At 66.9% G+C, this 110,200-nt stretch carries 101 protein-coding genes, 1 tRNA gene and 2 rRNA genes; 70 read left to right on the forward strand and 34 right to left on the reverse strand.

The window, feature by feature from the left end:
* The 4 genes from DPV79_RS28860 to DPV79_RS28875 all read left to right on the forward strand — a co-directional run.
* A 23S ribosomal RNA gene (locus tag DPV79_RS28860) occupies nucleotides 1–95 on the forward strand; the annotation flags it as partial.
* Between the two features lie 153 nt (nucleotides 96–248).
* Nucleotides 249–361: ribosomal RNA gene (gene rrf / locus DPV79_RS28865) — 5S ribosomal RNA — on the forward strand.
* Nucleotides 362–807: 446 nt separating this feature from the next.
* On the forward strand, nucleotides 808–2,883 hold the full coding sequence (locus tag DPV79_RS28870; RefSeq protein WP_113047095.1) for a molybdopterin-containing oxidoreductase family protein: 2,076 nt from the start codon (nucleotides 808–810) through the stop codon (nucleotides 2,881–2,883).
* A 136-nt stretch (nucleotides 2,884–3,019) separates the two neighbouring features.
* Nucleotides 3,020–4,693 (forward strand): long-chain fatty acid--CoA ligase, encoded by a 1,674-nt coding sequence (locus DPV79_RS28875; RefSeq protein ID WP_113047096.1) that lies wholly within the window; start codon nucleotides 3,020–3,022, stop codon nucleotides 4,691–4,693.
* Nucleotides 4,694–4,972: 279 nt separating this feature from the next.
* On the opposite strand, the gene DPV79_RS28880 is transcribed toward DPV79_RS28875, so the two are convergent.
* Nucleotides 4,973–6,124: a porin gene (locus DPV79_RS28880; RefSeq protein WP_027788458.1), complete on the reverse strand. Its 1,152-nt coding sequence runs from the start codon at nucleotides 6,122–6,124 to the stop codon at nucleotides 4,973–4,975.
* A 276-nt stretch (nucleotides 6,125–6,400) separates the two neighbouring features.
* Between DPV79_RS28880 and coq7 the strand changes: the two genes are divergently transcribed.
* From coq7 to lpxC, 18 genes are all read left to right on the forward strand, one after another.
* Nucleotides 6,401–7,027: a 2-polyprenyl-3-methyl-6-methoxy-1,4-benzoquinone monooxygenase gene (gene coq7 / locus DPV79_RS28885; protein WP_027788457.1), complete on the forward strand. Its 627-nt coding sequence runs from the start codon at nucleotides 6,401–6,403 to the stop codon at nucleotides 7,025–7,027.
* A gap of 386 nt (nucleotides 7,028–7,413) precedes the next feature.
* Nucleotides 7,414–7,842 (forward strand): division/cell wall cluster transcriptional repressor MraZ, encoded by a 429-nt coding sequence (gene mraZ / locus DPV79_RS28890; protein ID WP_006487094.1) that lies wholly within the window; start codon nucleotides 7,414–7,416, stop codon nucleotides 7,840–7,842.
* Nucleotides 7,843–7,865: 23 nt separating this feature from the next.
* Nucleotides 7,866–8,807, forward strand: coding sequence for a 16S rRNA (cytosine(1402)-N(4))-methyltransferase RsmH (rsmH, locus tag DPV79_RS28895; RefSeq protein ID WP_059687213.1), 942 nt, complete (start codon nucleotides 7,866–7,868; stop codon nucleotides 8,805–8,807).
* Nucleotides 8,804–9,145: a cell division protein FtsL gene (gene ftsL, locus DPV79_RS28900; RefSeq protein WP_021159919.1), complete on the forward strand. Its 342-nt coding sequence runs from the start codon at nucleotides 8,804–8,806 to the stop codon at nucleotides 9,143–9,145. Before rsmH ends, ftsL begins: the two co-directional genes overlap by 4 nt.
* Nucleotides 9,142–10,989: a peptidoglycan D,D-transpeptidase FtsI family protein gene (locus DPV79_RS28905; RefSeq protein WP_027788455.1), complete on the forward strand. Its 1,848-nt coding sequence runs from the start codon at nucleotides 9,142–9,144 to the stop codon at nucleotides 10,987–10,989. The genes ftsL and DPV79_RS28905 overlap by 4 nt, the downstream gene beginning before the upstream one ends.
* Entirely contained in the window at nucleotides 10,986–12,524 is a 1,539-nt protein-coding gene (locus tag DPV79_RS28910) for a UDP-N-acetylmuramoyl-L-alanyl-D-glutamate--2,6-diaminopimelate ligase (RefSeq protein WP_042975357.1), read from the forward strand. Before DPV79_RS28905 ends, DPV79_RS28910 begins: the two co-directional genes overlap by 4 nt.
* Entirely contained in the window at nucleotides 12,521–13,927 is a 1,407-nt protein-coding gene (locus DPV79_RS28915) for a UDP-N-acetylmuramoyl-tripeptide--D-alanyl-D-alanine ligase (protein ID WP_113047097.1), read from the forward strand. Before DPV79_RS28910 ends, DPV79_RS28915 begins: the two co-directional genes overlap by 4 nt.
* A gap of 16 nt (nucleotides 13,928–13,943) precedes the next feature.
* Nucleotides 13,944–15,113, forward strand: coding sequence for a phospho-N-acetylmuramoyl-pentapeptide-transferase (mraY, locus tag DPV79_RS28920; RefSeq protein ID WP_006477019.1), 1,170 nt, complete (start codon nucleotides 13,944–13,946; stop codon nucleotides 15,111–15,113).
* A gap of 28 nt (nucleotides 15,114–15,141) precedes the next feature.
* On the forward strand, nucleotides 15,142–16,656 hold the full coding sequence (gene murD / locus DPV79_RS28925) for a UDP-N-acetylmuramoyl-L-alanine--D-glutamate ligase (RefSeq protein ID WP_021159917.1): 1,515 nt from the start codon (nucleotides 15,142–15,144) through the stop codon (nucleotides 16,654–16,656).
* Nucleotides 16,653–17,936, forward strand: coding sequence for a putative lipid II flippase FtsW (gene ftsW, locus DPV79_RS28930; RefSeq protein WP_021159916.1), 1,284 nt, complete (start codon nucleotides 16,653–16,655; stop codon nucleotides 17,934–17,936). The genes murD and ftsW overlap by 4 nt, the downstream gene beginning before the upstream one ends.
* Nucleotides 17,933–19,036 carry an undecaprenyldiphospho-muramoylpentapeptide beta-N-acetylglucosaminyltransferase gene (murG, locus tag DPV79_RS28935; protein ID WP_021159915.1) on the forward strand — a complete coding sequence of 368 codons (1,104 nt, stop codon included), beginning with the start codon at nucleotides 17,933–17,935 and terminating at the stop codon, nucleotides 19,034–19,036. The genes ftsW and murG overlap by 4 nt, the downstream gene beginning before the upstream one ends.
* Nucleotides 19,033–20,430: a UDP-N-acetylmuramate--L-alanine ligase gene (murC, locus tag DPV79_RS28940; protein WP_113047098.1), complete on the forward strand. Its 1,398-nt coding sequence runs from the start codon at nucleotides 19,033–19,035 to the stop codon at nucleotides 20,428–20,430. The genes murG and murC overlap by 4 nt, the downstream gene beginning before the upstream one ends.
* A gap of 1 nt (nucleotide 20,431) precedes the next feature.
* Nucleotides 20,432–21,373 (forward strand): D-alanine--D-alanine ligase, encoded by a 942-nt coding sequence (locus tag DPV79_RS28945; protein ID WP_021159913.1) that lies wholly within the window; start codon nucleotides 20,432–20,434, stop codon nucleotides 21,371–21,373.
* A gap of 19 nt (nucleotides 21,374–21,392) precedes the next feature.
* Nucleotides 21,393–22,145 carry a cell division protein FtsQ/DivIB gene (locus tag DPV79_RS28950; RefSeq protein ID WP_021159912.1) on the forward strand — a complete coding sequence of 251 codons (753 nt, stop codon included), beginning with the start codon at nucleotides 21,393–21,395 and terminating at the stop codon, nucleotides 22,143–22,145.
* A gap of 26 nt (nucleotides 22,146–22,171) precedes the next feature.
* Nucleotides 22,172–23,404: a cell division protein FtsA gene (gene ftsA / locus DPV79_RS28955; protein WP_113047099.1), complete on the forward strand. Its 1,233-nt coding sequence runs from the start codon at nucleotides 22,172–22,174 to the stop codon at nucleotides 23,402–23,404.
* Between the two features lie 113 nt (nucleotides 23,405–23,517).
* A complete protein-coding gene (ftsZ, locus tag DPV79_RS28965; RefSeq protein ID WP_021159911.1) occupies nucleotides 23,518–24,714 on the forward strand; it encodes a cell division protein FtsZ in 1,197 nt (398 codons plus the stop codon).
* A gap of 188 nt (nucleotides 24,715–24,902) precedes the next feature.
* On the forward strand, nucleotides 24,903–25,409 hold the full coding sequence (locus tag DPV79_RS28970) for a peroxiredoxin (RefSeq protein ID WP_027788450.1): 507 nt from the start codon (nucleotides 24,903–24,905) through the stop codon (nucleotides 25,407–25,409).
* A gap of 239 nt (nucleotides 25,410–25,648) precedes the next feature.
* Nucleotides 25,649–26,566 (forward strand): UDP-3-O-acyl-N-acetylglucosamine deacetylase, encoded by a 918-nt coding sequence (lpxC, locus tag DPV79_RS28975; RefSeq protein WP_027788449.1) that lies wholly within the window; start codon nucleotides 25,649–25,651, stop codon nucleotides 26,564–26,566.
* Nucleotides 26,567–26,646: 80 nt separating this feature from the next.
* Here the strand turns inward: lpxC and DPV79_RS28980 are convergent, their stop codons facing one another.
* Nucleotides 26,647–27,123, reverse strand: a complete 477-nt coding sequence (locus DPV79_RS28980) for a DciA family protein (protein WP_021159908.1) — start codon at nucleotides 27,121–27,123, stop codon at nucleotides 26,647–26,649.
* 256 nt (nucleotides 27,124–27,379) lie between these two features.
* Between DPV79_RS28980 and secA the strand changes: the two genes are divergently transcribed.
* The 4 genes from secA to DPV79_RS29000 all read left to right on the forward strand — a co-directional run bounded on the left by secA (nucleotide 27,380) and on the right by DPV79_RS29000 (nucleotide 32,893).
* Complete coding sequence (secA, locus tag DPV79_RS28985; RefSeq protein WP_059484641.1) at nucleotides 27,380–30,178, forward strand: preprotein translocase subunit SecA; 2,799 nt, start codon at nucleotides 27,380–27,382, stop codon at nucleotides 30,176–30,178.
* Between the two features lie 144 nt (nucleotides 30,179–30,322).
* Nucleotides 30,323–31,564 carry a bifunctional glutamate N-acetyltransferase/amino-acid acetyltransferase ArgJ gene (gene argJ, locus DPV79_RS28990; RefSeq protein WP_060344233.1) on the forward strand — a complete coding sequence of 414 codons (1,242 nt, stop codon included), beginning with the start codon at nucleotides 30,323–30,325 and terminating at the stop codon, nucleotides 31,562–31,564.
* A gap of 19 nt (nucleotides 31,565–31,583) precedes the next feature.
* On the forward strand, nucleotides 31,584–32,453 hold the full coding sequence (locus DPV79_RS28995) for an ATP-binding protein (RefSeq protein ID WP_021159904.1): 870 nt from the start codon (nucleotides 31,584–31,586) through the stop codon (nucleotides 32,451–32,453).
* Nucleotides 32,450–32,893: an NUDIX domain-containing protein gene (locus tag DPV79_RS29000; protein ID WP_021159903.1), complete on the forward strand. Its 444-nt coding sequence runs from the start codon at nucleotides 32,450–32,452 to the stop codon at nucleotides 32,891–32,893. The genes DPV79_RS28995 and DPV79_RS29000 overlap by 4 nt, the downstream gene beginning before the upstream one ends.
* 72 nt (nucleotides 32,894–32,965) lie before the next feature.
* Here DPV79_RS29000 and DPV79_RS29005 read toward each other — a convergent pair whose 3' ends face one another.
* The 9 genes from DPV79_RS29005 to DPV79_RS29045 all read right to left on the reverse strand — a co-directional run bounded on the left by DPV79_RS29005 (nucleotide 32,966) and on the right by DPV79_RS29045 (nucleotide 40,880).
* Nucleotides 32,966–33,166: a DNA gyrase inhibitor YacG gene (locus DPV79_RS29005; RefSeq protein ID WP_021159902.1), complete on the reverse strand. Its 201-nt coding sequence runs from the start codon at nucleotides 33,164–33,166 to the stop codon at nucleotides 32,966–32,968.
* Nucleotides 33,167–33,194: 28 nt separating this feature from the next.
* Nucleotides 33,195–33,950, reverse strand: coding sequence for a cell division protein ZapD (gene zapD, locus DPV79_RS29010; RefSeq protein ID WP_021159901.1), 756 nt, complete (start codon nucleotides 33,948–33,950; stop codon nucleotides 33,195–33,197).
* Nucleotides 33,951–34,059: 109 nt separating this feature from the next.
* Complete coding sequence (gene coaE, locus DPV79_RS29015) at nucleotides 34,060–34,668, reverse strand: dephospho-CoA kinase (RefSeq protein WP_113047100.1); 609 nt, start codon at nucleotides 34,666–34,668, stop codon at nucleotides 34,060–34,062.
* 1 nt (nucleotide 34,669) lies between these two features.
* Nucleotides 34,670–35,581, reverse strand: coding sequence for a prepilin peptidase (locus tag DPV79_RS29020; RefSeq protein ID WP_113047101.1), 912 nt, complete (start codon nucleotides 35,579–35,581; stop codon nucleotides 34,670–34,672).
* A gap of 46 nt (nucleotides 35,582–35,627) precedes the next feature.
* Complete coding sequence (locus tag DPV79_RS29025) at nucleotides 35,628–36,839, reverse strand: type II secretion system F family protein (RefSeq protein WP_113047102.1); 1,212 nt, start codon at nucleotides 36,837–36,839, stop codon at nucleotides 35,628–35,630.
* Nucleotides 36,836–38,113: a GspE/PulE family protein gene (locus DPV79_RS29030; protein WP_021159897.1), complete on the reverse strand. Its 1,278-nt coding sequence runs from the start codon at nucleotides 38,111–38,113 to the stop codon at nucleotides 36,836–36,838. The genes DPV79_RS29025 and DPV79_RS29030 overlap by 4 nt, the downstream gene beginning before the upstream one ends.
* Nucleotides 38,114–38,196: 83 nt before the next feature.
* Nucleotides 38,197–39,489, reverse strand: coding sequence for an HlyC/CorC family transporter (locus DPV79_RS29035; protein ID WP_021159896.1), 1,293 nt, complete (start codon nucleotides 39,487–39,489; stop codon nucleotides 38,197–38,199).
* Nucleotides 39,490–39,630: 141 nt separating this feature from the next.
* Nucleotides 39,631–39,707: transfer RNA gene (locus DPV79_RS29040), tRNA-Pro, on the reverse strand.
* 177 nt (nucleotides 39,708–39,884) lie between these two features.
* Nucleotides 39,885–40,880, reverse strand: a complete 996-nt coding sequence (locus DPV79_RS29045) for a polyprenyl synthetase family protein (RefSeq protein ID WP_042975355.1) — start codon at nucleotides 40,878–40,880, stop codon at nucleotides 39,885–39,887.
* 210 nt (nucleotides 40,881–41,090) lie between these two features.
* Here DPV79_RS29045 and rplU point away from each other — a divergent pair, with 210 nt between their 5' ends.
* From rplU to proB, 4 genes are all read left to right on the forward strand, one after another.
* A complete protein-coding gene (gene rplU / locus DPV79_RS29050; RefSeq protein WP_006025184.1) occupies nucleotides 41,091–41,402 on the forward strand; it encodes a 50S ribosomal protein L21 in 312 nt (103 codons plus the stop codon).
* Nucleotides 41,403–41,426: 24 nt separating this feature from the next.
* On the forward strand, nucleotides 41,427–41,690 hold the full coding sequence (gene rpmA, locus DPV79_RS29055) for a 50S ribosomal protein L27 (RefSeq protein WP_006476999.1): 264 nt from the start codon (nucleotides 41,427–41,429) through the stop codon (nucleotides 41,688–41,690).
* A 188-nt stretch (nucleotides 41,691–41,878) separates the two neighbouring features.
* Nucleotides 41,879–42,991, forward strand: coding sequence for a GTPase ObgE (obgE, locus tag DPV79_RS29060; RefSeq protein WP_059687193.1), 1,113 nt, complete (start codon nucleotides 41,879–41,881; stop codon nucleotides 42,989–42,991).
* A gap of 90 nt (nucleotides 42,992–43,081) precedes the next feature.
* Complete coding sequence (gene proB / locus DPV79_RS29065; RefSeq protein ID WP_027788436.1) at nucleotides 43,082–44,200, forward strand: glutamate 5-kinase; 1,119 nt, start codon at nucleotides 43,082–43,084, stop codon at nucleotides 44,198–44,200.
* Between the two features lie 97 nt (nucleotides 44,201–44,297).
* Here the strand turns inward: proB and DPV79_RS29070 are convergent, their stop codons facing one another.
* Nucleotides 44,298–44,906, reverse strand: coding sequence for a CNP1-like family protein (locus DPV79_RS29070; RefSeq protein ID WP_113047103.1), 609 nt, complete (start codon nucleotides 44,904–44,906; stop codon nucleotides 44,298–44,300).
* Between the two features lie 13 nt (nucleotides 44,907–44,919).
* Complete coding sequence (locus tag DPV79_RS29075; RefSeq protein ID WP_048026088.1) at nucleotides 44,920–45,567, reverse strand: RNA pyrophosphohydrolase; 648 nt, start codon at nucleotides 45,565–45,567, stop codon at nucleotides 44,920–44,922.
* Between the two features lie 228 nt (nucleotides 45,568–45,795).
* Between DPV79_RS29075 and DPV79_RS29085 the strand changes: the two genes are divergently transcribed.
* Nucleotides 45,796–47,532 carry a proline--tRNA ligase gene (locus tag DPV79_RS29085; protein ID WP_113047104.1) on the forward strand — a complete coding sequence of 579 codons (1,737 nt, stop codon included), beginning with the start codon at nucleotides 45,796–45,798 and terminating at the stop codon, nucleotides 47,530–47,532.
* Nucleotides 47,533–47,553: 21 nt separating this feature from the next.
* Nucleotides 47,554–48,156, forward strand: coding sequence for a MarC family protein (locus DPV79_RS29090; protein ID WP_009688453.1), 603 nt, complete (start codon nucleotides 47,554–47,556; stop codon nucleotides 48,154–48,156).
* 85 nt (nucleotides 48,157–48,241) lie between these two features.
* Here DPV79_RS29090 and DPV79_RS29095 read toward each other — a convergent pair whose 3' ends face one another.
* Together DPV79_RS29095 and ffh are read right to left on the reverse strand one after the other, a co-directional pair.
* Nucleotides 48,242–48,793, reverse strand: a complete 552-nt coding sequence (locus DPV79_RS29095; protein ID WP_021159891.1) for a hypoxanthine-guanine phosphoribosyltransferase — start codon at nucleotides 48,791–48,793, stop codon at nucleotides 48,242–48,244.
* Between the two features lie 94 nt (nucleotides 48,794–48,887).
* The gene (gene ffh, locus DPV79_RS29100; RefSeq protein ID WP_048026091.1) at nucleotides 48,888–50,255 is read right to left on the reverse strand and encodes a signal recognition particle protein; all 1,368 of its coding nucleotides are present in this window, start codon (nucleotides 50,253–50,255) and stop codon (nucleotides 48,888–48,890) included.
* An 89-nt stretch (nucleotides 50,256–50,344) separates the two neighbouring features.
* On the opposite strand from ffh, the gene DPV79_RS29105 reads away from it, so the two are divergent.
* The 7 genes from DPV79_RS29105 to DPV79_RS29145 all read left to right on the forward strand — a co-directional run bounded on the left by DPV79_RS29105 (nucleotide 50,345) and on the right by DPV79_RS29145 (nucleotide 58,285).
* Nucleotides 50,345–51,238: a cytochrome C assembly family protein gene (locus DPV79_RS29105; protein ID WP_027788432.1), complete on the forward strand. Its 894-nt coding sequence runs from the start codon at nucleotides 50,345–50,347 to the stop codon at nucleotides 51,236–51,238.
* A 13-nt stretch (nucleotides 51,239–51,251) separates the two neighbouring features.
* Entirely contained in the window at nucleotides 51,252–51,572 is a 321-nt protein-coding gene (locus tag DPV79_RS29110; RefSeq protein WP_027788431.1) for a PP0621 family protein, read from the forward strand.
* Nucleotides 51,569–52,159, forward strand: a complete 591-nt coding sequence (gene ampD, locus DPV79_RS29115; protein WP_021161899.1) for a 1,6-anhydro-N-acetylmuramyl-L-alanine amidase AmpD — start codon at nucleotides 51,569–51,571, stop codon at nucleotides 52,157–52,159. The genes DPV79_RS29110 and ampD overlap by 4 nt, the downstream gene beginning before the upstream one ends.
* A gap of 451 nt (nucleotides 52,160–52,610) precedes the next feature.
* A complete protein-coding gene (locus tag DPV79_RS29125) occupies nucleotides 52,611–55,601 on the forward strand; it encodes a ribonucleoside-diphosphate reductase subunit alpha (RefSeq protein WP_021161897.1) in 2,991 nt (996 codons plus the stop codon).
* A gap of 365 nt (nucleotides 55,602–55,966) precedes the next feature.
* Nucleotides 55,967–57,178 carry a ribonucleotide-diphosphate reductase subunit beta gene (locus tag DPV79_RS29135; protein WP_014898151.1) on the forward strand — a complete coding sequence of 404 codons (1,212 nt, stop codon included), beginning with the start codon at nucleotides 55,967–55,969 and terminating at the stop codon, nucleotides 57,176–57,178.
* 83 nt (nucleotides 57,179–57,261) lie between these two features.
* Nucleotides 57,262–57,588 carry a hypothetical protein gene (locus DPV79_RS29140; RefSeq protein ID WP_113047105.1) on the forward strand — a complete coding sequence of 109 codons (327 nt, stop codon included), beginning with the start codon at nucleotides 57,262–57,264 and terminating at the stop codon, nucleotides 57,586–57,588.
* Between the two features lie 28 nt (nucleotides 57,589–57,616).
* Complete coding sequence (locus tag DPV79_RS29145; protein ID WP_021161894.1) at nucleotides 57,617–58,285, forward strand: histone H1-like DNA-binding protein; 669 nt, start codon at nucleotides 57,617–57,619, stop codon at nucleotides 58,283–58,285.
* A gap of 258 nt (nucleotides 58,286–58,543) precedes the next feature.
* Here the strand turns inward: DPV79_RS29145 and DPV79_RS29150 are convergent, their stop codons facing one another.
* The 10 genes from DPV79_RS29150 to DPV79_RS29195 form a co-directional block, all read right to left on the reverse strand.
* Entirely contained in the window at nucleotides 58,544–59,017 is a 474-nt protein-coding gene (locus DPV79_RS29150) for an outer membrane lipoprotein (RefSeq protein WP_021161893.1), read from the reverse strand.
* Nucleotides 59,018–59,036: 19 nt separating this feature from the next.
* Complete coding sequence (locus DPV79_RS29155) at nucleotides 59,037–59,975, reverse strand: carbohydrate kinase family protein (protein WP_021161892.1); 939 nt, start codon at nucleotides 59,973–59,975, stop codon at nucleotides 59,037–59,039.
* 85 nt (nucleotides 59,976–60,060) lie between these two features.
* Nucleotides 60,061–60,564 (reverse strand): thiol peroxidase, encoded by a 504-nt coding sequence (gene tpx / locus DPV79_RS29160; protein ID WP_027783488.1) that lies wholly within the window; start codon nucleotides 60,562–60,564, stop codon nucleotides 60,061–60,063.
* A 73-nt stretch (nucleotides 60,565–60,637) separates the two neighbouring features.
* Nucleotides 60,638–61,987: a zinc-ribbon and DUF3426 domain-containing protein gene (locus DPV79_RS29165; RefSeq protein ID WP_113047106.1), complete on the reverse strand. Its 1,350-nt coding sequence runs from the start codon at nucleotides 61,985–61,987 to the stop codon at nucleotides 60,638–60,640.
* A gap of 45 nt (nucleotides 61,988–62,032) precedes the next feature.
* Nucleotides 62,033–62,935: a 50S ribosomal protein L11 methyltransferase gene (gene prmA, locus DPV79_RS29170; protein ID WP_113047107.1), complete on the reverse strand. Its 903-nt coding sequence runs from the start codon at nucleotides 62,933–62,935 to the stop codon at nucleotides 62,033–62,035.
* A gap of 2 nt (nucleotides 62,936–62,937) precedes the next feature.
* Nucleotides 62,938–64,305 (reverse strand): acetyl-CoA carboxylase biotin carboxylase subunit, encoded by a 1,368-nt coding sequence (gene accC / locus DPV79_RS29175; RefSeq protein WP_021161890.1) that lies wholly within the window; start codon nucleotides 64,303–64,305, stop codon nucleotides 62,938–62,940.
* An 84-nt stretch (nucleotides 64,306–64,389) separates the two neighbouring features.
* The gene (gene accB, locus DPV79_RS29180; protein WP_021161889.1) at nucleotides 64,390–64,863 is read right to left on the reverse strand and encodes an acetyl-CoA carboxylase biotin carboxyl carrier protein; all 474 of its coding nucleotides are present in this window, start codon (nucleotides 64,861–64,863) and stop codon (nucleotides 64,390–64,392) included.
* A gap of 66 nt (nucleotides 64,864–64,929) precedes the next feature.
* Entirely contained in the window at nucleotides 64,930–65,382 is a 453-nt protein-coding gene (gene aroQ, locus DPV79_RS29185; RefSeq protein ID WP_011350880.1) for a type II 3-dehydroquinate dehydratase, read from the reverse strand.
* 194 nt (nucleotides 65,383–65,576) lie between these two features.
* Nucleotides 65,577–66,128: a TlpA family protein disulfide reductase gene (locus tag DPV79_RS29190; RefSeq protein ID WP_021161888.1), complete on the reverse strand. Its 552-nt coding sequence runs from the start codon at nucleotides 66,126–66,128 to the stop codon at nucleotides 65,577–65,579.
* 7 nt (nucleotides 66,129–66,135) lie between these two features.
* Nucleotides 66,136–66,780: a hypothetical protein gene (locus DPV79_RS29195; RefSeq protein ID WP_042976655.1), complete on the reverse strand. Its 645-nt coding sequence runs from the start codon at nucleotides 66,778–66,780 to the stop codon at nucleotides 66,136–66,138.
* 42 nt (nucleotides 66,781–66,822) lie between these two features.
* Here DPV79_RS29195 and mpl point away from each other — a divergent pair, with 42 nt between their 5' ends.
* From mpl to DPV79_RS29290, 18 genes are all read left to right on the forward strand, one after another.
* Complete coding sequence (gene mpl / locus DPV79_RS29200; protein ID WP_425267366.1) at nucleotides 66,823–68,412, forward strand: UDP-N-acetylmuramate:L-alanyl-gamma-D-glutamyl-meso-diaminopimelate ligase; 1,590 nt, start codon at nucleotides 66,823–66,825, stop codon at nucleotides 68,410–68,412.
* Entirely contained in the window at nucleotides 68,409–68,978 is a 570-nt protein-coding gene (locus DPV79_RS29205) for a YqiA/YcfP family alpha/beta fold hydrolase (RefSeq protein WP_021161885.1), read from the forward strand. Before mpl ends, DPV79_RS29205 begins: the two co-directional genes overlap by 4 nt.
* Before the next feature lie 80 nt (nucleotides 68,979–69,058).
* Nucleotides 69,059–71,155, forward strand: a complete 2,097-nt coding sequence (locus tag DPV79_RS29210) for a ribonuclease catalytic domain-containing protein (protein WP_113047108.1) — start codon at nucleotides 69,059–69,061, stop codon at nucleotides 71,153–71,155.
* The gene (aroE, locus tag DPV79_RS29215) at nucleotides 71,152–72,018 is read left to right on the forward strand and encodes a shikimate dehydrogenase (protein WP_027788422.1); all 867 of its coding nucleotides are present in this window, start codon (nucleotides 71,152–71,154) and stop codon (nucleotides 72,016–72,018) included. Before DPV79_RS29210 ends, aroE begins: the two co-directional genes overlap by 4 nt.
* Nucleotides 72,019–72,032: 14 nt before the next feature.
* The gene (mtgA, locus tag DPV79_RS29220; protein WP_113047109.1) at nucleotides 72,033–72,770 is read left to right on the forward strand and encodes a monofunctional biosynthetic peptidoglycan transglycosylase; all 738 of its coding nucleotides are present in this window, start codon (nucleotides 72,033–72,035) and stop codon (nucleotides 72,768–72,770) included.
* 449 nt (nucleotides 72,771–73,219) lie between these two features.
* The gene (locus DPV79_RS29225) at nucleotides 73,220–74,830 is read left to right on the forward strand and encodes a S10 family peptidase (RefSeq protein WP_165843589.1); all 1,611 of its coding nucleotides are present in this window, start codon (nucleotides 73,220–73,222) and stop codon (nucleotides 74,828–74,830) included.
* 79 nt (nucleotides 74,831–74,909) lie between these two features.
* Nucleotides 74,910–75,308, forward strand: coding sequence for an EF-hand domain-containing protein (locus DPV79_RS29230; RefSeq protein ID WP_021161880.1), 399 nt, complete (start codon nucleotides 74,910–74,912; stop codon nucleotides 75,306–75,308).
* Nucleotides 75,309–75,657: 349 nt separating this feature from the next.
* Nucleotides 75,658–76,557, forward strand: a complete 900-nt coding sequence (locus DPV79_RS29240; RefSeq protein ID WP_021161879.1) for an IclR family transcriptional regulator — start codon at nucleotides 75,658–75,660, stop codon at nucleotides 76,555–76,557.
* Nucleotides 76,554–77,579: a 2-dehydro-3-deoxygalactonokinase gene (locus DPV79_RS29245; RefSeq protein ID WP_059484626.1), complete on the forward strand. Its 1,026-nt coding sequence runs from the start codon at nucleotides 76,554–76,556 to the stop codon at nucleotides 77,577–77,579. Before DPV79_RS29240 ends, DPV79_RS29245 begins: the two co-directional genes overlap by 4 nt.
* Nucleotides 77,580–77,601: 22 nt before the next feature.
* Complete coding sequence (locus DPV79_RS29250) at nucleotides 77,602–78,279, forward strand: 2-dehydro-3-deoxy-6-phosphogalactonate aldolase (RefSeq protein ID WP_113047111.1); 678 nt, start codon at nucleotides 77,602–77,604, stop codon at nucleotides 78,277–78,279.
* Nucleotides 78,279–79,058 (forward strand): SDR family oxidoreductase, encoded by a 780-nt coding sequence (locus tag DPV79_RS29255; RefSeq protein ID WP_113047122.1) that lies wholly within the window; start codon nucleotides 78,279–78,281, stop codon nucleotides 79,056–79,058. The genes DPV79_RS29250 and DPV79_RS29255 overlap by 1 nt, the downstream gene beginning before the upstream one ends.
* A gap of 111 nt (nucleotides 79,059–79,169) precedes the next feature.
* Entirely contained in the window at nucleotides 79,170–80,165 is a 996-nt protein-coding gene (locus DPV79_RS29260; protein WP_027788415.1) for an arabinose ABC transporter substrate-binding protein, read from the forward strand.
* A gap of 68 nt (nucleotides 80,166–80,233) precedes the next feature.
* Nucleotides 80,234–81,745, forward strand: a complete 1,512-nt coding sequence (gene araG / locus DPV79_RS29265) for an L-arabinose ABC transporter ATP-binding protein AraG (RefSeq protein ID WP_021161874.1) — start codon at nucleotides 80,234–80,236, stop codon at nucleotides 81,743–81,745.
* Nucleotides 81,746–81,815: 70 nt separating this feature from the next.
* Nucleotides 81,816–82,832, forward strand: a complete 1,017-nt coding sequence (gene araH / locus DPV79_RS29270; protein WP_048026113.1) for an L-arabinose ABC transporter permease AraH — start codon at nucleotides 81,816–81,818, stop codon at nucleotides 82,830–82,832.
* 29 nt (nucleotides 82,833–82,861) lie between these two features.
* Entirely contained in the window at nucleotides 82,862–83,668 is an 807-nt protein-coding gene (locus DPV79_RS29275) for an SDR family NAD(P)-dependent oxidoreductase (RefSeq protein WP_021161872.1), read from the forward strand.
* 49 nt (nucleotides 83,669–83,717) lie between these two features.
* Nucleotides 83,718–84,779, forward strand: coding sequence for an aldose 1-epimerase (locus tag DPV79_RS29280; RefSeq protein WP_113047112.1), 1,062 nt, complete (start codon nucleotides 83,718–83,720; stop codon nucleotides 84,777–84,779).
* A gap of 39 nt (nucleotides 84,780–84,818) precedes the next feature.
* Complete coding sequence (pyrF, locus tag DPV79_RS29285) at nucleotides 84,819–85,646, forward strand: orotidine-5'-phosphate decarboxylase (protein WP_021161870.1); 828 nt, start codon at nucleotides 84,819–84,821, stop codon at nucleotides 85,644–85,646.
* A 240-nt stretch (nucleotides 85,647–85,886) separates the two neighbouring features.
* A complete protein-coding gene (locus DPV79_RS29290; RefSeq protein ID WP_048026119.1) occupies nucleotides 85,887–86,945 on the forward strand; it encodes a hypothetical protein in 1,059 nt (352 codons plus the stop codon).
* A 37-nt stretch (nucleotides 86,946–86,982) separates the two neighbouring features.
* Here DPV79_RS29290 and DPV79_RS29295 read toward each other — a convergent pair whose 3' ends face one another.
* The 3 genes from DPV79_RS29295 to thiL are packed head-to-tail and all read right to left on the reverse strand — an operon-like array spanning nucleotide 86,983 to nucleotide 89,054.
* Entirely contained in the window at nucleotides 86,983–87,483 is a 501-nt protein-coding gene (locus tag DPV79_RS29295; protein ID WP_021161868.1) for a CinA family protein, read from the reverse strand.
* 31 nt (nucleotides 87,484–87,514) lie between these two features.
* The gene (locus DPV79_RS29300) at nucleotides 87,515–88,066 is read right to left on the reverse strand and encodes a phosphatidylglycerophosphatase A family protein (protein WP_113047113.1); all 552 of its coding nucleotides are present in this window, start codon (nucleotides 88,064–88,066) and stop codon (nucleotides 87,515–87,517) included.
* Nucleotides 88,056–89,054, reverse strand: a complete 999-nt coding sequence (gene thiL / locus DPV79_RS29305; RefSeq protein ID WP_113047114.1) for a thiamine-phosphate kinase — start codon at nucleotides 89,052–89,054, stop codon at nucleotides 88,056–88,058. Before thiL ends, DPV79_RS29300 begins: the two co-directional genes overlap by 11 nt.
* 134 nt (nucleotides 89,055–89,188) lie before the next feature.
* Here thiL and DPV79_RS29315 point away from each other — a divergent pair, with 134 nt between their 5' ends.
* From DPV79_RS29315 to DPV79_RS29340, 6 genes are all read left to right on the forward strand, one after another.
* The gene (locus tag DPV79_RS29315) at nucleotides 89,189–91,531 is read left to right on the forward strand and encodes an NADP-dependent malic enzyme (RefSeq protein ID WP_279636615.1); all 2,343 of its coding nucleotides are present in this window, start codon (nucleotides 89,189–89,191) and stop codon (nucleotides 91,529–91,531) included.
* A 376-nt stretch (nucleotides 91,532–91,907) separates the two neighbouring features.
* Entirely contained in the window at nucleotides 91,908–92,339 is a 432-nt protein-coding gene (locus tag DPV79_RS29320; protein ID WP_021159265.1) for a guanyl-specific ribonuclease, read from the forward strand.
* Between the two features lie 16 nt (nucleotides 92,340–92,355).
* Nucleotides 92,356–92,919, forward strand: coding sequence for a barstar family protein (locus DPV79_RS29325; RefSeq protein ID WP_021159266.1), 564 nt, complete (start codon nucleotides 92,356–92,358; stop codon nucleotides 92,917–92,919).
* Between the two features lie 260 nt (nucleotides 92,920–93,179).
* Nucleotides 93,180–93,869 carry a hypothetical protein gene (locus DPV79_RS29330; protein ID WP_124590439.1) on the forward strand — a complete coding sequence of 230 codons (690 nt, stop codon included), beginning with the start codon at nucleotides 93,180–93,182 and terminating at the stop codon, nucleotides 93,867–93,869.
* Nucleotides 93,870–94,016: 147 nt separating this feature from the next.
* Nucleotides 94,017–94,694 (forward strand): hypothetical protein, encoded by a 678-nt coding sequence (locus tag DPV79_RS29335; protein ID WP_113047116.1) that lies wholly within the window; start codon nucleotides 94,017–94,019, stop codon nucleotides 94,692–94,694.
* A gap of 62 nt (nucleotides 94,695–94,756) precedes the next feature.
* Nucleotides 94,757–95,587, forward strand: a complete 831-nt coding sequence (locus DPV79_RS29340; RefSeq protein ID WP_113047117.1) for a hypothetical protein — start codon at nucleotides 94,757–94,759, stop codon at nucleotides 95,585–95,587.
* Nucleotides 95,588–95,644: 57 nt separating this feature from the next.
* Here the strand turns inward: DPV79_RS29340 and DPV79_RS29345 are convergent, their stop codons facing one another.
* From DPV79_RS29345 to speE, 3 genes are all read right to left on the reverse strand, one after another.
* Nucleotides 95,645–96,412 (reverse strand): 16S rRNA (uracil(1498)-N(3))-methyltransferase, encoded by a 768-nt coding sequence (locus tag DPV79_RS29345; RefSeq protein WP_113047118.1) that lies wholly within the window; start codon nucleotides 96,410–96,412, stop codon nucleotides 95,645–95,647.
* 17 nt (nucleotides 96,413–96,429) lie between these two features.
* Nucleotides 96,430–96,846, reverse strand: coding sequence for a VOC family protein (locus DPV79_RS29350; RefSeq protein ID WP_021159271.1), 417 nt, complete (start codon nucleotides 96,844–96,846; stop codon nucleotides 96,430–96,432).
* A 156-nt stretch (nucleotides 96,847–97,002) separates the two neighbouring features.
* A complete protein-coding gene (speE, locus tag DPV79_RS29355) occupies nucleotides 97,003–97,860 on the reverse strand; it encodes a polyamine aminopropyltransferase (RefSeq protein WP_113047119.1) in 858 nt (285 codons plus the stop codon).
* Nucleotides 97,861–98,119: 259 nt separating this feature from the next.
* On the opposite strand from speE, the gene tkt reads away from it, so the two are divergent.
* Nucleotides 98,120–100,147: a transketolase gene (gene tkt, locus DPV79_RS29360; RefSeq protein WP_048026127.1), complete on the forward strand. Its 2,028-nt coding sequence runs from the start codon at nucleotides 98,120–98,122 to the stop codon at nucleotides 100,145–100,147.
* An 86-nt stretch (nucleotides 100,148–100,233) separates the two neighbouring features.
* A complete protein-coding gene (gene gap / locus DPV79_RS29365) occupies nucleotides 100,234–101,244 on the forward strand; it encodes a type I glyceraldehyde-3-phosphate dehydrogenase (protein WP_006485712.1) in 1,011 nt (336 codons plus the stop codon).
* Between the two features lie 75 nt (nucleotides 101,245–101,319).
* Here the strand turns inward: gap and DPV79_RS29370 are convergent, their stop codons facing one another.
* Nucleotides 101,320–102,210, reverse strand: coding sequence for a LysR substrate-binding domain-containing protein (locus DPV79_RS29370; RefSeq protein ID WP_021159274.1), 891 nt, complete (start codon nucleotides 102,208–102,210; stop codon nucleotides 101,320–101,322).
* Between the two features lie 151 nt (nucleotides 102,211–102,361).
* Here DPV79_RS29370 and DPV79_RS29375 point away from each other — a divergent pair, with 151 nt between their 5' ends.
* From DPV79_RS29375 to DPV79_RS29390, 4 genes are all read left to right on the forward strand, one after another.
* Nucleotides 102,362–103,135 (forward strand): SDR family NAD(P)-dependent oxidoreductase, encoded by a 774-nt coding sequence (locus tag DPV79_RS29375; protein WP_027788397.1) that lies wholly within the window; start codon nucleotides 102,362–102,364, stop codon nucleotides 103,133–103,135.
* 154 nt (nucleotides 103,136–103,289) lie between these two features.
* On the forward strand, nucleotides 103,290–104,738 hold the full coding sequence (locus DPV79_RS29380) for an MFS transporter (RefSeq protein WP_059484618.1): 1,449 nt from the start codon (nucleotides 103,290–103,292) through the stop codon (nucleotides 104,736–104,738).
* Nucleotides 104,739–104,807: 69 nt separating this feature from the next.
* On the forward strand, nucleotides 104,808–105,764 hold the full coding sequence (locus DPV79_RS29385; protein ID WP_113047120.1) for a 2-hydroxyacid dehydrogenase: 957 nt from the start codon (nucleotides 104,808–104,810) through the stop codon (nucleotides 105,762–105,764).
* A 10-nt stretch (nucleotides 105,765–105,774) separates the two neighbouring features.
* A complete protein-coding gene (locus DPV79_RS29390) occupies nucleotides 105,775–106,833 on the forward strand; it encodes an L-idonate 5-dehydrogenase (RefSeq protein WP_059484616.1) in 1,059 nt (352 codons plus the stop codon).
* A gap of 119 nt (nucleotides 106,834–106,952) precedes the next feature.
* Here the strand turns inward: DPV79_RS29390 and DPV79_RS29395 are convergent, their stop codons facing one another.
* Nucleotides 106,953–108,152 carry an MFS transporter gene (locus tag DPV79_RS29395; protein WP_113047121.1) on the reverse strand — a complete coding sequence of 400 codons (1,200 nt, stop codon included), beginning with the start codon at nucleotides 108,150–108,152 and terminating at the stop codon, nucleotides 106,953–106,955.
* Nucleotides 108,153–108,464: 312 nt separating this feature from the next.
* Between DPV79_RS29395 and cynR the strand changes: the two genes are divergently transcribed.
* The gene (cynR, locus tag DPV79_RS29400; RefSeq protein WP_059493445.1) at nucleotides 108,465–109,355 is read left to right on the forward strand and encodes a transcriptional regulator CynR; all 891 of its coding nucleotides are present in this window, start codon (nucleotides 108,465–108,467) and stop codon (nucleotides 109,353–109,355) included.
* A 36-nt stretch (nucleotides 109,356–109,391) separates the two neighbouring features.
* Here cynR and DPV79_RS29405 read toward each other — a convergent pair whose 3' ends face one another.
* Nucleotides 109,392–110,114 (reverse strand): FadR/GntR family transcriptional regulator, encoded by a 723-nt coding sequence (locus DPV79_RS29405; protein WP_081063865.1) that lies wholly within the window; start codon nucleotides 110,112–110,114, stop codon nucleotides 109,392–109,394.
* Nucleotides 110,115–110,200: the final 86 nt, after the last annotated feature.

The following is a 110,200-nucleotide window of genomic DNA, read 5'->3' on the forward strand; positions in this document are numbered from 1 at the left end:
AGGGTCGTTCGAGACCAGGACGTTGATAGGTCAGGTGTGTAAGCGCAGTAATGCGTTCAGCTAACTGATACTAATTGCCCGTAAGGCTTGATCCTATAACAAGTCTGCCTTGTAGATCGGCGCCGTGCGACAGCACTGGCTGCGATACAAAGCGACAAGTTGGATTCTCGTGTGTGATACACACAACTCAAAATTACTGCTTCTTCCAAGATTGGTTGTGCTGCGAAGCAGCGCAACAACCCTCTTTGCCTGATGACCATAGCGAGTCGGTCCCACCCCTTCCCATCCCGAACAGGACCGTGAAACGACTCTACGCCGATGATAGTGCGGATTCCCGTGTGAAAGTAGGTAATCGTCAGGCTCCCTAAGCCAAGAACCCCCGCCCGAAAGGCGGGGGTTTTTGCATTGGCGTGGCGGAAATGCGTGAGTGATCGGGATCGCTGGCCTTGCCCGAACTTTCACATTATTCCTCCCAAGTGCCCCCAATCGCAACGCCCGTTTTTTTTGAAATGACCGGTATCATTCGCGATCCCCTGGTCTATTGATCGTATCTCCGATCAAAATCCCAACTCCCTCCTCTCCGTGTACCGGTTAGCGACGTCGTGCACGTTCCGCCTTCCGTCGTCGACAACGCATATCGGACGGGCCATACAGGCCTCCCCCGCAGATGACGCGTGGTGCAACCGAAACTACCCTGGCTTCCTCCAATCGCTTTTTGGTCAGATAACCCAGAATCCGAACGAAATGAACGCTTTATTCGGCGCGTCCACGTAAAATTTGCGAACCCCCATCTATGCACTCAAAACGATGAATGCCGCGATTCAGGTAACCCGGGCCGTTTGCCCGCACGATTGTCCGGACACGTGTGCAATGCGTGTGACCGTCGAGAACGGCAAGGCGATCAAGGTCACGGGCGATCCCGATCATCCGCCGACACAAGGCGTGTTGTGCACGAAAGTCAGCCGATACGCCGACCGTGTTCATCATCCCGATCGCCTCACCGTTCCGCTCAAGCGCATCGGCGCCAAAGGGGAAGGGCATTTCGTCCCGATCAGCTGGGACGAGGCGTTCGACGAGATCGGCCGTCGTCTCGGTGAAATTGCGGCGCGCGCCCCGGAAGCGATCGTGCCGTACAGCTATGCGGGGACGATGGGGCTCGTGCAAGGGGAGGGCATCGCCCAGCGGTTCTTCCACAAACTGGGCGCCTCGCGGCTCGAGCGCGCGATCTGCGCGGCGGCCGGTGCTGCAGGGTTACGGTACACATATGGTGGCAGTCTCGGTATGCATCTCGAGCATTTCGAGGAAAGCGAACTGATTCTGATATGGGGAGCGAACCCGATCGCGTCGAGTCTGCACTTCTGGACGCGTGCGCAGGAAGCGAAGCGCCGAGGCGCCCGTCTTGTCGCCATCGATCCGTACCGTTCGCTGACAGCGGAGAAGTGTCATCAGCATATTGCGTTGAAACCGGGCACCGATGGCGCGTTCGCACTCGGCATGATGCACGTGCTGATTACCGAAGACCTGCTCGATCACGACTACATCGCCAGCCATACGCTCGGTTTCGACGCACTCAAGGAACGGGCGATGTCCTATCCGCCGGATCGTGTCGCGCAGATCTGCGGCATCGACGTGTCGGAGTTGATCGATCTTGCGCGTCGTTACGGCGCTACCCGGAAAGCATCGATCCGCCTGAACTACGGCATGCAGCGCGTCCGCGGCGGTGGCAACGCGGTACGGGCGATCGCAAGCCTGCCGGCGCTGACGGGTGCATGGCGCGATCGGGCCGGTGGGCTGTTGCTCTCTTCGTCGGAATCCGCGCCGGTCAACCAGGCTGCGCTGCTGCGTCCGGACTTGATGCCGGGCTGGCCGCACAAGCTGCCGCGCATCATCAACATGAACGCGATCGGCGACGCGCTGTTGCACCCGGGCGATGCCACTTTCGGACCGAAGGTCGAAGCGGTGATCGTGTACAACTCGAATCCGGTGGCGGTCGCGCCTGATTCCTCGAAAGTCGCGGCGGGGTTCGCACGCGACGACCTGTTCACGGTTGTTCTCGAGCATTTCAAGACAGATACCGTCGATTTCGCCGACATTGTGCTGCCGGCAACCACGCAACTCGAGCATCTGGACGTCCACAAATCGTACGGCCACACCTACGTGATGGCGAACCTGCCGTCGATTCCTCCGGTGGGAGACGCGCGGCCGAATACGGAGATCTTCCGCGGGATCGCGCGCAGCATGGGGCTGGACGAGCCCGCGCTCTATCACAGCGACGAAGAGGTCGCGCGTGCGGCCCTCCGCTGGGACGACCCGGCACTCGACAGCGACTGGGACACGCTGAAGCGCGACGGTTGGCTGAAACTCAAGCTGCCGGAGGCGCCGTTCGCGAACGGCGGTTTTCGTACACCATCCGGCAAGTGCGAGTTCTACAGCCCGCGGCTCGAGCAGATGGGGGTTGACCCAGTGCCCGACTACCTGCCGCCGTTCGAATCGGCCGAGGCGGCACCCGAGCTCGCGGCGCGCTATCCGCTCGCGATGATTTCGCCGCCTGCCCGTCACTTCCTGAACAGCACGTTCGTGAACGTCGACAGCCTGCGTCATACCGAAGGCGAGCCGCATCTCGACATTCACCCGTCGGATGCCGATGCACGGGGCATCGCGGAGGGCGATCTCGTTCGCATCTTCAACGACCGCGGATCGATGCAGGCGCTCGCGAGAATTACCGATCGTGCACGTGCAGGGCTCGTCGTCGGGCTGTCGATCTGGTGGAAGAAGCTGTCGCCGGACGGCAGGAACGCGAACGAAGTGACGAGCCAGGCGCTCACCGATCTCGGCAATTCGGCGACGTTTTACGATTGCCTTGTGGAAGTAGAACGCATTTGAGCGAATATCACCGTATCATCCGACGAATCTCCACGGAAGTTCGAAGTGGACATCTAACCCTGTTGTATCGGGACGGGCGAGCCGTTACGATGCGTTTTAGCACGATCATTCGAAAATCCGTGAGGAGACGCGCAGTATGAACAAAATTTGGCTGAAATCGTACCCACCCGGCGTTCCAGCCGAAATTGACGCGTCTCCTTATCCCTCCGTTCCAGACCTGCTCGACGAAAGCTTTCGCCAGTACCGCGACCGCACGGCGTTCGTCTGCATGGGCAAGGGCATCACGTACGGCGAACTCGACAAGCTGTCGCGCCAGTTCGGCGCCTGGCTGCAATCGCGCGGTCTAGCACGCGGGGCGCGCGTTGCGATCATGATGCCGAACGTGCTGCAGTATCCGGTGGCGATCGCCGCGGTACTGCGGGCGGGCTACACCGTCGTCAACGTCAATCCGCTCTACACGCCACGCGAGCTCGAACATCAGCTGAAGGACAGCGGTGCGGAGGCGATCGTCATCCTCGAGAATTTCGCGTCGACGCTGCAGGCTGTCATCGCGAATACGAGCGTCAAGCACGTCGTCGTCGCGTCGATGGGCGATCTGCTGGGCATCAAGGGATGGCTCGTCAACTACGTCGTGCGCAACGTGAAGAAGATGGTGCCGGCCTGGCAACTGCCGTCGTTCACGCGCTTCAAGGCCGCGCTGTCGGAAGGCGCGCGGCAGGCATTCAAGGCGCAGAAGATCGGCCCCGATGACGTCGCGTTCCTGCAATACACGGGCGGGACGACAGGCGTGGCAAAGGGGGCGACGCTGCTGCACCGGAACATCGTGTCGAACGTGCTGCAGGCCGGCGCCTGGCACCATCCGGCTCATGAGAAGTTCCCGGAGGTGAAACAGTTCGTGACTGTTGTCGCGCTGCCGCTGTATCACGTGTTCGCGCTGACCGTCTGCGGTTTCCTGACGATGCGTACCGGGGGCATGGGCATCCTGATCCCGAACCCGCGCGACATCGCCGGCATGATCAAGGAACTGAAGGGTTACCAGATCTCGACGATCCCGGCGGTCAACACGCTGTATAACGCACTGCTGAACCACCCCGAATTCAATCAGCTCGACCTGTCGAAGCTCGTGATCGCCAACGGCGGCGGCATGGCGATCCAGGAAGGCGTCGCGAAACGCTGGTATGAAAAGACCCATACGGCGATCATCGAAGGATACGGGCTGTCCGAAACGTCGCCGGTCGCGACCTGCAACCCGGTGACGGCGACCGAATACAGCGGGACGATCGGCCTGCCGCTGCCGTCGACCGAAGTGGCGATTCGCGACGATGCCGGCAACGACGTCGCGCTCGGCGAACCCGGCGAGATTTGTATCCGCGGGCCGCAGGTGATGGCCGGCTACTGGAACCGGCCGGACGAGACCGCGAAGGTCATGTTCGCGGACGGCTTCTTCAAGACGGGCGACGTCGGCGTGATGGATGCGCGCGGTTACGTGAAGATCGTCGACCGGAAGAAGGACATGATTCTCGTATCGGGCTTCAACGTGTACCCGAACGAAGTCGAGGACGTGGTGGCGTCGCATCCGGGCGTGTTCGAGGTGGCGGCGGTCGGCGTGCCCGACGAGCATTCCGGCGAAGCCGTGAAGCTGTTCATCGTGAAGAAGGACCCGGCGCTCACCGACAAGGACATCCTCGCCTACTGCAAGGAACGCCTCACTGGCTACAAGCGGCCGAAGCTGGTCGAGTTCCGTACGGAGCTGCCGAAAACGAACGTCGGCAAGATCCTGCGGCGCGAATTGCGCGACGGACGCGCGTAACGTCGCGGTTGATCGAAGGGAAAGGCCCGGCACATGCCGGGCTTTTTTGTTTGCAGTGCGGCCCCGAGGAGGTTTGTCTCCGAACGAGGCTGCCTCCGGAATGGGCTTGCGGCGGCGGCCGTGCGTTTCGACGGTTGCAGAGGCAGGCGGCATGACCCCCACGACGAGCGCGCAACGCCCGGCGCGATTCGCCGCACTCCGGTTTTGCCGTTCTGCACCGCAAAAGAAAAAGGCGCCCGGAGGCGCCTTCAATATGCTGCGGCTTGTCAGGCAAGCTGATTAGAACTTGTGGCGGATGCCGACGCGTGCCGCGACCTGGTTGCTGGTGCTCGAACCGGCGAGACCGTTGATCGATGCGGTTGCCTTGATCACGTCGCCGTTCGCGTCGAGCACGTTGCCCGATGCGTGCTGGTACACGCCGATCGCGTAGACGTCGGTGCGCTTCGACAGGAAGTAGTCGACGCCCAGCGAGCCTTGGTGGTACTTGGCTGCCGAGTTGCCGTCGATCTTGCTGCCTTGCGTGTAGTCGTACGCCGCGCCGAGAATCAGCGCCGGGGTCAACTGATACTTGAAGTTGATTTCGCCGTTGTTGAACGTCGCGGTCTGGTTCACGAACGGGCCTGCCGAGAAGCCCTTGAACTTCGTGTTCGAGTACGTCGCGCCGATCGTTGCTGCGCCGAACGTGTATGCGCCGCCTGCACCGATGACCTGGTACGTGTTCGCGTTGTTCGCGTACGCGCCGTAGATCGGCGACGAGACCGACGAAGACGCGGAACCGTTGTTGAACATGCCGCCGAACTGGTTCGGCGTACGTGCGTTCAAGTAACCGACGCCCAAGACCAGCGGGCCGTTGTTGTAGCCTGCGCCGAGCGACCAGACCTGGTTCTTCGAGAACTGGCCTGCCTGACCGCCGAAGCTGTACAGGCCGCCGAACGAGAAGCCGCCATAGGTCTGGCTCGTGAACTTGACCGCGTTGTTCACGCGATAGGCGTTGTTGAAGTTGTCGAGGTCGCCCGGGTGAGCAGCGATGTAGCCGCCCCACTGGTCGCCTGCCTCGAGCGGGCCGACGAAGTCGACGACGGAGTCGTATTGACGACCCAGCGTGACCGTACCGTACTGGCTCGACAGGCCGACGTAAGCCTGACGACCGAACATCAGGCCGCCCTGACCGAGCTTGCCGCTGTTCACGTCGAAACCGTTTTCGAGGGTGAAGATCGCCTTCAGGCCGCCACCGAGGTCTTCGGTGCCGCGCAGGCCGAAGCGGCTGCCTTGCATCACGCCGCTGGCCATGCTGTACAGGTGCTTGCCGCCCGCATTGTTGTTGAAGAGCAGGCCTTCATCGATGATGCCGTAAAGCGTCACGCTGCTTTGCGCATGGGCAGCGCCAGCGAACGCGCCCAGCGCGACGAGCGCGAGAAGCGACTTTTTCATTAACGGATCTCCAAAAATCACTGAATTTTTCTGGCGGGGCGGATAGTTATGTTCTGTTGACGGGCCCCATCAACTTCGCAAGAAGTCGCACGTAATGTAGCAAAACCGGTTTTTGCCACAAAGCGAAATGCCGCAGCTCAAGGCCGCCATGTTTCCTTTATGCAACAATGGTTAAAATCACGGGTTAACCGCAATTTCCGCTGAATAATCAAGTCGGTTACGCAGCGGACTCGTGCCCTTGCCGCTCGCGGCGGCACATGCAGCCAGGAGAACAGGATGGTGTTTGATGAACTGATCAGCGAATTCGATCGCGGCCTGCGGTCGTTGACGGGCATTAGCCGGATGAGCCGGCCGGTGCCCGCGCCGGCCGAGGCGCCCGCCGTCGAATTGACGCCCGCGGAGCGTACGCATGCCGCCGGGCTGATGCGCGTGAACCACGTCGGCGAGGTCTGCGCTCAGGCGCTGTACCAGGCGCAGAAGCTCACCGCGCGCACGGCATCCGCGAAGGCGATGTTCGAGGAAGCCGCGCGCGAGGAGGAGGATCACCTCGCGTGGACCGCACACCGCCTGAAAGAGCTCGACTCGCGCCCGAGCCTGTTGAACCCGCTCTGGTATGCGGGTTCGCTCGCGATCGGCGTGGCGGCTGGCGCGCTCGGCGACAAGGTCAGTCTCGGCTTCATGGCCGAGACCGAACGGCAGGTCGAGAGCCATCTCGAAGGCCATATGTCCGAGCTGCCGGCGGCCGATACCGCGTCGCGCGCGATCGTCGACCAGATGCGTATCGACGAGGTGAAGCACGGCAAGGCCGCCGCCGACGCAGGCGGGATCGAACTGCCGCTGCCCGCGCGAATGCTGATGCGCGCCGCGTCGAAAGTCATGACGAGCACTGCGTACTATCTGTGAGATTCGCACCGGGGCGATGCGTGACGTCGCCCCGGTTCCCCGCCGCTGATACCGCCCGTTTATTCCTCGTTTTCCCGCCCCCGAAAGCCCCGTCCGCACACCCGTCTGGCCCGTCTTTCTCACGTATCACCTTCACAAGTTGCACTAGCTCATTCATTTATAACGGTTTTTGGAATGAAGGGGCGCATGAGCATGTGCGCGTAAGTCCTTGTTCTAACTAACAAAATTCGTCAAAAAAGCGGGCCGCTCCCTTGACCGTGCCACACCCTTCCTCTAAAGTGGGAGACAGTGTGAGAAAGTGTATTTTTGTGTGATTTGGCGGGCTATTCCGGCTAAATTCTCAGCATTGAGCGGGTGCTTCGGTGCCCTGAACGGGAGAGCGGAAAGTGTTCCAAGGGGCGTCGGCGCTGACGCTCGATGCGAAAGGGCGGATGTCGGTGCCGGCTCGCTATCGCGAAGCGCTGCAAGGACAGGCAGAAGGACGGGTGACTGTGACCAAGCACCCGGACGGCTGCCTGTTGCTGTTTCCGCGCCCCGAATGGGAAGTATTCCGCGCCAAGATCGCCGCGCTGCCGATGGACGCGCACTGGTGGCGGCGCATTTTTCTCGGCAATGCGATGGATGTCGATCTCGACAGCGCCGGCCGGATTCTTGTATCGCCCGAGCTGCGCATGGCAGCTGGACTGGAAAAGGAAGTCATGTTGTTGGGAATGGGTAGTCACTTCGAGCTGTGGGATTCGCAGACCTACAACGCGAAGGAGCAGGCGGCGATGGCGCAGGGCATGCCCGACGCGCTGAAGAATTTCACGTTCTGATTGCGGTGACGGAGACGCCCGCGATGGGAAACGAATTGCGGCATCGGACGGTGCTGTTGGATGAAGCGGTCGAGTCGCTCGTGACGCGGCCGGACGGCGTTTATGTCGACGGCACGTTCGGGCGCGGCGGTCATAGCCGCGCGGTGCTCGCGCGGCTGGCGACAGCCGGGCGGCTGATTGCGTTCGACAAGGACCCGCGAGCGATCGAGACGGCGCAGGGCATCGAGGATGCGCGCTTCTCGATCGTGCATGACAGCTTTGCATCGATGCGCGACGCGCTTGCGGCGCGCGGCGTCGAGAAGGTGTCGGGTGTGTTGCTGGACCTGGGCGTGTCCTCGCCGCAGGTGGACGATCCGGCGCGTGGCTTCAGCTTCCGCGCCGATGGCCCGCTGGACATGCGGATGGATCCGACGCGCGGCGAGTCGGCGGCGGAATGGCTCGCACGGGCTTCGGTGCAGGAATTGACGGAGGTGATACGGGATTATGGGGAAGAACGGTTTGCTTTTCAGATTGCAAAGGCGCTTGTTGCTCGCCGGGCAGAGTCCGACCGTCTTGGGCCTCTCGACACCACGGGCGAGCTTGCCCAAATCGTGGGTCACGTCGTCAAAACCCGTGAGAAGGGCAAGGATCCGGCAACCCGCACCTTTCAGGCTATACGGATTCACGTCAATCAAGAGCTTGCGGACCTGCAAGTCGTACTAGACGCGGCACTGTCGTTGCTGGAGCAAGGGGGGCGGCTGGTGGTCATCAGCTTTCATTCACTCGAGGACCGGATCGTCAAGCGATTCATGCAGGCGCACGCGAGTGCGCCTGCGGTCGATCGTCGCCTGCCGATCCGCGCCGTCGATCTCCCGAGCCCGCCGCTCAAGATCATCAGCCGCCAGTTTCCGAGCGAAGCGGAAGTCGCCGCGAACCCGCGCGCCCGCTCGGCCGTGATGCGCATTGCGGAGCGCGTCACGCCATGAGCCGCTTCAATATCTTCCTGCTGATCATCGTGATGGGCTGCGCGCTGTCGGTCGTCAATTCGACGAACCAGCAGCGCCAGATCTTCATCCAGCTGCAGCGCGCGCAGTCGCAGGAGCGTCAGCTCCAGCAGGACTACGCGCAGCTTCAATATCAGCAGAGCGCGCTGTCGAAGACGTCGCGCATCGAGCAGCTTGCGAACGATTCGCTGAAGATGCAGCCGATCTCGACCGGCCGCACGCAATACCTGACGCTGCCGCCGGGCGCGGCGAAGGCGATCGATGCGCCGATCCCGGCTTCGGCGGACACGGCCGGCAAGGGCAAGGGAGGCGCGCGATGAAGCCGTCCCAGAAGCGCCAGAACGTGAAGTTCTCGTCGAGCCCGGTGCTGGGCGTGCATCTGCCGATGTGGCGCTCGAAGCTGGTCGTGTTCCTGCTGTTCATGGCGTTCGTCGCGCTGGCCGCGCGCGCGTTCTGGATCCAGGGGCCCGGCAACGCGTTCTACCAGAAGCAGGGCGAAAGCCGCTACCAGCGCACGCTCGAGCTGCCGGCGACGCGCGGCAAGATTCTCGACCGTAACGGGCTCGTGCTCGCGACGAGCCTGCCCGTGCGCGCGATCTGGGCGATTCCCGACGCGGTGCCGGACGATCTCGATGCCGACAAGGTCAACCAGCTCGGCAAGCTCCTCGGCATGACGTCGAAGGAACTGCGCGTGAAGCTGTCGGAAGACAAGGGTTTCGTCTACGTGAAGCGCCAGGTGCCGATCGACGTCGCGGACAAGGTTGCCGCGCTCGACATTCCCGGTATCTATCAGCGCAACGAATACAAGCGCTTTTATCCGGAAGGTGAGATCACCGCTCACCTGATCGGCTTCACGAACGTCGAGGACGAAGGGCAGGAGGGCGTCGAGCTCGGCGACCAGAAGATGCTGTCCGGCACGTCGGGCGTACGTCGCGTGATCAAGGACCGGCTGGGGCACATCGTCGAGGACGTCGCCGAGCAGATCCCGCCGCACAACGGCACCGACGTCGACCTGTCGATCGACAGCAAGATCCAGTACATCGCGTACGCGAACCTGAAGGCCGCCGTCGAGAAGTTCAAGGCAAAGGCCGGCGCGGCCATGGTCGTCGACGTGCGCACCGGCGAGGTGCTCGCGCTCGTCAACTACCCGACGTACAACCCGAACGACCGCTCGCGCATGACGGGCGAGCAGTTGCGCAACCGGATCATGACCGACGTGTTCGAGCCGGGCTCGATCATGAAGCCGTTTACGGTGTCGCTCGCGCTCGACCTGCACCGCGTGACGCCGAACACGCTCGTCGAGACGGGCAACGGGCATTTCGTGCTCGACGGCGCACCGATCACCGACGACGCGGGTTTCGGCACGCTGACGGTCGGCGGCGTGATCCAGAAGTCGAGCAACATCGGCGCGACGAAGATCGCGATGACGATGCGGCCCGAGGAAATGTGGAATATGTATACGAGCATCGGCCTCGGCCAGGCGCCGAAGGTCGGGTTCCCGGGCGCGGTGGCCGGCCGCCTGCGTCCGTGGAAGAGCTGGCGTCGCATCGAGCAGGCGACGATGTCGTACGGCTACGGCCTGTCGGTGTCGCTGTTCCAGCTTGCGCGCGCGTACACGGCGATCGCGCATGACGGCGAACTGATGCCCGTGACCATTTTCAAGACCGACCCCAATCAGCCGGTCGTGGGCACGCAGGTATTCAACCCGACCACCGCGCGCGAAGTGCGCGCGATGCTCGAAACGGTGGTGGCGCCGGGCGGCACGTCGCCCGATGCGGCCGTGCCGGGCTATCGCGTCGGCGGCAAGAGCGGCACCGCGTACAAGCATGAGGGGCACGGCTACACGCGCAAGTACCGCGCGTCGTTCGTCGGGATGGCGCCGATGCCGAATCCGCGCATTGTCGTCGCGGTGTCGGTCGACGAACCGACCGCCGGCAGCCACTTCGGCGGCCAGGTGTCCGGCCCCGTATTCTCGGCGATCGCCGGCGACACGATGCGTGCGCTGAACGTGCCGCCGAACATGCCGATCAAGCAGCTTGTCGTGTCTGACGATTCGCCGGCAGCACCTTCCGCAGCGGGGCCGCAAAAGCTGGCCGCGGGTGGCGGCGCGAAGCATATGATCGTGTCCAGCACGACGCGTAATTCACCAGGAGTTGTTCGATGAGCGCCGCTCGCAGTTCCCATCCGGCGCATCAGCAGATCGCAGCCGCGCTTGCGTGGCTGCATCAGCATGTGGCCCCCGCAGCGCAACTGCATGCCGACACGCGCAGCCTCAAGGCCGGCGACGTGTTTTTTGCCTATGCGGTCGACGGGGCCGACAACCGCGCTTTCATTGTCGATGCCGTCGCGCGCGGCGCGGCCGCCGTACTGTATCAGCCGGAAGGGCTGGCCGCGGCGCCGGCGGTGCCCGTTGCGCTGGCCGTGCCGGCGCTCGACCAGCTCGCCGGCGAGATCGCCAGCGGCTGGTACGGCAATCCGAGCGACAGCCTGCTTGCGGTGGGCGTGACCGGCACGAACGGCAAAACGTCGTGCACGCAATGGATCGCCGCCGCGCTGACGGCGCTGCACCAGCCGTGCGCGGTGATCGGCACGCTCGGCACCGGGATGCCCGGCCAGCTCGTGCCGACGGGGTTCACGACGCCCGACGCGCCGCAACTGCAGCGCAGTCTCGCGCAGTTGCGCGACGCGGGCGCGAAGGCCGTGGCGATGGAAGTGTCGTCGCACGCGCTGCACCAGGGGCGCGTGAACGGCACGGGTTTCGACATCGCGGTGTTTACGAACCTCACGCAGGATCACCTCGACTATCACGGCACGTTCGATGCGTACGAGGCCGCGAAGGCGAAGCTGTTCGCGTGGCGCGGCCTGCGCGCGGCAGTCGTCAACCGCGACGATGCTGCCGGTCGGCGCCTGCTCGAGAAGCTCGCCGGCCGCGTGCGTACGATCGCGTACGGGATCGGCGACGCACCGGCGCCTGACGCCGATCGCGAACTGGTCGCGCTCGACGTGCGTGCCACCGCGACCGGCACGGCGTTCCACCTGCGCTCGTCGTGGGGTGAAGCGGACGTCGAGGTCGGCACGCTCGGCACGTTCAACGTCAGCAACCTGCTCGCGGTGCTCGGCTCGCTGCTCGCGGCCGACCTGCCGTTCGACGCGGCGCTCGCCGAGATCGCGCGGCTCGAGTCCGTCAACGGACGGATGCAGCGGCTCGGCGGCCGGCTGCAGAACGACGAACCGCTCGTCGTGATCGACTATGCACACACGCCCGACGCGCTCGAAAAGACGCTCGACGCGCTGCGCCCGATCGCCACGGCGCGCGGCGGCCGGCTCGTCTGCATGTTCGGCTGCGGCGGCGATCGCGATGCGACGAAGCGCCCGCTGATGGGCGCGATCGCGGAGCGGCTCGCCGATGAAACCGTCGTCACGAGCGACAACCCGCGCAGCGAGGATCCGCAGCGCATCATCGACCAGATCGTCGCGGGCATGACCGCGGCCGATCACGCACGTCGTATCGAGGATCGCGCGAGCGCGATCCTGCAGGCCGTGCGCGGCGCCGCACGCGAGGATGTCGTCGTGCTGGCCGGCAAGGGCCACGAGGCCACGCAGGAAATCATGGGCAAGAAGCGTACGTTCTCCGACCAGGATCACGCGCGGCTCGCGCTGGCAGCGCGCGCGACGCACGGCAAGGGAGGCGCCGAATGACGATGCTCAGTCTCGGCGAAGCCGCTCGCCTGATTCCCGGCGCAACCGTCCACGGCGATGCGGGCGTCACGTTCGACCACGTGTCGACGGACAGCCGCACCGTCGGCCCCGGCGACCTGTTCGTCGCACTGAAAGGCGAGCGCTTCGACGCGCACGACTTCCTTGGCGATGTCGCTGCGCGCGGTGCTGCGGCGGCGCTCGTCGCGCACGTGCCGGCGGGCGTCACGATGCCGGCGATCGAAGGCGGCGAAACACGTGCCGCGCTCGGCGCACTGGCACATGGCTGGCGCAAACGATTCGCGCTGCCGCTCGTCGCGGTGACGGGCAGCAACGGCAAGACGACCGTCAAGGAAATGATCGCGTCGATCTTCGCGGCGGCGGTCGGCGCCGACGCGCGGCTCGCGACGTCCGGCAACCTGAACAACGACGTCGGCCTGCCGCTGACGCTGCTGCGCCTGTCGGCCGCACATCGTCTCGCGGTGATCGAGATCGGGATGAACCATCCGGGCGAGACCGAAGTCCTCGCGCGCCTCACGGCGCCGACGGTCGCGCTCGTCAACAACGCGCAGCGCGAGCACCAGGAGTTCATGGCGACGGTCGAAGCGGTCGCGCTCGAACATGCTGCCGTGATTCACGCGCTTCCGCCGGACGGCGTTGCGGTGTTCCCGGCCGACGACGCGTATGCGGGCATCTGGCGCGTCGCGGCGACCGGCAACCGGATCCTCGATTTCGCGCTGCACGACGCCGAACGGCAGAACGACGCGCAGGTCACGGGCCGTCTTCACGGCGGCGAACTCGCGATCGATACGCCCGCGGGCGCCGTCACGGTGCGGCTGCGCGCGCTCGGCGAGCACAACGCGCGCAACGCGCTGGCCGCCACGGCCGCGGCGCTGGGTGCCGGCGTCGCGCTGTCGGCGATCAAGCAGGGTCTCGAATCGTTCGAGCCGGTCAAGGGCCGGCTGCAGGTGAAGCAGGCGATCGCGGGCAGCCTCGCGGGTGCGACGGTCGTCGACGATACGTACAACGCGAATCCCGATTCGATGCGTGCCGCGATCGACGTGCTCGCCACGCAACCGGCGCCGCGCGTGCTGGTGATCGGCGACATGGGCGAGGTCGGCGACGAAGGGCCGGCTTTCCATCGCGAGGTCGGTGCATACGCGCGCGAGCGCGGGATCGACGCGCTGTTCGCGCTTGGCGACGCATCGCGTGATGCGTGCATGGCGTACGGCGACACGGCACGCCACTTCGACGACGTCGGCGCGCTTGTGGCGGCGCTGCTCGCGGCCGGTTACGGCGCGCAGGCGACGCTGCTCGTGAAGGGCTCGCGGTACATGAAGATGGAGCGCGTGGTCGACGCGCTGACGAACCAACCCGCGGCGGGCACGGCGCCCGCGGCACACTGAGTAGAAGGAAGGAAGCATGCTGCTGGCGCTGGCGCAATGGCTGCAAGGAGACGCAAGCTTTTTGCGCTTGTTCACGTACCTCACGTTCCGGGCGGTGATGGCGACCATCACCGCGCTGGGGATCGGGCTCGTGTGCGGACCGTGGGTGATCCGCAAGCTGACGCAAATGAAGGTCGGTCAGGCCGTGCGCAAGGACGGCCCGCAGACGCACCTCGTCAAGTCCGGCACGCCGACGATGGGCGGCGTGCTGATCCTGATCGGCATCGCGGTCGCGACGCTGCTGTGGGGCGACCTGACGAACCGTTTCATCTGGATCGTGATGCTCGTCACGTTCGGTTTCGGCGTGATCGGCTGGGTCGACGATTACCGCAAGGTCGTCCACAAGGACCCGCGCGGGATGTCGTCGCGCGAGAAGTATTTCTGGCAATCGGTGATCGGGCTGTTCGCGGCCGTCTACCTCGCCTTCAGCGTGTCCGAGGCGAACAACGTGCGCGTGTTCGACCTGTTCATGGCGTGGGTGAGGAGCGGCCTGTCGATGGGGCTGCCGGCACGCGCCGACCTGATGCTGCCGTTCCTGAAGTCGATCAGCTATCCGCTCGGCGTGTGGGGCTTCATCGTGCTGACGTACTTCGTGATCGTCGGCGCGAGCAACGCGGTGAACCTGACCGACGGCCTCGACGGCCTCGTGATCATGCCGGTCGTGCTCGTCGGCGCGTCGCTGGGTGTGTTCGCGTACGTGATGGGTAGCGCGGTTTATTCAAAATACCTGTTGTTCCCGCATATCCCGGGCGCGGGCGAACTGCTGATCTTCTGTTCCGCGATGGGCGGGGCAGGGCTCGCGTTCCTCTGGTACAACACGCACCCCGCGCAGGTGTTCATGGGCGACGTCGGCGCGCTGGCGCTCGGCGGCGCGCTCGGCACGGTCGCGGTGATCGTGCGCCAGGAAATCGTGCTGTTCATCATGGGCGGCATCTTCGTCGCGGAAACGCTGTCGGTGATGCTGCAGGTGTCGTGGTTCAAGTACACGAAAAAGCGCTACGGCGAAGGGCGGCGCCTGCTGAAGATGGCGCCGCTGCATCACCATTTCGAATTGTCCGGCTGGAAGGAAACGCAGGTGGTCGTGCGTTTCTGGATCATCACGCTGATGCTGTGCCTGTTCGGTCTGACCACCCTCAAGCTGCGGTAAAGGAAAGGTAACAAGGATGTCTGGCGAGATGTTTGGAGATCGGCAACGGCCGATGGTGCTCGTACTGGGGCTCGGGGAATCGGGTCTCGCGATCGCGCGATGGTGCGCGAGGCACGGGTGCCGGCTGCGCATTGCCGATACCCGCGAGGCGCCGCCGAACCTTGCCGCGCTGCAGGCCGAAGGCATCGATGCGGAATTCGTCGGCGGGGCGTTCACGCCTGCGCTGCTCGACGGCGGCATCGAGCTCGTCGGGCTGAGCCCCGGGCTGTCGCCGCTCGAACCGGCGCTCGCGGCGCTGGTCGCGGCCGCGAACGAGCGCGGCGTCGCGGTGTGGGGCGAGCTGGAATTCTTTGCGCAGGCGCTGCGTGCGCTCGGCACGAGCGGCTACCAGCCGAAGGTGCTCGCGATCACGGGCACCAACGGCAAGACCACGACGACGAGCCTCACGGGCCTGCTGTGCCAGCGCTCGGGCAAGAAGGTCGCGGTCGCGGGCAACATCAGCCCGGCGATGCTCGACCGGCTCGCCGGCGCGATCGACGAAACCGCGCTGCCGGACGTATGGGTGCTCGAACTGTCGAGTTTCCAGCTCGAGACCGCGCGCACGTTCGCGCCCGATGCGGCCGCGATCCTGAACATCACGCAGGACCACCTCGACTGGCACGGCAGCTTCGAAGCGTACGCGCAGGCAAAGGGCCGGATCTTCGGCGCGACGACGACGCGCGTGCTGAACCGCGACGATGCGGCCGTGATGAAGTTCGCGCCGGCAGCCGGCGCGGCCGACGCGCCGCGTACGGTCACGTTCGGCCTGAACGAACCGGTGCAGGACGGCGACTACGGGCTGTCGCGCGACAACGGCATCGCGTGGCTGGTGGAAGCCGTCGATCGCGATGCACCGGACGAAGCAGCGACGACGAGCCGCCGGCGCAAGCGCGATGCCGCGCACACGCCCGACATCGCGCAGAAGCGCCTGATGCCGGCCGACGCACTGCGTATCCGCGGGCTGCACAACGCGGCGAACGCGCTGGCCGCATTCGCGCTCGCACGCGCGATCGACCTGCCGGCCGCGCCGCTGCTGCACGCGCTGCGCGAGTATCGCGGCGAAGCGCATCGCGTCGAAGTGATCGCGACGATCGACGACGTGGACTACGTCGACGACAGCAAGGGCACGAACGTCGGCGCGACGGTTGCCGCGCTCGACGGGCTCGCCCAGAAGATCGTGCTGATCGCGGGCGGGGACGGCAAGGGCCAGGACTTCGCGCCGCTGGTCGCGCCGGTCGCGCGCTGGTGCCGCGCGGTGATGCTGATCGGCCGTGACGCGCCGGCGATCCGCGACACGCTCGCCGAAACGGGCGTGCCGCTTGCCGACCACGCGACGCTCGAAGGCGCGGTGCACGCGGCGGCCGACCTCGCCGAGCCGGGCGATGCGGTGTTGCTGTCGCCGGCATGCGCGAGCCTCGACATGTTCAGGAACTACGCCCATCGCGCGGATGTGTTCCGCGCGGCGGTCGACGAAATCGCCATCGACAAAGGAGCGACGCCATGAGCTGGTCCGATCGCCTCGTCTCCCGTTTCAACGATCGGCGCGACACCGGCGGCAATGCCGCGGGCGGCCGCGTCGCGTCGGCCACGCGCGCCGCGACCGGCGGCCTCGCGAGCGTCGTCAACGGCGTGCGCCCGAGCCGTTCGCGGATGCTCGACTTCGACTACTCGCTGCTGTGGGTCGCGATCGCGCTGCTCGGGCTCGGTGTCGTGATGGTGTATTCGGCGTCGATCGCGATGCCCGATTCGCCGAAATACGCGGCGTATCACGATTACGCGTTCCTGATGCGCCACTGCGTGTCGCTCGTCGTCGCGTTCATCGCGGCGGTGATCGCGTTCCGTGTGCCGGTGTCGACGTGGGACAAATACGCGCCGCATCTCTTCCTGATCGCGCTGGTCGGCCTCGTGATCGTGCTGATCCCGCACGTCGGCAAGGGCGTGAACGGCGCGCGCCGCTGGATTCCGCTCGGCATCACGAACATGCAGCCGTCGGAAATCATGAAGCTCGCGGTGACGATCTACGCGGCGAACTACACGGTGCGCAAGCAGGAATACATGCAGAGCTTCGCGAAGGGCTTCCTGCCGATGGCGTTCGCGGTCGGCCTGGTCGGTGCGCTGCTGCTGCTCGAGCCGGACATGGGTGCGTTCATGGTCGTCGCGGCGATCGCGATGGGCGTGCTGTTCCTCGGCGGCGTGAACGGCAAGCTGTTCGGCGGCCTCGTCGCGACGGCGGTCGGCACCTTCACGATGCTCGTGTGGCTGTCGCCGTGGCGTCGCGAGCGGATCTTCGCGTACCTCGATCCGTGGGACGAGCGCTACGCGCAGGGCAAGGCATACCAGCTCACGCACTCGCTGATCGCGTTCGGACGCGGCGAGTGGTTCGGCGTCGGCCTCGGCGGCAGCGTCGAGAAGCTGAACTACCTGCCGGAAGCGCATACCGACTTCATCCTCGCGGTGATCGGCGAGGAACTCGGTTTCGTCGGCGTGCTGGTCGTGATCCTGCTGTTCTACTGGATCGTGCGCCGCGCGTTCGAGATCGGCCGCCAGGCACTCGCACTCGATCGCACGTTCGCGGGCCTGATGGCGAAGGGCATCGGCATCTGGTTCGGCGCGCAGACCTTCATCAACATGGGCGTGAACCTCGGGCTGCTGCCGACCAAGGGCCTGACGCTGCCGCTCGTGAGCTACGGCGGCTCCGGCATTCTGCTGAACTGCGTGGCGCTCGCGGTGCTGCTGCGGGTCGACTATGAAAACCGGGTGCTGATGCGCGGAGGGAAGGTATGACCGCGTCGCAACGCACGCTGATGGTGATGGCAGGCGGCACCGGGGGCCATGTGTTCCCGGGGCTCGCGGTCGCGCACCGGATGGAGGCGGCGGGCTGGCGCGTCGTGTGGCTCGGCAATCCGGCCGGGATGGAGGCGACGCTCGTGCCGAAGCACGGCATTCCGATGGAATACGTGCGGTTCGGCGGGCTGCGCGGCAAGGGCCTGAAGACCAAGCTGACGCTACCGTTCAACCTGCTGCGCGCATGCGGGCAGAGCCTCGCCGCGCTGCGCCGCGTGCGGCCCGACGTCGTGCTCGGGATGGGCGGCTACATCACGTTCCCGGCGGGTGTGATGACGGCGCTGTCGGGGCGTCCGCTCGTGCTGCATGAACAGAATTCGATCGCGGGCCTGACGAACAAGGTGCTCGCGAAATTCGCGAAACGCGTGCTCGTCGCATTCCCCGGCGCGCTGCCGCACGCGGAATGGACCGGTAACCCGATTCGCGCGGAACTTGCCGGCACCGAAGCGCCCAAAGCACGCTACGCATCGCGCAGCGGCCCGCTGAACGTGCTGGTCGTCGGCGGCAGCCTCGGTGCGGCCGCGCTGAACGAAGTCGTGCCGCGCGCGCTGGCGATGCTGACGCCGGGTGAACGCCCGCGCATCGTGCATCAGGCCGGCGCGAAGCACATCGACGCGCTGAAGGCGAATTACGAAGCGGCCGGTTTCGCGGCCGGCGAGGACGTGCGGCTCGTGCCGTTCATCGACGACATGGCGGCCGCGTATGCGGCGGCGGATCTCGTGATCTGCCGGTCGGGCGCGATGACGGTGTCGGAGATCGCGGCGGTGGGCGTGGCGGCGCTGTTCGTGCCGTTCCCGTACGCAGTCGACGATCACCAGACGAGCAACGCCGCGTTCCTCGCCGATGCGGGCGCAGCCGTGCTGGTGCAACAACGCGACCTGTCGGCGGAACTGCTCGCCGACTGGCTGCGCGGCCAGTCGCGGGCATCGCTTGCGGACATGGCGGAACGTTCGCGCTCGCTGGCGAAGCCCGAAGCCACCGACGAAGTCGCGCGCGTGTGCGCGAAGGCGGCCGGCGCGAACCTGGAAATATTGCAATGAAACACATCGTCAAACACATTCATTTCGTCGGGATCGGCGGCGCGGGCATGAGCGGCATCGCCGAAGTGCTCGTCAATCTCGGCTACGAGGTCAGCGGCTCGGACCTGTCGCGCAACGCAGTGACGGATCGTCTGCAGGCGCTCGGCGCCCGGATCGCGATCGGCCACGACGCGGCGAACATCGAGGGCGCGAACGCGGTCGTCGTGTCGACGGCCGTGCGTTCGGACAACCCGGAAGTGCTGGCCGCGCGCGCGCAGCGCGTGCCGATCGTGCAGCGTGCGGTGATGCTGGCGGAGCTGATGCGCCTGAAGCAGGGCATCGCGATCGCCGGCACCCACGGCAAGACCACGACGACGAGCCTCGTCGCGAGCGTGCTCGCGGCGGGCGGGCTCGATCCGACCTTCGTGATCGGCGGGCGGCTGATCAGCGCCGGCGCGAACGCGCGGCTCGGCACGGGCGACTTCATCGTCGCCGAGGCCGACGAGTCCGACGCGTCGTTCCTGAACCTGTATCCGGTGATCGAAGTCATCACGAACATCGACGCCGACCACATGGACACCTACGGCCACGATTTCGCGCGGCTCAAGCAGGCGTTCATCGAATTCACGCAGCGCCTGCCGTTCTACGGCAGCGCGGTCGTGTGCGTCGACGATCCGAACGTGCGGCAGATCATCCCGTTCATCTCGAAGCCGGTCGTGCGCTACGGGCTGTCGCCGGACGCGCAGGTGCGCGCGGAAGACATCGACGCGCGCGATGGCCGCATGCACTTCACGGTGATCCGCGAAGGGCGCGCGCCGCTTGCGGTCGAACTGAACATGCCGGGCCTGCACAACGTGCAGAACGCGCTCGCGGCGATCGCGATCGCAACCGACCTCGGCGTGACGGATGACGCGATCCAGCAGGCGCTGGCGGAATTCAACGGCGTCGGCCGGCGCTTCCAGCGTTACGGCGACGTGCCGAGCGCGGACGGCGGCCAGTACACGCTGATCGACGACTACGGCCATCACCCGGTCGAGATGGCCGCGACGATCGCGGCCGCGCGCGGCGCGTTCCCGGGGCGTCGCCTCGTGCTGGCGTTCCAGCCGCACCGCTACACGCGCACGCGCGATTGCTTCGACGATTTCGTCAACGTGCTGTCGACGGTCGATGCGCTGGTGCTGACGGAAGTCTACGCGGCCGGCGAGGCCGCGATCTTGACCGCCAACGGCGACGCGCTGTCGCGCGCGCTGCGCGCGGCAGGAAAGGTTGACCCGGTGTTCGTCGCGACGGTCGACGACGTGCCGGACGCATTGGCGAAGGTCGCGCAGAACGGCGACGTGGTGATCACGATGGGCGCGGGTTCGATCGGCGGCGTGCCGGCGAAGGTCGCGCAGCACACTCAACAGAAGGCATGACATGAGCGGGATTGATCCGAAACGTTTCGGCAAGGTGGCGGTGTTGTTCGGCGGCGAGTCCTCGGAGCGCGAGGTCTCGCTCACGTCCGGCCAGCTCGTGCTGCAGGGCCTGCGCGACGCAGGCATCGACGCGCACCTGTTCGACCCGGCCGAGCGCCCGCTGGCGGCGCTGAAGGACGAAGGGTTCGTGCGTGCGTTCAACGCGCTGCACGGCGGTTACGGCGAGAACGGCCAGATCCAGGGCGCGCTCGATTTCTACGGGATCCGTTACACGGGCAGTGGTGTGCTCGGGTCGGCGCTCGGCCTCGACAAGTTCCGCACGAAGCTCGTCTGGCAGCAGACGGGCGTGCCGACGCCGCCGTTCGAGACGGTGCTGCGCGGCGACGACCTCGCGGCGCGCGCGACGGACATCGTCGCGAAGCTCGGCCTGCCGCTGTTCGTGAAGCCGGCGAGCGAGGGCTCGAGCGTCGCGGTGCTGAAGGTGAAGACGGCCGATGCGCTGCCGGCTGCGCTTGAGGAAGCCGCGAAGCACGACCCGATCGTGATCGTCGAGAAGAGTATCGAAGGCGGCGGCGAATACACCGCATGCATCGCCGGCGATCTCGACCTGCCGGTGATCAAGATCGTGCCGGCCGGCGAGTTCTACGACTATCACGCGAAGTACATCGCCAACGATACGCAATACCTGATCCCGTGCGGGTTGCCCGCCGACAAGGAAGCGGAGCTCAAGCGCGTCGCGCGCCGCGCGTTCGACGTGCTCGGCTGCACCGACTGGGGCCGCGCGGACTTCATGCTCGACGCCGACGGCAATGCGTACTTCCTGGAAGTGAACACCGCGCCGGGCATGACCGACCACTCGCTGCCGCCGAAGGCCGCGCGCGCGGTCGGCATCAGCTATTCGGAGCTGGTCGTGAAGGTGCTGTCGCTCACGCTCAACGACTGACGCAGGAACGGAACGACGTATGTGGAACAACGTTCGCCAACTCAACCTTGCCGCCAGCGCGCTGTACGCGCTGCTGCTGCTCGTGTTGGCGGCGGCCGGTTGCTACTGGCTGATCCAGCGCCCGACGTTCGCGTTGCGGGAAATCCGGATCGACGGCGACACCGAGCACATCAATTCGCCGACGGTGCGCGCGGGCGTGGTCGGCCGGCTGAAGGGCAATTTCTTCACGGTCGATCTCGACGCCGCGCGCGCCGCGTTCGAGCAGATGCCCTGGGTGCGCCATGCGAGCGTGCGCCGGGTGTGGCCGAATGCGCTGGCTGTCACGCTCGAGGAGTACAAACCGCTCGGGACCTGGGGCAGCGACCAGCTCGTGAGCGTCGACGGCGAGCTGTTCACCGCGAACCAGGGCGAGCTGGATCAGGAGCTGCCGGCGTTCGACGGCCCGGAGGGCAGTGCGAAGGAAGTCGTCACGCGGTATCGCGACTTCGGGAAATGGTTTGCGCCGCTGAAGGCGGCGCCGGAAGAAGTGACGCTGTCGGCGCGGTACGCGTGGACGGTGAAGCTGTCGAACGGCATGCAGGTCGAGCTGGGCAAGGAACGCAACAGCGAGTCGCTGCATGACCGGAGCCAGCGTCTGGTCGCCGCGTGGCCGGCGGTCACGGAGCGCTGGGGCAACGACATCGAGTACGCGGACCTGCGTTATCCGAACGGATTCGCGATTCGCGCGGCAGGCATGCGGTTCCTGACCGATACCGACAAGCGCAAGAAGTAACGAGAGATCACACGCAAGAGCACTTTATGAGCAAAGACTACAAGGATCTGCTGGTTTCCCTCGACATCGGCACGTCGAAGGTGGTGGCCATCGTCGCCGAGCTGAAGGGCGAAGGTCACTACGAGGTGATCGGTCTCGGCCAGAGCGAGTCGAAGGGTCTGAAGAAAGGTGTGGTGGTCAACATCGAGGCCACCGTGCAGTCGATCCAGCGCGCGCTCGAGGAAGCCGAGCTGATGGCCGACTGCAAGATCACCAACGTGTTCACGGGGATCGCCGGCAGCCACATCCGCAGCTTCAACTCGAGCGGGATGGTCGCGATCAAGGACAAGGAAGTCACGCAGACCGACGTCGCGCGCGTGATCGAGACCGCGAAGGCGATCAACATCCCGACCGACCAGCAGGTGCTGCACATCCTCACGCAGGAATTCATCATCGACGGCCAGGAAGACGTGCGCGAGCCGATCGGGATGAGCGGCATCCGCCTCGAGGTGAAGGTGCACATCGTGACGGGCGCGGTGAGCGCCGCGCAGAACATCGTCAAGTGCGTGCGCCGCTGCGGGCTGGAAGTGAACGACCTGATCCTGCAGCCGCTCGCGTCGTCGCTGGCTGTGCTGACGGAAGACGAGAAGGATCTCGGCGTGGTGCTGGTCGACATCGGCGGCGGCACGACGGACATCGCGATCTTCGCCGAAGGCGCGATCCGCCACACCGCGGTGATTCCGATCGCCGGCGACCAGATCACGAGCGACATCGCGATGGCGCTGCGCACGCCGACGCCGGATGCGGAAGACATCAAGGTCGGCTACGGGATCGCGAAGCAGGCGCTCGCCGATCCGGACGAAACGGTGGAAGTGCCGGGCCTCGGCGAACGCGGCCCGCGCACGCTGTCGCGCCAGGCGCTCGCGGCCGTGATCGAGCCGCGCGTCGAGGAACTGTTCTCGCTCGTGCAGCAGGTCGTGCGCGAATCCGGTTACGAAGAACTCCTGAGCTCCGGCGTGGTCATTACCGGCGGTGCGTCGATGATGCCCGGCATGGTCGAGCTCGGCGAAGACATTTTCCTGAAACCGGTGCGCATCGGCGCGCCGGAGTATGCAGGCGGCCTCTCCGACGTCGTGCGCAATCCGCGCTACTCGACGGCGATGGGGCTGCTCGTCGAAGGCAGTGCCCAGCGCATGCGCGGCCGCAAGGTCGCCGTGCAGTCCGGCAACGCGGGGCAGGTGTTCTCGCGGATGAAGGAATGGTTCCTGAGCAACTTCTGACAAACCGAATCTCGAAATTCGCGCTGGTGCCGGCGGCTGGCGCGCGACAGGGGGTTGCCCGATCTCCTGCCGAATAACGGCCGATTAGCAGTTTTTCTCTTGACGGAGGCAACATGGAATTCGAAATGCTGGAAACCGAGACCAACGGCACCATCATCAAGGTGGTCGGCGTTGGCGGCGCTGGCGGCAATGCCGTCCAGCACATGATCAACCGCGGCGTGCAGGGCGTCGATTTCATCGTGATGAACACGGATGCGCAGGCGCTGTCGCGTTCGCGCGCATCGTCGGTGATCCAGCTCGGCAACACGGGCCTCGGCGCCGGTGCGAAGCCGGAAATGGGCCGTGCGGCAGCGGAAGAAGCGCGTGAGCGCATCGCCGACGCACTGCGCGGCGCGCACATGGTGTTCATCACGGCCGGCATGGGCGGCGGCACGGGCACGGGCGCGGCACCGGTGGTCGCGCAGATCGCGAAGGAGATGGGCATCCTGACGGTCGGTGTCGTCAGCAAGCCGTTCGAGTTCGAAGGCGGCAAGCGCATGCGCGTCGCTGAAGCAGGTTCGCAGCAACTGGAGGATCACGTCGACTCGCTGATCGTCGTGCTGAACGACAAGCTGTTCGACGTGATGGGCGACGACGCCGAGATGGACAAGTGCTTCCAGTGCGCGGACGACGTGTTGAACAACGCGGTTGCAGGCATCGCTGAAATCATCAACGTCGATGGCCTCGTGAACGTCGACTTCGAAGACGTGAAGACGGTGATGGGCGAGCAGGGCAAGGCGATGATGGGCACGGCGACGGTCGCCGGCGTCGATCGCGCGCGCCTCGCGGCGGAACAGGCCGTGGCGAGCCCGCTGCTCGAAGGCGTCGATCTGTCGGGCGCGCGCGGCGTGCTGGTCAACATCACGTCGAGCCGTTCGCTGCGCCTGTCGGAAACGCGCGAAGTGATGAACACGATCAAGAGCTACGCGGCGGAAGATGCGACGGTGATCTTCGGTGCGGTGTACGACGACGCGATGGGCGATGCGTTGCGCGTGACGGTCGTGGCAACGGGTCTGGGCCGTGCGGCGAAGAAGCAGCAGTCGGCACCGATGACGCTGCTGCGCACGGGTACGGACAACCAGCCGGTCAGCGCGGTGTCGCACGGCTATGCACCGGCGCATCACGTCAGCACGGCCGACTACGGCGCACTCGATACGCCGGCGGTGTGGCGCAATTCGCGTGAAACCGCGGCATCGCACGTGCAGGCGCTGCAGGAGAAGGGTGTCGACACGTACGACATCCCGGCTTTCCTGCGCAAGCAGGCTGACTGACGCAAACACAGGCGAAGCCGCGGCGAAACTGCCGCGGTATCGCCGGCGTGACGGATGCTACGGACCACGACAGGCCGCGTCGGCTGCGACGCCGGGCCGGGAAACGTGCCCTCTCCGCGCAAGCGGGGCGGGATGGGCCGTGCTGTCCGCGACACGCTGAAAAACCGTATCGCTATGAGGGACCAGCCATGATTCAAGTGGGCGACGCGCTGCCCGACGCGCAACTGTTCGAGTACATCGACGACGCGCGCGAAGGGTGCACGCTGGGGCCGAACGCCTGCAGCGTGCGCGATCAGGTTGCGGGAAAGCGGGTGGTGATCTTCGGATTGCCGGGCGCTTTCACGCCGACCTGTTCGGCGCAGCATGTGCCGGGCTACGTCGAACACGCCGAGCAACTGCGCGCGGCGGGTATCGACGAGATCTGGTGCGTGTCCGTCAACGACGCATTCGTGATGGGCGCATGGGGACGTGATCTGCACACCGCGGGCAAGGTGCGCATGATGGCGGACGGCAGCGCGGCTTTCACTCATGCGCTGGGGCTGACACAGGATTTGTCCGCGCGTGGCATGGGGATTCGTTCCCTGCGTTACGCGATGGTGATTGACGGCGGTGTGGTCAAGACGCTGGCCGTCGAGGCGCCGGGCAAATTCGAAGTGAGCGATGCGGCGAGTGTTCTCGCGACGTTGACGTCCTGATCGTGCGGTGCGCCGTTGCCTGCCGGCAACGCTGCTCACCGGCCTCAGGGCAGTTGTAACACGGGCTGATGACCGGAAACGCCTCCGTTCCGGGCATCGGCCCGTCCCGTATCGGCAGGGTAAACAGCCGAAACAGATTGATACGCAGTTTCAAACTGCGTTGAATAGGGAATTACGCTATAATCCCCCCTATCGAATATAACTCCTGATTGATATCTTCAATCACGACGAAGAACATCATGCTGAAGCAGCGCACCATCAAATCCATCGTGAAGACCGTGGGTATCGGTGTCCACTCGGGCCGCAAGATCGAGCTGACGCTCCGTCCTGCCGCACCGGGCACGGGCATCGTGTTCTCCCGCGTCGACCTTCCCACGCCCGTCGACATTCCCGCCGCGGCGACGTCGATCGGCGATACGCGGCTCGCGTCGGTGCTGCAGAAGGATGGCGTGCGTGTGTCGACCGTCGAGCACCTGATGTCGGCATGCGCCGGCCTCGGCATCGACAACCTCTATGTCGACGTGACGGCCGAGGAAATCCCGATCATGGACGGCAGCGCGGCGACCTTCGTGTTCCTGATCCAGTCCGCAGGGATCGAGGAACAGAACGCGCCGAAGCGCTTCGTCAAGGTGAAGAAGACGGTCGAAATCCGTGACGGCGACAAGTTCGCGCGTCTCGATCCGTACTTCGGCTTCAAGCTGAAATTCTCGATCGACTTCCGTCACCCGGCCGTCGACAAGACCGGCCAGGAGCTCGAAGTCGATTTCGCGAATACGTCGTATGTGCGCGAGATCGCGCGCGCACGCACGTTCGGTTTCGCGCACGAGGCCGAGATGCTGCGCGAGATGGGCCTCGCCCGCGGCGGCAGCATGGAAAATGCGATCGTGCTCGACGAGTACCGCATCCTGAACAACGACGGGCTGCGCTACGACGACGAGTTCGTGAAGCACAAGATGCTCGACGCGATCGGCGACCTGTACGTGATCGGCCATCCGCTGCTGGCGTCGTACACGGCGTACAAGTCGGGCCACGGGCTGAACAACGCGCTGCTGCGTGAGCTGCTCGCGAACGAAGATGCGTACGAGATCGTCACGTTCGACGATCCGCAAGCCGCGCCGAAGGGTTTCGCGTTCGACGCGCAGACGGCCTTCGCCTGAACTGCGTTCGGCGCAAGCAACAAAAAAGCAGCCTTCGGGCTGCTTTTTTGTTGGCCGGACGATGCCGGCGGCGCAGGCCGTCAGCGCGGCTTTGCGCCGTGCCGGGCCGCCATTCGCGCAAGCGCGGCCTGCAGCGGCGACGGTTCGAGATGATCGGCCAGATCCCGCAACGCGGCCGCGCCGACCGACGTCATCCGCGCCTGCTTCACGTGCGGCGGCTCCGGCGCATCCTTCGGGCGCACGCGCACGCGCAGCGTCGAGACCGGCCAGCCGCGCTTTTGCAGATCGCCGAGCAGCCGCGGCTCGACCTGCCGCAGCCGCGCGGCCAGCGCATTGTGCGCGGCAAAGAGGGTCAGGGTGCCGTCCTTCACGAAGCCGGGTTCGACGTGGTTCGCCAGGTAATCGGGCAGGAGCGCGGCAAGATCGCGCTGCAGCGATGCGATCTGCTCGACGCCGGCGCGCAGTGCCGCGAACGCGTCGGTGCGGCCGAGCACTTCGGACACGGGTTGCGGGCGATAGGCGGCGAGCGGGCCGAAACGCTTGGAAAATCGGTTCATCGAGACATTCTTCGGGCGCGCACGCGCGCGGACGTTGACGCCGATTGTACCCGCGCGGACCCGTGCACGGGCGGCTTTCGCCCCGTGGGCCCGGCCGTCGGCGCGCAGTGCCCGTCCGGCCGAGACACGGGCGCGCGCTTCCCCGCGTGCTAAAATTCGACGTTTGAGTCCACTAATTCGCTAAGCCGCCGAGGCTCGGGCGTCGGGGCGCGCAACACGCGCCGGGCGCCGGTGCTGCGACGCAGGATCCGATCCGATGACAACCGGTTTTCTCCAGAAAATTTTTGGCAGCCGCAACCAGCGGCTCGTCAAGCAATACCAAAAGACCGTCGCGACGATCAATGCGCTCGAAACGCAGATCGAGAAGCTGACGGACGACCAGTTGCGCGGCAAGACGGATGAATTCCGCCAGCGGGTCGCGGCCGGCGAGTCGCTCGACAAGCTGCTGCCCGAGGCCTTCGCGGTCTGCCGCGAGGCGAGCCGCCGCGTGCTGAAGATGCGGCACTTCGACGTGCAGATGATCGGCGGCATGGTGCTCCACTACGGCAAGATCGCGGAAATGCGCACCGGCGAAGGCAAGACGCTCGTCGCGACGCTGCCCGTGTACCTGAACGCGCTGGCCGGCCGCGGCGTGCACGTCGTGACCGTCAACGATTACCTCGCGCAGCGCGACGCCGAATGGATGGCGCGCCTCTACAACTTCCTCGGTCTGTCGGTCGGCATCAACCTGTCCGGCATGGAGCACGACCAGAAGCAGCAGGCTTACGCGGCGGACATCACGTACGGCACGAACAACGAGTTCGGCTTCGACTACCTGCGCGACAACATGGTCTACGAGACCGACGCGCGTGTGCAGCGGGCACTGAACTTCGCGGTCGTCGACGAAGTGGACTCGATCCTGATCGACGAAGCGCGCACGCCGCTGATCATTTCGGGCCAGGCCGAGGATCACACCGAGCTGTACGTGCGGATGAACGCACTGCCGCCGCTGCTCGAGCGCCAGATCGGCGAAGAGAAGGCCGACGGCACGGGTGTCGAGAAGCCGGGCGACTACACGCTCGACGAGAAGGCCCGCCAGGTGTTCCTGACAGAATCGGGCCACGAGAAGGCCGAGCGCCTGCTCGCCGAATGGGGCCTGATCGGCGAGGGCGAGAGCCTGTACGCGCCGCAGAACATCACGCTGATGCACCACGTGTACGCGGCGCTGCGCGCACACACGCTGTTCCACAAGGATCAGCACTACGTCGTGCAGAACGGCGAAGTGGTCATCGTCGACGAATTCACGGGCCGCCTGATGGCCGGCCGCCGCTGGTCCGACGGCCTGCACCAGGCGGTCGAGGCGAAGGAACACGTGAAGATCCAGAGCGAGAACCAGACGCTCGCGTCGATCACGTTCCAGAACTACTTCCGGATGTACGCGAAGCTGGCCGGCATGACCGGTACCGCGGACACCGAAGCGTACGAATTCAACGAGATCTACGGCCTCGAGACGGTCGTGATCCCGACCAACCGCCCGCCGAAGCGGATCGACAAGCAGGACCAGATCTACAAGACGGCCAAGGAGCGCTACGACGCGGTGATCCGCGATATCCGCGACTGCTACGAGCGCGGCCAGCCGGTGCTGGTCGGCACGACGTCGATCGAGAACTCGGAACTGCTGTCGCACCTGCTGAAGCAGGCCGGGCTGCCGCATGAGGTGCTGAACGCGAAGCAGCACGAGCGCGAAGCGGCGATCGTCGCGGAAGCCGGCCGTCCGAAGCGCGTCACGATCGCGACCAACATGGCCGGCCGCGGTACCGACATCGTGCTCGGCGGCAATGCCGAGAAGCAGGCCGCGTTCATCGAGGCCGACGACGCGATCCCGGCCGACGAAAAGGCGCGCCGCATCCAGCAGTTGCACGACGAGTGGGAAACGCTGCACGAGCAGGTGAAGGCCGCTGGCGGCCTGCACATCATCGGCACCGAGCGCCACGAATCGCGCCGGATCGACAACCAGCTGCGCGGCCGTGCGGGCCGCCAGGGCGATCCGGGCTCGTCGCGCTTCTACCTGTCGCTCGACGATCCGCTGCTGCGCATCTTCGCGGGCGACCGCGTGCGTTCGATCATGGATCGCCTGAAGATGCCGGAAGGCGAGGCGATCGAGGCCGGCATCGTCACGCGCTCGATCGAGTCCGCGCAGCGCAAGGTCGAAGCGCGCAACTTCGACATCCGCAAGCAGCTGCTCGAATACGACGACGTGTCGAACGACCAGCGCAAGGTCATCTACCAGCAACGCAACGAGCTGCTCGAAGCGCACGACATCACCGAGACGATCTCCGCGATGCGTCACGGCGTGATCGCCGAAGTCGTCCGCCAGTTCGTGCCGGAAGGCAGCATCGAGGAGCAGTGGGACGTGCCCGAGCTCGAGGAAGCGCTGCGCAACGACTGGCAGCTCGACCTCGCGATCCAGGAAATGGTGAACGAGTCGTCGTCGATTACGGCCGAGGAGATTCTCGACGCCGTGATGACGGCCGCCGACGAGCAGTACGAGGCGAAGGTCGCGATGGTCGGCCGCGAATCGTTCAGCGCATTCGAGCGCTCGGTGATGCTGCAGACGGTCGACCGCCTGTGGCGCGAGCACCTCGCGGCGCTCGACCATCTACGTCAGGGCATCCACCTGCGCGGCTATGCGCAGAAGAACCCGAAGCAGGAATACAAGCGCGAAGCGTTCGAGCTGTTCGCCGCGATGCTCGAGGCGATCAAGCAGGAAGTCACGCGCGTCGTGATGAACGTGCAGATCCAGTCGCCGGAACAGCTCGAGGAAGCGGCCGAGCAGATCGAGGAGCGCGCAGGTCATCTCGAGAACGTCGAGTACCAGCACGCCGATTACGCGGAAGCCGGTGCGCCGGTGGCGAACGTTACGGCTGCCGCGGCGGCCACGGCAACGGCCGACATGGTTGGCAGCGCGATGACGCACAGCGGCCCCGGCGGCGAAATGCCGAAGGTCGGCCGCAACGACCCGTGCCCGTGCGGCAGCGGCAAGAAGTACAAGCAATGTCACGGGAAGCTGTCATGATCGACGGCGGCGCGCGCGACGCGCGCCGCTCGGTTCGCAGCTTCGAGCGCGTGATGTGAGTTGCGGCGGCCCGCGCATGCGGCCGCCGGTTCTTCCAATCGATGCCGGCACGTGCCGGCATTTTCCATCCGGCAGGTGTGCCCCATGGCTGTCAATTTTCCGTCGATCGATCCCGCCCAACTGCATCCCGTCGCCGGCGTCACGCTCGGCTGGGCGGAAGCGAACATCCGCAAGCCGAATCGCAAGGACGTGCTGGTCATCTCCGTCGACGAGGGCGCGACGGTCGCGGGCGTATTCACCGAAAACCGTTTCTGCGCAGCGCCGGTCACCGTCTGCCGCGAGCATCTGGCGAAGGTACGGGCGGGCGGCGCGGGCGTTCGCGCGCTGGTCGTGAATACGGGCAATGCAAATGCGGGCACCGGCGAGCCGGGCCTCGTGAACGCACGCGAGACCTGCACGGAACTCGCGCGTCTCGCGGGCATCGAGCCGGCGCAGGTGCTGCCGTTCTCGACCGGCGTGATCCTCGAGCCGCTGCCGATCGATCGCCTGAAGGCCGGCCTGCCGGCCGCGCTCGCGAACCGCAAGGCCGCGAACTGGTTCGACGCCGCGCAGGCGATCATGACGACCGATACGCTGCCGAAGGCCACGTCCCGCCAGGTGACGATCGACGGTCACACGGTCACGCTGACGGGCATCAGCAAGGGCGCCGGCATGATCAAGCCGAACATGGCGACGATGCTGGGCTTCCTCGCGTTCGACGCGAACGTCGCGCAGCCGGTGCTCGACACGCTCGTGAAGGAAGTGGCCGACCGCTCGTTCAACTGCATCACGATCGACGGCGACACGTCGACGAACGACTCGTTCATCCTGATCGCGTCGGGCAAGAGCACGCTGCCGGCGATCACGTCGACGGATTCGCCGGCCTATGCGGCGCTGCGCGATGCGGTGACGGAAGTCGCGCAGGTGCTGTCGCAACTGATCGTGCGCGATGGCGAAGGTGCGACGAAATTCATGACGGTGCAGGTCGAAGGCGGCAAGAGCGTCGCGGAATGCCGCCAGATCGCTTACGCGATCGGCCATTCGCCGCTCGTGAAGACCGCCTTCTACGCATCCGACCCCAACCTCGGCCGGATTCTCGCGGCGATCGGCTACGCGGGCGTCGCGGATCTCGACGTCGGCAAGATCGACCTCTATCTCGACGATGTGCTCGTCGCGAAGGCGGGCGGCCGCAACCCGGCTTACCAGGAAGAGGACGGCCAGCGCGTGATGAAGCAGAGCGAAATCACGATCCGCGTGCTGCTTGGCCGCGGCGACGCACAGGCCACCATCTGGACGTGCGACCTGTCGCACGACTACGTGAGCATCAACGCGGATTACCGCTCCTGATCGGGAGTGCCTGAACGACATGGACAAGCTTGAACAGTTTCTGACGCGCGCGGAAGCGCTGCTCGGTCGTCTCGAGGGGATGTTGCCGCCCGCGCAGGCAGCGGTCGACTGGAATGCCGCACACGCATTCCGCTGGCGCAAGCGCCAGGGGCGCGGTTATCTGCAGCCGGTGCCGGCCGTGTCGTCGATCACGCTCGACGACCTCCACAACATCGATCGCCAGAAAGGGCTGATCGACCAGAACACGCGGCAGTTCGTGCAGCAGAAGCCGGCGAACAACGTGCTGCTGACCGGCGCGCGCGGTACCGGCAAGTCGTCGCTGATCAAGGCGTGCCTGAACGCGTATGCGAAGGACGGGCTGCGTCTGATCGAAGTCGACAAGGACGACCTGCACGATCTCGGCGACATCGTCGACCTGATCTCGCAGCGTCCCGAGCGTTTCATCGTGTTCTGCGACGACCTGTCGTTCGAGGAAGGCGAGTCGGGCTACAAGGCGCTGAAGGTTGCGCTCGACGGCTCGATCGCCGCGCAGTCGGACAACGTGCTGATCTACGCGACGTCGAACCGCCGCCATCTGCTGCCCGAGTACATGAGCGACAACGAGACGTACAAGCATCTCCCGGATGGCGAGATTCACCCCGGCGAAGTCGTCGAGGAGAAGATCTCGCTGTCGGAGCGCTTCGGTCTGTGGGTCAGCTTCTATCCGTTCAAGCAGGACGACTATCTCGACATCGTCGGGCACTGGCTGCGTCATTTCGGTTGCCCGGATGCGGAGATCGAGTCCGCACGCGGCGATGCGCTCGTGTGGGCGCTCGAGCGCGGCTCGCGGTCGGGGCGCGTGGCGTGGCAGTTTGCGCGGGACTGGTCGGGTCGCAAGGAGCAAGCATGAGCGCGGATCAGGCGCAGGGCGCCGTGCGGGCGCCGGACGGCCGCAAGGTGACGGAAGTCGCGGTCGGCGTGATGGTGCAGCCGGACGGCCGGTATCTGCTCGCGCAGCGGCTGAAGGGCAAGCCGTATGAAGGTTACTGGGAGTTCCCGGGCGGCAAGCTGGAGGCCGGCGAAAGCGTTGAGGACGCGCTGGCGCGCGAGCTGCACGAGGAACTCGGCATCGAAGTCACTGCCAGCCACCGCTGGCACACGCTCGAGCACGATTATCCGCATGCGTACGTGCGGCTCTATTTCTGCAAGGTGACGGGCTGGACGGGCGAGCCGCACAGCAAGGAAGGGCAGGCGTTCGTGTGGCAGCAACTGCCGGTCGAAGTCGCGCCGCTGTTGCCGGCGGCGCTGCCGGTGCTCGAACTGCTCGAGAAGGAAGCGGCGTCGCAATGACGCCGTGGCGGCCCACCTGAAACGCGGGCCAGATCGGCGGGCGGCACGGCGGACGGCGGCGCTGCGCGCCGCTCAGCTGTCGCGGCGGTTGTCCGTGCCGTCTTCTTCCGATGACGGACCCTCGTCGGAGGAACCGCCGATCCGATACTTTTCCGCGGCCCATGCGCCGAGGTCGAGCTGCTTGCAGCGGGCCGAACAGAAGGGACGGAACTTGTTTTCAGGCGTCCAGCGCACTTCCGCGCCGCACGAAGGACATTTCACGACGGTAGTCATACGAAAGCGTTGAACCGGCACGCGGCCGTTACAGATTGCACAGTGTCAGATGGAACGGCACGTCGATGTCCACCGCTCGCGGCCGCACGTCGCCGTCCTGCATGGTGAACCGTACCCACAGCATGTATTTGTTGGCGCTTGCCTCGGGGATGACGCGCAATTCCGGCGCCACGCGCACCTGCATCAACTGGTAGGTGCGGCCGGACAGCATCTGCTGGTAGCTGCCCTGCATCGCCATGACCTTCGACGCCTGACCCGATTCGCGCGCGAGCCGCAGCACGATCGCAGCGGCATCGCGCAGCGGCAGCATCGGCAGGATCCATTTCGCGATGTCCTGGCGCCGCTGCTCGGCGGGCCATTGCTGCCATGCGTAGTACGACGGCAGGTCGAACTTGCACGTGCCGCCCGGAATCACCGCACGGCTGCGGATGCTGGCGAGCCATTCGTTGTCGACGAGGTGCTGCCCGGTCTTGCCCTGCATCTGCGCGAGATTCGCGAGCGTCTGCTCGATTTCACCGAGCACGGCTTCGAGCGCGTTCTGCTCGATGCCCGGATTGCCGCGAAAGGGGGCGAGCGTCTGACGTTGACGTTCGAGCTCCTTCATCAGATCCGATTTCAGGTCCGCGCGGCCCGTTACCTCGGCGATTTCGAACAGCGTCGTCAGCGCGACGTGGTGTTCACGCGGGTCCTCCTGAGCCAAAAAGAACGCGAAGCGCTCGAAGAGATCTTCGAGGCGCAACAGCGTGCGAATTCGCTCGTTGAACGGATACTCGTAAAGAATCAAGCGCGCTCGCCTCTTGGGTAGGGATTGAAACAATGCAGGACATTCTAATGCCCACGCTCTACCCTAGCAACGCGCCAATTTCGTACACCATCACGATCGCGCGCGAGGCTCAGTGCGCGGCGGCCGCGAACCCGAGATAGCGTTGGTGCAGTGCATCGACCTGCGCGGCGAGCGCATCGGGCGTCGTCGCGTCGTTGACGATGATGTCGTCGGCCGCCGCGAGGCGGGCCTCGCGCGACGCCTGCCGCGCGATGATCGCCTCGACCTGCTCGCGCGTGAAGTCGTTGCGCCGCATCACGCGAGCGATCTGCGTTTCGACCGGACAGTCGACGACGAGCACGCGATCGCAGCGCGCCTTCCAGTTGCCGGATTCGACGAGCAGCGGCACGACGAACATCACGTATGGGCCCTGCGCTTCGCGCGCCTCACGATCGGTCTCCGCCCGGATCAGCGGGTGCGTGATCGCTTCGAGGCGCCGACGCGCGTCGTCGTCGCTGAAGATCAGTGCGCGCATCTGCGCGCGGTCGAGCGAGCCGTCGGCAGCAACGAAGCCGCGGCCGAATGCCTGTTCGATCGCGGGCATCGCGAGGCCGCCCGGCGCGGTGATGCGATGGGCGATCAGATCGGTATCGACCAGCGATGCGCCTCGGGCGGCAAACAGGTCGGCGACGGTCGTCTTGCCGCTGCCGATGCCGCCGGTGAGTCCAATTGCGAACATGTCAGCCTCCGAGCGCCGAATAGAAAGGGGTGCCGAAAAACAGCGTCGCGACGCCGCCTGCCGCGAGGAACGGGCCGAACGGAATCGGCTCCTCGAAGCGCATGCGACCGCGCCAGGTCGCGACGAGCCCGACGACTGCGCCCGTCACCGCGGCGAACAGCACGACCTGCGGCAGTGCGGCCCAGCCCATCCATGCGCCGAGCGCCGCGAGCAGTTTCAGGTCGCCGAAACCGATGCCCTCGATGCCGCGCAGCCATTTGAACAGCCAGTAGACCGACCACAGGAACAGGTAGCCGGCCATGGCCCCGATCACGGCCGAGCGCAGCGATGTGAACGTGCCGCCGAGGTTCAGCACGAGCCCGGCCCAGAGGAGCGGCAGCGTCATCGAGTCGGGCAGGTAGCCGGTCCGGATATCGATCGCGCTCATCGCGAGCAGCGCGGCGCACAGCGCGAACGCGGCGAGCGCGGCGACGGTCGGGCCGAATGCCGCAAGCGAGCCGGCGGCAAGCAGCGCGCATGCGAGTTCGACGAGCGGATAACGGATGCCGATCGCGTGGCCGCAGCGTCGGCAGCGCCCGCGCAGGACCAGGTAGCTGACGAGCGGGATGTTTTCCCATGCGCGCAGCACGTGGCCGCAATGCGGGCAAGCGCTGCGCGGGCGCCACAGATCGTAGCGCGGCGGGTAGCCGTCTTCGTGCGTGGCACGCGTGTTGCCGGTCGCTTCGTCGATCTCGGCCTGCCATGCGCGCTGCATCATCACGGGCAGCCGGTGCACGACCACGTTCAGGAAGCTGCCGACGCACAGGCCGATGACGACCGCGAACGCGTACTGCAGCGCGGGCGGCAGCATCGCCAGCGCGAGCAGCGTGCTCTCGGGCGAATCGGTAACGGCGGACAAGGGCGCTGGCGTCATGAGGCTCAAGGTTCGGACTTAAAAGGCGACAGAATCGGTTGCGATGCTACACCACGTTGCCGAGCTGAAGGATGGGCAGGTACATCGCGATCACGAGGCCGCCGACGAGTGCGCCCAGTACGATCACGATCAGCGGTTCGCCGAGCGCGGCGAGCGTATCGAGATGCGCGTCGAGCTGGCGCTCGCACAGCGCGGCGATGTCGGCGAGCATCGTGTCGAGCGCACCGGTCTCCTCGGCGACGGCGATCGGCTGCACGACATCGTCCGGAAAGCAGCCGGCCGACTGCATCGCGTCCGCGAGACGCGCGCCGCGCAGCACGTGGGCGGCGATGTGGGCGGTAGCGCGCTCGAACACGGGATGGCCGGCCGTGCGTTCGAGCGTGGTGAAGGCGTCTGCGAGCGGCACGCCGGCGCCGAGCAGCGTCGCCAGCGATCGGCACCAGCGCGCGGCCGCGAACCGGCTCATCGCGCTCCCCGCGAGCGGGACCTGCAGCAGGCGCCGCGCGACGGCGTGGCGCAGCGGTGCCGACAGCCGTAGCGCGCGATGGGCGGCCAGCGCGACTGCCGCCGTACCGGCAACCAGCACACCGCCCCACGCCGACAGTGCCGAGGACAACGCGAGCAGCGCACGGGTCGGTGCCGGCAGCGCGGCGCCGAAACCGTCGAAGATCTGGCGGAACGTCGGTACGACCCACACCATCAACGCGGCCGAGATCGCGAGCCCGAACAGGATGACGGCCGCCGGATAGGCAAGCGCGGCCCGCAGCTTGCGCCATTGCGCGTCGGCGCGCTCGCGGTGCTCCGCGACCCGGGTCAGCACGACGCCGAGCGAGCCTGACGCTTCGCCGACCTCGATCAGCTGGCGATACAGTGTGCCGAACTGCGCCGGATAGCGTGCGAGTGCATCGGCGAAGCGATGGCCGCCGACGATCTCGCGTGCGAGACCGGCGGCGATGCGCGGCAGGCCGTCGCGTGGCCGCGTGCGCGCGAGCATCTCGAGCGACGGCGCGAGCGGCAACCCGGCCTGCAGGAGGCTCGCGAGCTGGCGCGTGAAGCGCGTGACGTCCCGCGTGCCGGCCGTTGGCGGCCGGGCCGGCCCGCGGATGTCGAGCGACAGGACTGCGATGCCGTCGCGTGCGAGCGCGGCGCGTGCACTCGCGGCGTCGAACGCGATGGTGATCCCGCGGCGTGGCGTGCCGTCGCGATGGCGGCCGCGCCATGCGAAGCGGCTTTCGCGCGGCGTTGTGCGCATGCTCATGCCGCAGGTGTCGCGGCGATGGCCTCCGCGATGCTCGTCGTGCCGTCCCGGACACGCGCGAACGCCGCGTCGCGCAAACTGCGCACGCCTTCGGCCGCCGCGCATTGCGCGAGTTCGCCGACGCTTGCCCGGGCGACGATGCGTTCCGCCAGCCGGGGCGATACCGGCATCGTCTGATGCAGGCCGATGCGGCCGCGATAGCCGATGCCGTGACAGGCCGAACAGCCTCGCGCGACGAACGGCCGCCATCCCGCGGCGAGAGCAGCCGGGTCGCAGCCGGCGTCGTGCAATACGGGCACCGGTGCGTCCGAGTGCATGCGGCAGGTAGTGCACAGCCGCCGGACGAGGCGCTGCGCGGTGACGAGGTGCAGCGCGGCCGCGAGGTTGTATGGAGCGACCCCGATGTCGAGCAGCCGCGCGACGGCGGCCGGCGCGTCGTTCGTGTGCAGTGTCGACAGCACAAGATGGCCGGTCTGCGCGGCCTTGATCGCGACGTCGGCCGTCTCCGCATCGCGAATCTCGCCGACCATGATGATGTCCGGATCCTGCCGCAGCAGCGCGCGCAGTGCCGTCGCGAACGTGAGCCCCGCCTTTTCGGCGACGCCGACCTGGCTGATGCCGTCGAGCTGGATCTCGGCGGGATCCTCCACCGTGCAGACGTTGTGCGCGTCGCGATCGAGCATCTGCAGCGCGCAGTAGAGCGACAGCGTCTTGCCGCTGCCGGTCGGGCCCGTGACGAGCACGAGGCCATGCGGTGCGCGTATCGCGGCTTCCATCGCGGCCGCCTGTTGCGCGTCGAAGCCGAGACGGGCGAGCGTGAGGTCGGTCGGCAGGGTTTCGAGGCGCCGCAGCACGAGTTTTTCACCGAACAACGTCGGCAGCGAACTGACGCGGTAGTCGCCGCGCGTACCACCGTCGATCGCGATGCGCAGCCTGCCGTCCTGCGGGAGCCGTCGCTCGGCGATGTCCATGCGTGCGAGCACCTTGATCCGCGTGACGAGCGCGTCGCGCAGATGAAGAGGTGGCCGCGCATGTTCGTGCAGCACGCCATCGATGCGCAGGCGGATGCGCCAGCCGGCTTCGAACGGTTCGACGTGGATGTCGGATGCGTCGCGCACGCGTGCCGCGTGAAGCGTGTCCGTCAGCAGCCGCACGGCCGGCGCGTCGTCGAGCTGGGCCGCGTCGAGCGCGCGCGGTGCGGTGACGGGCGTTGCATCGGAATGAGCGGGCGGCGGCTGCGTGCGCAGCGGCGCCCCGGGAGGAGTGAAATGCATGTGAGCCGGCACGCTGGCCGCCAGTTGACCGTGACCAGCAGATGGTCGCGCGTCGCGGGCGGCGCCGGCAGTCGGCCGTTCGGCTAACGCGCGGCGGCGCGTGCGGTGCGCGAGCCGCGCGGCTTGAAGAGCTTGACGGTGCGCACGGCCTGATCGTCGCTGCGCATCACCTCGAGCATCACGTCGCCGATTTTCAGGCACACGTCGTCTTCCGGAATTTCCTCGAGGATTTCGAGGACCAGCCCGTTCAGCGTCTTCGGCCCGTCGGTCGGCAGCTTCAGGTGCAGCCAGCGATTCAGTTCGCGCAGCGGCATGCTCGCCGAGACGATGCATTCGCCGTTCTCGTCCCAGCCGCCCGCGCGTTCGCTGCGCGGCATTGATGTCGTGAATTCGCCGATCAGCTCCTCGATGATGTCTTCGGGCGTGACGAGCCCTTCGAGTTCGCCGTACTCGTTGACGACGAGCGCGGTCCGCTGCCGCGTTTCCTGGAAAAACTGGAGCTGCTGGACCACCGGCGTGCCCGACGGCACGTAGTACGGCTCGGCGAGCAGCGTGCGCAGCGTCTCGCGGTCGAACTCCTGGTTGTGCAGCGCGGTCAGCGTCTTGCGGACGTGCAGCACGCCGAGCACCTTGTCGATGTCGCCTTCGTAGACGACGAGCCGGTTGTGATAGCAGGTTTCGAGCTGGTGCAGGACGTCGTCGAGCGGCGCGTAGAAGTTGAGCGACTCGATCTGGCGGCGCGGCACCATCACGTCGTCGACCGTGATGTTCTCGAGGTCGAACAGGTTGAGCAGGATGCTGCGGTGCTTGGTCGGCATGAAACTGCTCGACTCGAGCACGATGGCCCGCAGCTCGTCGGCCGACATCCGCTGGTCGCGGCCCTTCTTCGTGTTGATGCGCAGCACCCACAGCACGCCGTTCGCGAGTGCGTTGACGAACCAGACGACCGGCTTGAACACGCGCATCAGCGGCGCGATCACGAGGCTCGCGGGCAGTGCGATGCGTTCGGGGAAGGTTGCGCCGACGATCTTCGGCGCGATTTCGGCGAACACGATGATCAGGAACGCGACGATGCCGGTCGCGATCGACAGCGCGAGATTGTTGCGGCCGAACGTATGGAGCGCGAGCGACGTCGTCAGGACCGGGATGATCGTGTTGAACAGGTTGTTGCCGATCAGGATCACGCTGAGCAGCAGGTCAGTGCGCGTCAGCAACCCCTGCGTGGTTTTCGCGCCGAGCGCACCCTGGCCGGCGAGATGCTTCAGCCGATGGCGATTGAGCGCCATCATCGCGGTCTCGGAAATGGAAAAGAAGCTGGAACAGAGGAGAAGCAGGAAGACGGCGCCGATTTGCGCCCATAAGGGAATTTGGTCCACGCGTTGGAAGGAGCAGTGAAGGACAGGGATGGGGGAAATATAGCAGAGGCCGGCGACCGTGATGTGTCGTGCGCGACACGAGGGGCCGCGGCGGCCGGACGAAAAAAAACCGTGCACATGGTGCACGGTTTTTTCAAAATCTGGTCGGGGTGAGAGGATTCGAACCTCCGGCCTCTACGTCCCGAACGTAGCGCTCTACCAGGCTAAGCTACACCCCGATTTGTACTCTTCCGATTTCGCCGTCTTCTTCAAGACCGCTGCGTCGTCAAGCAAGAACATAACTATAACGACGTTTCTTCAAGAAGGGAAGCCCTTGGAGAAAAAAATTTTCGAGACAGGTGATTTTCCCGTGTCGAACATGTGTCGCAGCCGTGGCGGCGACACATGACATGCAATCAGGACTGCCGCGACGTCGAGTAAGAGCACAGCGCGAGCAGGCTCTCCTTGTAGATCGAATCGGGGAATGCGGCGATCGCGGCCGCTGCCGCCTGCGCCTCCTGGCGCGCACATTCGAGCGTGTGATCCAGTGCGCCCGAGCGCGTGATCGCTTCGAAAATCGTGTCGAAGCGATCGGTGCCGCCCTGTTCGATCGCCTCGCGTGCCAGCGCTGCCTGCTCGGGCGTGCCGCGCTCGATCAGATAGATGAGCGGCAGCGTCGGCTTGCCTTCGCGGAGGTCGTCGCCGGCATTCTTGCCCATTGCCTCGACGGTGCCCGCGTAGTCGAGCCAGTCGTCCATGATCTGGAATGCGGTGCCGATCCGGCGGCCGTATTCGGCGGCGGCGGCCTCGGTCGGCGCATCGGCGCCCGCGAGCACCGCGCCCAGGCGTGCCGATGCCTCGAACAGCTTGGCCGTCTTGTAGCGGATCACCTGCATGTAGCGCGCTTCGTCGACGTCCGCGTCGTGCATGTTGAGGAGCTGCAGCACCTCGCCTTCGGAAATGATCGTCGTTGCTTCGGACAGGATCTCCATCACGCGCATCTTGCCGACGCCGACCATCATCTCGAACGAGCGCGAATAGAGGTAGTCGCCTACCAGCACGCTCGCCGCGTTGCCGAACAGCGCATTGGCGGTCTGGCGGCCGCGGCGCAGCTCGGATTCGTCGACGACGTCGTCGTGCAGCAGCGTGGCCGTGTGGATGAACTCGACGACGGCGGCCAGCACGTGCCGCTGGTGCGACGTCTCGCCGAGTGCACCGGCGACGAGCAGCAGCAACGCCGGGCGCAGCCGCTTGCCGCCCGCGCCGATGATGTACTCGGCGATCTGGTTGATCAACAGCACGTCGGACGCGAGGCTTTGCCGGATAACGCGATTCACCTGCTCCATGTCGCTGGTGATCGGAGCGAGCAGGTGGGCGGCGCTGAGGGTGGGGGAGGCGGTGGACGACGACATGATGATGGAATTGGGTGATGCCGCGGATTATAAGTCGAATCCGAGATATCCCGGTCTGTCACACGTGCCGCAGCCGCGAATTTGGCCGTTCGGCCGAGGCCCGCGCGAGGCAATCGTCGATCGGTTTTGACTTCGGTGCTAACCCCATGTATAATCACGTGTTTTCCGCGCGTGGTGTGCGGAAAAATTGGATCCAGAGTGAGGTTCTCAATGTACGCGGTCATAAAAACCGGCGGCAAGCAGTACAAGGTTGCCGTTGGCGAAAAACTCAAAGTAGAACAGATACCGGCTGACATTGACGCTGAAATCACGCTCGACCAGGTTCTCGCAGTGGGCGAAGGCGAATCGATTAAGTTCGGTACGCCGCTGGTCAGTGGGGCTTCCGTCAAGGCCACCGTTGTGTCGCACGGTCGTCATGCCAAGGTCACCATCTTCAAGATGCGTCGCCGGAAGCACTACCAAAAGCACGGCGGCCACCGCCAGAACTACACTGAGCTGCGCATCGACGCGATCAACGCGTAAGCGCCTCGGTAAAGGAGCAATCAGATGGCACACAAAAAGGCAGGCGGCTCTTCCCGGAACGGCCGCGACTCCGAGTCGAAACGTCTCGGCGTGAAAGTGTACGGCGGCCAGGCAATCAATGCCGGCGGCATCATCGTGCGTCAGCGCGGTACGCGCATGCACGCAGGCGAGAACGTCGGCATGGGCAAGGATCACACCCTGTTCGCGCTGGTCGACGGTCACGTCAAGTTCGCGACGAAGGGCGCGGACAAGAAGCATCTGGTCATCGTCGTCCCGGCGGCTGCCTAAGTTCAGGCACCCACGGGCTTCGTAGCCGAAAGGCCCCGCAGTCTTCGCGGGGCCTTTTTTTATTTGGCCGCCGGGCGCGTGCGCGTTCCGGCGACCGTTGCGCAACCGGCGTACGATCGGCCGAACGGCAGATTGTTCAAGCGTGCCGGCGCGCGGCACAATAGCGGAAATACTGGGCGGAGTGACGAATGAAGTTCATTGACGAAGCACGAATCGAAGTCATCGCCGGCGACGGAGGCGATGGCAGTGCGTCGATGCGCCGCGAGAAATTCGTCCCGTTCGGCGGGCCGGACGGCGGCGACGGCGGTCGGGGCGGTAGCGTGTACGCGATCGCCGACCGCAACATCAACACGCTGATCGACTACCGTTACGCGAAGAAGCATCTGGCGCGCAACGGCGAAAACGGGCGAGGCTCGGATTGTTACGGCAAGGGTGGCGACGACGTCACGCTGCGCATGCCGGTCGGCACGATCATCAGCGACATGGATACCGGCGAGCTGATCGCCGACCTGACCGAGCACGACCAGCAGGTGATGCTTGCGCAGGGCGGTGCCGGCGGGCTCGGCAACCTGCATTTCAAGTCGAGCACGAACCGCGCGCCGCGCCAGAAGACGGACGGCAAGCCCGGCGAACGTCGCATGCTGAAGCTCGAGCTGAAGGTGCTCGCCGATGTCGGCCTGCTCGGCATGCCGAACGCAGGCAAGTCGACGTTCATCTCGTCGGTGTCGAATGCGCGGCCGAAGATCGCCGACTACCCGTTCACGACGCTTGCGCCGAATCTCGGCGTGGTGCGGGTCGGCCCGAGCAAGAGCTTCGTGATCGCCGACATCCCGGGGCTGATCGAGGGTGCCGCCGAAGGCGCGGGCCTCGGCCATCAGTTCCTGCGCCACCTGCAGCGCACCGGCGTGCTGCTGCATCTGGTCGATCTTGCGCCGTTCGACGAAAGCGTCGATCCGGTTGCCGAAGCGACGGCGATCGTCGGCGAGCTGCGCAAATACGACGAGGCGCTCTACGAGAAGCCGCGCTGGCTCGTGCTCAACAAGCTCGACATGGTGCCGGAAGACGAGCGCAAGGCGCGCGTCGCGGATTTCCTCGAGCGCTTCGAGTGGGACGGCCCGGTGTTCGAGATTTCGGCACTGACGGGCCAGGGCTGTGAAGCACTGTGCTACGCGATCTACGACTACCTCTCCGAACATTCGGACGCGCATCGCGCGGCGGAGGCGGAAGATCTCGCGGCGGACGTGCGTTTCCGCGACGCGCCGCCTGCGAAGGGCGAGGCCGCGCCGGGCGACGACGACTGAGTGGTTCCGGAGCGCGCCGGGTGTGCCGCCCGGCGTCGGCGCTCAATCGCGCCCGGCCGGGCAGGCATCAGATACAGGAGACAGTGCAGGATGCGTTCGATCATCGCGGATTCGAAGCGATTGGTGGTGAAGGTGGGCTCCAGCCTCGTGACCAACGACGGCAAGGGGCTCGATCATGCTGCAATCGGCCGCTGGGCGGCCCAGATCGCCGCGCTGCGCGCCCAGGGCAAGGAAGTCGTGCTCGTCAGCTCGGGCGCGATCGCCGAAGGGATGCAGCGGCTCGGCTGGAGCAAGCGGCCGCGGGAAATCGACGAGTTGCAGGCGGCGGCCGCGGTCGGCCAGATGGGGCTTGCGCAGGTCTACGAGAGCCGCTTCACCGAGCACGACATCCGCACCGCGCAGATCCTGCTGACGCATGCCGACCTGGCGGATCGCGAGCGCTACCTGAATGCGCGATCGACGCTGCTGACGCTGTTGCGGCTCGGCGTCGTGCCGATCATCAACGAGAACGACACGGTCGTCACCGATGAAATCAAGTTCGGCGACAACGACACGCTCGGCGCGCTCGTTGCAAACCTGATCGAAGGCGATGCGCTGATCATCCTGACCGATCAGTCGGGGCTGTTTACGGCCGATCCGCGCAAGGATCCGAACGCGACGCTCGTCGCGGAAGCGAATGCGGGCGCGCCGGAACTCGAGGCGATGGCGGGCGGTGCGGGCTCGAGCCTTGGCCGCGGCGGGATGCTGACGAAGATCCTCGCGGCGAAGCGCGCGGCGCACAGCGGTGCAAATACGGTGATCGCGAGCGGCCGGGAGTCCGACGTGCTCGTGCGTCTGGCGGCCGGCGAGGCGATCGGCACGCAGCTGATCGCACGTACTGCGCGGATGGCGGCACGCAAGCAGTGGATGGCCGACCACCTGCAGGTGCGCGGCCATGTCGTGATCGATGCGGGCGCGGTCGAGAAACTGACGGCCGGCGGCAAGAGCCTGCTGCCGATCGGCGTGATCGACGTACAGGGTGCGTTCGCGCGCGGCGAAGTCATCGCGTGTGTCGGCCCCGACGGGCGCGAAGTGGCGCGCGGGCTCACGAACTACAGCAGCGCGGAGACGAAACTGATTCACCGCAAGCCGAGCGGCGAGATCGAATCCGTGCTCGGCTACATGCTGGAGCCCGAACTGATCCATCGCGACAATCTGGTGCTGGTGTGATCATTCGCGTTGCCGGTTCAGGCCGTCAAATGAAAAAGCCCGCGTGATGCGGGCTTTTTCATGCAGCGGACGGCAGAAAGAGCGGCGCCGCGCGCCATCAGCGCAACTGGCTCATCGCGGTACGGTGAAACCGGATGTTCTCCAGGATCTGCCGGGTCGAGCCTTGCGGCATCTTGTTCGCGCAGAAGTAATCCTGATACAGCGCCGAGTGGTAGGCATTCAGCTCGCCGTTCTCGATGCGCTGCCAATCGTTCTCGACCGTGCGATCCCAGCCGTCGTGGTCCGAATTCAGGCCTGCATACTGCCGCCATTCGTAGGTGTCGCAGCGGATGCCCTCGTAGTTCACGTTGCGCGCACCGGCCGGGCTCGTGACGACGACCGCGTAGCGCACGACGCCGTCGGTGCCGACCGCGAGCGACTTCGCATCGACGAAGAACTTGAGCGGCGTGTTCTGCGATACGTTGAACGGCAGCAGGTCGCTCGCCTGCGGCAGCGGCGGCAGCGAGTCGACCGTGTTTTCCTTCCAGGTTCCCTGGCGGTCCAGCAGATACACGAACTCGCTGTCATCCTTGTCGGTCGGCGTCTTCGAATTCGCGCAACCTGCCAGCGTGGCCACCGCGGCAATCGATGCGAGCGCGAGAGCAATCGCTTTCAATATGCATTCCTCGTAAAAAAAGGGCGCGACACCTAGGTCGCGCCCGGTCATGCAGTTCGATTCGTCATTTGCCGACGATCACGTGGGGCGGCATCTCGTCGAGCGTGCTCGCTTCCACTTCGATCTCCGAACAGACTACCGATGCGTCGACAATCGTCAGCGTCTGCTGGGCCTGTGCGCCAATGACGCGCGGATAGCGCGACAGACGCGGCCCACGCGGCTTCTCGGCTCGCTGCGCCGGGCGGCGCAGGAAGCGCGACAGTTCCGTCAGCGCCAACTGATAGACATCCCGCTTGAACTCGATCACCGCATCGAGCGGCACCCAGTACTCGTTCCAGCGCCACGCATCGAACTCCGGGTGGTCGGTCGCGCGCAAGCAAATGTCGCAATCGCGTCCGACCATCCGCAGCAGGAACCAGATCTGCTTCTGGCCGCGGTAATGACCGCGTACTTCGCGTTTGATGAACTTGTCAGGCACCTCATAACGCAACCAGTCGCGAGTGCGGCCGATTATCTTGACGTGTTCCGGATGCAGGCCCGTTTCCTCGTGCAGCTCCCGGTACATCGCCTGCATGGGGGTCTCGCCGTACTTGATCCCACCTTGAGGAAACTGCCAGGAATGCTCGCGGAGCCGCTTGCCCCAAAACACCTCGTTGCGCGCGTTCAAGAGGATGATGCCGACGTTCGGGCGAAAGCCTTCACGATCCAGCATACAACCACCTTCGAATCCTTTAAAATTGCTTTGATTATAAACAGATAACGGGCGCTGCGCACCGTAGCGGAGCGAATCCGCGCGGGGTACACCGGCTGAATTGTCCCTGATTAGTCTGCTACGTCGTCTGCGCCATCGTCGTCCATTGCTGTTCGCCGCGCGCAGCTTTTTCACCTTGAAACTTTTTCGGGCGCCCCGCCTGGGGGCGCCGTTTTTGGAACCGTCCGCATGAAAGCTTCCCGTTTCTTTATCGGCACCCTGAAAGAAGCACCCGCCGACGCAGAGATCGTCAGCCACAAGCTGATGGTGCGCGCCGGCATGATCCGTCGCGTCGCCGGCGGTATCTATAACTACCTGCCGGTCGGCCTGCGTTCGATTCGCAAGGTCGAGGCGATCGTGCGCGAGGAAATGAACCGGGCGGGCGCCATCGAGCTGCTGATGCCGGCCGTGCAGCCGGCCGAGCTGTGGCAGGAATCGGGCCGCTGGGAACAGTACGGCCCCGAGCTGCTGCGCTTCAAGGACCGCAAGGACAACGACTTCGTGATCGGGCCGACGCACGAGGAAGTCATCACCGACATCGCGCGCAACCAGATCAAGAGTTACCGGCAGATGCCGGTGAACTTCTACCAGATCCAGACGAAGTTCCGCGACGAGATCCGTCCGCGCTTCGGCGTGATGCGCGGCCGCGAATTCATCATGAAAGACGCGTACTCGTTCGACAAGGATGCGGCCGGCCTGAACGAGTCGTATCGCAAGATGTACGACGCGTACGTGCGCATCTTCACGCGTCTCGGCCTCGAGTTCCGCGCGGTCGCGGCCGACAGCGGCTCGATTGGCGGCAACTTCTCGCACGAATTCCACGTGATCGCCGACACCGGTGAGGACGCGATCGCGTACTGCCCGACGTCCGAATTCGCGGCGAACGTCGAGGCGGCCGAAGCGCTGCCGCTGATCGCCGAACGCGCGGCGCCGGCCGAAGCGATGGAAAAGGTCGGGACGCCGGGCAAGGCGAAGTGCGAAGCCGTCGCCGAACTGCTGGCCATCCCGCTCGAGCGCACGATCAAGTCGATCGTGCTCGCGACCGACAACGAAGGCGCCGAGCCGACCATCTGGCTCGTGATGCTGCGCGGCGACCACGACCTGAACGAGATCAAGGTGTCGAAGCTGCCGGGCCTGAAGAACCACCGCTTCGCGACCGAGCAGGAAATCGTCGAGTGGTTCGGCACGCCGCCGGGCTATCTCGGCCCGGTCGGCACCAAGAAGCCGGTGAAGGTGATCGCCGATCGCACGGTCGCGAACATGAGCGACTTCGTCGTCGGCGCGAACGAGGTCGACTATCACATCGCCGGCGTGAACTGGGGCCGCGACCTGCCCGAGCCGGACGTCGCCGACGTGCGCAACGTGAAGAAGGGCGACCCGTCGCCGGACGGCAAGGGCGTGATCGACATCTGCCGCGGCATCGAGGTCGGCCATGTGTTCCAGCTCGGCACCAAGTATTCGGAAGCGATGGGCGCGACGTTCCTTGACGAGTCGGGCAAGCCGCAGCCGATGCTGATGGGCTGCTACGGCGTCGGCGTCACGCGCATTCTCGGCGCGGCGATCGAACAGAACTTCGACGACCGCGGCATCATCTGGCCCGAATCGATCGCGCCGTTCGAAGTCGTGCTGTGCCCGATGGGCTATGACCGCAGCGACATGGTGCGCGAGACCGCCGACAAGCTGTATGCGGAACTCGCCGCGGCCGGCATCGACGTGATCCTCGACGATCGCGGCGAGCGCCCGGGCGTGATGTTCGCCGACTGGGAGCTGATCGGCGTGCCGCATCGTCTCGTGATCGGCGAGCGCGGCCTGAAGGAAGGCAAGATCGAGTATCAGGGCCGCCGCGACGCCGAAGCGACGCTGCTGCCGGCCGACGCGGCTGCGGCGACGGTCGCGGAGAAGATCCGCGCCGCGCTCGCGCGCTAAGCGCACCGACCGGGGAACGCGGTGGAATACACCTTCCTGTCGGCCACCGTGCTCCTGGTGCTGATCACCGATCCGCTCGGCAACATCCCGCTGTTCATTTCGGCCATGCGGGATGTGCCGCGCGAGCGGCGCGTGAAGCTGATCCTGCGTGAAGTGGGGATCGCGTTCGTGATCCTGCTGTTCTTCATGCTGGTCGGCGACCGCTTCCTGCGGATGATGAGCCTCACCGACCTGTCGTTGCGGCTCGGCGGCGGGATCGTGCTGTTCCTGATCGCGCTGCGGATGATCTTCCCGCATCCGGACGGCGCACTCGGCAACGATCCGCGCGCGGGCGGCGAGCCGTTCATCGTGCCGCTCGCGATTCCGGCGCTCGCCGGGCCGTCGGCGCTCGCGACGGTGATGCTGCTGACGTCGCAGGGGCCCGGCAAGATGCTCGAGTGGGTCGGCGCGCTGACGGTCACGATGATCGTCTGCGCGGTGACGCTCGTGCTGGCCGAGCGGATCCAGCAATGGATCGGCGAACGGACCGTCGCGGCGTTCGAGCGGTTGATGGGCCTCGTGCTCGTCGCGATTTCGGTCGAGATGATGCTGGGCGGCATCCGCGCATTCGTGCACCAGCTGTAGGCGGCGCGGTGTGTGCCCACAAAAAAGGCGGCGCTCCGGGAAACCGGAGCGCCGCCTTCTATTTATATAGTGCGGAGCGGGGCGCTCAGACGTTCGTGGTCAGCGCGCGGATCGTCGGCAGGTTGCGCCAGTAGCCCTTCGCATCCATCCCGCAGCCGAACACGTAGCGATCCGGCACCGCGAAGCCGCAGAAGTCGGGGTGCAGCGGCTTTGCCTTCGCGAGCGTCTTCTCGCACAGCACGGCCGACATGAAGCGCTTCGCGCCCATGTCGAGGATGCGGTCGCGGATCGCGGCCATCGTCTCGCCTTCGTCGAGGATGTCGTCGAGCACGAGCACGATCCGGTCTTTCACCGATTCGCGCGGCGCGACGCGCCAGTGCATTTCCGGGCTGCCCTGCGTCGTGTTGCGGTAGCGGGTCAGGTGGATGTAGTCGAATTCGAGCGGGAAATCGAGATGCGGCAGCAGCATCCCGGTAAACACCGCGGCGCCGCCCATCACCGAGAGAACGAGCGGGAACGCATCGCCGATCTCGGCGCGGATCGCGTCGGCCATCCGGGAGATCGACGCATTGACGGCGTCGGCCGAGACGATCTCTTCGGAGTGGTTGAAAATGTGGAGGGCTTCTTCGCGGTTCATGTGTTCTGGCGGGCAGTCGGTATACAAATAAGAATGAAGCAGAACGGCCGGCGCGCGCTACAGCAAAAACCCGCGCGCCGGCCGATCGGCGGAATCAGCGCATGCCGGGCATCATGCCCTTCAGGCCGCGCATCATCTTCTGCATGTTGCCGCCCTTCAGCTTCTTCATCATCGTACGCATCTGGTCGTACTGGTTCAGCATCCGGTTGACTTCCTGCACCGGCACGCCCGCGCCGGCTGCAATGCGGCGCTTGCGCGTCGCCTTGATGATCTCGGGTTTCGCGCGCTCGGCGGGCGTCATCGAGCTGATGATGCCTTCCATCCGGCGGATCGACTTCTCGGCCTGGCCCATGTCGGCGCCGGCCGCCGCCTGCTGGAACTGCGCCGGAAGCTTATCCATCAGCGACGACAGGCCGCCCATGTTCTTCATCTGCGAGATCTGCGCGCGGAAATCGTTCAGGTCGAAGTCGCCGCCTTTCTTGACCTTGTCGGCGAGCTTCTGCGCGGCCTGCACGTCGACGCCGCGCTGCGCCTCCTCGACGAGGGCGAGGATGTCGCCCATGCCGAGGATCCGGTTTGCCATCCGGTCGGGGTGGAACACCTCGAGACCGTCGAGCTTCTCGGCCACGCCGACGAACTTGATCGGCTTGCCCGTGACGTGACGCACCGACAACGCGGCGCCGCCGCGCGAATCGCCGTCGAGCTTGGTCAGCACGACGCCGGTGAGCGGCAGCGTGTCGTTGAACGCCTTCGCGGTGTTGACCGCGTCCTGGCCGAGCATCGCGTCGACGACGAACAGCGTTTCGGCCGGCTTCAGCGTGCCGTGCAGCGCGGCGATTTCCTGCATCATCGCCTCGTCGATACCGAGGCGGCCGGCCGTATCGACGATCAGCACGTCATGGTAGTGGCGCTTCGCCCAGTCGACGGCCGCGACCGCGATGTCGACGGGCTTCTGGTCCGGCGTGGACGGGAAGAAGTCGGCGCCGACCTGCTCGGTCACCGTTTTCAGCTGCATGATTGCGGCCGGGCGATACACGTCGCACGACACGGTCAGCACCTTCTTCTTGTACTTCTCGCGCAGCAGCTTCGCGAGCTTGCCGGCGGTCGTGGTCTTGCCCGCGCCCTGCAGGCCGGCCATCAGAATCACCGCGGGCGGCGTGACCGCGAGGTTCAGCTCGGCGGCCTTGCCTTCGTAGTCGCCGCCGATCACGGCGGTCAGTTCCTTCTGGACCACGCCGACGAGCGCCTGACCCGGCGACAGGCTGCTGATCACTTCTTCGCCGAGCGCCTTTTCCTTGACCTTGGCGATGAATTCGCGGACGACCGGCAGCGAAACGTCGGCCTCCAGCAGCGCGAGACGCACCTCGCGGAGCATCTCCTGCGTGTTCGCCTCGGTAAGCCGGGCCTCGCCGCGCAGCGTCTTGACGACGCGCGCCATCCGTTGAGTGAGATTGTCGAGCATGGGGAGCGATGGACAGTGGGGCCCGAAGGCGCGGCGGAACCGAACAAAGGGAGCCGTCGCGGGAAGGGGGCCTAGTGTAAACTTCGAACATGGATATTGTACTGTATGCCCTCACCGCATTCCTGTACGGCGGCCTTGCCGTCGCAGGCTGGCGCACGCACCGCCAGGGCGCGACGCCGCTCGTCGCGAGCGTGCCGGCCGTGCCGGTTCCCGCGTCCGCCGCGTCCGGGATGAGCGGGGCCGGCCGCGCGCTGCTGTTCGCCGCGCTCGTCGCGCACGGCGTGCTGCTCCATACGACCATCTTCCCGCACGACGCGATGGTGTTCGGCTTCGCGTTCGCGCTGTCCGCGATGTTCTGGCTCGGCGCCGGCATCTACTGGATCGAGAGCTTCTTCTTCCCGCTCGACAGCCTGCGGCTGCTCGTGCTGCCGCTCGCATGCGGTGCGTCGCTGCTGCCGCTCGTGTTCGGCGGCGTGCGGGTGCTTCCTTATGCCGCAGCGCCGCTGTTCAAGCTGCACTTCCTGATCGCGAACATCGCGTACGGGCTGTTTGCGATCGCCGCGCTGCACGCGATCCTGATGCTGATGGTCGAGCGGCGCCTGCAGTCGCTGAGGAGCGGCGGACGCGACGGCTCGACGGGCTGGATCGCGAGCTGGCTCGAGACGCTGCCGCCGCTGCTCACGCTCGAGAAGCTGCTGTTCCGCCTGATCGGCGCCGGCTTCGTGCTGCTCACGCTGACGCTCGCGTCGGGCATCCTGTTCAGCGAGCAGGTCGACGCGCGCGCGCTACGGCTCGACCACAAGACCGTATTCGCGATCCTGTCGTGGCTGATGTTCGGCGGCCTGCTGGTCGCCCGCAAGACGTCGGGCTGGCGTGGCCGCGGTGCCGCGCGCTGGGTGCTCGTGTCGTTCGCCGCGCTGCTGCTCGCGTATGTCGGCAGCCGGTTCGTTTTCGAGGTGCTGCTGCACCGTTCCGTGGTTTGAACGCAGGTTTCCGATGCGACAGATTCTTCTCCTGATCCTTCTCTTCTTCGCGGGTTCGTGGCTCGCGCGCAAGCTGCGCCAGGCGCAGGAGCACGCGCAGGCGCGCACCGGCCGCGGCGCCGGTTACGACGGCGCGCCCGGCACCGGTGGCCCCGGGGCTGCACGGCCGAACGGCGACGCCGCTCGCTCGCTGCCCGAGCCGATGGTGCGCTGCGCCGAATGCGGCGTGCATGCGCCGAAGGGCGATGCCGTCGTCGCGGGCGGCGAATACTTCTGCAGCACCGAGCACGCGCAGCGCCACGGCGCACGCGCGAGCGGCCACGACGCCCGATGAACGACGCAGCACGACTGTCGGTCGATGCGCACGGCTGGGTGCGTGAAGCGCGCCACGCGCCGTCGCCGAATTACGAGGTGCGGCCCGCGGGCGCGGTGCCGACGCTCGTCGTCGTCCACAACATCAGCTTGCCGCCCGGCGAGTTCGGCGGCGACGCGATCGAGGCGCTGTTCCTGAATCGCCTCGACTGCGATGCGCACCCTTATTACCAGAGCCACCTGCGCGGCGTGCGCGTGTCCGCGCACTTCCTGATCCGCCGCAGCGGCGAACTCGTGCAGTTCGTGTCGTGCGACGAGCGCGCGTGGCACGCGGGCTCGTCCGAATTCTTCGGCCGGCCGCGCTGCAACGACTTCTCCATCGGCATCGAGCTCGAGGGCGCGGACGACGTGCCGTTCGACGACGCGCAGTACGCGACGCTCGCCGCACTCTCCCGCGCGCTCGCCGCACGCTACCCGGTCGACGCATTCGCGGGGCACTCGGACGTCGCGCCGGGCCGCAAGACCGACCCGGGCCCGCATTTCGATTGGCAACGCTTCGCGAGCGATGCCGGGTTTTCCGCCGAATACTTTCCTTTCCGTCAGCACTGATCGCGGGGTTTTTTGACCGGAGAAAGTTTTTTCTCCGACCAATGCCTTGTCGTGTCTGCGCGTGAGCGATGTCAAGACCTCCACCGCAAATTATCCGTTTGGACGTCCTCCGAATGTCCACTATACTTGGTGCCAGTTGAGCGGTTCTGCACTAGATATAGTGTGTGTCGCAGGGGAAACCCGAGCGGCACCGGCCGGCGGCCAACGCCGGCGGACAGGGTTCTCAGGGCGGCGCGTCAGGCCGGGCGGTCCAGGCGTCGCGATCAGCGCAGCGAACTTCGACGGGGCAGGGGATACATGACGAAGCACACGACCGGCTCGGTTGTCGCGCATCGACCGAACCGGCTTCCCCGGCGCATCGCTCGCCTCTTACCGCTCGCGCACCGCGTTGCGCAGCGTTCGTTTTAATCCGCGGTTCTCTCCGCACCATCCAACACCAGGAGCTTTGCACATGCAAACCACCGACAACGCGACGTCCCAGTACGAGAGCGCCTCGAGCCGTCCGCTCGGCGGGACCGAACAGGGCGCGAAGGCGCTCGCGCCGCAGGCCACGTTCGCCGACTACAAGGTGATCCGCCGCAACGGCAGCGTCGTATCGTTCGAACCTTCGAAGATCGCGATCGCGGTGACCAAGGCTTTCCTGGCCGTCAACGGCGGGCAGGGCGCGGCTTCGGCGCGCGTGCGCGAGCAGGTCGAACAGCTGACGCACAACGTCGTGCGCGCGCTCGTGCGCAGCCGCCCGAACGGCGGTACGTTCCATATCGAAGACATCCAGGACCAGGTCGAACTCGCGCTGATGCGCGGCGGCGAGCACAACGTCGCGCGTGCGTACGTGCTGTATCGCGAGAAGCGTCACCTCGAGCGCCAGCATGCGGGCGAGGAAGCAGCGGCAGCGGGCGGCGAATCGAGCACCGGCATCAACGTCGTCGACAACGGCGTCACGCGTCCGCTCGACCTGAACGCACTGCGCGCGCTGATCGTATCGGCATGCGACGGCCTCGGCGCTGCGGTTAACCCTGACCCGATCGTCGCCGAAACGGTGAAGAACCTGTACGACGGCGTGCCGATGAGCCAGGTCTACGACTCGGCGATCCTCGCGGCGCGCACGATGATCGAGAAGGACCCGGCGTACAGCCAGGTCACGGCCCGCATCCTGCTGCACACGATCCGTCGCGAGATCCTCGGCGAGGAAGTCGTCCAGGCCGAGATGCCGGCCCGTTACGCGGAATACTTCCCGCAGTTCCTGAAGCGCGGCGTCGACGCCGGCCTGCTCGACGACAAGCTGCTGCAGTTCGACCTGAAGCGCCTCGGCGAAGCGCTCGACGCGAACCGCGACCTGCAGTTCGGCTACCTCGGCCTGCAGACGCTGTACGACCGTTACTTCCTGCACGTCGACGGCACCCGCATTGAAATGCCGCAGGCATTCTTCATGCGCGTCGCGATGGGCCTGTCGCTGAACGAGATCGACCGCGAGACGCGCGCGATCGAGTTCTACAACGTGCTGTCGAGCTTCGACTTCATGAGCTCGACGCCGACGCTGTTCAACTCGGGCACGCACCGCTCGCAGCTGTCGTCGTGCTACCTGACGACGGTCGCGGACGATCTCGACGGCATCTATGAAGCGCTGAAGGAAAACGCACTGCTGTCGAAGTTCGCCGGCGGCCTGGGCAACGACTGGACGCGCGTGCGTGCACTCGGCTCGCATATCAAGGGCACGAACGGCAAGTCGCAAGGCGTGGTCCCGTTCCTGAAGGTCGTGAACGACACGGCCGTCGCGGTCAACCAGGGCGGCAAGCGCAAGGGCGCGGTCTGCGCGTACCTCGAATCGTGGCACCTCGACATCGAGGAATTCCTCGAACTGCGCAAGAACACCGGCGACGACCGCCGCCGTACGCACGACATGAACACGGCGAACTGGATTCCCGACCTGTTCATGAAGCGCGTGATGGAAGGCGCCGACTGGACGCTGTTCTCGCCGTCGACCTGCCCGGACCTGCACGACAAGTTCGGCGCCGATTTCGAGAAGGCTTACACGGCTTACGAAGAGAAGGTCGCGCGCGGCGAGATCAAGCTGTTCAAGAAGATCCCGGCGCAGCAGCTCTGGCGCAAGATGCTCGGCATGCTGTTCGAGACGGGCCACCCGTGGATCACGTTCAAGGATCCGTGCAACGTGCGCTCGCCGCAGCAACACGTCGGCGTCGTCCACTCGTCGAACCTGTGCACGGAAATCACGCTGAACACGAGCGACACCGAAATCGCGGTGTGCAACCTCGGCTCGGTGAACCTCGTCGCCCACCTGGTGAAGCAGGCCGACGGAAGCTACGCGCTCGACCACGAGAAGCTGAAGCGCACGATCAGCGTCGCGATGCGCATGCTCGACAACGTGATCGACATCAACTACTACGCGGTGCCGAAGGCGCGTAACTCGAACCTGAAGCACCGTCCGGTCGGCATGGGCATCATGGGCTTCCAGGACTGCCTGCACCTGCTGCGCACGCCGTACGCGTCGGAAGCGGCGGTCGAGTTCGCCGATCGTTCGATGGAAGCGGTCTGCTACTACGCGTACTACGCGTCGACCGAGCTGGCCGAAGAGCGCGGCCGCTACTCGAGCTACCGCGGCTCGCTGTGGGATCGCGGCATCCTCCCGCAGGACACGCTGAAGCTGCTGACGGAAGCGCGCGGCGGCTACGTCGAGGTCGACACGTCGGAGTCGCTCGACTGGACGTCGCTGCGTTCGCGGATCGCCGCACACGGCATGCGCAACTCGAACTGCGTCGCGATCGCGCCGACGGCGACGATCTCGAACATCATCGGCGTGTCGGCCTGTATCGAGCCGACCTTCCAGAACCTGTACGTGAAGTCGAACCTGTCGGGCGAATTCACGGTGGTCAACGAGTACCTCGTCCGCGACCTGAAGGAACGCGGCCTGTGGGACGAAGTGATGGTCGCCGACCTGAAGTACTTCGACGGCATGCTGTCGCGCATCGACCGCATCCCGGCCGACCTGCGCGCGATCTACGCGACCGCGTTCGAAGTCGACCCGACGTGGCTGGTCGAAGCGGCATCGCGTCGCCAGAAGTGGATCGACCAGGCGCAGTCGCTGAACATCTACATGGGCGGCGCGTCGGGCAAGAAGCTCGACGAGGTCTACAAGCTCGCATGGTTGCGCGGCCTGAAGACGACCTACTACCTCCGCACGATGGCGGCGACGCACGTCGAGAAGTCGACGGTCGCGCACGGCGCACTGAACGCAGTGCCGACCGGCGGCTCGAGCAGCGGCGGCGCGCAAGGCGCAGCGGGCGGCTTTGGTGCGGCGGGCGGCGATGCGTCGTCGGGCGCGGTCAACGCAGCGCCGGCACTCGCGCCGGTCGAGGCGGATGGTCCGGTGTGCACGATGCGTCCGGGCGATCCTGGCTTCGACGAGTGCGAAGCGTGCCAGTAACGCAGTGCGCCTGACCTGAGAAGCAGGCAAGGGCGGCGCACACGACGACCGATCGAGGTTGAAGTGTGCGCCGCTCTCAACTAAAAAAATGATAAGGAATCTGTAACGCGGCACCTGCGTTGCAGGCAGTGACAAGCGATCGAAACATCCCCGACGACGTCGCGTTTCGATCAGCGTTCGATGCGTCGAGCGCACCTCGCGATACACGCGCGACTCACATCGCGCGCTGCATGAATGACGATGCGTTGCTCAAAGTGTTGTATCGAGGTCGCAACGCGAATCGAAAAAAGGATTTTTCGTGAGCGAACCCTTTTATCGCTCAGGAAAAGATGGTACAAACCGTTCTAAATTGATGGTGAGAATTTATGCTCAACTGGGATGACGAGAAGACTGCCGTAACCCCCGCGAGCGGAGCGCAGCAAAACGCAATGCGCACCTCCGCCGGGATGGCTGTCGGAATGCAGGCTGCAACGCCTGCCGCCCATCAGGTCCGTGACATTTTCGAAGGCGATCTTGCGGTGCCGCCGCAAGCATCGGCTGTTCCCGCCGGCGGTTCGGAAGCGCGGGTCAATGTCGCCGACAAGCGCATCATCAACGGCCAGACTGACGTGAATCAGCTGGTGCCGTTCAAGTACAAGTGGGCGTGGGAAAAGTATCTGGCCGGTTGCGCGAACCACTGGATGCCGCAGGAAATCAACATGTCCCGCGACATCGCACTGTGGAAGGACCCGAACGGTCTGACCGAGGACGAGCGCCGCATCGTGAAGCGCAACCTCGGCTTCTTCGTGACGGCCGATTCGCTCGCGGCGAACAACATCGTGCTCGGCACGTACCGACACATCACGGCGCCCGAGTGCCGGCAGTTCCTGCTGCGCCAGGCGTTCGAGGAAGCGATCCACACGCACGCGTACCAATATATCGTCGAATCGCTCGGTCTCGACGAAGGCGAGATCTTCAACGCGTACCACGAGGTCACGTCGATCCGCGCGAAGGACGAATTCCTGATCCCGTTCATCCACACGCTGACGGATCCGGCCTTCAAGACCGGCACGCTCGAAGCGGACCAGAAGCTGCTGAAGTCGCTGATCGTGTTCGCCTGCATCATGGAAGGCCTGTTCTTCTATGTCGGGTTCACGCAGATCCTCGCGCTCGGCCGCCAGAACAAGATGACGGGTGCTGCAGAGCAATATCAGTACATCCTGCGCGACGAGTCGATGCACTGCAATTTCGGCATCGACCTGATCAACCAGATCAAGCTAGAGAACCCGCATCTCTGGACCGCGGAATTCCGCGCCGAGATCCGCGAGCTGTTCAAGCAGGCTGTCGAACTCGAATACCGCTACGCCGAAGACACGATGCCGCGCGGCGTGCTGGGTTTGAACGCGTCGATGTTCAAGAGCTACCTGCGCTTCATCAGCAACCGCCGTTGCCAGCAGATCGGCCTCGATCCGCTGTACCCGAACGAGGAAAACCCGTTCCCGTGGATGAGCGAGATGATCGACCTGAAGAAGGAACGCAACTTCTTCGAGACGCGTGTGATCGAGTATCAGACGGGCGGTGCGCTGTCCTGGGAATAACCCGCAGCAGCGAACCCGTCACATGATGTGAGCAGCCGGTGGCCTCTCGGCCCCGGCCCAAGGTTTAGGAGCAAGAACGCCTGATGCAAAGCATGCCCGGTGCCTTAACGGCCCAACGACACGACAGGCACTTTGCGAACCCTTCAGTGGGATGGGCAAACTTCCCTCCGGAAAAAGCGGACGGCCGTGTGGCGGTCCGCTTGATCAAGCGATTAGGGGTAGCGGCGCGAGGTGCGCCGGCTACCGACTTGATTTGGCGCGCGAGGCCGGGTGGTCACGCGCGCCATGCCGTATTCATTAGCGTAAGCGCGTGGTATCCGCGTACGCCGATGAATAGCCCGCTTCGAAGCGCACGTCCTGAACAGCGTCCGCGGGAAGCGGGTTTTGACGAAGGGTGTAGTTTGAACTGACTCTCATCTGAACCTGAAGGAGAACAACATGGCTACCGCCAAGAAGAAACCGGCTGCTAAGAAAGTTGCTGCCAAGAAGACCGTTGCGAAGAAGGCTGCTGCTCCGGCGAAGAAGGCTGCTGCAGTGAAGAAGGTTGCTGCGAAGAAGGTCGCGGTGAAGAAGGTTGCCGCGAAGAAGGCAGCACCGGCGAAGAAGGCCGCAGCGAAGAAGGTTGCAGCCAAGAAGGTCGCGGTGAAGAAGGTTGCCGCGAAGAAGGCAGCACCGGCGAAGAAGGCCGCAGCGAAGAAGGTTGCAGCCAAGAAAGTCGCAGTGAAGAAGGTTGCTGCGAAGAAGGCCGCACCGGCGAAGAAGGCTGCTGCGAAGAAGGCTGCACCGGCGAAGAAGGCTGCTGCGAAGAAGGCCGCGCCTGCTAAGAAGGCTGCTGCGAAGAAGGCCGCGCCTGCGAAGAAGGCTGCCGCGAAGAAGGCTGCGCCTGCTGCGAAGAAGGCTGCCGCTGCTCCTGCGAAGAAGGCCGCTGCTCCGGCGAAGAAGGCAGCTGCACCGGCCAAGAAGGCTGCAGCTCCGAAGAAGGCCGTCGTGAAGAAGGCTGCGCCGGCAACGACCGCGTCGACCGCATCGGTTGCGCCGGCATCGGGCGTGAAGACCGCGCTCAACCCGGCAGCGGCATGGCCGTTCCCGACCGGCAGCCGTCCGTAATCGAGGCTGAGCCGTACCACCCGGACACTCACATGGTGTCCGTGGGTTGAGTAGCGCTACTCAATCAGTCCCGCCATCTGGCTCAGGTGGCGGGATTTTTTTCGTCCGTGTTTGCCGATGTGCCGGGGAGCCGGTGTGCCGGCTGCCCGTATGCCGGCTGCCCGTATGCGGGCAGCGGCGAGTACGGACGAAAAAAAACGCATGTGCAGCTTCGCACATGCGTTCGACCGCGGCTTGCGCCGCGAGCTGAGGTACCTGTTAGTGCGTGACGCGCGTGACGCCGCCGCTCGACAGCAGTCGCACCCGCTCGCCGGCGCGGAACGCTTCGCCGCTTGCTGCCTGCGTGATCGAGCGCAGATCGCCGTTGTCGAGGCGCACGGTGATTTCGACACCGTTCGCCGTGCTGAGGTTTTCGCCGACTGCGTTGCCTGCGACCGCACCGACGAGACCGCCCGCGATCGCGGTCAGGATCGATCCCTTGCCGCCGCCGATCGCGCTGCCTGCCACCGCACCGAGTGCGCCGCCGCCGAGCGTGCCGATTGCACTGCCGCCGCCGTCGGACTGGATGCGCACTGCACGGACGCTTTCGACCGTGCCCATGCGAACCGTCTGTTCGCGCTGCGCCTGGCCGACGCTATAGACATCCGCCGAGCCCGGCGCGGTGAAGCAACCGGTGAGCGTCAGCGAGGCCGTCAGCATGGCCGCGAGCGTGAGGGTCTTTTTCGTCAACATCTTTGCTCTCCCACAATATTCATTTGAGACTGTAACCGAATGCAGTCTCGAAGCGCGCGTCGATCTCGGCGCGCGTCAGTACGTAAGTCTGGGGCCCCTGGTGGGCGATCTTGATCGAGCCCATCAGGCTCGCGAGGCGGCCCGTGGTTGCCCAGTCGAGGCCATGCTCGATGCCGTACAGCAGGCCGCCCCGGAAGGCATCGCCGCAGCCGGTCGGATCGGCGATGTGTTCGGCCGGTACGACCGGAATCTGCTCCGCGCCCTGCTTGTGGCGGATGGTCGCGCCATGCTCGCCACGCGTGATGACGAGGGCGTCGACCCGGCTGGCGATTTCATCTTCGGACCATCCCGTCTTGTCGCTCACCAGCTTGGCCTCGTAGTCGTTGACCGCTACATAGGTCGCAAGTTCAATGCTGCGGCGCAGCGTCGCACCGTCGAACAGCGGCAGGCCCTGGCCCGGATCGAACACGAACGGCACACCGGCCTTGGCGAGTTCTTCCACGTGCTGGACCATCCCGTCGAAGCCGTCAGGGCCGACGATCGCGAGCTTGATGTCCGGCGCGTCGCCTGCGTGGTTCAGGTGCGACTGCATCATCGCGCCCGGGTGGAACGCCGCGATCTGGTTGTTGTCGAGATCGGTCGTGATCATCGCCTGCGCCGTATAGGTGTCGGGCAGCACGCGAACGTGGTCGCGGCGCAGGCCGAGCTGGTCGAGGCGGTCGAGATACGGCTGCGCGTCGAGCGCGCCCACCGTTCCCATCATGCGTGCATCGCCGCCGAGCAGGTGCAGTGCGTACGCGATGTTGCCCGCGCAGCCGCCGAATTCGCGGCGCATCGTCGGCACCAGGAAGCTCAGGTTGATGAGGTGCACCTGGTCGGGCAGGATGTGCTCGCGGAACCGCCCTTCGAAGGTCATGATGGAGTCGTAGGCGATCGAGCCGCAAATCAACGTAGCCAAGGTGTGCGTTCCTGTAGAAATGAGGGACCCTGCGCGACAACGCCGCGCGAAAGGCGCGGCGCGGCAGGGGAAAGCGAAAGAAAGCTTACTTCAGTGCGGCGAGTGCTGCATCGTAGTTCGGCTCGTCCTTGATTTCGCCGACGAGTTCCGCGTGGATCACCTTGTCCTGCGCGTCGAGCACGACGACGGCACGGGCGGTCAGGCCGTTCAGCGGGCCGCTCGTCACGTCGACGCCGTATGCGTTCGCGAATGCGCGGCCGGTACGGAACGTCGAAGCCGTCACGACGTTCTCGAGGCCTTCGGTCGTGCAGAAGCGCGTCGCCGCGAACGGCAGGTCGGCCGACACGACGACGACAACCGTGTTGTCGAGCGACGATGCGGCTTCGTTGAACTTGCGGGTCGACGTCGCGCAGGTCGGCGTGTCGAGGCTCGGCACGATGTTCAGCACCTTGCGCTTGCCGGCGAAGCTGGCGAGCGACAGGTCGGCGAGGTCCTTGCCGACCAGCTTGAAATCGGCGGCTTGGGCGCCGACGGCCGGGAACGTGCCGGCGAGATCGATCGGGTTGCCACCCAGCGTAACTTTGCTCATGTTCGTGCTCCGAAATAGCGCGCCGCTCGGGCGCGCGGGTTGAGACGGGCGCGCATGCGCGCGCCGCGGTGCGTCACGGATAGAAGATCTGGACGCGGAAATTCGAGGCGGGCGTGCCGTTCGTTTCGAGGCGGACGACCATCGTCTGCGTCGTGCCGGGCGGCAACCCGGCGTCGATCGGCGTGCCCGGGCGCACGTAGTCGCGCGGCGCGAGCACGCGGCGCACGGTCACGTGGTTGGTGTCGTCCAGCAGCGTCAGTTCGAGCGACGGGTAGGCGAGCGCGACGCGGTAGCGGTTCGTCAGCGGTACCTTCAGCTCGAGCTCGCGCGGGCCGTCGAGCTGGCGCAGGTCGGTCGCGTCGAGCCGCAGGCCGTCGATCGCGCGCGGCGGCGCGACCGTGCAGCCGAGCGGCGCGCAGGCCTGCCGGAACCAGCCTTGCGTGACCGGCCAGTGGATCATCAGCGTTTCGCGTTGCCACCACGCGAGTTGCGCGACGAGCAGCACGGCCAGCACGGCGGCGACGAGGCCGCCGAAAAAGCCGCCGAGCATTCCGCGCCGCTGCGGGGCGCGCGTCTCGCGCGTGACGGCGAAGTGGGGGCGATCGTCGTCGGTCAGCGCAGCGGGGAACGGTGCGGCCGGCGCGCTGGCGGCCGCGGCTGGTTTCTCGTCGTGCGGTGCCTTTGCGCCGGTACCGGTGTCGGGTTCGGATCCGGCCGCGGCGATGGCCGGTGCCGGCGCGAATGCAAAACGCGGTTCGCGCGGCGCGCGTTCGTCGTCCGGCACGGCGAAGTGCGCGGTGCCGACGGGTTCGGCGGCATCGTGAGCGGTATCTGCGTCCGACGGGCGGTGTGCGACGAAGCGCGGCTCACGCGGGTCGCGCTCGACGGGTGCGGCCGATGATTCGGTATCCCGCGGTGTTTGCGTCTGCAGCGATTCGGCTGGTTGCGCGACGGCTGCGGAAGTGTCCAGCTCGGCCGGGGAGGGGGCGAACGGCGCGGGCGTACCCGACAAGTGAACGACGCCGGCGTCGGTGGACGGAAGGGCGAGCGGTATCAGCGGCTCGGTGCGCACGGTCTGCACGTTGTGTTGCAGCGACGGGTCGACGCCGGCGTCGAGCCACGGCGCCCACATGTCCCAGCCTTCCGGCTTGTAATCGGTGTCGGAAGATGCCCCGGCCGGCGCATCGGCAGTGAACAGCCGGGCCGGCGGGGCCGGATGGTGCGCGTTGCCTTCGTCCGGCGCGGCAGCCGGTTCGGTCAGGGCCGGCTCGGGCTGCTGCGCATGCTCGGGAACGAGCGACTCGGATGCGTTGAAGACTTCGTGGCAATGCCCGCAGCGCACGAGCCCTTGATGCAGCGAGAGCTGTTCCTGCTGCAGCCGGAAGACGGTTTCGCAATGAGGGCAGCGCGTCGCAAGAAGCATGTCGAGCCGGGCGGCCTGCTGGCCAGAGTGAAGGACAGCGCTATTCTAATGGCTTTCGCGCCGGGTTCCGGCGAGGCATACCCAACCTTCGTGTTCACGCCAGACCGAGATGTCGACGTAGCGCGCGTAGACGGCCGCGACTTCGTCCGCCTGGCGCGCGAGCACGCCCGACAGCGCGATGCGCCCGCCCGGCTTGACCTTCGATGCGAGCATCGACGCCATCAGCTTCAGCGGATTCGACAGGATGTTCGCGACGACGATGTCGAATTCGCCGTCCGGGCACGCATCGGGCAGCCCGTACGTGACTTCCGCACGGTTGCGTTCGCTGTTCTGCCGTGCCGATTCGACGGCTTGCGGATCGATGTCGATGCCGATGACGGGGTTCGCCCCGCATTTCTTCGCGAGGATCGCGAGAATGCCCGAGCCGCAACCGTAGTCGAGCACCGATTGGCCCGGTTTCACCGACTGCTCGAGCCATTCCATGCACAGGCGCGTGGTCGGATGGCTGCCGGTGCCGAACGCGAGGCCCGGATCGAGTTCGAGGACGAGCGCATCGGGATCGGGCGCATCGTGCCACGACGGCACGACCCAGATCCGCTCGCCGATCGGGATCGGCTCGAACTGCGATTGAGTGAGTCGCACCCAGTCCTGTTCCTCGACTTCGCGGACGATGAACGTCGGCGTTTCGGTGATGCCGATCTCGTTGGCAGCCGCGGCGAGCAGCACGGCCGGCTCATGCTCGGCCGCGAGCAGCGCGACCACGCGCGAGTGCTGCCACGCGGTGCGGTCGGGCACGAGGCCCGGCTCGCCGAAGAGCGGCTGTTCGTCGGGCGTGTCGGCGTCGGCGTCTTCCACGGACACCGACAGCGCGCCGAGTTCGAGCAGCGCGTCGGACAGTGCCTCCGCGTGCTCACGGGCCAGTTCGACGACGAGTTCGCGATAGCTCATGCTTACGCTTCTTCCGGTGCGACCTGCTGCTTCTGGGCGAGCCGGTTTTCGAGGTAGTGGATGCTGGTGCCGCCTTCGACGAACTTCGAATCGATCATCAGCTCGCGGTGCAGCGGGATGTTGGTCTGGATGCCTTCGACGACCATTTCGGACAGCGCGATGCGCATCCGGCTGATCGCCTGCTCGCGCGTCGCGCCGTAGGTGATCAGCTTGCCGATCATCGAATCATAGTTCGGCGGCACGAAATAGCCATTGTAGGCGTGCGAATCGACGCGCACGCCGGGGCCGCCCGGCGTATGCCACGACGTGATCCGGCCCGGCGACGGCGTGAACTTGAACGGATCTTCGGCGTTGATCCGGCATTCGATCGCATGTCCGCGGAACTGGATGTCGCGCTGGCGCAGCGTGAGCTTCTCGCCGGCCGCGATGCGGATCTGTTCCTGCACGATGTCGACGCCCGTGATCAGCTCCGATACCGGATGCTCGACCTGCACGCGCGTGTTCATCTCGATGAAGTAGAACTCGCCGTTTTCGTACAGGAATTCGAACGTGCCCGCGCCGAGATAGCCCATCTTCTTGCAGGCGTCCGCGCAGCGGTCGCCGATGCGGTCGATCAGGCGGCGCGGAATGCCGGGCGCCGGCGCTTCCTCGATCACCTTCTGGTGGCGGCGCTGCATCGAGCAATCGCGCTCGCCGAGCCAGATCGCGTTCTTGTACGCGTCGGACAGCACCTGGATTTCGATGTGGCGCGGGTTCTCGAGGAACTTCTCCATGTACACCTGCGGGTTGCCGAACGCACGGCCGGCTTCCTCGCGGGTCATGTTGACCGCGTTGACGAGCGCGGCCTCGGTGTGCACGACGCGCATCCCGCGCCCGCCACCGCCGCCTGCCGCCTTGATGATGACCGGATAGCCGATCGCGCGCGCAATCTTGACGATCTCCTTCGGATCGTCCGGCAGCGCGCCTTCCGAGCCCGGCACGCACGGCACGCCGGTCTTGATCATCGTCTGCTTCGCGGTGACCTTGTCACCCATCATGCGGATCGTTTCCGGGCGCGGGCCGATGAACGTGAAGCCCGACTGCTCGACGCGTTCCGCGAAATCGGCGTTCTCCGACAGGAAGCCGTAGCCGGGGTGGATCGCTTCGGCGTCGGTGACTTCCGCGGCGCTGATCAGCGCCGGCATGTTCAGGTAGCTCAGGTTCGACGGGGCCGGGCCGATACAGACGGCTTCGTCCGCGAGGCGCACGTACTTGGCTTCCTTGTCGGCTTCCGAGTAGACGACCACCGTCTTGACGCCGAGCTCGCGGCACGCACGCTGGATGCGCAGCGCGATTTCACCGCGGTTGGCAATGAGGATTTTTTCAAACATAGCGAGTATTCGTCTCTTCGAGGGGCGCGCGAACGGCGCCTGGCGAGCATCGGCGGTGCGCGGCCTGCGGGCCGCGCGGCGGATTTAGCCGATCACGAAAAGCGGCTGGCCGTATTCGACGGCCTGGCCGTTCTCGACGAGGATTTCCTTGATCACGCCGGCCTTGTCCGACTCGATCTCGTTGAGCAGCTTCATCGCTTCGATGATGCAGATCGTCTGGCCTTCCTTGACCGTGTCGCCCACCTGGACGAACGGGTCCGCGCCCGGCGACGGCGCGCGATAGAACGTGCCGACCATCGGCGACGTCACGACGTGGCCCTGCGGGGCAGCCGGTGCGGCAGCGCCGCCAGCGGCCGGCGCGGCAGCGCCTTCGGTCGGCAGCGCGACCGACGGAGCGGGCGCGCTGACTTGCGGGGCATACCCAGCCGTCGGCTGCACGTAGACCGGCGGCGCGTTCTTGACGATGCGCACCTTGCCTTCGCCTTCCGTCACTTCCAGCTCGGAGATGCCGGATTCGGAAACGAGGTCGATCAGAGTTTTCAGCTTACGAAGATCCATCGGGAATTCCCCTTTCAATACGTGAAAGCGCCGGTTAGGGGCCGGCGCTGAATCTAGATCGCGAATTCAGCCGCGCGACGTGCCTTGCAGCTTGTCCAGCGCGTACTCGAGCGCGTACAGATAACCTTTCCAGCCGAGCCCGCAGATCACGCCTTCGGCCTGGTCGGAAAAGTAGGAGTGGTGCCTGAACGCTTCGCGGCGATGCACGTTCGACAAGTGAACCTCGACGAACGGGATGCCAACGCCGGCGATCGCGTCCCGGATCGCGACGCTCGTGTGCGTATACGCGGCCGGATTGATCAGGATGAAATCGGTCTGTTCCTCCCGCGCGGCCTGGATGCGGTCGACCAGCGCGCCTTCATGGTTGCTCTGGAACGACGACAGTTCGGCGCCGGCTTCCCGGGCACGCGCGGCAAGCGCCTGATCGATCTGTGCGAGCGTGACGCGGCCGTACACCTCCGGTTCCCGGGTGCCGAGAAGGTTCAGGTTGGGGCCGTGCAGCACCAGCAATCGTGTCATGGTCGCTTCTATTTCTGCGGAATTGCGCGAACTTTAGCGCTATTTAGAGAAATTTGTCTAGTTTTGCCGAACGGCCGAGCGCGCGGGACCTGCAAGAATTACCGGCGCGCATGCAAAGTAGCGGCGAATTCACGCGAAATTGCGGCGATCGACGGGCAAATCGCCCACAACGTCCGGGCCGCCGTTCGGGCGGGTTACAGCGCGTCGAGCGTCTTTTTCAGCTCGGCCGGCTGGATTTGTCCCAATTTTGTCTCGCGAATCTTGCCGGTCTGGTCGATGACGACCGTAAACGGCAACGCGCCGGCGGTATTCCCGAAATTACGGGCCAGATCGGCGCCCGCGTAACCGCTGACGAAGACGGGATAGTCGACCTTCACCTTCTGCAGAAAGTTCTTCACGTTCTGTTCGGAATCGACGCCGATCCCGATGAAACGGATGCCCTTCTGTTTGTACTGGTGCGACAGCGCGACGAGTTCCGGCATCTCCTCGACGCACGGGCCGCACCATGACGCCCAGAAATTGACGACGACCTTCTGGCCCTTGAAGGCGGACAGCGTGGCCGGCTTGCCGTCGACACCCGTCAGGGAGGCCGCCCACAACTGTTCGACCGGGCTGCCCTGCGCGGCGGGCGCGGCGACGGCAACCCCGTCATCGGCGGTGCCGCGGAACCAATGGCCGGCGGCGAGCCCGCCGGCAACGGCGGCGGCCGCGACGACCGCGAGCGCCAACATGCGTTTCATCATCATCGTTGAATCATTCCGGTTCGGAAGGGGCCTTGCCTGCTTCGACGAGCGCGCGCAGCGCGGCGGCATCCGCACGGGCGACCCGGCCGCGCGCGTCGGCCTTGACCGCGCCGCGCAGGTCGTCGCTCGCATAGAGCGCGAGATGGATGCCGATCGCATCCACGTCGCGCCGCGGGCGCCACAGGAAACTGAGCGTCTCGACGTCGGCGCGGCCCGCGAAATGCCGCGTCTCGGACACGTCGTACTGGACGTTCTGGTTCAGCAGGTAGATCGCGACGTCCTTCGGGTTGTCGGTGAATGCCTGCAAATGGATATCCGAATGCGCGTTCGCGGTGCCGTTCAGCACGGCACCCGTCACATAAGGATGGAACTCGGCGAGCCGGCGCATCCAGTCGAGCGCGACTTCGCGCAGGCGGCGCAGTTCGTCCGGCTGCGTGTCGCTCTGGAACAGGGCGATGTATTCGCGCAGTTCTTCCTCGATCTGGTCGTTATCCGGCAGCCATTCGCCGGCAACGCGCGAGTCGCCCAGCAACTGGCGCGCGGCCTTGCGTTTTGCGCCGGCATAGTCGAGGCCGTCCTCCGCGATCAGGCGGGCGGCGGACTGGGCAATTTCCTCGCGGAGGCGCCGCGGGTCGACAAGAGGTTTGCGAGACATGATCCGGCAATCATACTCGATCGCCGCGGCGCCCGAGCACGGGTGCCGCGGCCTGCCGCCCGGCGTGCCGGCGCCGCTCGCGCGCATCGTTCGGGCCGCCGGGCACGGCAGGCCGTCAGTTACAATAGTGCTCTTTGTGTCGCGGCAAAAGCCGTTGGCCGGGCGCCGGCCGCGCGGCCCGTCCGGCGCGCCGCACACACATCCTTTCCGAATCGACGGCGCCCGGCGGCGCGAAAGCATTCATCTATGCACATCCACATTCTTGGCATCTGCGGCACCTTCATGGGCGGTCTCGCCGTACTCGCGCGCGAGGCGGGCCACACGGTGACGGGTTGCGACGCGGGCGTCTATCCGCCGATGAGCACGCAGCTCGAGGCGCAGGGCATCACGCTGATCGAGGGCTACGGCGCCGAGCAGATCGACCTGAAACCGGATCTCTTCGTGATCGGCAACGTCGTCACGCGCGGCAATCCGCTGATGGAGGCGATCCTCGATCGCGGCCTGCCTTATGTATCCGGCCCGCAATGGCTCGGCGAGCACGTGCTGGCCGGCAAGTGGGTGCTCGCGGTCGCGGGCACGCACGGCAAGACGACCACGTCGTCGATGCTCGCGTGGCTGCTGGAAGACTCGGGTCTGAACCCGGGCTTCCTGATCGGCGGTGTGCCGCTGAACTTCGGCGTGTCGGCGCGGCTCACCGATTCGAGCTTCTTCGTGATCGAGGCCGACGAATACGATACGGCGTTCTTCGACAAGCGCTCGAAGTTCGTCCACTACCGGCCGCGCACCGCGGTGCTGAACAACCTTGAATTCGATCACGCCGACATCTTCCCCGATCTCGCCGCGATCGAGACGCAATTCCACCATCTCGTGCGTACCGTGCCCGGTGTCGGCAGGATCGTCACGAACGGCCGTTCCGACGCGCTCGAGCGCGTGCTGGCGCGCGGCTGCTGGAGCGAGGTCGAGCGGTTCGGTGTCGACGGCGGCTGGCAGGCGCTGCCGGCCGAGGACGGCGTGCCGGTCGACGAGCGTTTCGCGGTGTATTCGCACGCGGAACGCGTCGGCGAAGTCGCATGGCAGGTGCAGGGCGATCACAACCGGATGAACGCGCTCGCGGCGATCGCGGCTGCGCGCCACGTCGGCGTGCCGCCCGCGCAGGCCGCCGCGTCCCTCGCGTCGTTCCGCAACGTGAAGCGCCGCATGGAAGTGCGCGGCAGCGTGGACGGCGTGACCGTCTACGACGACTTCGCGCACCATCCGACCGCGATCGAAACCACGATCGCCGGCCTTCGTGCACGCATCGGCCGTCAGAATTCCCGCATTCTCGCCGTGCTCGAGCCGCGCTCGAACACGATGAAGCTCGGCGTGATGAAGTCGCAATTGCCGGCGAGCCTGGCCGACGCCGATCTCGTGTTCGGTTACGGCGCGCCGGCCGGGCGCGACGCGCTCGGCTGGAATCTGGCCGAGGCGCTGGCGCCGCTCGGCGATCGCGCGCACGCGTTCGACGACCTGCACCTGCTGGTGAAGTCCGTCGTCGCAGCCGCCCGCCCGGGCGACCACGTGCTCGTGATGAGCAACGGCGGCTTCGGCGGTGTCCATCAGAAGCTGCTCGATGCGCTCGGGAGCCGCACGTGATCCTGTATCTGCACGGCTTCCGGTCGTCGCCGGAATCGCAGAAGTCGCGCCAGCTCGCCGCGCGCATGGCCGAGCTCGGCCGCAGCGGCGAGTGGCGGTGCCCGTCGCTGTCGGTGTCGCCGCTCGAAGCGATCGCGGTCGCGGAAGCCGAGGTGGCCGGCGCGCGCGACGTGACCGTCATCGGCAGCTCGCTCGGCGGCTATTACGCCACGTGGCTGGCCGAAAAACACGGCTGGAAGGCCGTGCTGCTGAATCCGGCCATCGTGCCGCAGCGCGATCTCGAGCAGCACCTCGGCGAACAGCCGCTGTGGCACGGCGGCGGCACGATCGTCGTCGAGCGCCATCACCTGCATGAACTCGACGCGCTGCGCGTGCCGGCAATCACGCGTGCCGAACGCTACTATCTGTTCGCGGCGACCGGTGACGAAGTGCTCGATTACCGCGAGATGCTCGCGCATTACCCGGGCGCGAAGACGCGCGTGATCGAAGGCAGCGATCACGGGATCAGCGAATTTGCCGACTATGTCGACGACGTTCTCGCGTTTTGCGACGGAAAGACGTCTTGATCCGGCCATGTGCCGATCGAATTCCCATCATCATGAGGCGCCGCGGACGCGGCGCCCGGCAGTCTGAACGAGAGTACTGAGTGAACGTTTTCTTCGAGGAATCGGGCAGTTTCAAGGCGGGCAGCGTGCTGTCGCGCCAGGGCGACGCATTTCAGGTCGAGTTGCCCGGCGGGCGGCGGGCCAAGGTGCGCGCGAAAGACGTGCTGATCGAATTCGACAAGCCGGCCGCGGGCGAACTGATGCAGGAAGCCGACTCGGCCGCGCAGCAGATCGACCTGGATTTCCTGTGGGAATGCGCGCCGACCGACGAGTTCGCGTATACGGCGCTGGCCGCGGAATACTTCGGCGCGACGTACGGCCCGGTGGAGCGTGCGGCGCTGGTGTTGCGACTGCACGGCTCGCCCGTCTATTTCCGCCGCAAGGGGCGCGGCCAGTACCAGCGCGCGCCGGAAGAGCAGCTCAAGATGGCGCTCGCGTCGCTCGAGCGCAAGCGCCAGCAGGCGCTCGTCCAGGTGCAGTACGAAGAGGAACTGAAGGCCGGCAAGCTGCCGGAAGCGTTCGCGGGCAAGGTGCTCGGGCTGCTGACGCGGCCGGACAAGAACGCGATCGAATACAAGGCGATGGAAGCGGCGGCCGGTGCGCGCGGCGTGTCGCCGGCGCGGCTGATGCTCGACTGCGGCGGCATCGCGTCGCCGCGCGCGCTGCACGAGGCGCGCTTCCTCGCGGAGTTCTTCCCGCACGGCACGGGCTTTCCGGCCGTCACGGTCGGCCCGCTGCCGGACGACCTGCCGCGCGCGGACGTCGAGGCGTTCTCGATCGACGACATCACGACGACCGAAATCGACGACGCATTCTCGGTCGAGCATCTCTCCGACGGCCGCGTGCGCATCGGTGTGCACATCGCGGCGCCGGCGCTCGGCATCGTGCGCGGCGACGCGATCGACGCGATCGCGCGCACGCGCCTGTCGACCGTCTACATGCCGGGCGACAAGATCACGATGCTGCCGGACGACGTCGTCGACGTGTTCACGCTGAAAGAGGGCGACTACCGCCCGGCACTGTCGCTGTACATCATCGTCAACCGCGAAACGCAGGAGATCGTCGCGAACGAGACGCGCGCCGAGCTCGTGTTCGTGAAGAACAACCTGCGACACAACAACCTCGACGAGCTCGTCAACGAAGAGACGCTCGCGGCCGGCACCGGCGACTATCCGCACAAGGACGACATCGCCGTGCTGTGGCCGCTCGCGCAGGCGCTGTTCGAGAAGCGCCAGGTCGCGCGCGCGGGTTACGGCCTGAAGCGCGAGGTGCAGCGCAACACCGACTACAACTTCTACGTCGAAGGCGAGCACGTGACGATCACGCCGCGCCGGCGCGGCTCGCCGCTCGACCTGATCGTGTCGGAGCTCGCGATCCTCGCGAACTCGACGTGGGGCGCGTTCCTGCACGATCACACGGTGCCGGGCATCTACCGCTCGCAGCGCGGCTTCGGCGCACCGGGCCCGAAGCGCACGCGGATGCAGACGACGGCCGCGCCGCACGAAGGTCTCGGCGTCGCGCAGTACGCATGGAGCACGTCGCCGCTGCGCCGCTACGTCGACCTCGTGAACCAGTGGCAGCTGCTCGCGTGCGTGCAGCACGGCGTCACCGCGAAGCTCGCCGCGCCGTTCAAGCCGAAGGACGCCGACCTGTACGCGGTCGTGCAGGGCTTCGACGACACGTATACGGCCTACGCCGACTACCAGCGCCGGATGGAGTACTTCTGGTGCCTGCGCTGGCTCGCGCAGGAGCAGAAGAAGCAGGTCGTCGCGAGCGTGGTGAAGGGCGATCTCGTGCGCCTCGAGGAAATTCCGCTGCTGCTGCACGTGCCGGGGCTCGGCGTGCATGCGCGCGGCACGCGCGTGCTGCTCGACGTGATGTCGCTCGACGAGCTGACGATCGAGGCATCGGTGCGGTTGCTGAACGTGCTCGATGCGCCGACCGTGACGAGCGGCGACGCGGCCGACGAAGAGGATGACGCCGAAAGCGGCGACGACACGCTGATCGACGCCGAAGACGCAACGGCCGAAACCGAGGCGGAAGCGCTGGCGGAGGCGGACGGCGCAGCAGCCGGCGAAGGTGGTGAAGGCGGCGAAGCCACGGGCGGCAACGCCGAAGAAGAGGGGCGCGCATCATGACCGCAGCTGCGTCGACGAGCGGCGCCGACCGCTATGTCGTGTTCGGCAACCCGGTGGCGCACAGCAAGTCGCCGTTCATCCACGCGCAGTTCGCCGCGCAGACGGGCGAGCCGGTCGAATACACGCACCGGCTCGCGCCGGTCGACGGTTTCGACGCGGCCGTGCGGGCATTCGTCGCCGAAGGCGGTCGCGGCGCGAACGTGACGGTGCCGTTCAAGCTCGAGGCGCACGCGCTTGCCGACACGCTGTCGCCGCGCGCGGCGGCGGCGGGCGCGGTGAACACGCTGCGTATCGACGCCGACGGCCGTATCCATGGCGACAACACCGACGGCGTCGGCCTCGTGCGCGACATCGAAGCGAATCTCGGCGTGTCGCTGGCGGGCGCGCGCATCCTGCTGCTCGGCGCGGGCGGTGCGGCGCGCGGTGTCGTGCTGCCGCTGCTCGACCGCGCGCCGTTGTCGATCACGATCGTGAACCGCACCGCGAGCAAGGCCGAAGCGCTCGTCGGCCAGTTCATGCAGGCTGCCCACGATGCGGGCTGCACGCTCGCGGGCGGCGGCCCGGACGTCGTGCGCGCGGAACCATATGACGTCGTGATCAACGCGACGGCCGGCAGCCTCGATGCCGCGCTGCCGGAGTGCGACGCGGCCGCGTTCGGCGCGGGCACGCTCGCGTACGACATGATGTACGGCGCGCAGCCGACGGTGTTCATGCAGCATGCGGCGTCGCTCGGCGCGCGCACCGCCGACGGGCTCGGGATGCTCGTCGAGCAGGCGGCCGAATCGTTCTTCATCTGGCGCGGCGTGCGTCCGGACGGCGCACCGGTGCTGGCCGCGCTGCGCCAGGCGCTCGCGGCGAGCTGAACGGGGCGCGGCACGTGGTGGCGGTGAGCGGCACGCAGCCCACGCGGACGGTGAGCCCGACGCGCTGGATCGTCTATGCGGGATCGGTGTTCGCGGGTGCGTGGCTCGCGACGCAACTGTTCTATCTCGTGCAGATCGCGCTGTGGTCGTTCGTGAACCCGGGCTCGACCGCGTTCATGCGCACCGACGCGTGGTGGCTGTCGCGCGACAAGCCGCCCGCGCAGATCCAGCACCAGTGGGTGCCTTACGACCAGATCTCGCGCAACCTGAAGCGCGCGCTGATCGCGTCGGAAGACTCGACCTTCGCGACCAACAACGGCTACGACGTCGACGCGATCCTGCAGGCGTGGGAGAAGAACAAGGCGCGCGGCCGGATCGTCGCGGGCGGCTCGACGATCACGCAGCAGCTCGCGCGCAACCTGTTCCTGTCGCGCGAGAAGAGCTACATCCGCAAGGGGCAGGAGCTCATCATCACGTGGATGCTCGAAACGGTGCTCGACAAGGAGCGGATCTTCGAGATCTACCTGAATTCCGTCGAGTGGGGACGCGGCGTGTACGGTGCCGAGGCGGCCGCACGCTATTACTACCGGATTCCCGCGAGCCGGCTCGGCGCGTGGCAGTCGGCGCGCCTCGCGGTGATGCTGCCGAAGCCGCGCTGGTTCGACGCGCACCGCGGCTCGGCCTACCAGGCGCAGCGCGCGGCAGTCATCGCCCGCCGGATGGGGGCGGCCGAACTGCCGCCATCGGAGTGAACGGCGCGAGCGCGCCGTCACATTGACCGTTTCGAGGCCCGTGCGCTGCACGCGGGGCGCTCGCGGGCCGTTTGTGCGCTGCAGCGCATGCGCGTCACGCGCATTTCGGGTCACATCCATTAGACGAATCCGTCTATTTCGCTTTGCTGAGCAATGCTCGCGATCACGCGTGTTTGTTGGCTGATATGGCACGAAATCCTGGAATTTTTAGTATTCCCGGGTAAACGCGAAAGTCCGTGAAAGGTGCGTGAAATGCAACGTTTCGCAAACCGAAGCATTCCTGAAAGGTGTGCGTCGCACCGGCCGCCGGCCAAATATTTCAAAATTTTTCAAAGCTGACGGGCTCGCGTATATTGGCCAGCGCCTCGGCTTATCGGCCGCGATCGAGGCGGGGGGGCGGCTTATCCGGCTGCTCGATACAAAAAACATCCGAGAGAAGGAAAGCAACGATGCCAGCGAGCAAAGCGAAGCTGTTGTTGGGAGTGGTGTTTTCTTCGCTGATTCTGACGGCCTGCAACGACGACGTGACATCGTCCGCCGCTGCCAGCGCCGACAACTCAGCCGATCCCGCCGGTCAGGTGGACAGGGCGTACAACGATCCGAACAGTTATTCGTCGAGCGCGAACGCGTCGCTCGACGCCTCCGCCGCGGTTGAAAAGGCCGCCGTCACGCATCACCAGATCACGCTGAACGGCAAGACGATCCGCTACACGGCCACGGCCGGCCACCTCGTCGCGCGCAATCCGCAGACGGGCGCGCCCGAAGCGTCGTTCTTCTATGTCGCCTATACGGCCGACAACCAGCCCGCGGCGAAGCGGCCCGTCACCTTCCTGTACAACGGCGGCCCCGGCTCGGCATCGGTGTGGCTGCACCTCGGCTCGTTCGGCCCGCGCCGGATCCAGACGGGCGACCCGAACGCGAACACGTCGACGTTTCCGTTCGTCGACAACCAGGAAAGCCTGCTCGACACGACCGACCTCGTGTTCGTCGATGCGATCGGCACCGGCTTCTCCGAAGCGATCGCGCCGAACACGAACCAGACGTTCTGGGGCGTCGACCAGGACGGCGGCGCGTTCCGCGATTTCGTCACGCGCTACCTCGCCGTGAACCAGCGCAGCGCATCGCCGAAATACCTGTTCGGCGAATCGTACGGCACGCCGCGCACCGACGTGCTCGCGAACCTGCTCGAGACGGCGGGCGTGAAGCTCGACGGCATCGTGCTGCAGTCGTCGATCCTGAACTACAACACGAACTGCGACATGGCGAGCGACTACATCGGCAACTCGAACAACGGGTCGAGCCCGGTGAGTTGCGCGGGTTTCGTGCCGTCGTATGGCACCGTCGGTGCGTACTACCAGCTCGACAACCCGAACCCGTCGAACCTGCCGCAGTATGCGGACCAGATGCGCCTGCTGACGGCCGGCAGCTACGCGCCCGCCGTGAACGCGTACCTCGCGAGCCATACGCCGCCGCCGCCGGCCCTCGTCACGACGATGGTGAATTCGACCGGCGTGAAGCAGTCGCTGTGGAATGCGGACTTCAACGTGATCCCGACTTTCTTCGACAACAGCTTCCAGCTGTCGCTGATCCCGGGCACGCTGATCGGCCGCTACGACGCGCGCGTGAACGTGCCGGTGTCGAGCCCGCTTGCCGCGGACGGCGATCCGTCGAGCTCGTTCATCACGAAGCCGTTCACCGACACGATCGGCCAGTACCTGCCGAACGAGCTGAAGTACACCGCGCAGTCGGCGTATTCGTTGAGCAGCAACGCGATCAACACGTGGGACTGGACGCACGACGGGCTCGCGATGCCCGACACGATCCCCGATCTCGCCGCGGCGCTGGCGCTGAACCCGCAACTGAAGGTGCTGTCGCTGAACGGGTATCACGACATCGCGACGCCGTTCTACCAGACCGAGCTCGACCTCGCGCGGCTCGGGACGCAACCGAACCTGACGATCAGGGACTATCAGGGCGGACACATGGTCTATCTCGACGATACGTCGCGTCCGCAGGAGAAAGCCGACCTCGTGACTTTCTACAACGCGGCCGCGCACTGATGCTGCGCCGGCCGGCGACAGGCGCCCACGGTGGCGCCGCGCCGGCCGTCGACGACCTCATTCCAGACTGGAGCCTGATATGAAGAATCGTTTCATCGTCGTTGCCGCGGCGCTCGCATGTGTTGGCGCCGCAGCATCCGTATCCGCGTTCGCGCAGGCGAGCGACGCCGCCGCGCCGACGCGCGCGCGCCAGGCGCAGCTCGGCGATCCGTACGTGCCGCCGGCCGCGCGCAAGCCGACCGCCGGCACGCAGACGACGGGCGCCGCGCTGCATGCGCAGGTGGTGCGCAAGCTCGCGCGGCAGTTCAGCGCGGCCGACTCGCAGAACACGGGTTCGATCACCGAATCGCAGGCGCGCGCGGCCGGCCTCGGTTATGTCGCGAACCACTTCCGGCAGATCGACTCGAGCGGCAACGGCCGCGTGTCGTTCGCGGACGTACAGCGCTACATGCAGGCACGCAGCACGAGCCAGCAGTAAGCGCGGCGCGCGGTGAACCAACGGGGGCGGAACCTGCGACACGGCGGGTTCCGCCCCCGTGCACATGGCGCGGCCGTTACGGCGTACCTGCCGCGGATTCCCGTCGAATTCTCATTATCTGGGCAACGCATTCAAATATTGGAGGCGAGTGCGTGCGCTCCTACAATCCGAAGCACATCGACAGCTTCGGACCCACGCATCGCGCGGCGCCCGACGCACACGGAGACACCTTCCATGAAGTTCGCCGGGCGCTTTATTCGGTGCATCGACCGCCGCCTCGCCGCGATGCCGGACGCAGTTCCGGCGTCGCGCGAACGGCTTCACCGGTTCCGTTGAAGAAGCCCGCCCCATGACCAAGATGCCCGACTCCCTTGCCCTCGACGCCCGGCGCGCGACGCCGGACGATGCGTCGCTGACCGACAGCATCGGCGCGACCAGCACGCCGCTCGATCTCGCAGCCCAGCAGGCCGGTACGCAGACGCTGCTGCGCGGTCTGGCGATCCTCGAGGCGATCGCGAACGGCGCGCGCGACATGCGCGCGATCGGCGCCGCACTCGGTACGACGCGCAGCACGACGCACCGCCTCGTCAGCAGCCTCGTGCAGGCTCGCTACCTGCGCCAGGTGCAGGGCGGCTACCTGCTCGGCCCGAAGCTGATCGAGCTCGGCACGATCGCGCTCGAGCAGATGCCGCTCACCGCGGTCGCGCGCCCGCACCTCGAAGCGCTCGCGGAAGCGACGCTCGACACGATCCATCTCGGCGTGCGCGACGGCGACGACGTGCTGTACATCGACAAGATTCCCGGTACGCGCGGCCTCGAGATGCGCTCGCGCGTCGGCCACCGGATGCCGCTCGCGTCGACCGGCATCGGCAAGGCGATGATGCTCGACCTCGATCCCGACCTGTGGCGCTCGCTGTTCGAGGCCGCACGGCGCGCGCTGGCCGGCGTCAATTTCAAGCCCGACAACCGGCCCGAGACGAGCGCGTTCCTGCAGCGCATGGCCCATTACGCAGCGGGCGGCTATACGTTCGACCTCGAGGAGAACGAGGCGTCGATCCGCTGCGTGGCGGCACCGATCCGTGACGCATCTGGCGCGGTCGTCGCGGCGGTGTCGGTGGCGAGCACGATTCCGTACATGCCGCACGACCGGATGGACGAACTGATTCCGCTCGTGCAGCGCGAAGCGCGAGCCATTTCCGCGGAACTGGGCTGGAGCCCGCCGCAGGGTACCCGCAGGATCAAACGATGACGACTTCGACCCGGCCCGTTCCGGATGCCACCTCCGCCACCCCGTCGCTGATCGCGCTCGACTGGGGCACGACCTCGCTGCGCGCGTATCTGTACGACGCGCACGGCGCGCTCATCGACACGCGCAGCCGCCCGGCGGGCGTCATGCATGTGCCGGGCGGCGGCGCGCGCGCGTTCGACGCGGTGTTCGAGGAAGCCTGCGGCGACTGGCTCGACCGCTCGCCCGGCCTGCCGGTGCTCGCCGCCGGGATGGTCGGCAGCGCGCAGGGCTGGCGCGAGGCGCCGTATGTCGCGGTGCCGGCCGGCGCCGACGCGCTCGTCGCGGGCCTCATCACGGTGACGACCTTGCGCGGTACGACGGTCTCGATCGTGCCGGGCGTGATCGCCACGGGCGAACTGCCCGACGTGATGCGCGGCGAAGAGACGCAGATAGTCGGCGCACTCGCGAGCGATCCCACGCTTGGCGCAGATCGTTCAGGGGTACTGATCGGCTTGCCGGGCACGCATGCGAAATGGGCGTGGGTGACGGACGGGCTGATCGAGCGGTTCCAGACCTTCATGACCGGCGAGCTGTTCGCGGTGCTGCGCGACCACACGATCCTCGGCCGCACGATGCGCGCCGGTGCGTCGCCCGATCGCGCGGCGTTCGTGCGCGGCGTATCGGTCGCGCGCGGCGCGCGGCACACGGGGCTGCTCGCGACGATTTTCAGCACGCGCACGCTCGGCCTGACCGACCGGCTCGCGCCCGATGCGCAGGGCGACTACCTGTCCGGCCTGCTGATCGGCCATGAGCTCAACGCGCTCGACGCGATGCTCGCGGAGCGCGGCATCGCGCTCGCGGACCAGCCGCTGCTGCTGATCGGCGACGACGGTTTGTGCGCGCGCTACGCCGATGCGCTCCAGGAATTCGGCCACCCGCACGCGCGAGTCGTCGCGCATGCGACCGAGCGCGGCCTGTGGCGGATCGCGTCACGCGCCGGGCTCGTGCGCGCGGACGGCGAGCCCGTCTGCGCCGACCAATGAACCGATTGCAGAGGAACCCCTGATGCCGTCCGACCTTACGCTACCCGCGCCGTACACGCCTCACGCCGCACTGATGCGCGCGTTCGACGCGTGTCCGCTGATCGCGATCCTGCGCGGGATCACGCCCGCCGAAGCGGCCGACCACGGCCGTGCGCTGTACGAAGCCGGCTTCCGGATCGTCGAGGTGCCGCTCAATTCGCCGGACCCGTTCGGCAGCATCGCGGCGCTGCGGCGCGCGCTGCCCGACGACGTGATCGTCGGCGCCGGCACGGTGCTGCGCGCCGAGTATGTCGATCGCGTGCAGGATGCGGGCGGTTCACTGATCGTGATGCCGCACGGCGACGCGGCCGTGATCCGCCGCGCACGCGAGCGCGGCCTCGCGAGCGCGCCGGGTGTCGCGACGCCGACGGAAGCGTTCGCGGCGCTTTCGAACGGCGCCGACGTGCTGAAGATGTTCCCGGCCGAGCAGTTGGGCGTGATCGTCGTGAAGGCGTGGCGCGCGGTGATCGACCGCGCGGTGCCGCTGATCCCGGTCGGCGGGATTGCACCCGACAACATGCAGCCGTTCCTCGCGGCCGGCGCGAACGGCTTCGGGCTCGGTTCGGCGCTGTACCGGCCCGGCCAGCCGGCCGACGAGACAGCCGCGAACGCGCGTGCGTTCCAGGCCGGCCTGCGCGCGGCGCGCGGCGGAGCCGCATGATGGGCCGCCTCGCGGACAAGGTCGCGATGGTGACGGGCGCGGGCCGAGGCATCGGCGCCGCGATCGCCCGCGCGTTCGTTCGCGAGGGCGCGGCCGTCGCGCTCGTCGATCTCGACCTCCCGCAGGCGCAGCGCACGGCCGCCGGAATTGCGCACGACATCGCCGGCGCGCGCGTCCTGGCGCTGCAGGCGGATGTCGCGCGCCAGGATGCGGTGCGCGATGCCGTGGCGCGCACCGAGGCGGCGTTCGGCCCGCTCGACGTGCTGGTGAACAACGCGGGCATCAACGTGTTCGCCGATCCGCTGACGATGACCGACGACGACTGGCGCCGCTGCTTCGCGGTCGACCTCGACGGCGTGTGGCACGGCTGCCGCGCGGCGCTGGAAGGGATGGTCGAACGCGGTCGCGGCAGCATCGTGAACATCGCGTCGACGCATGCATTCAGGATCATCCCGGGCTGCTTTCCGTATCCGGTCGCGAAGCATGGCGTACTCGGTCTCACGCGTGCGCTCGGCATCGAATACGCGGCGTGCAACGTGCGCGTGAACGCGATCGCGCCGGGCTACATCGAGACGCAGCTCACGCGCGACTGGTGGGACGCGCAGCCCGATCCGGCCGCCGCGCGCGCCGACACGCTCGCGCTGCAGCCGATGAAGCGGATCGGCCGGCCCGAGGAGGTCGCGATGACGGCCGTGTTCCTGGCGTCCGACGAGGCGCCGTTCATCAATGCCGCATGCATCACCGTCGACGGCGGGCGTGCGGCGCTGTACCACGACTGACACGATTGACGTAGCGATTCGAAAGACCGCACGTGCGACGGCCGCGCGCACGCTGCGTCGAAACCAACAAGCGGCTGCATCCTGTTCGATGAAGACAAGGAGACACTGGAGATGAAACGCAGAACGTTCGTAACGCTGGCCGCTGCGGCCGCGGTGGTGATCGGGAGCCCGGTTGCGCATGCGGCCGATCCGGTCAAGATCGGCTTCCTGGTGAAGCAGCCGGAAGAGCCGTGGTTCCAGGACGAGTGGAAGTTCGCCGAGATGGCGGCGAAGGCGAAAGGCTTCACGCTCGTGAAGATCGGTGCGCCGTCCGGCGAAAAGGTGATGAGCGCGATCGACAACCTGTCCGCGCAGAAGGCGCAGGGCTTCATCATCTGCACGCCCGACGTGAAGCTCGGGCCGGGCATCGTCGCGAAGGCGAAGTCGCACAACCTGAAGATGATGACGGTCGACGACCGCCTCGTCGACGGCGCGGGCAAGCCGATCGAGTCGGTGCCGCACATGGGGATCTCCGCGTACAACATCGGCAAGCAGGTCGGCGACGGCATCGCGGCCGAGATCAAGAAGCGCGGCTGGGACATGAAGGATGTCGGTGCGATCGACATCACCTACGAGCAGCTGCCGACCGCGCACGACCGCACGAGCGGCGCGACCGACGCGCTGGTGGCCGCCGGCTTCCCGAAGGCGAACGTGATCGCCGCGCCGCAGGCGAAGACCGACACGGAGAACGCGTTCAACGCGGCGAACATCGCGCTCACGAAGAACCCGCAGTTCAAGCACTGGGTGGCGTACGGCCTGAACGACGAGGCCGTGCTCGGCGCGGTGCGCGCGGCCGAAGGGCGCGGCTTCAAGGCCGACAACATGATCGGCATCGGCATCGGCGGCTCCGATTCGGCGCTGAACGAGTTCAAGAAGCCGCAGCCGACGGGCTTCTACGGCACCGTGATCATCAGCCCGAAGCGCCACGGCGAGGAAACCTCGGACCTGATGTACGCGTGGATCACGCAGGGCAAGGCACCGCCGGCGCTGACGCTGACGACGGGCATGCTCGCGACGCGCGACAACGTGTCGAAGGTGCGCGACGAGATGGGGCTCGCGTCGAAGTAAGCGGCCCGCCGGCCGCCGCGGCGATGCGGCGGCCGGCGGTCGATCGATTCCGGAAGTGGAGAGGCGACGTGTCAGCGGCACTGCGTTTTGACAATATCGGCAAGGTATTTCCCGGCGTGCGCGCACTCGACGGCATCTCGTTCGACGTGCATGCGGGCGAGGTGCACGGCCTGATGGGCGAGAACGGCGCGGGCAAGTCGACGCTGCTGAAGATTCTCGGCGGCGAATACCAGCCCGATGCGGGCAGCGTGCTGGTCGACGGCCAGCCTGTGCAGTTCGCGAATGCGGCCGCGTCGATCGCGGCCGGCATCGCGGTGATTCACCAGGAGCTGCAGTACGTGCCCGACCTGACGGTCGCGGAAAACCTGCTGCTCGGCCGCCTGCCGAATGCGTTCGGCTGGGTGAGGAAGCGCGAGGCGAAGCGCTACGTGCGCGAGCGGCTCGCGGCGATGGGTGTCGATCTCGATCCCGATGCGAAGCTCGGGCGGCTGTCGATCGCGCAGCGGCAGATGGTCGAGATCTGCAAGGCGCTGATGCGCAATGCGCGCGTGATCGCACTCGACGAACCGACCAGTTCGCTGTCGCATCGCGAGACCGAGGTGCTGTTCAAGCTCGTCGACGACCTGCGCGCGCAGGGCCGCGCGCTGATCTACATCTCGCACCGGATGGACGAGATCTACCGGCTCTGCAACGCGTGCACGATCTTCCGCGACGGGCGCAAGATCGCGTCGCACGAATCGCTCGCCGACGTGCCGCGCGAACGGCTCGTCGCCGAAATGGTCGGGCGCGAGATTTCGGACATCTACCATTACGCGCCGCGCGCGCTCGGCGACGTGCGGTTCTCCGCCGAAGGCGTCGACGGCCATGCGCTGCGCGAACCCGCGAGCTTCTCGGTGCGCGCGGGCGAGATCGTCGGCTTCTTCGGGCTGGTCGGCGCGGGCCGCAGCGAGCTGATGCGGCTCGTGTACGGCGCGGATCACCGGCGCGCGGGCGTGCTGACGCTCGACGGCGCGCGCATCGACGTGAAGCGCACCGGCGACGCGATCCGCCACGGCATCGTGCTGTGCCCCGAGGACCGCAAGGAAGAAGGGATCATCGCGATCGCGTCGGTGGCGGAGAACATCAACATCAGTTGCCGCCGCCATTCGCTGCGCGCGGGGCTGTTCATCAACCGCAAGGCCGAAAGCGAAACCGCCGACCGCTTCATCCAGCGGCTCAAGATCAAGACGCCGAACCGGCGCCAGAAGATCCGCTTCCTGTCGGGCGGCAACCAGCAGAAGGCGATCCTGTCGCGCTGGCTCGCGGAGCCCGACCTGAAGGTCGTGATTCTCGACGAACCGACGCGCGGCATCGACGTCGGCGCGAAGCACGAGATCTACGACGTGATCTACCGGCTCGCGGAGCGCGGCTGCGCGATCGTGATGGTGTCGTCGGAGCTGCCGGAAGTGCTCGGCGTGTCCGATCGCATCGTCGTGATGCGCGAAGGCCGGATCGCGGGCGAGCTGCCGCGCGAACGGGCGAACGAACACGCGGTGCTGAGCCTCGCGCTGCCGCAGACGAGCGCGGTCGAGGCGGCCTGACGTAGGCCCCGACATTCGAATCGAACACGCGCGGCACGGGCCGCGCGATGCAGGAGCAGGAGACACAATCATGCAAGTCAACGAAAACCTCGGCAGCGCCGCCGTGAAGCCCACGGCCGACGCGCTGGTGCCGCAGCAGAGCGACCGCCAGAAGTGGTGGCAGCACCTGACCGAATACAGCCTGATCGCGATCTTCGCGGTGATGTTCATCACGATGTCGCTGACCGTCGATCACTTCTTCTCGATCGACAACATGCTCGGCCTCGCGCTGTCGATCTCGCAGATCGGCATGGTCGCGTGCACGATGATGTTCTGTCTCGCGTCGCGCGACTTCGACCTGTCGATCGGCTCGACCGTCGCGTTCTCCGGCGTGCTGTGCGCGATGGTGCTGAACGCGACCGACAACACGTTCGTCGCGATCGTCGCGGCGGTCGCGGCCGGCGCCGCGATCGGCTTCGTGAACGGCGCGGTGATCGCGTACCTGCGCATCAACGCGCTGATCACGACGCTCGCGACGATGGAGATCGTGCGCGGGCTCGGCTTCATCGTGTCGAAGGGGCAGGCGGTCGGCGTGTCGTCGGATACGTTCATCGCGCTCGGCGGGCTCACGCTGTTCGGCGTGTCGCTGCCGATCTGGGTCACGCTGCTGTGCTTCATCGCGTTCGGCGTGCTGCTGAACCAGACCGTGTATGGCCGCAACACGCTCGCGATCGGCGGCAACCCCGAGGCGTCGCGTCTCGCGGGGATCAACGTCGAACGCACGCGCGTGTACATCTTCCTGATCCAGGGCGCGGTGACGGCGCTCGCGGGCGTGATCCTCGCGTCGCGCATCACGTCGGGTCAGCCGAACGCCGCGCAGGGCTTCGAGCTGAACGTGATCTCCGCGTGCGTGCTCGGCGGCGTGTCGCTGATGGGCGGCCGCGCGACGATCTCCGGCGTCGTGATCGGCGTGCTGATCATGGGCACGGTCGAGAACGTGATGAACCTGCTGAACATCGACGCGTTCTACCAGTACCTCGTGCGCGGCGCGATCCTGCTCGCGGCCGTGCTGCTCGACCAGCTGAAGAACCGCGGCGTTCGCGACTGACCCGGCCTGCCCTGACGGAGACGAACCGCATGACCATCGATACTTCCGCGCACGACGCGCACACCACGAGCCACGCGCGCTATGCTCGGTATCCGAGCCTCGAGGATCGCGCGGTGCTGATCACGGGCGGCGCGACCGGCATCGGCGCGGCGTTCGTCGAACACTTCGCGTTGCAGGGCGCACGCGTAGCGTTCGTCGACCTCGACGCGGCCGCCGGCGCCGCGCTGGCGGACAGCCTCGCGCACGTACGCCATGCGCCGCTGTTCATCCAGTGCGACCTGACCGACGTCGGCGCGCTGCGCCATGCGATCGACGCGATCCGCGCGCGCATCGGCGCGATCGCGGTGCTCGTGAACAACGCGGCGAACGACGCGCGCCACGCGATCGGCGACGTGACACCCGAATCGTTCGACGCAGGCATCGCAGTAAACCTGCGTCACCAGTTCTTCGCCGCGCAGGCGGTGATCGACGACATGAAGCAGCAGGGCGGCGGCGCGATCATCAATCTCGGCTCGATCAGCTGGATGCTGAAGAACGGCGGTTATCCCGTCTACGTGATGGCGAAGGCGGCCGTGCAGGGGCTGACGCGCGGTCTCGCGCGCGACCTCGGCCCGTTCGGCATCCGCGTGAATTCGCTGGTGCCGGGCTGGGTGATGACCGACAAGCAGCGCCGGCTGTGGCTCGACGACGCGGGCCGCGCGGCGATCAAGGCCGGCCAGTGCATCGACGCCGAACTGCTGCCCGCCGATCTCGCGCGGATGGCGCTGTTCCTCGCGGCCGACGACAGCCGGATGATCACCGCGCAGGACGTGATCGTCGACGGCGGCTGGGCCTGACCGTTCGCACGACCCGCATCGTTTCTTCGACGAAGGAAAGGAGTTCATCATGACCGCCACGTCCTCGCGCGCATCGTCGTCCACCAGCCAGTCGCGCCGCGCGCGCCTGGCCGCCGCCGCGCAGCCGGTCAGCCCCGGCCCGCAGACGGCCGCCTTCGCGCAGGGCGTCGGCGCCGCGCATGCGGCGGCCGTCACGCTGTCGAACGCGGCGCTGCGGCTCGACGTGCTGCCGCATCTCGGCGGCGGCATCGCGCGCTTCGATTGGCGCGGCGACAACGGCGCGTTGGTGCCGGTGTTCCGCCGCTGCGAGCACCCGGAGACGGCGACTGACCCGAACCAGCTCGCGTGCTACCCGCTGCTGCCTTACTCGAACCGCATCGGCGGCGCGCGTTTCGAATGCGACGGGCGCAGCGTCGCGGTGCCGCGCAACCGCCGCGACGAGCCGTTGCCGATCCACGGCGACGGCTGGCTCGCGCCATGGCAGGTGGACGATGCGACCGCCACGTCGCTGCAGCTGTCGCTCGATCGCACCGCCGGTGCGCCGTATGCGTTCCGCGCGATCCAGTCGTTCGAGCTCGACGATACGACGCTGTCGATCGCGCTGACGATCGAGAATGCGGGGCGCGCGCGATTGCCGTTCGGGCTCGGCGTGCATCCGTTCCTGGTACGCGACGACGTGACCGAGCTGGCCGCGGCCGCCGGCGGGCTGTGGCTGTCGGGCGCCGATTTCCTGCCGGTGCGGCACGTGAGCGTGCCGCCGGCCTGGCAGTTCGGCGTCGCGTATCCGCTGCCGGCCACGCTCGTCAATCACGCATTCACTGGCTGGGGCGGCCACGCGACGGTGAGCTGGCCGCGCCGCGGACTGTCGCTGACGGTGGCGGCCGACGCCGATGCATACGTGCTCTATACCCCGCCCGGCGAGGATTTCTTCTGCTTCGAGCCGGTTGATCATCCGATCAACGCGGTGAACCTGCCGGGCGGCGCGGCCGCGCACGGGATGACGCTGCTCGCGCCCGGCGAGCGGCTCACGCGGCGGTTCGCGTTCACCGTGGAACGCGCCGATGCGCGCGGCAATGGCACGACACGCGAGGCGCGCCGGCGACGCGGGTAAAATACGCGGTCTACCAACGGTTTGCCGCGAGTACCCGCCATGTCTTCCCCGCTTAGTTTCATCGAATCGCTGCGCGCCGCGTGGCAGCGCACGAATTCGCTGCTGTGCGTCGGCCTCGATCCCGAGCCGTCGCGCTTTCCCGTGCAGTTCGACGGCCAGCCCGACGCGATCTTCGAATTCTGCCGGCAGATCGTCGACGCGACCGCGCAATACGCGAGCGCGTTCAAGCCGCAGATCGCCTACTTCGCCGCGCATCGCGCGGAAGACCAGCTCGAGCGCCTGATCGCGCACATCCACCTCCAGCATCCGGGCCTGCCCGTGATCCTCGACGCGAAGCGCGGCGACATCGGCAGCACCGCCGAGCAGTACGCGCGCGAAGCGTTCGAGCGCTACCGCGCGGACGCCGTCACGGTGAACCCGTACATGGGTTACGACTCGGTCGAGCCGTACTTCGAGCACGAAGGCAAGGGCGTGATCGTGCTGTGCCGCACGTCGAACCCGGGCGGCTCCGACCTGCAGTTCCTCGACACGAACGGCCGGCCGCTGTACCAGGTCGTGGCCGATCTCGCGGCGAACAAGTGGAACGCGAAGAACGGCCAGCTCGGCCTCGTGGTCGGCGCGACGTTCCCGAAGGAAATCGAGATCGTGCGCGGGATCGTCGGCGACATGCCGCTGCTGATCCCCGGCATCGGCGCGCAGGGCGGCGACGTGCAGGCGACCGTCAACGCAGGCCGCACGGCCGACGGCACCGGCATGATGATCAACTCGTCGCGCGCGATCCTGTACGCGAGCAAGGGCGAGGATTTCGCCGAAGCCGCGGCGCTCGCCGCGCAGAAGACCCGCGACACGATCAACGCGCATCGCTGATCGAGGCTCGCGCCGGCTGCCCGCGCGGGCAGCCGGTTCCGGCAGGCCCGCGTTCGCGGGCCCGTGCCGCTTCCACCGCGTTCTCCGCTTTAACGCCTCCGTTTCCCGCCTTCCCGGCCGCCGCACTGACGCGCACGGGCAACTTCCCGTCGTTTCCGCACCGCATGCCCGCGCGCCAATCGCGCGATGCTCCCGCTTGTCATCGATCTGTAACGAAACTGTCAAGAAGGGAGTGATGCCATGCCCAAGCTGTCCCGACGTCTTCTGAGCGCGCTTGCCGCGTCGTTGTGCATGAGCTTCGCCCACGCGGCGGACCTGTCGCACTGGCCGGCCGACAGCGCGAAGGCGTTGAACGCGATGATCGCCGCGCACGCGCATCGCGGCGACTACGCGGTGTTCGACGCCGACAACACGACCTACCGCTACGACCTCGAGGAGTCGCTGCTGCCGTACCTCGAGAACCGCGGCGTGCTGACGCGCGACACGCTCGACCCGTCGCTGAAGCTGATCCCGTTCAAGGATTCCGCCGACTACAAGGAATCGCTGACGAGCTATTACTACCGGCTCTGCGAGATCGACGACCTGGTCTGCTACCCGTGGATCGCGCAGGCGTTCGCCGGGCAGTCGCTGGCCGACCTGAAGCGCCACGTCGACGCGATGCTCGCCGACGGCAAGCCGATCCCGATCCGCTACTGGCAGGGCGACAAGGTGGCCGACGGCACGGTGAACCCGCCGCGCTTCTTCCGCGGGATGCAGGAGCTGTACAACGCGCTGCGCGAGAACGGGATCGAGGTCTACGTGATGACGGCCGCGCACGAGGAGCTCGCGCGGCTCGTGCTGTCCGACCCGAAGTACGGCTACAACGTGAAGCCGCAGAACGTGATCGGCGTGACGACGCTGCTGCGCAACCCGGCGACCGGCGCGCTGACGACGTCCCGGTTGCAGATCAAGGCCGGCAAGTACGACGAGGCCGCGAACCGCAGCCTCGTGATCACGCCGTTCCTGATGAACCCGATGACGTGGTACGAAGGCAAGCTCGGCTCGATCGTCGGCTGGATCGACCAGTGGAAGAAGCCGGTGCTCGTCGCGGGCGACACGCCGACATCCGACGGCTACATGCTGCTGAACGCGACCGACGTCGCGCGCGGCGGCGTGCGCGTGTGGGTGAACAAGAAGGACAAGCAGATGGCGCAGATCCGCGCGTGGTCGGATGAATCGGCCGCGCGGCAGAAGTCGCTCGGCCTGCCGGTCACGGCGGACAAGAACTGGATCGTCGTGAAGCCCGACGCGATCCAGTAAGCGGGCCGGCCGGGGCGCGGCGGGCACCCCGGCCCGGTCAGCCCTCGCGCTCGTCGAGCAGCTTCAGCAGCCCGCGCAGGGCATGCGCGGCCGCCTGCGTGCGGATCTGATCGCGGTCGCCCTTGAACACGAGCGTCTCGACGTCGGTATGCAGCCGGTTGCTCCAGCCGAACGACACGGTGCCGACCGGTTTCTTCTCGCTGCCGCCGGCCGGGCCCGCGATGCCGGTGACGGACAGCGCGACCTGCGCGCGGCTGTTGCGCAGCGCGCCTTCGGCCATCGCGCGCGCGACGGGCTCGCTGACGGCGCCGTGCTTGTCGATCAGGTCGGGGGGCACGCCGATCATGTCGATCTTGGCCTGGTTCGAGTACGTGACGAAGCCGCGCTCGAACCACTGGCTGCTGCCGGAGATGTCGGTGATCGCGGTTGCGATCATGCCGCCGGTGCAGGATTCGGCGGTGGCGAGCGTCAGGTGCTCGTCACGCAGCTTGTTGCCTGCGCGGATCGCAAGCTGGTGGACGACGGAATCGGTTGGCATGCGCGTCGGGAAACGGGAGTCGGGAAATCGGTCAGCCGACGACGGAGCGCCACAGGGCGATCACGAGCAGCGTCATGAACGCTGCGACCAGGTCGTCGACCATGATGCCGAGGCCGCCTTTCAGGCGGCGCTCGAAATAGCGGATCGGCGGCGGCTTGAGCATGTCGAAGATGCGGAACGCGACGAACGCCCATAACTGGCCGATGAAGGTCGCGGGCGTGACGAACAGCATCACGAGCCAGATCGCGACGATTTCGTCCCAGACGACGGCGCCCGGATCGGACCTGCCCATCTTTCTCGCGGTGAAACCGGTGAGCCACGTGCCCGCCACGAAGCCGACCGCGATCAGCGCCCACCATTCGGGCACCGTCAGGTAGCGGTTGAGCACGACGAACGTGAGCCAGCCGAACAGCGAGCCGAACGTGCCGGGCATGAGCGGCGCGAGCCCGCTGCCGAAGCCGAGCGACACGAGGTGCGCGGGGTGCGACAGCATGAAGCGCGCGGTCGCGCGCTGCGGTGCGTGTCCGTCAGGTGCGGCGCCGGGCTCGGCCGCGGCGTGCGCGGGCGTCGGGTCAGTCTGCATGGAAGTGGTCGAAGCCGTGCAACGTGAGGGCGAGGGGCGCGCCGGCGGCGTCGCGCCACGCGATCGCGGGCTGTTCCGACGGCGCGGACAACGCGCGTATTGTACCGATTCGCGTGACCGGCACGCCGGCCGTCAGGCCGGCCGCTTCGACCGCCGCGCGGGCCGTCGCCGGCGCGGTGAAGCACAGTTCGTAGTCGTCGCCGCCGGCCAGCGTGCAGCGTCGCTGCACGTCGGGCGGCAGCGTCGCGAGCGCGGCCGAGCGCGGCACCGCGTCGGCATCGATCTCGGCGCACACGTGCGAGCGGGAAAGGATGTGCTGCAGGTCGCCGGCGAGGCCGTCCGAGATGTCGAGCGCCGCGTTTGCGACGCCCGCGAGCGCCAGGCCGAGCGCGATGCGCGGCTCGGGGCGCTCGAGCGCACGCCGGAACGCAGCGGCTTCGGCCGCGCCGGCTGCCCATTCGCCGCGCGCGACGCCGAGGCCGGCGCGCGCATCGCCGAGCGTGCCGGACACCCAGACGTCGTCGCCGTCGCGCGCGGCATCGCGCCGCAGTGCGGCGTCGGGCGCGACTTCGCCGAATACGGTGACGCACAGGTTCAGCGGGCCGCTCGTGGTGTCGCCGCCGATCAGCTCGCAGCCGTAGCGCTCGGCGAGCGCGAACAGCCCGTTGCTGAATGCTTCCAGCCACGCCGCGTCGGCACGCGGCAGCGCGCACGCGAGCGTGAAGGCACGCGGTTCGGCGCCCATCGCCGCGAGGTCGGACAGGTTGACCGCGAGCGTCTTGTGGCCGAGGGCGTCGGGCGCGACATCGGGAAAGAAGTGGCGGCCTTCCACCAGCATGTCCGTCGAAATGGCCAGCAATTTCCCGGATCGAGGCGTGATCAGCGCGCAATCGTCGCCGATACCGAGCGTCGACGCGCGCGCGCCCTGCGCGGCGCGGCGCGTGAAGAAGCGTTCGATCAGTGAAAACTCGGAGAGGGCGGCTGGCACGGCGGGCGATCCGGAACGGTTGAAGGAACGGCATTGTACGAGGCGAACGGCGGCGCTTCTGCACCATCCGGACCATTTTTGTCGCGGCTGTTGCACCCGAATCGCCGGTCTGGCGGCCGATGATTGGCGCTACAATGCCGTCGAACAGTTATTCTAATCCGCCCGTCACGAGACACATGTCCACCCAATCCTCCTCCAAAGCCAAGCTCCGCGAAGCCGCCCTCGACTATCACGAATTCCCGACCCCCGGGAAGATCGCGATCGCCCCGACCAAGCAGATGATCAACCAGCGCGACCTCGCGCTCGCGTACTCGCCGGGTGTGGCGTACGCGTGCGAGGAGATCGTCGAGAATCCGCTCAACGCGGCACGCTTCACCGCGCGCAGCAACCTGGTCGGCGTCGTCACGAACGGCACGGCGGTGCTCGGTCTCGGCAACATCGGGCCGCTCGCGTCGAAGCCGGTGATGGAAGGCAAGGCGGTGCTGTTCAAGAAGTTCGCGGGCATCGACGTGTTCGACATCGAGCTGAACGAGTCGGATCCGCACAAGCTCGTCGACGTGATCGCCGCGCTGGAGCCCACCTTCGGCGGGATCAACCTGGAAGACATCAAGGCGCCTGACTGTTTCATCGTCGAGCGCGAAGCGCGCAAGCGGATGAAGATCCCGGTGTTCCACGACGACCAGCACGGCACCGCGATCGTCGTGGCCGCTGCCGTCACGAACGGGCTGAAGGTCGTCGGCAAGGACATCAAGAAGGTCAAGCTCGTCGCGTCCGGCGCGGGCGCGGCCGCGCTCGCGTGTCTCGACCTGCTGGTCGACATCGGCCTGCCGCTCGAGAACATCACGGTGACCGACCTGGCCGGTGTCGTCTACAAGGGCCGCACCGAGCTGATGGACCCGGACAAGGAGCGTTTCGCCCGCGAAACGGACGCCCGGACGCTGGCCGAAGTGATCGACGGCGCGGACATCTTCCTCGGCCTGTCGGCCGCCGGCGTGCTGAAGCCGGAGATGGTGAAGGGCATGGCCGAGCGCCCGCTGATCCTCGCGCTCGCGAACCCGACGCCGGAAATCCTGCCGGAAGCGGCGCTCGAAGTGCGCCCCGACGCGATTCTCGCGACCGGCCGCACCGACTACCCGAACCAGGTCAACAACGTCCTGTGCTTCCCGTTCATCTTCCGTGGCGCACTCGACGTCGGCGCGACGACGATCACGCGTGAAATGGAGATCGCGGCCGTCAACGCGATCGCCGAGCTCGCGCAGCACGAGCAGAGCGACATCGTCGCGACCGCATACGGCATCCAGGATCTGTCGTTCGGGCCCGAATACCTGATTCCGAAGCCGTTCGATCCGCGCCTGATCGTGAAGATCGCGCCGGCCGTCGCGCAGGCCGCGATGGACGGCGGCGTCGCGACGCGCCCGATCGAGGACATGGACGCGTACAAGCAGCACCTGCAGCAGTTCGTGTACCACAGCGGCACGACGATGAAGCCGATCTTCCAGATCGCGCGCGCCGCGCCGGAAGAGAAGAAGCGCGTTGTATTCGCGGAAGGCGAAGAAGAGCGCGTGTTGCGTGCCGTTCAGATCATCGTCGACGAAAAACTCGCGAAGCCGATCCTGATCGGCCGCCCGTCGGTGATCGAGCACCGTATCCAGCGCTATGGCCTGCGCCTGACGCCGGGCACCGATTTCACGGTCGTCAACACCGAGCACGACGAGCGTTACCGCGACTTCTGGCAGACGTACTACAAGATGATGGCGCGCAAGGGCATCAGCGAGCAGCTCGCGCGCGTCGAGATGCGCCGCCGCACCACGCTGATCGGCTCGATGCTGGTGAAGAAGGGCGAAGCGGACGGGATGATCTGCGGCACGATCAGCACCACGCACCGCCACCTGCACTTCATCGACCAGGTGATCGGCAAGCGCCCGGGCTGCAGCGTGTACGCGGCGATGAACGGCCTCGTGCTGCCGGGCCGCCAGATCTTCCTCGTCGACACGCACGTGAACGTCGATCCGACCCCGGAGGAACTGGCCGAGATCACGATCATGGCCGCGGAAGAAGTGCGCCGCTTCGGCATCGAGCCGAAGGTCGCGCTGGTGTCGCACTCGAATTTCGGCACGAGCAACGCACCTTCGGCGAAGAAGATGCGCGATACGCTCGCGATCCTGCAGGAACATGCGCCGGAGCTGAAGGTCGACGGCGAGATGCACGGCGACGTCGCGCTCGACGCGGCGCTGCGCAAGGAAATCCTGCCGGAATCGACGCTGGAAGGCGAAGCGAACCTGCTGATCCTGCCGAACATCGACGCCGCGAACATCGCGTACAACCTGCTGAAGACGGCTGCGGGCAACAACATCGCGATCGGGCCGATCCTGCTGGGTGCCGCGCAGCCGGTGCACGTGCTGACCGAATCGGCGACCGTTCGCCGCATCGTCAACATGGCGGCGCTGCTGGTCGCCGACGTGAACGCCACGCGCTGAGCCAAAACGAACGCGCCAGGCCGGTCGAACCGGCGTGGCGCGTCGGGCGAAATTGTAAACAAAAGCAAAAAGAGGCGTGCCCGCAAAGGGCACGCCGCGGGCAGGGCGCAAACGCGCTTCCCTCAAGGCAACAGCAGCATCCCTCCACTCCTGGTAGCGAGCGCGGCAAGGAGGCAGGTCTTGCCATACGAGCGATGCCGCCTTTATTTTATCCCGTGCAAGATAAATGTAGTGTAATTTCGGTAAAAAATGCGCCGTTCCGGGCATCGCGATGCTTTCGATTCCCAAACGGACATTGATTCGCGCGGCCAATAACGCTACGCTAACGCCTTTGTTGGTCGTCAACTACTTGATTTAACAGCGGGAACCCTGGTTCATGGCACGCAAGTGGCTCCGCAACGGCGCGCTCGCGTCCGTCTTCGCGATGTTCGCGATGGGTATCGTCGGCACGCCGACGGGCAGTCTGGTTTCCGCCGCTTACGCACGGGAGGCCGTTGCGGCCGACGTCGCGGCGAGCGGGCTCGATACGATCCCGACCGCCAGTCTTCCGCGCGAGGCCGTGACCACGCTGGGCCTGATCGGCGCTGGCGGCCCCTATCCGTACGAGAAAGACGGCGTCGTGTTTGGCAACCGCGAGCGGATCCTGCCAAAAGCGAAGCGCGGCTACTACCATGAGTACACGGTACCGACGCCGCGTGCCCGCAATCGCGGCGCGCGCCGGATCGTCTGTGGCGGGCCGTTGCGCCGGATCGACAACTGTTATTACACGGGCGACCACTACAACAGTTTTAAACGTATTGTTGAATGACTTCGGGACGAATGGCATGAGCGACTCCATCTACGCGCACGAAACGGCGGCGGCGGAACTGTTCGCAGCCGGCGACGGCAATCTGTTTCAGCGCGTGATTCAACTGCACGCGGCGGCGCAGGCCGGCGGCACGCCGGAGCAACAGGAAGCCGAGCCCGGGCTTTCATCGAACGAGGAGCCTATGAGCCTTTTCACGACCGTGCGACCCAATCTCGTGCAGTCGATCCGCGCGTTCCGCGTGCAGGATCTTGCCGACGAAGCCGGCCGGCTCGGCCAGCATTTCCTGTATGCGTATTGCGGCGCCGCGCAGTCGAAGCAGGAAGTGATGGAAACGATCGCGACGTCGTTCCTGTTCCCGAAGCATTTCGGGAAGAACTACGACGCGCTGTACGACTGCCTGACCGACCTCGTCGCGAAGGCCGGCGCGCAGCCCGGTTTCGTGATCGTCCTCGAAGGGCTGCCGATCGCGCAGAAATTCGACAAGGAAGGGCGCGAGACGCTGCTCGACGTGTTCCGCGAGGCGGCCGAGTTCTGGGCCGAGCGCAAGGTCGCGTTCCGCGTGTTCTACTCGTTCGCGTAAGCACGGGGCGGCCAACGGCCGATCCGGCGAACCTCCGTCAAAAGCCCGCTTCGAGCGGGCTTTTTTGCGTCCGCGCGTGATGCGTGGGCGGCGTCCGGCCCGACAAAGACCTTTCATCGCGCACTTTTTTCCGCGACAATCGATCGGCCCGGCCGCGGCGGCCGCCGCGGCCGGGCGCACAACACCAATCATTCGAGAGAGGGCCGTTTCCCATGACCGCTACCCGATTCGCGGCGCCCGCCCGTGCGCGCCGTCCGCTCGTGCACGCGCTGGCCGCGTGCGCCCTGTCGCTCGGCATCCCGCTGGCCGCGCAGGCCGCGCCACTCACACCCGAACAGACCGTCGACATTTATCTGGGCGCCATCGTCAACAACGACGCGGCCAAGGTCGAGCAATTCAACGACTCGGTGCGTGCGAGCGCCGATCCGAAGGATGCCCGGAACATGTTGTTGCCGGCCGACATGTACGGCGACATGCGTGAACAGATGCTCGGACAGGTGATGGCGATGCTGTCGGAATCCGGGCGCGAGGCGCTGGCGCCGTCGCTCGACTCGATGGTGGTCGCGTACACGGGCGCGTTGCGGCGCTCGCAATGCAACGCCACCGGTGTAAAGCGCACGCCGGGCGCAGGCGGGAATGGGCAGGACCGTGTCACGGTCAGTTTCGAGTGCAAGGTGGCCGACGTCACACCGCCGGGAGACGAGGCCATGAAAGCGCGCGCGAGCGCGAAAACCGACCCGCAGCGCTTCGCGGCGGCCAAAACGATATACACGGGCCTGGCGCGCGCGTTCAACGACGCACCGGTCAGCCGGCGCATCACGGGGCAGGTGGAGATGGTGGGTTCGGACAGCAAGGGCTGGACGACCGACAGCCCCGAAAGCCTGCTGAAGCCCGTCGTCGACGCGCTGTCCGGCCCGGTCGTCGCGGCGATCGCCGCCAGCCAGCAATGAGGCCGCCGCGCCAGCCCGATCGATTCGACACCGACATGACCCGACCGATGAACGTTACCCTTCATGCGCGCCGCGGCGCGCGTTTTCCGTTGTTCCAGGCCGCGCGGGCGGCCGTGCTGTCCGCGGTTCCAGGCCGCGCGGGCGGCCGTGCTGTCCGCGTTCGTCGCGGCCGGTGCCGCGCACGCGGCGGTGCTGACGCCCGAGCAGACCACCGATCTGTATCTCGGTACCTTCGTCAACGGCGACGTCGCCAAGGCGGTGCAGTTCAACGATGCAATGCGCACGCGCTTCAAAGGCAAGGACGCGCTCGACGTCGCGGCCATCCCGAAGCTCGGCGACACGATGCGCGACAACATGATCGCCGCGCTGCTGTCGAAGATGCCGGCCAGGTCTCGCGCGGCGTTGCGCGCACCGGTCAGCGCGTCGATCACGTCGTATCAGCATGTGCTGGCCCGTTCCGAATGCAAGGCGACCGGTTCGACGCAGAAGCCGAACGAGTATGTGGAGGGCGAATCCATCGCGACGGTCGATTTTTCGTGCCGTGTCGTGGACGTGGGGCCCGGCGTGAAGGCGCTGAAGGAGAAGCTGGGCAACCCGCGCCTGAAGACCGACAAGGCCCGGACGGCCTTCCTCGCCGAGTTTTTCTCCGGCATGGCGCACGTCTACGACGAGGCGCCGATGGACCGCACCGTGACGGGGCAGGTCGATCTCTACGGCACGAACGAGAAGGGCTGGCTCACGGGCTCTCCGGGTGACGTGCTGTCGCCGCTGGTCGACGCACTGCTGGATCCGATCGGCTCGGCGGGCGGCGAAGCCGGCAAGTAAGCGGCTTGATCGCGGCCGCCGCACATGGCCGGCGTGCCGCGCATTCGAACGGGGAGTGAACGATGAGGATCCTCACACGAGGGATGCGGGTTGCCGCGGTGGTTGTTGCGGTGTCCGGCGCGGCCGTGGCGGGGGCGAGCGCCGCCGAACCGGCCTCGTTGCCGGGTTCGCCGGCGGCGCACGCGGCCGTCGAGCGGCTGCTCGCCGATCTGCGCACGCGCTCGACGCCAGACCAGTATGCTGCGGTGGCCCGCGCGATTCACGCGTCGCCGGCGCTGGCAGCGCAACTGGACGAGCTGGTCGAGGCCGGCCTGCTGACGCGCATCGCGGTCGACAGCGGCGAGCCCGCGCTCGGCAGGACGACCGGCGCGTTGCGCAACGGGAGCGTGTGGATCCTGACGCCGGCGTTCGTCGCGAACCAGGCGCCGCGGCGCCTGTTCGACGTCGTGGAGGCCGACGACATCCTGCCGGACAACATGGTGTTCGCGCTTGGCTACATGGCATGGCGCGCGAAGCACGATGCCGACGTGAGCCGCGCGGCCGACGCGCTGCGGGCGTCGGACGACAGCGCGGACGCGAAGAAGCAGCAATGGATCGACCTGAACACGCGGATCGACGCCGGCGGCTTCATCCAGGGCTGGAACGACACGGTGGACGCGGCCACGTTCCAGCATGACGGCCGGCCGATCGGCATCGTGCCGGCGGTACAGATGATGATGAACCTGCGCTATCGCGGCCCGCTGCTCAAGGCGATCCGGGCGACACCGCCGGCCCGGACGCTGCGGATCACTGGGCCGGCGCTCGCGCTCGACGCGGACAACCTCGACGCGCTGGCGTCGGCGCTCAAGACTTCGCCCGTCATCGATATCGAGCCGTTGAGCGTGGCGCGCTGACCCGCGTCGCCGTGCGCCGTCGTCATGCCGCGGCGCGTGCCCGGCCGCGCATCGCCATCACCACCCGCCCCAGCGCGCCGCGAGCGCCGCGAGCACCGCCGCACCGGCCGTCTCGGTGCGCAGCACGCGGGGCCCGAGCGACAGCGCGGTGAACCCGCGTGCGCGGGCCGCGTTTTCCTCGTCCGGCGACAGCCCGCCTTCCGGCCCGATCAGCAGCGTGACGGTTGCCGCAGGCGGCGCGTCGGGCAGCGACGCGAACGGGATGCTCGCGCGCGGCGACAGCAGCAGCCGCAGTTCGCCGTCGGTCGGCGCGGCCGGCAGCGTATCGAGCCACGCGTTGAAGCCGGTGACCTGCGCGACGTCGGGCAGGCGGTTGCGCCCGCATTGTTCGCACGACGCGCGCACGACGCCGCGCCAGTGCGCGACACGCTTGTCCGCGCGCTCGCCGGCGAGCTTCACGACGCCGCGCGCGGTCGACAGCGGCACGACCGCGGCAACGCCGAGCTCGACGGCTTTCTCGATCACCCAGTCCATCTTGTCGCCGCCGGCGATGCCTTGCGCGAGTGTCACGCGATAAGGCGGCTCGGCTTCGGCCGGCTCGAACGTGTCGATCTGTGCGAGCGCGCTGCGCTTGTCGATCTCGACGAGCCGCGCGCGGTACTGGCCGCCCGTGCCGTCGAACAGCGCGAGCACGTCGCCGGGCTGCAGGCGCAGCACCTGCGCGTGGCGCGCGACATCGGCCGGCAACGCGAGCGTGGAGTCGGCGCGCAGTGCCGCGTCGACGAAAAAGCGCGGCACGGCCGCGGTGGTGGTGGCTTCGTTCATGCGTGTAGCGGTTGGGGTCATGCGTCGAGACGGCGCCCGAGCGCCCATCGGTAGCCGTCGAGATCCTCGATCTGCGCGAACCGGTCGCCCCAGAACTGATCCTGCGGCGGGCTCAGCGATTTCGCGCCCGCGTCGAGCGCGCGCTGCCAGGTGGCGTCGACGTCGTCGACATACAGGTAGAACGACTGCGGCGCGGTGGCGTTCGCGCTCTTTGGCGTGAGCGCGGTCGAGCCGAACGCACCCTCGGGCGCGAACATCACGATCAGCTGGCCGCGGTAGGCCATCTCGACGTGCATGATCGCGCCGTCCTCGTCGTGCACGTCGCGCAGCTCGAAGCCGAATGCGGCCTTGAAGAAATCGATGGCCGCGCGCGCGTTGCGTACGGCCAGGTAGGGTGTCAACCAAGGCACGTTGGCCGGACGTGGATCGGTCATGAAAATCTCCTGTGTGGGCGCTTCGGCGCTTGCGCTGATTCCATGCTTCGGCGTTCGTTCAGGGGGCGGCGCGGCGTCCGGGGCGACTCGCCCCGGTGCTGTACGTCACGCATTTTGCGAAGACCCGACGGGAAAGCGAGGCGGCCGCGCCGACGCTCAGCGGCGAACGCCCAGTGTATCGCGCAGCGCGCGCGGCAGGGCAAAGAGGGACGCATGCAGCCGGGCGTCGTAGTAGCGCAAACCCTGGACGCGGCGGGCGGCGAGCCGTTCGTCGACGTCGTGCGCGAACAGCGCGGCCGCATCGAGCGTGTCGCTTGCGATCGCCATCAGCCACTGCGAGCCGTATAGCGGCACGTGCGCGGACAACGGATCGACGACCAAGAAGCTCGCGCGCAGGTCGTCGAGCAGCGCGGCGATGCGCGCCGCGTGGAACACCGGCGAGCCGAGGTGCATCGAGATCGCGCCGCGCGGCGTCAGGATCCGCTTGAGCCGCGCGTAGAACTCGCGCGTGTAGAGGCCGGCCGCCGGCGAATCGGGCGGCGTGAGGTCGAACACGACGAGATCGAAGTGCTCGACGGTCGACGTGACGAAATGCGCGGCGTCGCCGATCACGACCTCGACGCGCGGGTCGTCGAGCGCGCCCTGGTGCACGTCGTCGAGATAACGGCGCGCCATGCCGACCACTTCGTCGTCGAGCTCTGCGACGACGATCCGCTCGATGCATGCGTGCTTGAGCAACTGGCGCGCGGCGCCGCCGTCGCCGCCGCCTAGCACGAGCGCCTTCCTCGGGCACGGATGCGCGAGCGCGGCCGGGTGCGTCATGCACTCGTGGTACACGTATTCGTCGCCGACCGACGTCATCGGCCGGCCGTCCAGCGTAAACAGGCGGCCGAGCTGCGGCGTTTCCCAGACTTCGATCTGCTGGTGCGGCGACGCGACGTGCGCGAGCCGACGGGCGTTCGGGAAGCCGTACGTGGCGTCGGGCGTGGGATGAAAAAGAAGGGTCGTGCTCACGGGCGGGCCGCCAGGGCAGGGAGTTCCGACGTCTGAATTATAGGAGGCGGGCGGTTTGACGGAAAACCGTGCCGGAACACTACGCGCCGACAAGGGAAATGTCAGGCCATCTGTTAAAATGACGAGCTTTGCAGCCTCGTCCGTAGGCTCCGTCCGCTTCGCGTCCGTCAGGCGCCGCACCGCGCGCCGGGAACGATCGACGCCCGAGCTTCCGGATGCCGCCGTGCCCCGTTTCCTCGACTCGTTCTCCGGACTCGACATGACGACTTCGTCTCCCGCCTCTACCACCCTGATGGCCAACGCGATCCGCGCGCTCGCGATGGACGCCGTCCAGCAAGCGAACTCCGGCCACCCCGGCATGCCGATGGGCATGGCCGAAATCGGCGTCGCGCTCTGGTCGCGCCACCTGAAGCACAACCCGACGAACCCGCACTGGGCCGACCGCGACCGCTTCGTGCTGTCGAACGGCCATGGCTCGATGCTGCTGTACTCGCTGCTGCACCTGACCGGCTACGACCTGCCGATCGAAGAGCTGAAGAACTTCCGCCAGCTGCACTCGAAGACGCCGGGCCACCCGGAATACGGCATCACGCCGGGCGTCGAGACGACCACCGGCCCGCTCGGCCAGGGTCTCGCGAACGCGGTCGGCATGGCGCTCGGCGAAGCGCTGATGGCCGACGAGTTCAACCGTGACGGCGCGAAGATCGTCGATCACCACACGTACGTGTTCCTCGGCGACGGCTGCCTGATGGAAGGCATCTCGCACGAAGCCTGCTCGCTCGCCGGCACGCTGAAGCTGAACAAGCTGATCGCGCTGTACGACGACAACGGCATCTCGATCGACGGCGACGTCGTGAACTGGTTCCACGACGACACCCCGAAGCGCTTCGAAGCCTACGGCTGGAACGTGATCCCGAACGTGAACGGCCATGACGTCGACGCGGTCGACGCGGCCATCGCGAAGGCGAAGCTGTCGGACAAGCCGACGCTGATCTGCTGCAAGACGGTGATCGGCCAGGGCGCGGCGACCAAGGCCGGCGGCCACGACGTGCACGGCGCGGCGCTCGGCGCGGAAGAAATCGCGAAGACGCGCGAAGCGCTCGGCTGGAAGTGGGAGCCGTTCGTGATCCCGCAGGAAGTCTACGCGGCATGGGATGCGAAGGAAGCCGGCAAGCGCGCCGAAACCGAATGGGACGCGACGTTCGCCGCCTATCGCGCGAAGTTCCCGGCAGAAGCCGCCGAATTCGAGCGCCGGATGGCCAACAAGCTGCCGGCCGACTGGGCTGAAAAGGCCGCGGCGATCATCGCCGGCGCGAACGAGCGCGCCGAGACGGTCGCGACCCGCAAGGCGTCGCAGCAGGCGATCGAAGGGCTGGCTGCCGCGCTGCCGGAGCTGCTCGGCGGCTCGGCCGACCTGACCGGCTCGAACCTGACCAACTGGAAGGCGTCGAAGGCCGTCCGCGCGAATCCGGAAGGCCCGGGCGTCGTGCTGGGCAACCACATCAACTACGGCGTGCGCGAATTCGGCATGAGCGCCGCGATCAACGGCCTCGCGCTGCATGGCGGCCACAAGCCGTTCGGCGGCACGTTCCTGACGTTCTCCGACTACAGCCGCAACGCGCTGCGCGTGGCCGCGCTGATGAAGGTGCCGTCGATCTTCGTGTTCACGCACGATTCGATCGGCCTCGGCGAAGACGGCCCGACGCACCAGTCGATCGAGCACGTGTCGAGCCTGCGCCTGATCCCGAACCACGACGTGTGGCGTCCGGCCGACACGGTCGAGACGGCCGTCGCGTGGACCCACGCGGTCGCCGCCGACCGTCCGTCGAGCCTGATCTTCAGCCGCCAGAACCTGGCATTCAACCCGCGTACCGATGCGCAGATCGCGAACATCGAGAAGGGCGGCTACGTGCTGAAGGACTGGGACGAAGAGATCGTCGCGCGCAAGATCATCCTGATCGCGACGGGCTCGGAAGTCGAGCTCGCGATGAAGGCCGTCGAGCCGCTCGCGCAGCAAGGCATCGCGGCACGCGTCGTGTCGATGCCGTCGACCAACGTGTTCGACCGCCAGGACGCCGAATACCGTGAACGCGTGCTGCCGCACGGCGTGCGCCGTGTCGCGATCGAAGCGGGCGTGACGTCGTTCTGGCACAAGTACGTCGGCCTCGAAGGCGGCGTCGTCGGGATCGACACGTTCGGCGAATCGGCACCGGCCGGCGTACTGTTCAAGTACTTCGGCTTCACCGTCGAGCACGTCGTCGAGACCGCCAAGGCCGTGCTGGCCTAAAGACATACGCGACGCGCGCCACCCCTCGCGCGCGTCGCACGTGAAGCTGCACGAAACGAATTTTTTCAGCCATCAGGAGATAGACCATGACGATTCGCGTCGCAATCAACGGCTACGGCCGTATCGGCCGCAACACGCTGCGCGCGTTCTATGAAAACGGCAAGAAGCACGATCTCGAGATCGTCGCGATCAACGACCTGGGCGATGCGAAGACCAACGCGCACCTGACCCAGTACGACACCGCGCACGGCAAGTTCCCGGGCGAAGTGTCGGTCGACGGCGATTACCTCGTCGTGAACGGCGACAAGATCCGCGTGCTGGCGAACCGCAACCCGGCAGAACTGCCGTGGGGCGAGCTGGGCGTCGACGTCGTGATGGAATGCACGGGCTTCTTCACGACGAAGGAAAAGGCGAGCGCGCACCTGAAGGGCGGCGCGAAGAAGGTCATCATCTCGGCACCGGGCGGCAAGGACGTCGACGCGACGATCGTCTACGGCGTGAACCACGACGTGCTGAAGGCCGAGCACACCGTCATCTCGAACGCATCGTGCACGACGAACTGCCTCGCGCCGCTCGTCAAGCCGCTGAACGACAAGATCGGCCTCGAAACCGGCCTGATGACGACGATCCACGCTTACACCAACGACCAGGTGCTGACGGACGTCTATCACGAAGACCTGCGCCGCGCGCGTTCGGCTACCCACAGCCAGATCCCGACGAAGACGGGCGCGGCTTCGGCCGTCGGCCTCGTGCTGCCGGAACTGAACGGCAAGCTCGACGGTTACGCGATCCGCGTCCCGACGATCAACGTGTCGATCGTCGACCTGTCGTTCATCGCGAAGCGCGACACGACGGTCGAGGAAGTCAACGCGATCATGAAGGAAGCATCGGAAGGCGCGCTGAAGGGCATCCTCGGCTACAACGACGCACCGCTGGTGTCGATCGACTTCAACCACAACCCGGCTTCGTCGACGTTCGACGCAACGCTGACCAAGGTGTCGGGCCGCCTCGTGAAGGTGTCGAGCTGGTACGACAACGAGTGGGGTTTCTCGAACCGCATGCTGGATACGGCTGTCGCATTCGCGAACGCGAAGTAATCCCGCACGTTGCGCGGCCGCCGCAAGGCGGCCGGCGTGGCGAACGAGCCCGGCCCGGTTTTCCGGCCGGGTTTTTTATTGCCCGGCGTTCGCCGTCACGTGTTCGAGCGCGTCGACGAACGCGCGCTTCAGCGGGCTGTCGAGATCGGTCCACGCGAGGCCGATACCGGTACGGTGCCCGGCCAGGTCGAGCGGCCGCGCGAGCACGTTCGGCGGCAGCGCGCTGGCAGCCTCCGCCGGCATCAGCCCGATTCCCATCCCCGCCGCGACGAGCGCGAGCATCGTCGTGAACTCCCCGAACTCCTGCGCGATCTCGAGCGTCGTGCCCGCGCGGCTCAGCGCGAGCAGCATGTCGTCGTGAAAGCCCGGCGCGTAGCGGCGCGCGAGCACGAACGCGGGCTGGCCGCGCAGCGCGGCCGGCGGGATGGCGTCGTGCGCGGCGAGCGGATGGTCGAGCGGCAGCGCGACGACGAAGCCTTCCTCGAGCACCACGCGCGTGTCGATGCCCGCATACGCGGCCGGCAGCCGGATCATCCCGAAATCGATCCGCCGGTCGCGCAGCGCGGCGACCTGGTCGGGCGTCGGCATGTCCTTCAGTTCGAGCGTGATCAGCGGATAGCGCTCGCGCATCGTGCGCAGCACGGCCGGCAGCAGCGCGGGCAGCACCGACGACACGAACGCGATCCGCAGCGTGCCGATCTCGCCGCGGCTCGACAGCCGCGCCATCTGTTCCGCGCGCGCGGCCTGCTGCAGCGTGGCGCGTGCCTCGGGCAGGAACACACGCCCCGTCTCGCTCAGTTCGACCTTGTGCCGGTCGCGCTCGAACAGGCGCGCGCCGAGTTCTTCCTCGAGCGCCTTGATCTGCATGCTCAGCGCGGGCTGCACGATGAACAGGCGCTGCGCGGCGCGCCCGAAATGCAGTTCTTCCGCGAGCGTGACGAAGGCGCGCAATTGCTTGAGTTCCATGGGCGGCGGGCAGGCGTGGGCGGTAATCAGATTTCATGATAACCGGATCAAAAAAGACCATTGGCGCAGTGCCCGGCCGGCGGCCGAAGATACCGTCAACGCGAGACCGGCCGCGATGGGCCGCCGGCTCGACTGGCACGAGGAGACACGCATGACCCACGCGCTCGAACGGTTCCGCCTCGACGGCCGCCGCGCACTGATTACCGGTTCCGGACGCGGGATCGGGCTGACGCTCGCCCGCGGGCTGGCCGAAGCCGGCGCGGCGATCGTCATCAACGATCGCAATGAGGAGAAGGCCGCGACGCTCGTGCGGCATCTGCGCGAGGAAGGCTTCACGGCCGACTACGCGGTATTCGACGTCGCCGAGCACGCGCAGGTGCGTGCGGCGATCGACGATTTCGAGGCGCGCGTCGGCGCGATCGACATCCTCGTGAACAACGCGGGCATCCAGCGCCGCGCGCCGCTCGACGCATTCGAACCCGACGACTGGCAGGCACTGATGCGCGTGAACCTCGACGGCGTGTTCAACGTCGCGCAGGCGGTGGCGCGGCACATGATCGCGCGCGGCCGCGGGAAGATCATCAACATCTGCTCGGTGCAGAGCGAGCTCGCGCGGCCGACGATCGCACCGTATGCCGCGACCAAGGGCGCGGTGCGGATGCTGACCAAAGGGATGTGCGCCGACTGGGCGCGCCACGGCATCCAGGCGAACGGCCTCGCGCCCGGCTATTTCGAAACCGAACTCAACCGCGCGCTGGTCGACGACGCCGCGTTCTCCGACTGGCTGTGCAAGCGCACGCCGGCCGGCCGCTGGGGGCGCGTCGACGAGCTGTGCGGGGCGGCGATCTTCCTCGCATCGGCCGCGTCCGATTTCGTGAACGGCCAGACGCTGTTCGTCGACGGCGGCCTGACCAGCGCCGTCTGAGCGGCGGCGCGAGCGCGCCAAGCGCGCAGCGCCGTTGCGCCGGTCGCGGCCGGCATCCGAATTCCCAGAAGAGCCCGCCGCACGAGCGGGCCGATGTCCCGGTCGCGGTACGCGGCCGGGTTCCGGAACGGAAGGCAGGAGACAGGAGACAACGATGGATCGCATTTCCCCGCCGCCCGCGCGGCACGATGCAGGGTCCGGTGCGCCGGGCGAGACCGTCGAGCGCCGCGGCGTCGACACGAAGCAGCTCAACCGCGCGGCATGGACCTGCTCGCTCGGCAGCGCGCTCGAATACTACGATTTCGCGTTGTACACGCTCGCATCGGCGCTGGTTTTCGGGCCGCTGTTCTTTCCCGCGCAGACCGCCGAGATGCGGCTGATCGCGAGCTTCGGCACCTACTTCGTCGGCTTTGCGGTGCGCCCGCTCGGCGGGGTCGTGTTCGGCGTGCTCGGCGACCGGATCGGCCGCAAGTTCGTGCTGACGGCGACGGTGCTGCTGATGGGCGTCGCGAGCACGCTGATCGGCGTACTGCCGACCTTCGAAACGGCGGGCTACTGGGCCCCCGGGCTGCTCGTGCTGCTGCGCATCCTGCAGGGCCTCGGTGCCGGTGCCGAGCAGGCCGGCGCCGCGGTGCTGATGACCGAATACGCGCCGCCCGGCAAGCGCGGCTTCTATGCGTCGCTGCCGTTCCTGGGCATCCAGCTCGGCACGGTGCTGGCGGCCGCGGTCTATTTCCTGCTGCTCGCCAACCTCGATCGCGTCACCGACGGCTGGGGCTGGCGTGTGCCGTTCCTGTTCAGCGCGGTGATCGTCGCGGTCGGGATCTACATGCGCGTGCGGCTGCACGAGTCGCCGACCTTCGTGCGGCTCGAGAAGCGTGCGCAGGTATCGGCGAATCCGCTGAAGAGTGCCGTGCAGCATTCGAAGCGCTCGCTGCTGATCGGCATCGGCCTGCGGATGGCCGAGAACGGCGGCTCGTCGATCTACCAGGCGCTCGCCGTCAGCTATCTCGCGGGCGTGATCGGCATGAAGGGGCCGATCGGCGCGCTCGCGCTGGTGTGCGCGGCGACCGTCGGCGCATGTACGGTGCCGCTGGCGGGCCGGCTCAGCGACCGCTTCGGCCGCGTGCGCGTGTATCGCACGTTCGCGTGGCTGCAGCTCGCGCTCGCGTTCCCGGTGTGGTGGATCTTCAGCCAGGGGAACGTGGTCGCGAGCGTGATCGCGATCTCGGTCGCGCAGGGCTTCGCGAACTGGGGGATGCTCGGCGCGCAGGCCGCGCTGCTGCCCGAACTGTTCGGCGCGCGCCATCGCTACATGGGCGTGTCGTTCTCGCGCGAAGTGTCGGCCGTGCTCGCGGGCGGGATCGCACCGCTCGTCGGCGCGACGATCATCGCGACCGTGATCGCGCTGCACGGCGGCGATCACGCGGCCGGCGTGCGCGCCTGGGTGCCGATCGCCGCGTATCTGGTGCTGCTGACGCTGATCACGCTGTTCACGACCTCGCGGATGCCCGAAACGCTGAACCGCGATCTCGACGATCCGCTCGACGCGGCGCAGGTGGCGCAGGCCCCGGGCGCCGATGCGCTCGCGCGGCACGCATGAACGGGCAGGGCGGCTGACGCGGCCCGGCCTGCCTTCGTATTCCACTTACCTCGACAGGAGCAAGCGCAGATGGCGCACGAATCGACCCAGCTGCCCGAACTGCTGATGACGGGCCCTTACCAGCCGTGGGACGACGCATGGCTGTCGGCAGGTTATGACGTCCACCGGCTGTGGGAAGCCCCCGACCGCGCGGCGTTCCTCGCCGAACACGGCGCCGGCGTGCGCGCGATCGCGACACGCGGCGATCTCGGCGCGAATGCCGCGCTGATCGCCGCGCTGCCGAAACTCGAGATCATCGCGTGCTACGGCGTCGGCACCGATGCGATCGACCTGGCCGCCGCGCGCGCGCGCGGAATCCGCGTGACGAACACGCCCGACGTGCTGACCGGCGACGTGGCCGACCTCGGTGTCGGGCTCGCGCTCGCGATGATGCGCCGCATCGGCGCCGGCGACGCGTACGTGCGTTCCGGTGCCTGGCGCGACGGCGACATGCCGCTCGTCACGCGGCTGTATGGCAAGCGCGTCGGCGTGGTCGGCTTCGGCCGGATCGGCTCGACGGTTGCGCGCCGGCTGTCGGGCTTCGACGTCGAGCTCGGCTACTTCGACGTCGCGCCGCGCGCGGACAGCCCGCACCGCTTTTTCGGCGACCTCGCCGAGTTGGCCGGCTGGTGCGACCTGCTGATCGTCACGCTCGCGGGCGGCCCGGCGACGCGTCACCTCGTCGGCGCCGCCGTGCTCGACGCGCTCGGGCCGCAAGGCTATCTGGTGAACGTGTCGCGCGGCACGACCGTCGACGAACCCGCGCTGCTCGACGCGCTCGAACGCGGTGCGATCGCCGGTGCGGCGCTCGACGTGTTCTGGAACGAGCCGCGCATCGACCCGCGTTTCCTCGCGTTGCCGAACGTGCTGCTGCAGCCGCACCATGCGAGCGGCACGATCGAGACGCGCCAGGCGATGGGCTGGCTGGTGCGCGACAACCTTGCCGCGCACTTCGCCGGCGCGCCGCTGGTCACGCCGGTCGTCTGAGGAGGCTGTCATGCGTATGCGTTGCATGTGTGTCGTGATCCACGGGCCGAACGACCTGCGGGTGGAAGAGCAGGACGCGGGCGAGATCGGCCCGGGTCAGGTGCGCGTCGAGGTCGCGATGGGCGGCATCTGCGGCTCCGATCTCCATTACTTCCGGCACGGCGGCTTCGGTGCGATCCGTCTGCAGCAGCCGATGGTGCTCGGCCACGAGGTTGCCGGCACGGTCGCGGAAGTCGCGCCGGACGTGACGTCGGTGAAGGTCGGCGATCGCGTCGCGGTCAATCCGAGCCGGCCGTGCGGTGCGTGCCGCTACTGCCTCGAAGGGCTGCCGAACCAGTGCCTCGACATGCGCTTCTACGGCAGCGCGATGCGGATGCCGCACGTGCAGGGCGCATTCCGCAACGCGCTCGTGTGCGACGCGGTGCAGTGCGTGAAGGTTGCCGATCACGTGCCGATGTCGCTCGCGGCGCTCGCCGAACCGTTCGCGGTCGGGCTGCACGCGGTGTCGCGCGCGGGCCCGCTGATCGGCAAGCGCGTGCTCGTGTCGGGCTGCGGGCCGATCGGCGTGCTCGCGGTCGCGGCGGCGCGCGTGCACGGCGCGGCGGAGATCGTCGCGACCGACGTCGTCGAGGCGCCGCTGGAAGTGGCGAGCGCGCTCGGCGCCGACCGCACGATCAACGCGGCGGCCGACGCCGGATGGGTCGAGCGCTACAGCGCCGACAAGGGCACGTTCGACGTGATGATCGAGTGTTCGGGCAATGCGCGCGCGCTGCGCGACGGGCTGGACGTGATGCGTCCGCGCGGGGTCGTCGTGCAGCTCGGGCTCGGCGGCGACGTCAGCCTGCCGCAGAACGTCGTGGTCGCGAAGGAGCTGTCGATCTGCGGTTCGTTCCGCTTTCACGCGGAATTCGCGCTCGCGGTGCAGCTCATCAATGCGGGGCGCGTCGACCTGCGGCCGGCCGTCACGCGCGTGTTCCCGATGCGCGACGCGAACCTCGCGTTCGAACTGGCCGGCGACCGGCAGCGTGCGATGAAGGTGCTGATCGATTTCGTCGACGAGGCTGCGTGACGGTCTGCGAGACGGTCGCGCACCAGCGCGCGACTGTCTCGACGCGATCGTGAAAAGGGCACGCCCGCGCTTCGCGGGGCGTGCCCTTTTTCAGGGTGACGAGAAAACGCCTCGCTGAATTACTGCGTGACCTGCCGCACGCCGACGCGCTGCGACGCGAGCCACAACACGACCAGCACGCCCGCGAGCGCCGCGCCCGCGATGCACACGCCGCGCCAGCCGTCGATGCCGTACGCGACGCTCGCCGCGAACGACCCGAGCGCGCCGCCGATGAAGTAGCTCGTCAGGTAGATCGTCGTCACGCGGCTGCGCGCGTTGCCGGCCAGCGCATAGATCACGATCTGGTTCGAGATGTGGACGCCCTGCACGCCGACGTCGAGCAGCAGGATGCCCGCGATCAGCGCCGCGAGCGAGTGCGCGCCGGTCGCGATCAGCGCGAACGACGCGAGCACGGCCGCCGCGAACAAGCCCGTCGCCGCATTGCCGTGTCCGCGATCGACCAGCCGGCCGGCCGACGTCGCCGCGAGCGCGCCCACCGCGCCGACGACGCCGAACAGGCCGATCTGCCCTTCGGAATAGCTGTACGGCGGCTGGCTCAGCAGGAACGTGAGGCCCGTCCACAGCAGGCTGAAGCATGCGAACACGAGCGCGCCGTAGGCGGAGCGCAGCGCGATCAGCGGTTGCGCGCGCACCAGCGCGACGAGCGACTTCATCAGCGCCGCATAGTCGAGGCGTGCGTCGCGGCGATCCTTCGGCAGCTTCACGGCGAGCACGGCCGTCAGCGCGAGCACCATCACCGCGGCGATGCCGTACACGGCCCGCCAGCCGAACCCGTCGGCGATCGCCCCGGCCGCGACGCGCGCGAGCAGGATGCCGAGCAGCAGCCCGCTCATCACGGTGCCGACCGCGCGGCCGCGCGAGCGCGCGTCGGCGAGCGACGCCGCGAACGGCACCAGCAGCTGCGTCGAACAGGTGACGAAGCCGACCGCGACGTTCGCGACGACGAACATCGTGAAGTTCGTGCTGAACGTGACCGCGGCCAGCGCGACGACGTTGAGCATCAGCAGCCGCACGATCAGCGTGTGGCGGTTGACCGCGTCGCCGAGCGGGACGATCAGCAGCAGGCTCGCCGCATACCCGAGCTGCGTCAGCGTGACGAGATAGCCGAGTTCGGTCGGCGCGCGGCCGAAGCTGTGCGCGATCGCGGCGAGCAGCGGCTGCGCGTAATAGATGTTGCCGATGACGATGCCGCACGCGCACGCGAACAGCAGCGTCATGCCGCGGGTCAGGGGAGGATGGTTGTCTTGATGCGGTTCCATGGTCGCGAAAAACAGCGGCGCCGGCCGGCGGCACGGGGCCGTCGGCTGCGCGGGGTGACGGAAATCGGGGCCGGCGTCAACGGATCGGCGGTGAACCGATGCGCGCCGGGCGGATCGCGGCCGGGCCCGGATCGGGCGGGCGGCGGATCGTCGTGCGGCGGGCGCAGGCAGGCGGGCCCGGGCGGGCCGTTCCGGTGCGGAAAGCAGGTGCGATGTGCCGGAACGGATGTGCGTATGATGCGGGAATCGAGCCATAGCGTCCAAGACTGGATCGTTATGGTCTTCATTGGCAAAACCAATACAACGGCCGCCATGCTACTGCGCCACATCCGCTATTTCCTGGCCGTCGCCGAGCAGCGCAGTTTCACGCGCGCGGCCGACGCGCTGCACGTGTCGCAGCCGACGCTGTCGCAGCAGGTCCGCCAACTCGAGGACACGCTCGGCGTGCAGCTGTTCGACCGCTCGGGCCGCGCGGTGCAGCTCACCGAGTTCGGCGAGGTCTATGCACGCCACGCGCGTGCCGCGCTGCATGAGCTCGATACGGGGCAGCGCGCGCTGCACGACGTCGCCGGCCTCGGCAGCGGGTCGTTGCGGCTCGCGATGATGCCGACCTTCGCGGCCTACCTGAGCGGCTCGCTGATCGACGCGTTCCATGCCGACTATCCGAACGTCGCGCTGACGATCGACGCGATGCCGCAGGAACGCATCGAGGCGCTGCTCGCCGACGACCGGCTCGACGCGGGCTTCGCGTTCATGCCGCCGCGCGCGCCGGACGTCGACGCACTGCCGCTGTGGGACGAGCCGCTCGCGCTCGTGACGGGCCGCACGCACCGTCTTGCGCGGCGGCGCCGCGCGCTGACGCCGGCCGAGCTCGGCGGCGAGCCGCTGGTGCTGCTGAGCCGCGCGTTCGCGACGCGCGAGAGCATCGACCGCTATTTCATCGAGCACGGCGCGAGGCCGAAGATCGCGATCGAGACGAATACGGTCAGCGCGGTGCTGGAGCTCGTGCGGTGCGGCCGGCTCGCGACGGTGCTGCCCGACGCGGTCGCGCGCGAGAGTGCCGACCTGTGCGCGCTGGAGATCGATCCGCCGCTGCCCGCGCGCACGGCTGCGCTGCTGACACGCAAGGGCGCGTACCGCAGCGTCGCGGCGCGCGCGTTCATCGAGCGTGCGCTCGCGTATCGGGACCCGTCGGGAGGTTGACCGGTACGACGGGGCGGCGCGCGGCCGCCCGGGCCGTCAGATGCGCGGTGTCGGGAAGAAGATGCCCGCGCGCTGCGCGGCGTTCGCGATGTGCGTTTCGATCGCGATGCCCGCGGCGGCGGCATCGCGTGCGATCAGCGCGTCGACGATCGCGCGGTGCTCGGTCCACGTCGACAGCAGCAGCTCGCGCCGGTAGAACGGCATGCGCTGGCTTTCCTTCATGATGTCGGCGCTGCTGCGCAGGATCGATTCGATCGCCGCGTTGCCCGCGAGATGGATGATCCGCATGTGGAAGTCGAAGTCGAGCTGCGATGCCGCGTCGAGCTCGCTTTCGGTGAGCGCGACGTGCAGGTCGGCGAGATTGTCCTCGAACCACGCGATGTCGTCGTCGGTGACGACGTGCGCGGCCATTCGCGCGGCGAATCCTTCGAGCGCGTAGCGCATCTGGTAGGTATCGGGCGGCGACGACTGCTCGGCGAACCGCCACGCATGGGCGGCCGTGGCCTGCGCGCTTTCGACATACACGCCCTTGCCCGCGCGGATGCGCAGCATCCCGAGCGCCTCGAGCGTCGACAGCGCCTCGCGCAGCGACGCGCGGCTGATCTCCAGCTCCTCGGAGAGCTGGCGCTGGGCCGGCAGCAGGCTGCCGACCGGATACACGCCTGCCTCGATCCGGTCGCGGATCGTCGCGATGGCGGCGTCGGTCACGGTGTGCGGAACGTTTTTCATGAGGTGAACTTTGGCCGGTCTGACCGGCATTGTAATCCGCACGCAGGCGGTGCATGAACGCCCTACGGGAAAGCCACGATCTGCCCCTGTCCGGTGCGTGTCGGGCGGGCGGGGAG

Origin of the sequence: Burkholderia reimsis, from assembly GCF_003294055.1 — a bacterium.
In the GTDB taxonomy this organism is placed as follows: Bacteria; Pseudomonadota; Gammaproteobacteria; order Burkholderiales; family Burkholderiaceae; genus Burkholderia; species Burkholderia cepacia.

Excerpts from the sequence above, each read along its gene's own strand:
- DPV79_RS28870 (WP_113047095.1), top strand. The coding sequence starts at position 808 with ATGAATGCCGCGATTCAGGTAACCCGGGCCGTTTGCCCGCACGATTGT.
- DPV79_RS28875 (WP_113047096.1), top strand. The coding sequence starts at position 3,020 with ATGAACAAAATTTGGCTGAAATCGTACCCACCCGGCGTTCCAGCCGAA.
- DPV79_RS28880 (WP_027788458.1), bottom strand. The coding sequence starts at position 6,124 with ATGAAAAAGTCGCTTCTCGCGCTCGTCGCGCTGGGCGCGTTCGCTGGC.
- coq7 (WP_027788457.1), top strand. The coding sequence starts at position 6,401 with ATGGTGTTTGATGAACTGATCAGCGAATTCGATCGCGGCCTGCGGTCG.
- rsmH (WP_059687213.1), top strand. The coding sequence starts at position 7,866 with ATGGGAAACGAATTGCGGCATCGGACGGTGCTGTTGGATGAAGCGGTC.
- ftsL (WP_021159919.1), top strand. The coding sequence starts at position 8,804 with ATGAGCCGCTTCAATATCTTCCTGCTGATCATCGTGATGGGCTGCGCG.
- DPV79_RS28905 (WP_027788455.1), top strand. The coding sequence starts at position 9,142 with ATGAAGCCGTCCCAGAAGCGCCAGAACGTGAAGTTCTCGTCGAGCCCG.
- DPV79_RS28910 (WP_042975357.1), top strand. The coding sequence starts at position 10,986 with ATGAGCGCCGCTCGCAGTTCCCATCCGGCGCATCAGCAGATCGCAGCC.
- DPV79_RS28915 (WP_113047097.1), top strand. The coding sequence starts at position 12,521 with ATGACGATGCTCAGTCTCGGCGAAGCCGCTCGCCTGATTCCCGGCGCA.
- mraY (WP_006477019.1), top strand. The coding sequence starts at position 13,944 with ATGCTGCTGGCGCTGGCGCAATGGCTGCAAGGAGACGCAAGCTTTTTG.
- murD (WP_021159917.1), top strand. The coding sequence starts at position 15,142 with ATGTTTGGAGATCGGCAACGGCCGATGGTGCTCGTACTGGGGCTCGGG.
- ftsW (WP_021159916.1), top strand. The coding sequence starts at position 16,653 with ATGAGCTGGTCCGATCGCCTCGTCTCCCGTTTCAACGATCGGCGCGAC.
- murG (WP_021159915.1), top strand. The coding sequence starts at position 17,933 with ATGACCGCGTCGCAACGCACGCTGATGGTGATGGCAGGCGGCACCGGG.
- murC (WP_113047098.1), top strand. The coding sequence starts at position 19,033 with ATGAAACACATCGTCAAACACATTCATTTCGTCGGGATCGGCGGCGCG.
- DPV79_RS28945 (WP_021159913.1), top strand. The coding sequence starts at position 20,432 with ATGAGCGGGATTGATCCGAAACGTTTCGGCAAGGTGGCGGTGTTGTTC.
- DPV79_RS28950 (WP_021159912.1), top strand. The coding sequence starts at position 21,393 with ATGTGGAACAACGTTCGCCAACTCAACCTTGCCGCCAGCGCGCTGTAC.
- ftsA (WP_113047099.1), top strand. The coding sequence starts at position 22,172 with ATGAGCAAAGACTACAAGGATCTGCTGGTTTCCCTCGACATCGGCACG.
- ftsZ (WP_021159911.1), top strand. The coding sequence starts at position 23,518 with ATGGAATTCGAAATGCTGGAAACCGAGACCAACGGCACCATCATCAAG.
- DPV79_RS28970 (WP_027788450.1), top strand. The coding sequence starts at position 24,903 with ATGATTCAAGTGGGCGACGCGCTGCCCGACGCGCAACTGTTCGAGTAC.
- lpxC (WP_027788449.1), top strand. The coding sequence starts at position 25,649 with ATGCTGAAGCAGCGCACCATCAAATCCATCGTGAAGACCGTGGGTATC.
- DPV79_RS28980 (WP_021159908.1), bottom strand. The coding sequence starts at position 27,123 with ATGAACCGATTTTCCAAGCGTTTCGGCCCGCTCGCCGCCTATCGCCCG.
- secA (WP_059484641.1), top strand. The coding sequence starts at position 27,380 with ATGACAACCGGTTTTCTCCAGAAAATTTTTGGCAGCCGCAACCAGCGG.
- argJ (WP_060344233.1), top strand. The coding sequence starts at position 30,323 with ATGGCTGTCAATTTTCCGTCGATCGATCCCGCCCAACTGCATCCCGTC.
- DPV79_RS28995 (WP_021159904.1), top strand. The coding sequence starts at position 31,584 with ATGGACAAGCTTGAACAGTTTCTGACGCGCGCGGAAGCGCTGCTCGGT.
- DPV79_RS29000 (WP_021159903.1), top strand. The coding sequence starts at position 32,450 with ATGAGCGCGGATCAGGCGCAGGGCGCCGTGCGGGCGCCGGACGGCCGC.
- DPV79_RS29005 (WP_021159902.1), bottom strand. The coding sequence starts at position 33,166 with ATGACTACCGTCGTGAAATGTCCTTCGTGCGGCGCGGAAGTGCGCTGG.
- coaE (WP_113047100.1), bottom strand. The coding sequence starts at position 34,668 with ATGTTCGCAATTGGACTCACCGGCGGCATCGGCAGCGGCAAGACGACC.
- DPV79_RS29020 (WP_113047101.1), bottom strand. The coding sequence starts at position 35,581 with ATGACGCCAGCGCCCTTGTCCGCCGTTACCGATTCGCCCGAGAGCACG.
- DPV79_RS29025 (WP_113047102.1), bottom strand. The coding sequence starts at position 36,839 with ATGAGCATGCGCACAACGCCGCGCGAAAGCCGCTTCGCATGGCGCGGC.
- DPV79_RS29030 (WP_021159897.1), bottom strand. The coding sequence starts at position 38,113 with ATGCATTTCACTCCTCCCGGGGCGCCGCTGCGCACGCAGCCGCCGCCC.
- DPV79_RS29045 (WP_042975355.1), bottom strand. The coding sequence starts at position 40,880 with ATGTCGTCGTCCACCGCCTCCCCCACCCTCAGCGCCGCCCACCTGCTC.
- rplU (WP_006025184.1), top strand. The coding sequence starts at position 41,091 with ATGTACGCGGTCATAAAAACCGGCGGCAAGCAGTACAAGGTTGCCGTT.
- rpmA (WP_006476999.1), top strand. The coding sequence starts at position 41,427 with ATGGCACACAAAAAGGCAGGCGGCTCTTCCCGGAACGGCCGCGACTCC.
- obgE (WP_059687193.1), top strand. The coding sequence starts at position 41,879 with ATGAAGTTCATTGACGAAGCACGAATCGAAGTCATCGCCGGCGACGGA.
- proB (WP_027788436.1), top strand. The coding sequence starts at position 43,082 with ATGCGTTCGATCATCGCGGATTCGAAGCGATTGGTGGTGAAGGTGGGC.
- DPV79_RS29070 (WP_113047103.1), bottom strand. The coding sequence starts at position 44,906 with ATGACCGGGCGCGACCTAGGTGTCGCGCCCTTTTTTTACGAGGAATGC.
- DPV79_RS29075 (WP_048026088.1), bottom strand. The coding sequence starts at position 45,567 with ATGCTGGATCGTGAAGGCTTTCGCCCGAACGTCGGCATCATCCTCTTG.
- DPV79_RS29085 (WP_113047104.1), top strand. The coding sequence starts at position 45,796 with ATGAAAGCTTCCCGTTTCTTTATCGGCACCCTGAAAGAAGCACCCGCC.
- DPV79_RS29095 (WP_021159891.1), bottom strand. The coding sequence starts at position 48,793 with ATGAACCGCGAAGAAGCCCTCCACATTTTCAACCACTCCGAAGAGATC.
- ffh (WP_048026091.1), bottom strand. The coding sequence starts at position 50,255 with ATGCTCGACAATCTCACTCAACGGATGGCGCGCGTCGTCAAGACGCTG.
- DPV79_RS29105 (WP_027788432.1), top strand. The coding sequence starts at position 50,345 with ATGGATATTGTACTGTATGCCCTCACCGCATTCCTGTACGGCGGCCTT.
- DPV79_RS29110 (WP_027788431.1), top strand. The coding sequence starts at position 51,252 with ATGCGACAGATTCTTCTCCTGATCCTTCTCTTCTTCGCGGGTTCGTGG.
- ampD (WP_021161899.1), top strand. The coding sequence starts at position 51,569 with ATGAACGACGCAGCACGACTGTCGGTCGATGCGCACGGCTGGGTGCGT.
- DPV79_RS29125 (WP_021161897.1), top strand. The coding sequence starts at position 52,611 with ATGCAAACCACCGACAACGCGACGTCCCAGTACGAGAGCGCCTCGAGC.
- DPV79_RS29135 (WP_014898151.1), top strand. The coding sequence starts at position 55,967 with ATGCTCAACTGGGATGACGAGAAGACTGCCGTAACCCCCGCGAGCGGA.
- DPV79_RS29140 (WP_113047105.1), top strand. The coding sequence starts at position 57,262 with ATGCAAAGCATGCCCGGTGCCTTAACGGCCCAACGACACGACAGGCAC.
- DPV79_RS29145 (WP_021161894.1), top strand. The coding sequence starts at position 57,617 with ATGGCTACCGCCAAGAAGAAACCGGCTGCTAAGAAAGTTGCTGCCAAG.
- DPV79_RS29150 (WP_021161893.1), bottom strand. The coding sequence starts at position 59,017 with ATGTTGACGAAAAAGACCCTCACGCTCGCGGCCATGCTGACGGCCTCG.
- tpx (WP_027783488.1), bottom strand. The coding sequence starts at position 60,564 with ATGAGCAAAGTTACGCTGGGTGGCAACCCGATCGATCTCGCCGGCACG.
- DPV79_RS29165 (WP_113047106.1), bottom strand. The coding sequence starts at position 61,987 with ATGCTTCTTGCGACGCGCTGCCCTCATTGCGAAACCGTCTTCCGGCTG.
- prmA (WP_113047107.1), bottom strand. The coding sequence starts at position 62,935 with ATGAGCTATCGCGAACTCGTCGTCGAACTGGCCCGTGAGCACGCGGAG.
- accC (WP_021161890.1), bottom strand. The coding sequence starts at position 64,305 with ATGTTTGAAAAAATCCTCATTGCCAACCGCGGTGAAATCGCGCTGCGC.
- accB (WP_021161889.1), bottom strand. The coding sequence starts at position 64,863 with ATGGATCTTCGTAAGCTGAAAACTCTGATCGACCTCGTTTCCGAATCC.
- aroQ (WP_011350880.1), bottom strand. The coding sequence starts at position 65,382 with ATGACACGATTGCTGGTGCTGCACGGCCCCAACCTGAACCTTCTCGGC.
- DPV79_RS29190 (WP_021161888.1), bottom strand. The coding sequence starts at position 66,128 with ATGATGATGAAACGCATGTTGGCGCTCGCGGTCGTCGCGGCCGCCGCC.
- DPV79_RS29195 (WP_042976655.1), bottom strand. The coding sequence starts at position 66,780 with ATGTCTCGCAAACCTCTTGTCGACCCGCGGCGCCTCCGCGAGGAAATT.
- aroE (WP_027788422.1), top strand. The coding sequence starts at position 71,152 with ATGACCGCAGCTGCGTCGACGAGCGGCGCCGACCGCTATGTCGTGTTC.
- DPV79_RS29225 (WP_165843589.1), top strand. The coding sequence starts at position 73,220 with ATGCCAGCGAGCAAAGCGAAGCTGTTGTTGGGAGTGGTGTTTTCTTCG.
- DPV79_RS29230 (WP_021161880.1), top strand. The coding sequence starts at position 74,910 with ATGAAGAATCGTTTCATCGTCGTTGCCGCGGCGCTCGCATGTGTTGGC.
- DPV79_RS29240 (WP_021161879.1), top strand. The coding sequence starts at position 75,658 with ATGACCAAGATGCCCGACTCCCTTGCCCTCGACGCCCGGCGCGCGACG.
- DPV79_RS29245 (WP_059484626.1), top strand. The coding sequence starts at position 76,554 with ATGACGACTTCGACCCGGCCCGTTCCGGATGCCACCTCCGCCACCCCG.
- DPV79_RS29250 (WP_113047111.1), top strand. The coding sequence starts at position 77,602 with ATGCCGTCCGACCTTACGCTACCCGCGCCGTACACGCCTCACGCCGCA.
- DPV79_RS29255 (WP_113047122.1), top strand. The coding sequence starts at position 78,279 with ATGGGCCGCCTCGCGGACAAGGTCGCGATGGTGACGGGCGCGGGCCGA.
- DPV79_RS29260 (WP_027788415.1), top strand. The coding sequence starts at position 79,170 with ATGAAACGCAGAACGTTCGTAACGCTGGCCGCTGCGGCCGCGGTGGTG.
- araH (WP_048026113.1), top strand. The coding sequence starts at position 81,816 with ATGCAAGTCAACGAAAACCTCGGCAGCGCCGCCGTGAAGCCCACGGCC.
- DPV79_RS29275 (WP_021161872.1), top strand. The coding sequence starts at position 82,862 with ATGACCATCGATACTTCCGCGCACGACGCGCACACCACGAGCCACGCG.
- DPV79_RS29280 (WP_113047112.1), top strand. The coding sequence starts at position 83,718 with ATGACCGCCACGTCCTCGCGCGCATCGTCGTCCACCAGCCAGTCGCGC.
- pyrF (WP_021161870.1), top strand. The coding sequence starts at position 84,819 with ATGTCTTCCCCGCTTAGTTTCATCGAATCGCTGCGCGCCGCGTGGCAG.
- DPV79_RS29290 (WP_048026119.1), top strand. The coding sequence starts at position 85,887 with ATGCCCAAGCTGTCCCGACGTCTTCTGAGCGCGCTTGCCGCGTCGTTG.
- DPV79_RS29295 (WP_021161868.1), bottom strand. The coding sequence starts at position 87,483 with ATGCCAACCGATTCCGTCGTCCACCAGCTTGCGATCCGCGCAGGCAAC.
- DPV79_RS29300 (WP_113047113.1), bottom strand. The coding sequence starts at position 88,066 with ATGCAGACTGACCCGACGCCCGCGCACGCCGCGGCCGAGCCCGGCGCC.
- DPV79_RS29315 (WP_279636615.1), top strand. The coding sequence starts at position 89,189 with ATGCCGTCGAACAGTTATTCTAATCCGCCCGTCACGAGACACATGTCC.
- DPV79_RS29320 (WP_021159265.1), top strand. The coding sequence starts at position 91,908 with ATGGCACGCAAGTGGCTCCGCAACGGCGCGCTCGCGTCCGTCTTCGCG.
- DPV79_RS29325 (WP_021159266.1), top strand. The coding sequence starts at position 92,356 with ATGAGCGACTCCATCTACGCGCACGAAACGGCGGCGGCGGAACTGTTC.
- DPV79_RS29340 (WP_113047117.1), top strand. The coding sequence starts at position 94,757 with ATGAGGATCCTCACACGAGGGATGCGGGTTGCCGCGGTGGTTGTTGCG.
- DPV79_RS29345 (WP_113047118.1), bottom strand. The coding sequence starts at position 96,412 with ATGAACGAAGCCACCACCACCGCGGCCGTGCCGCGCTTTTTCGTCGAC.
- DPV79_RS29350 (WP_021159271.1), bottom strand. The coding sequence starts at position 96,846 with ATGACCGATCCACGTCCGGCCAACGTGCCTTGGTTGACACCCTACCTG.
- tkt (WP_048026127.1), top strand. The coding sequence starts at position 98,120 with ATGACGACTTCGTCTCCCGCCTCTACCACCCTGATGGCCAACGCGATC.
- gap (WP_006485712.1), top strand. The coding sequence starts at position 100,234 with ATGACGATTCGCGTCGCAATCAACGGCTACGGCCGTATCGGCCGCAAC.
- DPV79_RS29370 (WP_021159274.1), bottom strand. The coding sequence starts at position 102,210 with ATGGAACTCAAGCAATTGCGCGCCTTCGTCACGCTCGCGGAAGAACTG.
- DPV79_RS29375 (WP_027788397.1), top strand. The coding sequence starts at position 102,362 with ATGACCCACGCGCTCGAACGGTTCCGCCTCGACGGCCGCCGCGCACTG.
- DPV79_RS29380 (WP_059484618.1), top strand. The coding sequence starts at position 103,290 with ATGGATCGCATTTCCCCGCCGCCCGCGCGGCACGATGCAGGGTCCGGT.
- DPV79_RS29385 (WP_113047120.1), top strand. The coding sequence starts at position 104,808 with ATGGCGCACGAATCGACCCAGCTGCCCGAACTGCTGATGACGGGCCCT.
- DPV79_RS29390 (WP_059484616.1), top strand. The coding sequence starts at position 105,775 with ATGCGTATGCGTTGCATGTGTGTCGTGATCCACGGGCCGAACGACCTG.
- DPV79_RS29395 (WP_113047121.1), bottom strand. The coding sequence starts at position 108,152 with ATGGAACCGCATCAAGACAACCATCCTCCCCTGACCCGCGGCATGACG.
- cynR (WP_059493445.1), top strand. The coding sequence starts at position 108,465 with ATGCTACTGCGCCACATCCGCTATTTCCTGGCCGTCGCCGAGCAGCGC.
- DPV79_RS29405 (WP_081063865.1), bottom strand. The coding sequence starts at position 110,114 with ATGCCGGTCAGACCGGCCAAAGTTCACCTCATGAAAAACGTTCCGCAC.